Origin of the sequence: Bradyrhizobium oligotrophicum, assembly GCF_051168495.1 — a bacterium.
Taxonomy (GTDB): Bacteria; Pseudomonadota; Alphaproteobacteria; order Rhizobiales; family Xanthobacteraceae; genus Bradyrhizobium; species Bradyrhizobium oligotrophicum_A.
Genome location: NZ_JBNPVB010000012.1, coordinates 166,933 through 253,001, shown reverse-complemented (window position 1 = coordinate 253,001; position 86,069 = coordinate 166,933). Strand labels below are relative to the sequence as shown.

At 66.5% G+C, this 86,069-nt stretch carries 74 protein-coding genes (1 of these 74 running past the window's edge); 39 read left to right on the top strand and 35 right to left on the bottom strand.

Translation table 11 applies throughout. The features are described from left to right. From ACQR1B_RS22990 to ACQR1B_RS22980, 3 genes are all read right to left on the bottom strand, one after another. Window positions 1-2,759, bottom strand: a 2,759-nt coding sequence (locus ACQR1B_RS22990; protein ID WP_434875135.1) for an efflux RND transporter permease subunit, incomplete at its 3' end; no start/stop codon positions are given. Next, window positions 2,756-3,757, bottom strand: a complete 1,002-nt coding sequence (locus ACQR1B_RS22985) for an efflux RND transporter periplasmic adaptor subunit (RefSeq protein ID WP_434874944.1) — start codon at window positions 3,755-3,757, stop codon at window positions 2,756-2,758. The genes ACQR1B_RS22990 and ACQR1B_RS22985, both read right to left, overlap by 4 nt. A gap of 4 nt (window positions 3,758-3,761) precedes the next feature. Beyond that, window positions 3,762-4,073 carry an ArsR/SmtB family transcription factor gene (locus tag ACQR1B_RS22980; RefSeq protein ID WP_434833833.1) on the bottom strand — a complete coding sequence of 104 codons (312 nt, stop codon included), beginning with the start codon at window positions 4,071-4,073 and terminating at the stop codon, window positions 3,762-3,764. 187 nt (window positions 4,074-4,260) lie between these two features. Here ACQR1B_RS22980 and ACQR1B_RS22975 point away from each other — a divergent pair, with 187 nt between their 5' ends. Further along, window positions 4,261-4,464 (top strand): YgaP family membrane protein, encoded by a 204-nt coding sequence (locus ACQR1B_RS22975; RefSeq protein ID WP_434833621.1) that lies wholly within the window; start codon window positions 4,261-4,263, stop codon window positions 4,462-4,464. Between the two features lie 44 nt (window positions 4,465-4,508). Further along, window positions 4,509-5,954, top strand: a complete 1,446-nt coding sequence (gene ccoG, locus ACQR1B_RS22970) for a cytochrome c oxidase accessory protein CcoG (protein WP_434833622.1) — start codon at window positions 4,509-4,511, stop codon at window positions 5,952-5,954. Window positions 5,955-6,788: 834 nt separating this feature from the next. Here the strand turns inward: ccoG and ACQR1B_RS22965 are convergent. The 22 genes from ACQR1B_RS22965 to ACQR1B_RS22860 form a co-directional block, all read right to left on the bottom strand. Continuing rightward, complete coding sequence (locus ACQR1B_RS22965; RefSeq protein ID WP_434833623.1) at window positions 6,789-8,498, bottom strand: hypothetical protein; 1,710 nt, start codon at window positions 8,496-8,498, stop codon at window positions 6,789-6,791. 70 nt (window positions 8,499-8,568) lie between these two features. Beyond that, window positions 8,569-11,298, bottom strand: coding sequence for an eCIS core domain-containing protein (locus ACQR1B_RS22960; protein WP_434833624.1), 2,730 nt, complete (start codon window positions 11,296-11,298; stop codon window positions 8,569-8,571). A gap of 8 nt (window positions 11,299-11,306) precedes the next feature. After that, window positions 11,307-14,324, bottom strand: coding sequence for an eCIS core domain-containing protein (locus ACQR1B_RS22955; RefSeq protein ID WP_434833625.1), 3,018 nt, complete (start codon window positions 14,322-14,324; stop codon window positions 11,307-11,309). After that, window positions 14,321-15,709, bottom strand: a complete 1,389-nt coding sequence (locus ACQR1B_RS22950) for an ATP-binding protein (RefSeq protein WP_434833626.1) — start codon at window positions 15,707-15,709, stop codon at window positions 14,321-14,323. Before ACQR1B_RS22950 ends, ACQR1B_RS22955 begins: the two co-directional genes overlap by 4 nt. Beyond that, complete coding sequence (locus ACQR1B_RS22945) at window positions 15,661-17,337, bottom strand: contractile injection system tape measure protein (RefSeq protein WP_434833627.1); 1,677 nt, start codon at window positions 17,335-17,337, stop codon at window positions 15,661-15,663. The genes ACQR1B_RS22950 and ACQR1B_RS22945 overlap by 49 nt, the downstream gene beginning before the upstream one ends. A gap of 19 nt (window positions 17,338-17,356) precedes the next feature. Further along, complete coding sequence (locus ACQR1B_RS22940) at window positions 17,357-19,423, bottom strand: hypothetical protein (RefSeq protein ID WP_434833628.1); 2,067 nt, start codon at window positions 19,421-19,423, stop codon at window positions 17,357-17,359. Beyond that, window positions 19,420-21,489 carry a hypothetical protein gene (locus ACQR1B_RS22935; protein ID WP_434833629.1) on the bottom strand — a complete coding sequence of 690 codons (2,070 nt, stop codon included), beginning with the start codon at window positions 21,487-21,489 and terminating at the stop codon, window positions 19,420-19,422. The genes ACQR1B_RS22940 and ACQR1B_RS22935 overlap by 4 nt, the downstream gene beginning before the upstream one ends. A 5-nt stretch (window positions 21,490-21,494) precedes the next feature. Beyond that, window positions 21,495-21,668 carry a hypothetical protein gene (locus ACQR1B_RS22930; RefSeq protein WP_434833630.1) on the bottom strand — a complete coding sequence of 58 codons (174 nt, stop codon included), beginning with the start codon at window positions 21,666-21,668 and terminating at the stop codon, window positions 21,495-21,497. 43 nt (window positions 21,669-21,711) lie between these two features. Continuing rightward, complete coding sequence (locus ACQR1B_RS22925; RefSeq protein ID WP_434833631.1) at window positions 21,712-23,364, bottom strand: hypothetical protein; 1,653 nt, start codon at window positions 23,362-23,364, stop codon at window positions 21,712-21,714. A 27-nt stretch (window positions 23,365-23,391) separates the two neighbouring features. Next, window positions 23,392-27,765: a hypothetical protein gene (locus tag ACQR1B_RS22920; protein WP_434833632.1), complete on the bottom strand. Its 4,374-nt coding sequence runs from the start codon at window positions 27,763-27,765 to the stop codon at window positions 23,392-23,394. Window positions 27,766-27,768: 3 nt separating this feature from the next. Further along, window positions 27,769-28,203 (bottom strand): hypothetical protein, encoded by a 435-nt coding sequence (locus tag ACQR1B_RS22915; protein ID WP_434833633.1) that lies wholly within the window; start codon window positions 28,201-28,203, stop codon window positions 27,769-27,771. Further along, entirely contained in the window at window positions 28,200-28,616 is a 417-nt protein-coding gene (locus ACQR1B_RS22910) for a GPW/gp25 family protein (protein WP_434833634.1), read from the bottom strand. The genes ACQR1B_RS22915 and ACQR1B_RS22910 overlap by 4 nt, the downstream gene beginning before the upstream one ends. A 71-nt stretch (window positions 28,617-28,687) precedes the next feature. Continuing rightward, the gene (vgrG, locus tag ACQR1B_RS22905) at window positions 28,688-30,325 is read right to left on the bottom strand and encodes a type VI secretion system tip protein VgrG (RefSeq protein ID WP_434833635.1); all 1,638 of its coding nucleotides are present in this window, start codon (window positions 30,323-30,325) and stop codon (window positions 28,688-28,690) included. Window positions 30,326-30,334: 9 nt separating this feature from the next. Then, entirely contained in the window at window positions 30,335-31,042 is a 708-nt protein-coding gene (locus ACQR1B_RS22900) for a hypothetical protein (protein ID WP_434833636.1), read from the bottom strand. A gap of 2 nt (window positions 31,043-31,044) precedes the next feature. Next, window positions 31,045-31,209, bottom strand: coding sequence for a DUF5908 family protein (locus ACQR1B_RS22895; protein ID WP_434833637.1), 165 nt, complete (start codon window positions 31,207-31,209; stop codon window positions 31,045-31,047). 3 nt (window positions 31,210-31,212) lie between these two features. Further along, window positions 31,213-31,665, bottom strand: coding sequence for a phage tail protein (locus ACQR1B_RS22890; RefSeq protein WP_434833638.1), 453 nt, complete (start codon window positions 31,663-31,665; stop codon window positions 31,213-31,215). Between the two features lies 1 nt (window position 31,666). Continuing rightward, the gene (locus ACQR1B_RS22885; protein ID WP_434833639.1) at window positions 31,667-32,116 is read right to left on the bottom strand and encodes a phage tail protein; all 450 of its coding nucleotides are present in this window, start codon (window positions 32,114-32,116) and stop codon (window positions 31,667-31,669) included. Between the two features lie 8 nt (window positions 32,117-32,124). Continuing rightward, on the bottom strand, window positions 32,125-32,598 hold the full coding sequence (locus ACQR1B_RS22880; protein ID WP_434833640.1) for a phage tail protein: 474 nt from the start codon (window positions 32,596-32,598) through the stop codon (window positions 32,125-32,127). Between the two features lie 30 nt (window positions 32,599-32,628). After that, complete coding sequence (locus ACQR1B_RS22875; RefSeq protein ID WP_434833641.1) at window positions 32,629-34,317, bottom strand: phage tail sheath family protein; 1,689 nt, start codon at window positions 34,315-34,317, stop codon at window positions 32,629-32,631. A 42-nt stretch (window positions 34,318-34,359) separates the two neighbouring features. Beyond that, a complete protein-coding gene (locus ACQR1B_RS22870; protein WP_434833642.1) occupies window positions 34,360-35,430 on the bottom strand; it encodes a hypothetical protein in 1,071 nt (356 codons plus the stop codon). Then, window positions 35,408-36,007 carry a DUF4255 domain-containing protein gene (locus ACQR1B_RS22865; protein WP_434833643.1) on the bottom strand — a complete coding sequence of 200 codons (600 nt, stop codon included), beginning with the start codon at window positions 36,005-36,007 and terminating at the stop codon, window positions 35,408-35,410. The genes ACQR1B_RS22870 and ACQR1B_RS22865 overlap by 23 nt, the downstream gene beginning before the upstream one ends. 525 nt (window positions 36,008-36,532) lie before the next feature. Beyond that, the gene (locus tag ACQR1B_RS22860; RefSeq protein ID WP_434833644.1) at window positions 36,533-37,171 is read right to left on the bottom strand and encodes a TetR/AcrR family transcriptional regulator; all 639 of its coding nucleotides are present in this window, start codon (window positions 37,169-37,171) and stop codon (window positions 36,533-36,535) included. A 272-nt stretch (window positions 37,172-37,443) separates the two neighbouring features. On the opposite strand from ACQR1B_RS22860, the gene ACQR1B_RS22855 reads away from it, so the two are divergent. The 8 genes from ACQR1B_RS22855 to ACQR1B_RS22820 are packed head-to-tail and all read left to right on the top strand — an operon-like array spanning window position 37,444 to window position 45,819. Further along, window positions 37,444-38,304: an FAD binding domain-containing protein gene (locus ACQR1B_RS22855; protein ID WP_434833645.1), complete on the top strand. Its 861-nt coding sequence runs from the start codon at window positions 37,444-37,446 to the stop codon at window positions 38,302-38,304. After that, window positions 38,301-38,825 (top strand): (2Fe-2S)-binding protein, encoded by a 525-nt coding sequence (locus ACQR1B_RS22850; RefSeq protein ID WP_434833646.1) that lies wholly within the window; start codon window positions 38,301-38,303, stop codon window positions 38,823-38,825. The genes ACQR1B_RS22855 and ACQR1B_RS22850 overlap by 4 nt, the downstream gene beginning before the upstream one ends. Next, a complete protein-coding gene (locus ACQR1B_RS22845; RefSeq protein ID WP_434833647.1) occupies window positions 38,822-41,194 on the top strand; it encodes a xanthine dehydrogenase family protein molybdopterin-binding subunit in 2,373 nt (790 codons plus the stop codon). Before ACQR1B_RS22850 ends, ACQR1B_RS22845 begins: the two co-directional genes overlap by 4 nt. Window positions 41,195-41,217: 23 nt before the next feature. Continuing rightward, entirely contained in the window at window positions 41,218-42,468 is a 1,251-nt protein-coding gene (locus ACQR1B_RS22840; RefSeq protein ID WP_434833648.1) for an ABC transporter substrate-binding protein, read from the top strand. Between the two features lie 13 nt (window positions 42,469-42,481). Further along, window positions 42,482-43,354 (top strand): branched-chain amino acid ABC transporter permease, encoded by an 873-nt coding sequence (locus ACQR1B_RS22835; RefSeq protein ID WP_434833649.1) that lies wholly within the window; start codon window positions 42,482-42,484, stop codon window positions 43,352-43,354. After that, window positions 43,354-44,355, top strand: a complete 1,002-nt coding sequence (locus ACQR1B_RS22830) for a branched-chain amino acid ABC transporter permease (protein ID WP_434833650.1) — start codon at window positions 43,354-43,356, stop codon at window positions 44,353-44,355. Before ACQR1B_RS22835 ends, ACQR1B_RS22830 begins: the two co-directional genes overlap by 1 nt. Further along, window positions 44,352-45,107 carry an ABC transporter ATP-binding protein gene (locus tag ACQR1B_RS22825; protein ID WP_434833651.1) on the top strand — a complete coding sequence of 252 codons (756 nt, stop codon included), beginning with the start codon at window positions 44,352-44,354 and terminating at the stop codon, window positions 45,105-45,107. The genes ACQR1B_RS22830 and ACQR1B_RS22825 overlap by 4 nt, the downstream gene beginning before the upstream one ends. Next, entirely contained in the window at window positions 45,100-45,819 is a 720-nt protein-coding gene (locus tag ACQR1B_RS22820) for an ABC transporter ATP-binding protein (RefSeq protein ID WP_434833652.1), read from the top strand. The genes ACQR1B_RS22825 and ACQR1B_RS22820 overlap by 8 nt, the downstream gene beginning before the upstream one ends. A gap of 20 nt (window positions 45,820-45,839) precedes the next feature. On the opposite strand, the gene eutC is transcribed toward ACQR1B_RS22820, so the two are convergent. From eutC to ACQR1B_RS22805, 3 genes are read right to left on the bottom strand one after another with little or no spacing between them, the layout of a single operon-like run. Beyond that, entirely contained in the window at window positions 45,840-46,625 is a 786-nt protein-coding gene (gene eutC, locus ACQR1B_RS22815) for an ethanolamine ammonia-lyase subunit EutC (protein WP_434833653.1), read from the bottom strand. Continuing rightward, window positions 46,625-48,010, bottom strand: a complete 1,386-nt coding sequence (locus tag ACQR1B_RS22810) for an ethanolamine ammonia-lyase subunit EutB (RefSeq protein WP_434833654.1) — start codon at window positions 48,008-48,010, stop codon at window positions 46,625-46,627. The genes eutC and ACQR1B_RS22810 overlap by 1 nt, the downstream gene beginning before the upstream one ends. Before the next feature lie 17 nt (window positions 48,011-48,027). Beyond that, window positions 48,028-48,222, bottom strand: coding sequence for a hypothetical protein (locus tag ACQR1B_RS22805; RefSeq protein ID WP_434833655.1), 195 nt, complete (start codon window positions 48,220-48,222; stop codon window positions 48,028-48,030). A gap of 96 nt (window positions 48,223-48,318) precedes the next feature. On the opposite strand from ACQR1B_RS22805, the gene ACQR1B_RS22800 reads away from it, so the two are divergent. The 6 genes from ACQR1B_RS22800 (at window position 48,319) to ACQR1B_RS22775 (ending at window position 53,982) form a co-directional block, all read left to right on the top strand. Next, window positions 48,319-49,326 carry an ABC transporter substrate-binding protein gene (locus ACQR1B_RS22800; protein WP_434833656.1) on the top strand — a complete coding sequence of 336 codons (1,008 nt, stop codon included), beginning with the start codon at window positions 48,319-48,321 and terminating at the stop codon, window positions 49,324-49,326. Window positions 49,327-49,338: 12 nt separating this feature from the next. Beyond that, a complete protein-coding gene (locus tag ACQR1B_RS22795; RefSeq protein WP_434833657.1) occupies window positions 49,339-50,346 on the top strand; it encodes an ABC transporter ATP-binding protein in 1,008 nt (335 codons plus the stop codon). After that, window positions 50,343-52,031 carry an ABC transporter permease subunit gene (locus tag ACQR1B_RS22790; RefSeq protein ID WP_434833658.1) on the top strand — a complete coding sequence of 563 codons (1,689 nt, stop codon included), beginning with the start codon at window positions 50,343-50,345 and terminating at the stop codon, window positions 52,029-52,031. The genes ACQR1B_RS22795 and ACQR1B_RS22790 overlap by 4 nt, the downstream gene beginning before the upstream one ends. Next, window positions 52,031-52,801, top strand: a complete 771-nt coding sequence (locus ACQR1B_RS22785; protein WP_434875134.1) for a DeoR/GlpR family DNA-binding transcription regulator — start codon at window positions 52,031-52,033, stop codon at window positions 52,799-52,801. The genes ACQR1B_RS22790 and ACQR1B_RS22785 overlap by 1 nt, the downstream gene beginning before the upstream one ends. Window positions 52,802-52,881: 80 nt before the next feature. Beyond that, window positions 52,882-53,226, top strand: a complete 345-nt coding sequence (locus tag ACQR1B_RS22780) for a Lin0512 family protein (protein WP_434833660.1) — start codon at window positions 52,882-52,884, stop codon at window positions 53,224-53,226. A 162-nt stretch (window positions 53,227-53,388) separates the two neighbouring features. After that, complete coding sequence (locus ACQR1B_RS22775; RefSeq protein ID WP_434833661.1) at window positions 53,389-53,982, top strand: hypothetical protein; 594 nt, start codon at window positions 53,389-53,391, stop codon at window positions 53,980-53,982. Window positions 53,983-54,014: 32 nt separating this feature from the next. On the opposite strand, the gene ACQR1B_RS22770 is transcribed toward ACQR1B_RS22775, so the two are convergent. After that, window positions 54,015-54,920 carry a LysR family transcriptional regulator gene (locus tag ACQR1B_RS22770; protein WP_434833834.1) on the bottom strand — a complete coding sequence of 302 codons (906 nt, stop codon included), beginning with the start codon at window positions 54,918-54,920 and terminating at the stop codon, window positions 54,015-54,017. A gap of 89 nt (window positions 54,921-55,009) precedes the next feature. On the opposite strand from ACQR1B_RS22770, the gene ACQR1B_RS22765 reads away from it, so the two are divergent. The 4 genes from ACQR1B_RS22765 (at window position 55,010) to ACQR1B_RS22750 (ending at window position 59,434) form a co-directional block, all read left to right on the top strand. Further along, window positions 55,010-55,972 carry an NAD-dependent epimerase/dehydratase family protein gene (locus ACQR1B_RS22765; RefSeq protein WP_434833662.1) on the top strand — a complete coding sequence of 321 codons (963 nt, stop codon included), beginning with the start codon at window positions 55,010-55,012 and terminating at the stop codon, window positions 55,970-55,972. A 138-nt stretch (window positions 55,973-56,110) separates the two neighbouring features. Then, window positions 56,111-57,463, top strand: coding sequence for an alpha-amylase family glycosyl hydrolase (locus ACQR1B_RS22760; RefSeq protein WP_434833663.1), 1,353 nt, complete (start codon window positions 56,111-56,113; stop codon window positions 57,461-57,463). A 796-nt stretch (window positions 57,464-58,259) separates the two neighbouring features. After that, window positions 58,260-58,469: a hypothetical protein gene (locus ACQR1B_RS22755; RefSeq protein WP_434833664.1), complete on the top strand. Its 210-nt coding sequence runs from the start codon at window positions 58,260-58,262 to the stop codon at window positions 58,467-58,469. Window positions 58,470-58,483: 14 nt separating this feature from the next. Beyond that, a complete protein-coding gene (locus ACQR1B_RS22750) occupies window positions 58,484-59,434 on the top strand; it encodes an HNH endonuclease (protein WP_434833665.1) in 951 nt (316 codons plus the stop codon). A gap of 422 nt (window positions 59,435-59,856) precedes the next feature. Here the strand turns inward: ACQR1B_RS22750 and ACQR1B_RS22745 are convergent, their stop codons facing one another. Then, window positions 59,857-60,522 (bottom strand): helix-turn-helix domain-containing protein, encoded by a 666-nt coding sequence (locus tag ACQR1B_RS22745; protein WP_434833666.1) that lies wholly within the window; start codon window positions 60,520-60,522, stop codon window positions 59,857-59,859. Window positions 60,523-60,729: 207 nt separating this feature from the next. Here ACQR1B_RS22745 and ACQR1B_RS22740 point away from each other — a divergent pair, with 207 nt between their 5' ends. The 4 genes from ACQR1B_RS22740 (at window position 60,730) to ACQR1B_RS22725 (ending at window position 64,467) form a co-directional block, all read left to right on the top strand. Next, window positions 60,730-62,226, top strand: a complete 1,497-nt coding sequence (locus tag ACQR1B_RS22740) for an amidase (protein WP_434833667.1) — start codon at window positions 60,730-60,732, stop codon at window positions 62,224-62,226. A 37-nt stretch (window positions 62,227-62,263) separates the two neighbouring features. Continuing rightward, window positions 62,264-62,614 (top strand): RidA family protein, encoded by a 351-nt coding sequence (locus ACQR1B_RS22735; protein ID WP_434833668.1) that lies wholly within the window; start codon window positions 62,264-62,266, stop codon window positions 62,612-62,614. Window positions 62,615-62,628: 14 nt separating this feature from the next. After that, on the top strand, window positions 62,629-63,867 hold the full coding sequence (locus ACQR1B_RS22730; RefSeq protein ID WP_434833669.1) for an NAD(P)/FAD-dependent oxidoreductase: 1,239 nt from the start codon (window positions 62,629-62,631) through the stop codon (window positions 63,865-63,867). A 225-nt stretch (window positions 63,868-64,092) separates the two neighbouring features. Continuing rightward, a complete protein-coding gene (locus ACQR1B_RS22725; RefSeq protein ID WP_434833670.1) occupies window positions 64,093-64,467 on the top strand; it encodes a hypothetical protein in 375 nt (124 codons plus the stop codon). 83 nt (window positions 64,468-64,550) lie between these two features. On the opposite strand, the gene ACQR1B_RS22720 is transcribed toward ACQR1B_RS22725, so the two are convergent. Then, window positions 64,551-65,756: a polysaccharide deacetylase family protein gene (locus ACQR1B_RS22720; protein ID WP_434833671.1), complete on the bottom strand. Its 1,206-nt coding sequence runs from the start codon at window positions 65,754-65,756 to the stop codon at window positions 64,551-64,553. 238 nt (window positions 65,757-65,994) lie between these two features. Beyond that, window positions 65,995-66,846, bottom strand: a complete 852-nt coding sequence (locus ACQR1B_RS22715) for a polysaccharide deacetylase family protein (protein ID WP_434833672.1) — start codon at window positions 66,844-66,846, stop codon at window positions 65,995-65,997. Window positions 66,847-66,934: 88 nt separating this feature from the next. On the opposite strand from ACQR1B_RS22715, the gene mgtE reads away from it, so the two are divergent. The 8 genes from mgtE (at window position 66,935) to ACQR1B_RS22675 (ending at window position 73,709) form a co-directional block, all read left to right on the top strand. Beyond that, complete coding sequence (gene mgtE / locus ACQR1B_RS22710; protein WP_434833673.1) at window positions 66,935-68,353, top strand: magnesium transporter; 1,419 nt, start codon at window positions 66,935-66,937, stop codon at window positions 68,351-68,353. Between the two features lie 82 nt (window positions 68,354-68,435). After that, complete coding sequence (locus ACQR1B_RS22705) at window positions 68,436-68,726, top strand: helix-turn-helix domain-containing protein (protein WP_434833674.1); 291 nt, start codon at window positions 68,436-68,438, stop codon at window positions 68,724-68,726. Window positions 68,727-68,803: 77 nt separating this feature from the next. After that, a complete protein-coding gene (locus ACQR1B_RS22700) occupies window positions 68,804-69,622 on the top strand; it encodes an aldo/keto reductase (RefSeq protein ID WP_434833675.1) in 819 nt (272 codons plus the stop codon). A 124-nt stretch (window positions 69,623-69,746) separates the two neighbouring features. Then, the gene (locus ACQR1B_RS22695) at window positions 69,747-70,640 is read left to right on the top strand and encodes a hypothetical protein (RefSeq protein WP_434833676.1); all 894 of its coding nucleotides are present in this window, start codon (window positions 69,747-69,749) and stop codon (window positions 70,638-70,640) included. 162 nt (window positions 70,641-70,802) lie between these two features. Continuing rightward, the gene (locus tag ACQR1B_RS22690) at window positions 70,803-71,462 is read left to right on the top strand and encodes a glutathione S-transferase family protein (protein ID WP_434833677.1); all 660 of its coding nucleotides are present in this window, start codon (window positions 70,803-70,805) and stop codon (window positions 71,460-71,462) included. 225 nt (window positions 71,463-71,687) lie between these two features. Continuing rightward, on the top strand, window positions 71,688-71,879 hold the full coding sequence (locus ACQR1B_RS22685) for a hypothetical protein (RefSeq protein ID WP_434833678.1): 192 nt from the start codon (window positions 71,688-71,690) through the stop codon (window positions 71,877-71,879). 433 nt (window positions 71,880-72,312) lie between these two features. Beyond that, entirely contained in the window at window positions 72,313-73,248 is a 936-nt protein-coding gene (locus tag ACQR1B_RS22680) for a hypothetical protein (protein WP_434833835.1), read from the top strand. A gap of 20 nt (window positions 73,249-73,268) precedes the next feature. Beyond that, on the top strand, window positions 73,269-73,709 hold the full coding sequence (locus tag ACQR1B_RS22675; RefSeq protein ID WP_434833679.1) for a DUF1489 family protein: 441 nt from the start codon (window positions 73,269-73,271) through the stop codon (window positions 73,707-73,709). Between the two features lie 111 nt (window positions 73,710-73,820). Here the strand turns inward: ACQR1B_RS22675 and panC are convergent, their stop codons facing one another. Continuing rightward, window positions 73,821-74,672 carry a pantoate--beta-alanine ligase gene (panC, locus tag ACQR1B_RS22670; protein WP_434833680.1) on the bottom strand — a complete coding sequence of 284 codons (852 nt, stop codon included), beginning with the start codon at window positions 74,670-74,672 and terminating at the stop codon, window positions 73,821-73,823. Window positions 74,673-74,937: 265 nt separating this feature from the next. Here panC and ACQR1B_RS22665 point away from each other — a divergent pair, with 265 nt between their 5' ends. The 4 genes from ACQR1B_RS22665 to ACQR1B_RS22650 all read left to right on the top strand — a co-directional run bounded on the left by ACQR1B_RS22665 (window position 74,938) and on the right by ACQR1B_RS22650 (window position 78,943). After that, the gene (locus tag ACQR1B_RS22665; protein ID WP_434833681.1) at window positions 74,938-75,861 is read left to right on the top strand and encodes a division plane positioning ATPase MipZ; all 924 of its coding nucleotides are present in this window, start codon (window positions 74,938-74,940) and stop codon (window positions 75,859-75,861) included. A 480-nt stretch (window positions 75,862-76,341) separates the two neighbouring features. Then, window positions 76,342-77,229, top strand: coding sequence for an alpha/beta fold hydrolase (locus tag ACQR1B_RS22660; protein ID WP_434833682.1), 888 nt, complete (start codon window positions 76,342-76,344; stop codon window positions 77,227-77,229). Window positions 77,230-77,358: 129 nt separating this feature from the next. Next, window positions 77,359-78,111, top strand: a complete 753-nt coding sequence (locus ACQR1B_RS22655) for a VWA domain-containing protein (protein ID WP_434833683.1) — start codon at window positions 77,359-77,361, stop codon at window positions 78,109-78,111. Between the two features lie 115 nt (window positions 78,112-78,226). Further along, the gene (locus ACQR1B_RS22650; RefSeq protein WP_434833684.1) at window positions 78,227-78,943 is read left to right on the top strand and encodes a DnaJ domain-containing protein; all 717 of its coding nucleotides are present in this window, start codon (window positions 78,227-78,229) and stop codon (window positions 78,941-78,943) included. A 240-nt stretch (window positions 78,944-79,183) separates the two neighbouring features. Here ACQR1B_RS22650 and ACQR1B_RS22645 read toward each other — a convergent pair whose 3' ends face one another. Beyond that, complete coding sequence (locus ACQR1B_RS22645; protein ID WP_434833685.1) at window positions 79,184-80,938, bottom strand: serine hydrolase; 1,755 nt, start codon at window positions 80,936-80,938, stop codon at window positions 79,184-79,186. Between the two features lie 429 nt (window positions 80,939-81,367). Here ACQR1B_RS22645 and ACQR1B_RS22640 point away from each other — a divergent pair, with 429 nt between their 5' ends. Further along, complete coding sequence (locus ACQR1B_RS22640; protein WP_434833686.1) at window positions 81,368-81,709, top strand: phasin family protein; 342 nt, start codon at window positions 81,368-81,370, stop codon at window positions 81,707-81,709. Window positions 81,710-81,801: 92 nt separating this feature from the next. Here the strand turns inward: ACQR1B_RS22640 and ACQR1B_RS22635 are convergent, their stop codons facing one another. After that, window positions 81,802-83,577 (bottom strand): pilus assembly protein TadG-related protein, encoded by a 1,776-nt coding sequence (locus ACQR1B_RS22635; RefSeq protein WP_434833687.1) that lies wholly within the window; start codon window positions 83,575-83,577, stop codon window positions 81,802-81,804. 453 nt (window positions 83,578-84,030) lie between these two features. Between ACQR1B_RS22635 and clpS the strand changes: the two genes are divergently transcribed. Together clpS and clpA are read left to right on the top strand one after the other, a co-directional pair. Further along, the gene (gene clpS / locus ACQR1B_RS22630; RefSeq protein WP_434833688.1) at window positions 84,031-84,366 is read left to right on the top strand and encodes an ATP-dependent Clp protease adapter ClpS; all 336 of its coding nucleotides are present in this window, start codon (window positions 84,031-84,033) and stop codon (window positions 84,364-84,366) included. Between the two features lie 370 nt (window positions 84,367-84,736). Then, a protein-coding gene (gene clpA, locus ACQR1B_RS22625; protein ID WP_434833689.1) for an ATP-dependent Clp protease ATP-binding subunit ClpA crosses the window boundary here: on the top strand, window positions 84,737-86,069 show its 5' portion. The gene runs 1,055 nt beyond the window's last position; only the first 1,333 of its 2,388 coding nucleotides appear in the window; the start codon lies at window positions 84,737-84,739; its stop codon lies off the right edge, out of view.

Below are 86,069 nucleotides of genomic sequence, written 5' to 3'. Positions count from 1 at the left end.
GCTGCGCCGAACGCCGCGCCCATGTCGCGGAACGTCACATAGGTGATCTCCCATTCGCCGTCCCACAGCAGGGTCGGATGCTGCTCGTCCTTGGGCTGGCCATGGAAGCCGATCGAAGGCTTCGGCAGCTTGCCCCAGTCATGCGCATCGATGCGGTCGGCGACCGCGAGCATGCCGTAGAGCGGGGCCTCGAAGCGGCCGGCGAGCTCGGCCATCACCATATCGGCGAAGCGGCCGTCGCGGCGGAAGATCATCGGCGAGCCGTCTTCCATCGTCGCCTTCACGACCTGGCCGAGCTCGACCACGGTCTTGCTACCGGGCACCGTGTTGGCCGGCACCGGCGTCGAGGCCAGAGCCTGACTCCAGCTCTTGTCCTGCTTCGGCAGCTTCACCGCGATCTCGATCGGGTTACGCTCCTCACCGCGATGCGAGTAGCCGACGGAGACGCCGCCGAACAAGGTCTGAATGGTGTCATAGACGTCGCGCTGCTCGACCCCGAAATATTCGAGACTGTCCTGGTCGATCGACAGCCGCAGCCGCGGCCGCGGCTTACCGATCGAGTCGTCGATGTCGACGATGAAGGGCACGTCGGCGAACACCTTTTTCAGCTCGGTGGTGACCGCGCGCCGGGTCGCGGCATCCGGGCCGTAAATCTCGGCGAGCAAGGTCGCCAGCACCGGCGGCCCGGGCGGCACTTCGACCACCTTGATGCTGGTGCCCGGGGGCACGGCGACCGTCTTGAGCCGCTGCCGCAGATCGAGCGCGATGTCGTGGCTCGAGCGCTTGCGGTCGCCGCGCGCCGCGAGATTGACCTGGAGCTCGCCGAGCTCCGGGCGCTCGCGCAGATAATAGTGCCGGACGAGGCCGTTGAAGTTGAAAGGGGCGGCCGTACCGGCATAGCTCTGCAGATTGGCGATCTCCGGCAGTTGATGCGCGATGTCGGCGGCGGCGAACAGCGTCCGCTCGGTATCCTCCAGGCTCGCGCCTTCCGGCAGATCGACCATCACGGCGATCTCCGACTTGTTGTCGAACGGCAGCAGCTTGACGGTCACGGACTTGGTCGCGAACAGCGTCATCGACAGCAGCGTGGCGATGCCGACGCCCAGCAGGAAGATCCACGCGGAGCGCTTGCTGGCGATGACCGGACGCGCGACGCGGCGATAGATCCGGCCGAGCCGGCCCTCGCGATGCGCGTCGTGATGCGCGCCGGCCGCGTCGCCGGTCTGCTTCGGCGCCAGCCGCAGCATCAACCACGGCGCCACGACCATGGCGACGACAAACGAAAACAGCATCGCGGCCGAGGCGTTGGCCGGGATCGGCGCCATGTACGGGCCCATCAGGCCCGAGACGAACAGCATCGGGAGCAGGGCTGCAACCACGGTCAGGGTGGCTACGATCGTGGGATTGCCGACCTCCGCCACCGCTTCGATCGTCGCCTGCAATCGCGGACGGCCGTCGCGCATGCCCCAATGGCGGGCGATATTCTCGACCACGACGATGGCGTCGTCGACCAAAATGCCGATCGAGAAGATCAGCGCGAACAGGCTGACGCGATTGATGGTGTAGCCCATCAGATTGGCGGCGAACATCGTCAGCAGGATCGTGGTCGGGATGACGACGAAGGTCACGAGCGCCTCGCGCCAACCGATCGCGATCGCAATCAGAACGACGATCGAGATCGTCGCGAGGCCGAGATGGAACAGGAGTTCGTTGGCCTTTTCATTGGCGGTCTCGCCATAGTCGCGGGTCACCGTGACCGCCACGTCGTTGGGAATGAGTGTGGTCTTCAGTCCTTCGAGCCGTTGCGCGATATCGTGCGACACCACCACCGCATTGGCGCCGGCGCGCTTGGCGAGCGCCAGGCTCACCGCAGGCACGCGGTGCCAGTCTCCCTTGTCGTTGCGTGCGTCGTCCCAGACGCGGTGCTCGGCGAGATTGGGGCCGATGACCACGGTCGCGACATCGCGCACATAGACGGGGCGGCCGTCGCGGGTCGAGATCAGCAGCAGGCCGATGTCGGGAATGCCAGTCAGGGTCTGGCCGGCGGTAACGTTGCGGACGATACCGCCGTCGCGGACGTCGCCAGCGAGGAAGGAGCGGTTGGCATCCTTAACCTTGGCGACGAGCTGCTGCAAGGTGACGCCGAACAGCGACAGCTTTTCGGGATCAGGCTCGACGCGGATCTGCTGGGCGCCGCCGCCGGAGATGTAGGTCAGGCCGATATTGTCGACCTTGGTCAGCTCGGCACGCAGCTTGTCGGCGAGCTCATACAGATCTTTGTCAGTCCAGCGCTCGGCGGCCTCCGGCTTGGGCGATAGGGTGAGCACGGTGACAGCGACATCGTTGATGCCGCGTCCGACGATCAGCGGCTCGGGGATGCCCACGGGGATGCGGTCGAGGTTGGCGCGGATCTTCTCGTGGACGCGCAGGATCGCATCCTCGAACTTGGTGCCCACCAGGAACCGCGCGGTGACCATGACGCGGTCATCCTCGGTCTGGCTGTAGACGTGCTCGACGCCGTCGATCGCCTTGACGATCGTCTCCAGCGGCTTGGTGACCAGCTCCACGCCGTCGGGCGCGCGCAGGCCGTCGGCGTTGACGCGGATGTCGACCATGGGCACGCTGATCTGCGGCTCCTCCTCGCGCGGGATCATCACGACGGCGATGAGGCCGACCACGAGCGAGGCGAGCAGGAACAGCGGCGTCAACGGCGAGGCGATGGTCGCCTGGGTCAGCTTGCCTGAGAGTCCGAGTTTCACGGCTGCACCAACTGGTCGCCGGCGCGCAGGCCGGACAGGATTTCAAGTCCGTCGGGAAGATCGGCGCTCGGCAGCGCGCGGCCGCGCTGCACAGGAACGCTCACCTGTTGCGAGCCCTGCTGCAGCTGGACGTAGTCGATGCCGAAGCGGGTGGTGACGTAGCTGATGGGGACGACATAGGCGTCGCGCTGGCCGCCGGAGATCCACACCCGCAGCCGGTCGCCGACGAAATACTGGCCGAGGCCCGGGACGATCGCGTCGGCGACGACGCGGCCTTCCTCGATCTGCGGATAGACGAGGTCGATCACGCCCCATTTGTCGCCGCTCTCGCCGAACTCGGCGCCATCGATGCGGATCTTGTCGCCCGCCTTCAGGAACAGCGCACGGCGCTCGGGCACGCGCAGCCGCAGCTTGAAGTTCTGCTGCGCTACGGTCACCACGGGATCGCCGGGCAGGACCACCGAGCCGACCGTCACCAGCTTCTTCAGCACGCGCCCGTCATCGGGCGCCAGCACCTGGCCTTCGCTCATTTGCTGGTTGACCACGGCCCGCTCGGCGGTCTTGGCCCGCAGCCCGTTCTCGGCGACGTTCAGCGCAGTGCGAGTCTCGTCGAGCTTGACGCGGGGCAGGGTGCCGCGCTCGACGAGACCCTCGGTGCGGGTGAAGTCGATCTGTGCCTGGTTGGCCTGCGCCTGCAGCGCCTCGATCTGCGCGTCGAGAGATTTCAGTTGCAGCGCCAGTTTCTCGTCGCCGATCAGGGCGATCGGCTGGCCGCGCTTGACCGGATCGCCTTCGCGCACCGACAGCTGCGCGATGGTGCCGCCGATGCGACCGCGCGCCGGGACGACGCTGACGCTTTCCACGGTCGCGAACACAGCCTTCTCGTCGGCGACCTGACGCGGGGTCACCGTCAGCGTTTCCGCGTGGGCCGTCGCCGCCGGCCAGGCGATCTGCGAAGCCATCGCAGCGATCAAGCTCAGGAGCGGTATTCTGCGCATCGGCCTAGTCCTGTCTGTTTCGATTCAAATCGGGCGGAGCTGCGCAATAGACCTGATAGAGCGTCTTCAGAACTTCGCGCGCAGGCTCGCTGGCGATCGAATAATGGATCGTCTGCCCGTCTCGCCGGGCGGTCACCAAGCCGTCCTTGCGTAGCAGGGCGAGGTGTTGCGAGACGGTCGAGTCGCGCAGCCCCAGAAACGCAGCAAGTTCGCCGACTGACCGTTCGTCGTCGACCAGCTGGCAGATGATCAGAAGACGGTGCCGGTTCGACAGCGCCTTCAACAGGTCACTGGCCTGGTCGGCTGCCACTTCCATGATGTCAGCATCAAATTTCATATTTGCGTAAATACGCATATACGAATATATAGTCAAGACCGGTGCCGCGCGGATCTCGGGTGCGATGGACTCGCAACGAATCGTCGCCTGGACGCTGTCCGGCCTGCGGCAGTGATGCCGCGGCCCGGCTTGATCACGCTCAAATGCAACCATGAGGGAAAGTGCCATGAACGTCGACAAAGCTGTTCTCGCCTTCGCAGGGGCCGTCGTCCTGCTCGGCGTCGCGCTCGGCTGGTATGTCAGTCCGTATTGGTTCCTGCTGACGGCCTTCGCGGGCCTCAACATGATCCAGGCCTCGTTCACCGGATTCTGCCCGGCGGCGATCGTGTTCAAGAAGCTGGGCTTGAGAAGCGGCAACGCGTTCTCCTGAACCGGCGGGAAGGTGGGGTGAGATGAAGATGAAGCGAGGGCATCATGGCTGACCAGGACGAAACCTACATCGTCGGTCCGCTCTACAAGGCGCGCGACAAGGTCTATCCGGCAGCCGTGCACGGCCGCTTCCGGCGTATCAAGTGGACGATCCTGTGCATCACGCTCGGCATCTACTATCTGTTGCCGTTCGTGCGCTGGGATCGCGGCCCCGGGATGCCGAACCAGGCGGTCCTGGTCGACTTTCCGCACCGCCGGTTCTACTTCTTCTTCATCGAGCTGTGGCCGCAGGAGGTCTATTACTTCACCGGCCTGCTGATCCTCGCCGCCGTGACCCTGTTCCTGATGAATGCGGTCGCGGGCCGGCTGTGGTGCGGCTATCTCTGCCCGCAGACGGTGTGGACCGACCTGTTCTACGCGGTCGAGCGCTGGGTCGAGGGTGACCGCCGCGAGCGCATGCTGAGCGACAAGCGCGGCTGGACCTTCACCCACATCCGCCAGGTTGCGCTCAAGCACTTTCTCTGGATCATGATCGGCTGGTGGACCGGCGGCGCGTGGGTGCTCTATTTCGACGACGCCCCCACGCTGGTGAAGGAACTCGCCACCTTCCAGGCGCCGTTCGCCGCCTATCTGTGGATCGGCATTCTCACGGCCACGACCTATGTGTTCGCCGGCCATGCCCGCGAGCAGGTCTGCATCTACATGTGTCCCTGGCCGCGCATCCAGGCGGCGCTGACCGACGAATGGGCGCTCAACGTCACCTACAAGGGGGACCGCGGCGAGCCGCGCATGTCGGTCAAGAAGGCCGAGGCGGCGCGGCTGCAGGGCGCGCCGGCCGGCGACTGCGTCGACTGCCATCAATGCGTCAACGTCTGCCCGACAGGCGTCGACATCCGCCACGGCATCCAGCTCGGCTGCATCCAGTGCAGCCTGTGCATCGACGCCTGCGATTCCGTGATGACGCAGATCGGCCGCCCCACCGGCCTGATCGGCTACGACACGGATATCAATGTCCAGCGCCGCAAGGAGGGCAAGCCGGAGATCTACCGCATCGTCCGGCCGCGGACCGTCATCTATGCGAGCTTCATCGCCATCGTCGGCGGTGTCATGCTGTACACGCTGGCGACGCGCGGCACGATGGGCATCAACGTGCTGCACGAGCGCAATCCGCTGCTCGTCCAGTTGTCGGATGGCGGCGTGCGCAACGACTATACGGTGCGCCTGCTCAACAAGCGCGGTGCGCGCGATTTCGTGCTCGACGTCGTCGGCCTGCCGAATGCCAAGCTCACGGTGGCCGGGGAGACGCGCGAGGCCGATGGCCGCATGGTGATCGACGTCGGCCAGGACCAGACCCGCGAGATCCGCATGTCGATCGAGGCCAAGGGGGCCGACCTTCCGTCGGCGCCGGTCGACATCGAAATCAGGATCACCGATCCCGCGACCGGGACGTCGGTGAGCAAGCACGATCATTTCGTGCCGTCGACACGGTAGGACAGCCGTGGCTGGATCGACGGCTGAGGCGGCCGCAGCAATCGGCGCGAGCCGATGATGGAAAGAGGGGGGTACACCTGCTCCTCTCTCTCCAACCGCAGAGGCCAGCCGCGTGACAGGCGCGCGTGCGTTCGGAGATGTTCACGGGATCAAACAGCGCATTGAACGAACGGGCAGGAGCCGGACGTAGCAAACCGTTCTCGCGGCGCGGATGCGCCCGAGCTGTTCCATTTCGTTTCGCCCTGTCGAAGACGAGGGCGCAGGGAATGCCGGGAGCTGGCCGCCCCCATGGCCCGCCTGCAGAAAGAAAGCAGGCGGCAGTCACCACAGGTTCAGCCGAGACATCCCGGCATTCCCCGCGCGATGGTTTTCACGCTTATGTCGCGCTCTCCCCGGTGTCCGGCTTGATAGCCACCGTTGCCCTCGGGATCATCATCACCTGAGGACTTAGCGCCAGCGTCGGGGCGCCAGGACCACGCGTCTTCACGTCCGCAACCAGCCGTTCGTCCGCACGCCGTCAGAGCGCGCTGCGGCATGACCGCGGCCACCGCATCCCACCTCGCGTGCCGTGACGATCGCGATACGCCCCTCGTGACGAGGCAGGATGGCGGTACTCAATCATGAATTCTGTAAAAGCGAAACAAGAATATTTTCGGCGGAGCGACTGGACAGGGGTGATCTCGTTGAGTCCGCACGCAAACCGGCGCTTTTCGCGCAAAGGCCGTGGCGGCGGAGGCGCGTGGCGGACAGCTCCCGGACAGTCGTCTTGCCAACGACCGCCGACGCCCGATTTGCCCGTCGGGTCGACGCGAACCGTTCTGCGATGAGCCAGCCTCAGCCTTCGCGTTTGGCCGGCACCATCTTGTCGTAGACCTTGCTGCCGAGCAGGGCGGCGTGGCTGACGAACAGCAGCGACGTGAACGTGCCGTCGATCTGCGGCATCGAGGTCAGCACCGAGGCATTCTGGACGGCGGCGAAGACGATGCGCACCGCATCGATGTTCGAGACCACGTCGAACAGCACCAGCAGATAGCTGATGGCGAGGATGCCGGTGATGGCGACATGCTGGACCCGGTTGATGTCGACCATGTCGCTGCGTCCTTTCACCTCCTGCAGCACCATGTCGGACAGTGCGGCCTTCTCGGGGCCGGCCTTGTCGGCCAGATATTTCGGCGCCTGCGTCGGCGCGGCCGTATCGGGCGCGGTCTGGTCCTGCGTGCCGACGAGGGTCGAGTTCGAGATCAGGCGCGACAGGAACGGCGTCGCAACTGCAAAACCGCCGACGAGACCGAGATAGAACGGGATGCTCGGGAACAGATTGTAGGCGTCGAGCGCGATCTTGGCGTGGTTGGGCGTTTCCTTGGCGGCCGTCGCGGCCGCGGCCTGCTGCTGCAGCTCGGTGATCAGGAGTCCGCCGAAGCCGTAGTTGAAGAGGCCGCAGACCAGCAGTCCCGACAGCAGGATGATCGACCAGATCGCGAGCTGAGCCAAAGTGAGGCTCATTCGGTTGCGTTCGTCGATGATCGGCCCCAGCGCGCGCCCGGTGATGCCGAAGCCGCAGGCGATGAAAAGCAGCGAGAGAGATGCGAGCGCAAGCCAGAACGGGACCACCAGCGACATCGTGCCGTTGATCACGCTCGACCACTCCAGCGCCTGGCTCGCAAACCATTCCGGCCAGGTGGTCTTGCGGACGGCGTGGGTGCCGGGCTTGGCCTCGGGGTCGGGATATTGCGCCGACGCGACGATGGACTGCGCCGCGGTGAACTGCGTGCGGCAATCGCTGGCCTTGTCGACATTGGGCCGCCATTTGACACTGTCGAGCACGCTGGGCTTTTCGGTTGTGGCCACGGTGCAATCCAACCCGCCGCCGGTGCTGCCGGTCGCGATGCGCGCGCTCTGCACGAACTGGCCGAGCGACAGCCGCGCGCCGACGCCGATGCCGTAGGAGCCGAGTGCCGAGAGCACGAACAGCCCGAGCGCGACCACGAACAGGAGCACGCCGGTCTTCGGCATCGCCTTCGACGTCGCGCGCGGCTCGGCCATCGGCGCGCCGCCGCCGGGCACGCCGGTGCCGGTCGTGGCGTTGACGATGATGGCCGTGCTTCCGGAGCCTCCATCGGTCGCCGCATCGCGCGTAAAGACGTCGACGGTCTGGCCGTTGGCGAGGCGCTGATGCAGCTGATGCGTGATGTTGTCGGGTGCAAGACCGGCCCATGGCGCGGGCGGCGGCGGGGTCGTCGCCGTGTTGAGCCGCAGCGTGTCGCCATCAGCCTCCCAGATGATGATGCGGCTCTGCGGCGCGGTCGCGCCGCGCGCATCCTCGGCAATCGACAGGATCGCGCGCACGGTGTCGCCGAGCTTGCGGTCCTGCACCGATGGCAACTGATCGCGCCGCTGGAAACCGGCGCCATCGACGGATGCCGCAAGCTGCGCAATGAGTCGCCTGACGCCGTTGACGCTGCCGCTGCCGTCGGCGGGCGCGGTGCCGAGCGCCTTGGTCTCCGCCCAGACGATCTGGGCCAGTTCCCCTGATGAGAGCGTCATGATGTCCTCCCGGGCAATATTGATCGGTCGTTCTCCGACCGTCGTGTTGCCGATCGGTCGATCGGCCGTACTACTTTGACAGCCAATCCTGCAGGAATTTGCGGGTGGCTTCGTCGTTCTTCGGGTCCTTGCCGAAACCGAAATCCTTCCACATCTCCTGGCCGCGGTTCGGCGCATGACAGTTCGGGCACACCGTGCCGAGCTGCTCCTGGACCGTCGGGAATGCATTGCGGTTGGGATCGGGCGGCTTGTAGCCGGGCGGGCTGGGATGGGCGTTCGGATCGCGGGGCTGCACCGGCTGAGGCTTGGCCGGGGCCGGCAGGTTCCGTGGCCGCTGCGGCAGGTTCTTGACCGCGGACCGCAACGCCGCAAGCGCCTGTCCGGTGACGCTCGAGCAGGTCGGAATGCGGTTGAGGGCTTCGACCTCGGCCGGCGTCATTTTCGGTCCGGGCAGGTCCTTCGGCAGCCGCCCGTGACAGGAGGGGCAGACGTCGTCCCTGCCTGCGTACGACGTCGGCGCCGGCAGGCGTGCCACGGGCGGGACACCCTGAATCGATGCGTCGGCAAGCTGCGCCGCGATCAGCACCGTCTCGGCGTCCGTGACATCTTCGGGGAAGGCGCGCATGAATTCGGTCACGAACGCCGCGTCGACGCAGCCATCCGACCCCATCCTACCGATCAGGATGTTGTAGATGCCGATCTCGTTCGGCCGCTTGCCTCCGAGCTGCTTGTAGGCGCGGTCGAGCTCGGTCTCGGTGGCGGCGTCGTAGGCAGCCTCGCTCCCCTTGCTACTCAGATATCCGGTGCCGCCGCCGACGATGAGGCCGCAGATCAGGAGGCCCCATCCCGCCGTCTCGATGTCGAGCAGGAGATTGCAGACGACGTAGCTTCCGAGCGCTCCGCCGGCGAGCCCGCCGGCCGCGCCAGCGAGCACGCGCGGGCGCTGTTTCGGCGTCGCCGTATAGAGCTGATAGCCGGTGATGATGGTGAAGGCGGCGATGCCCCCGATCTTGAGGCCCTTGAACAGCAGCGCCATCCGGCGCGCGCTGTTGGCGGCGGCTGCCGCCCCCTCCGCGGCGCCTTCCAGGGCGCCTGCTTCGCCGCTTGCGCCCGCGAGTGTCTTTTGCGCCAGCGCCTCCACCAGCGCCTGCGGCTCGCCCGACAAGGACTCCACGGCGGCGATGCTGCCGTCGGCGTTCTGCGTGATCCTGATCGTGATCTCCGCGGGCACCTTGGCGCCGGCCGGCGCCGACGTGTTGACCTGCTCGAGGTTCTTGCCGAAGCTGTACCTGACCTCCGACACCGTCGTGCCGTTGGCGTTGCGGACCGAGTTGACGACCTCGACCTTGGTCTCGACCTGCACCGACGTGGCCTGGTTGCCCGACGGCGCACCGGATACGGCCTGTGCGCCTTCCGCCGCGGCGACGGCGGTCTCTGAGCCTTTCAGGACGGTCAGGCTGCTGCTCTGCAGGTTCTTGATCTCGAAGGTGAGCTCCGGATATTTCAGGCTGAGCTTCTTGAGGACACCGGCGGCGGTTTCGGCGTTGGTCGCGCCCTGGCCGCAGGTCGCGCACACCTCCTGTTCGATCAGCATCCAGACGCGGCGGCCCTTGAGCTGGTCGCGCGGGATCTTGGCGAGCGCCTCCTCGAGCTGATCGGCGATGTGCTGCTCGGCATGACCATGCGTGTGCGGCAGCGTCTCGGGATTGGTGTGGGGCGGGAAGTTGGATTGAGCATTGTAACCCGGGCCGCCCGCCAGCTTCGACTGGCCGACGAAGCTGCGGTTTTCCAGGCCGGGAATGTCGGTGCGGGCCGCGCCGACGGTGCCGCCCTGGACCTCGATGTCCGGCGCGACGGCATGGGGTTCGACACGGGTGATGCCGCTGGCGGAGCGATTGGCCCTGATATCCTTGGTCAGCACGTCCTGCATGCCGTTCTGCGAGAAGCGGCCTTGTCCGGCGGCGTCGGTCGGCTTGATCACGCGGCGGGCGTATTCGTGCGCGGCCAGCTCATCGGTGCCCTTGGCATATTGGGCGAGCTGGCCGTCGCTCATCGCCGCGTAGCGGTTCTGCAGTGCTTCCACCGCTGCCTTGTCGCCGCTGCTGACCAGCTTGCGCAACTGGTCGATGGACATCTTGTCGTAGTCGGGCGCGCGCCGAAGCACGGTGCGCTCGCCGCGCTGCTGCACCACGTGGGCGAGCTCATGGGCCAGCAGGCGCTGGCCCGCGCTGGAGGCGGGCGAATAGTGTCCCGCGCCGAACACGACGTTGTGCCCGACCGTGTAGGCCCGGGCGCCGACCGCGCGCGCCGACGCCGCTGCACGGGCATCGGTGTGAATGCGCACGCCTGCGAAACTTTGGCCGAAGCGGCTTTCCATCGTGCTGCGTGCCGCGCGTTCGAGCGGCTGGCCTGGCGCGCGCAGCACCTCGTGCACGATCGGCGGCGCGATGCCGGCCGGCGTGCTGACATCGCCGCCTTGCGTCGCCTCGCGCCGCAGCTTCTCGTCCCGGCACGAGGCGCAGGTGCCGCCGCATTCGCATTGGCGCTGCAGCGCCGGAGCGCGCCGCGCCGCGGCGGCGCCGGCCGTGCCGACACGCGCCGCCGCCGCCGGCCCGTCGGCGACGGCATGCGCCACCGCCTCGGCCTCGCGCTCGGCGGGATCGTCGACCGCGCCGATCTCGAGCCGCGGCTGCAACGGCTGCAGAAGCGGTGAGGGCGGCTGCAGTGCGACGCCCATGCCCGGCCGCTGCGCGGATGCGGTCGATTGGGGCGTGGCGGCTTTCGTAGCGGCGGCTTTCATTGCTGGTCTCAGTTCGTGAAGATGCGGTAGGTGGCAGCGCGGCCGGGGTTGATCAGGAACGGCTGCTGTCCGTCCGGCGCGATGTTGATGAGCTCGGCATTGGTCGTCTTCAAAGCAAACCGCAGCAGCGTCTTGCCCTTGTATTTCGCATCGGTCTCGGTCGTCGGCGCGCCTGCCACCTGGTAGGTCAGCTGATGGTAGTAGTTCTTGCCGTCGTCGCCGATCCAGGTCAGCGTCATCAGCACACGGTCGCCGTCCTTGGTCGCGGTCGTGATCGGCGCATTGGTGACGAAGCTGTAGTCGCGCTCGCTCGTCTTGCTGCGATCACCGGTGAAGCTGCGGGCCAGCGTGTAGCCGCCGGATTTGCCGAATGACGGCTCGGTCTGCTTGCCCTTGGGGGCGGGAGGCGTCTTCTCGCCCGTTCCCTTGTCGCCCTTGCCACCCGTGCCGCCCGTACCTGCCGTCCCCGACTTGCCGTCGTCCTTCGGGGCTGCATTGGGCTGCGCAGCGGCGTCCTTCGCGCCGCCCGAGCCTTGGTGACGCTTCTTCAGCGCCTCGACGATCTGCTTGCGCAATTCGTCCGGGGGCAGGTGACCGGGCTTCCAGTCGAGCGTCTTGAGCAGAGCGAGATCGTCCGGCGTGATGTCGGCGGTGATCTGCATCATCGTCTCGACCCATTGCGCCGTCGGCACGCGGAACTGCTTGTCGGAGGAGGAGTCGATCAAATGCTGCATCAGCGCGATCTGGCCGGGCGAGGCTTTGCTCAGCATCAGCGCCACCTTGGCGGCCTCGGCCTGGGCCATGCGCTGCTCCGCCTCGGTCGCGTTCGGCGACGTCAGCGGAATGACCATGCCGCCTGGTATCGGCGTTGCGCCGGTCGTCGCATTGCCCGGCGTCGCCGTCGCCGACGTGCCGGGCACGGTGCCGGCGGTGCCCTTGCCGGCGTCACCGGCGGTCTGCTGCTTGCCGCCGGGTGTTGCGCCTGGTGCTGGCACGCCGGTGCCTTGACCCGTCGGAGCCTCGCCGGTCTTGGCATTGCCGGTCTTGGTGCCGCCGGTCTGGGCGGTCGAGCCGCCGGACCCCGTGCCCGGACTCTTGCCGCTGCCGCTTCCGGTCGTGCCGGGCTTGTCGGCGTTGCCCGTGCCGGTGCCTTTGCCTTGCGCGGCGGCCTGTCCTTGCGGAGCGCCGGCCGTCGTCTGGCCCTGCGTGCCCTGCGTGGCTGCACCCGGCGTCGGCGTGCCGGTCGGCGCCTGTCCTTGCGGCGAACCGGGCACCGGCGCGGCCGGTGCGCCCTTGGGCGGCGAGCCGACGCCGGCGCCGACGACGTTCTCGGCCTTGCCCGAACCTGCGCTCTTGGCGACTGCGACGACATTGTCCTTCGCTTCGCCCTTGGCGGCCGTCGCTGCCGATGCCGAGAGATTGCCTTCGCTCTTGCCGGCGCCGGCAGTGGCCGCGCCGACGCTGGTGTTGTCGGAGGACTTGCCGGCACCCGCGGTCGCGACGGAAGCGCCGAGCGAATCCGAACTCTTGCCGGCGCTTGCCGACAACGCCGTCGCGCCGGTGTCGTTGGTGGAGATGCCTGCGCCAGCTGCGCCAGCCGCAGCGCTATCGGAGAACCAGCTGACCCCGGCGCCAGCGGTGCCGACTGCGGCGCTGTTGGAGCCGACGGAGACGCCGACGCCGGCATTGCCGCCGCCGACATTCGAGCCGAATAGCGAGATGCCGAAGCCGACATTCGCCGCACCGGCCTTCTTGCCCGCTTTCTCCTTCTCCTTCTCTTTCTCCTTCTCCTTCTCCTCCTTCTCCTTTTTCTTCTTTTCCTGGAATTTCTCGCAGTTGCAGTCCGGCCGCATCTCCTGGAGCGAGGCGCGCGGATCACAATGGTAGAGGTAGAGACCATGCTCCGCGGGCCTGACAAAGAGTTCCTGCTGGCAGGTCAACGGCAGTCCTCGGGTGTACAGCACACCGATCGGTCTGCCGGCCGGATTCCAGTGCTGGGCGGTGAGATGGCGATGGTAGAAGCTTTCGTACCAGCGATCCGTGGCGACGATCATGCGATAGAAAATCTGGTCGCTGCGGCCGACCGATTGTCCGCGCGCGTTGTCGGGCTTGACCTCGGCGGTGTAGATCGTGCGTTCGGGTTCGCTGACGAGCGCGAGGTCGAGGCGACCCCTGCCCATCGGGGCGAAGATCGGCTTTTCTCTTTGGCCCCGGTGGACGTCGTTCACGAACACGGCCCCGATCTCGAGGTGCGCCGCAAGGCCGGCATGCATCGGCTTCTGACACACGCCGCAGCCGCCGGCGGGTTCACCGACGCCACCAGTGCCTCCCGGTCCTCCCGGTCCGCCGGATCCTCCTGATCCTCCCGGCTTGCGCGCGAGCCGCTGCGGCGCGCCGCGGCCCTGCTGCACGACATGGGTCAGCTCATGTGCGAGCAGCCGGCGGCCGGCCGGCGATTGCGGCGCGTAGTGGCCGCTGCCGAACACGACGTTGCGGCCGACGGTATACGCCTGCGCGCCGACCGCGCGCGCCGAGGCCGCGGCTCGTGCATCGGTGTGGACGCGAACCGCCTCGAAGCTCTGGCCGAAGCGCGGCTCCATCTCGGCGCGCGTGGCCGCATCGAGCGGCGTGCCCTGCGATCTCAGCACGTCGTGGACGACGGGCGGCGCGACCGCGGCGCTCAGCGCCGCCGTGCCGCCATGCGCCTCCTTGCGCTGCATCAGATCCTTGCGGCAGTCGGGGCAGGTGCCGCCGCAGGTGCATTGACGCTGCACGCGCGGCGCCGCTGCGGAGATCGCGCCCAGCGAGGCCGGCATTGCGCCGGTCACGGGACCATCGACGACCCGGTGGGCCATCGCGTCGGCCTCGCGCTCCAGGGGATCATCGACCGGGCCGATCTCGAGCCGCGGCTGCAGCATCGCCAGCGAGGGAAAGGCGAGGGGCGGATTCAGAGCGACACCCCGGCTCGGTCGCGCGCTCCGGTTCTGCGCTGAAGGGGTCGCGGCGCGCGTCGTCGTCTGCTTCATGCCGCCCTCCCTTCCTTGATCATCTCGCTCCGGATCGCGGCGACCACATCGTCGCGGCCGATCGGACGGCCATTGTCCTTGAGCGATTGCAGCGAGGCGAGGCGGATCACGTTCATGATCGAGCCGCCCGACAGCGTGTAGTCGCGCGCGATCTTCGACAGATCGAGGTCGCCGGCGAACTGCGCCTTGGCCGAGAAGCCTTGCCGCCACAGCAGCTCGCGCTCCTCGGGGCGCGGCAGCGGGAAGTAGATCACGGATTCGAAGCGGCGCGCGAAGGCGTCGTCGATGTTGTCGCGCAGGTTGGAGGCGAGGATGGCGATGCCGTCGAAGCTTTCGATCCGCTGCAGCAGGAAGGCGATCTCCTGATTGGCGTAGCGGTCATGCGCGTCGCGCGTCTCGCTGCGCTTGCCGAACAGCGCGTCGGCCTCGTCGAACAGCAGGATCCAGTTGCGCCCCTCGGCCTGGTTGAAGACGGCGGCGAGGTTCTTCTCGGTCTCGCCGATGAATTTCGACACCACCATCGAGAGGTCGACGCGGTAGACGTGGCGTGCGGTGGTCTTGCCGAGCAGGCAGGCGGTCATCGTCTTGCCGGTGCCGGGCGGGCCGTAGAACAGGCTGCGATAGCCGGGGCGCAATTTGGCGGCCATGCGCCAGTCGTGCATCAAGGTGTGGCCGTGCGCGATCCAGGATTCGATCTGGCCGAGGCCCTGGCGCGTCGCCGGATGCAGCACGAGGTCGCTCCATTCGAGCCGGGTCTCGATCAGTTGCGCGGGAAAATGCGCGCCGAAACTCGGGCGGCGCTGCTCGCCGCGGGTGAACAGCGACAGCGCGTCCTCCGACAGCGCGAGCCGCGCCTTCATCGCCGGCTCGTCGCTGCCCGACGTTGCCGCGCGCAGGATGCCGCGTCGCGCGAACACATGATCGGGCTCGAACAAGGCCTGCAGCCGGAAGCGCGTGGCGAGATCCGTGCCGCCGAGGAGGAAGGCGAGCGTTTCACCGGTCGGCCAGAAATCGCCGTCGGCCTCCTTGCGCACGCCGCCGAACTCGGTGAAGCGGCGGTCGAAGGTCTGGTTGCGGGTGAAGAACACGTCGAGCAGTTGCGGCCGCAGATGCGGCGCGAGCGCCAGCACCAGCGCGGCCCGCTCGGCGAAGTCGCAATTGGCCTCGCGCAGGAAGGCCGCGTAGGGCGAGGACGAGCGCGACAGGTCGGGCGGCTCCGGGTGCGCGCTCGGCTCGGCGCCGTCCAGGTTGAAATAGAGCTTGAAGCGCGCATCGATCAGCTGCGCGAGCCAGCTCAGCTCGGCGTCCAGATCGACGGCGTTCTGCTCCAGCGTGCTCACCATTCCACCCGCATCGCCGCCTGCATCCATGGCAATCGCAGCCATTGCAGCGTCCAGGGAAGCCGCTCCAGCAGCACGTCCGCGCTGCGCCGTTCGAGCCGCAGCAGCCAGGCGCCGTCGCGCGTGGACAGCAGGCCCGGCCGCATCAGGAAGGTCTCGCGCAAGCCTGCATGCGAGATCGTGCCGAGGCAGTTCGCATGCGCGATCACAGCGTCCAGCACTTGCGCGGCCTCGGCCCGCTCGGTGTCGGTGACCGGCTCGGCGATCTCGCAAGGGTCGAATGGCGGCACGCCGCACAGCACTTTCGGCAGCAGCAACGCAAATTCCGGCGCGTCTTCGTCGCCAGTCGCGAGGTGATGCAGCAGCAGCACGGCGCGCTGCTGCGCGGCCGCGCTCACAAAGCCGGTTTCCTTGGCGTCGAGCAGGCCGCGGCGCGCGAAGAACCGCGCCAGGAATGGCCAGAGCAGGCAGATGCCGGCGGTCATGACCGCCTGAGACTCGTCGGGATCGCTGCGCTGCTGCTGACGCGTGGCAGCGGCCGCGGCACTGCGTGCAAGCCGCGCCTGCAGACGTTCGGCCTCGGCCGCCGTGATCAGGCCGGCCTGCCGGAGGGGCTGAAGCACGGCTGACAGCGCAGCGTCGAAGGACGACCCCGCCGGAGCCTGCGCAAGACGCGCGAACGTCTCCGTCCAGGCCGGCTGATCCTGCGCGGGCAACCGGGCCGCCATTGGCGCGAGCTCCGCATGCAGGGCCGCCATCCTCGGGTCTTGCGACCAGCTCCGTGGCGCGCGCGGCGCAGACGCGACCACGGCATGAAGGCGCTTCAGCGCAGCGATGCGATCTGCGATTCCGGTCGACGGCGGCAGCGTTGCGATGGCAGTCGCACAGGCCTCCAGCAGCGCAGCCAGTGGTATGCCCGCTGCGATGGCGGTTGCCGTCAGCGCGGTCTCGACGAGGTCGGCGCGTGGACCGGCACAGGCCGCCTGCAGCAGGCCGCGCCAGACAGCGATGCGGGTCTGCCGTGGTGCCAGATCTTCGATCGAGACGCTCGCCAGCAGCGTTGCCAGCTCGCGCAGAATCGCGGCGCCGTCGGGCGCGAGTGCAGCGACGATGCGTTCGAGCGTGGCGTCGGAGACGTGCGTGATTAGGCGATTGAGGGCGGTCGGATCGCCAGCAAGGCCGCGCAGGCTGTGGGCGAGGCTGGCGGGAGAGCGCTGCAATGCCGCGCCGGCCGCGCGGTCGAGCAGGTCGCGGCCGCGGCCGTCGCACCACCATGGCAGGGTGCCGGTCGCTGCGAAGTGAGTGATCACGAGCAGCGCCGCCGCGTCGGCGTCGGGCTTCCGTCGCGCGGCCTGCGCCGACGTTTTCGCCGGATCGTCTGGACTGCGGGCGAACGCCGCCGATTGCAGCAGTGCGGCCGGAAGCCGTGCCGCGATCCGGGCCGGCAGCTCCCGCGCCAGCGAGGCCGCATCGAGCCGGCCGAGATCGAGTTCGAGCCGGTCGATGCGGATCACCTCGGCATGCGGCGTCAGTTCGTCGAACATGCGCTCCAGCAGCGGCGTCACCGCATCGCGCATCACCTCGGAGACAGCGGCGCTGATGCGCTCGGCGGCCGACGCGCTGGCGACGGTCACCTCGACGATCTCACGATGAATGGCGTGACGCTGGGACATGGCTGAGCGGTCGACGGTCCTAGTTGGGTTTGAGCGTGACGGCCGCCGTTGCAGCCAGCGTTGCGGTTGCGGCCGGCGGGGTCAGGCGCGTGGCGGTGACGGAGAAAGTGGTGGGGGCGGTGATCGGATCGGTGCTGAAGACGATCGTATCGCCGGTGCCCTGCTGGGCGGCGCCGACCGGAGCGCCGGCAACCGTGAGCTGATAGCTCATCTCGACCTGCGTCTTGTCGACGAGGATCTTGGTGGCGTTGCCGGCGGGGACTGCGGCCTCGCTGGCGCGGACCGGGCATGACGGATCGGGGCGGACCGCGACGGTAAACCGGAGCCGCCGCCGCACCGGAATCGGCGCCTTGCTCGTGACCGCCAGCACCAGCACGGTATCGTTGGCGATGGCCGCGGAGGCAAAATCGAGCGCCTGTCCATTGCCGTCACGCGGCGCACCGATGGCGACATCGTCGGGCGCGGCTTCCTGGAACAGGGCGTAACTGTCGGTTGCCGCGCTGGTCGGCACCACGACATGGGCGACGCTGCCGCGATCGACCAGGCCGGCATTCACCTGCGCGGCAGGGACGGCGGCGATCACGACAGGATTCGGCAGGTCGATGCCGACGCGGCTCTGCGCCATCATCGCGCCGATGGCCAGGGACGTTCCGACGGCGACCGCGGCGGTGTCCACGACCGGCGGCAGCGGCGGCTGGCCGTCGCGCGTCACCGCGAAGTCGACCTCGAGCTCCAGCTGGCCGATGCCCTTGTTGGCGTTGGCATCGTCCGGATTGCGCTGATGCACATAGGCCGGGAGGATGGCGGGACCGGGAGGTGTGGTCCGCGGCGTGTAGTAGACGCCGCGCTGGCCACCGGCGATCGTCATGGCGCCGTCAGTCGTTGCTCCGGTGAGCGTCACGGTGACGTTGAGGCCCGGCTGCGGATTGGGCCGCACCAGCACCGCAAGCATCTGGCGCAGCCAGATCCAGGACGTGAAGGACGCCGGTCCCGTCGCATGAACCTTGCGCGCGGCGATCGCGACGACGCTGTCGGCGGTGGCCTGCGGCAGCGTGAGACGCAGATCGGCGTTGCCGCCAGCCTGCCAATCCGCGCCGATCGTGAAGCCTTGCGGCACGGCGGCCGGATCGGCCGCGGCCAGCGACGGCAGGCGGATCACCACGTTCGGCTGTCCCGGCACCGGCACCGCGAGCAGCCCGGGACCGGGAGCCGCGCCTTGCGCGAACGCCGCGTCGGGGAGACGCAGCACGACCGCGCGATAGTCGACGCCGCTCTGGGCGGCGGCGAGCTTGATCTTCGGTGCCGCCTGGAAGTCGACGATCGCGCCGGGCTCCGGCGTCAGCACGAGATCGGGATTGGCCTTGACGTAGACGCGCAGGCGGATCGCGAGAATGTTGGTCTGCGGCGGACGCGCCAGCGCGGCATCGAACGTCTTGGTGGCGCGGATCCTGATCTCGGTATCGGCCTGCAGCGGCTTGCTCGGCAGCGCGATCGGCCCGCCGGTGCCTCGAACGGTCTGGTTGCCCACCGAGACGATATCGTCCTGTGCCGCCGCCGCGACGTCGTCCGGATGCGCCGGATCGCCATTGGCAAAACGCACGAGGCGGTAGTCGACGCCGTCCTGGCTGGACGGAAGCCGCACCGTCACGGTCGTGTTGTAGTCGAGGATGCGCGGCGATGGGCCGTCTTCGGGCAACAGGATGGCCGCCAGCGACAGGTCGAGGCCGACCTTGACGCCGGCCGTCGTCAGCAGGTCGGCCTCGCGGCCGTTCGGCGCACGTGCATGGATCGTGAAGGTGACGTCGTCGCGGATCGGCGGCGTCGTCAGGGCGATCGTGTCGCCGGTGCCCGTGACGATGGCGCCGACCGCATCGCCGGTCTTGGTGCGCAATCCGTAACCGACGCCCCTTTCGCTGGTCTCGATCTTGATCGTCGCGGTGTCGTTGAAGGCCACCGTCAGCCGCTCGTTCGGCACCACCAGATCGCGCACCGGATAGGTCTCGCCGAGCTGCAGCGCGCCGATCATGCGGTTGCGGGCCTCGCGCAGGCGCAGCACCGTGGTCGTACTGGTGATGGCGGCGCTCACGACGACGGCTCCGCGTTGCCGGCATCGGATTTCAGGCCGAGCCGGTCGGCAAGACAGTGCTGCCGCAGCGCCAGCAGCAGATCGTCGTAGGTCGCGGCAAACGCGGTGAAGGCATCAGTCTCCAGCCACAGCAGATAGGCCGTCAGATGCGCCGGCGTTTCCTCGCGAACGATGCGCTGAATCAGGCTTTCGAGTTTGTCGAAACGCGATGGAAATACGAAGGTGAGCTGGGCGGTCCAGGGGTCCTTGCGCCCGGCCGCGGCGAGCAGCGGCAGCGCGTTGATCTCGTCTTCGGGCAGAGCGCGCAGCAGGATATGCTCGACGAGCAGAAAGCGCGTGTCAGGATCCGCAGGCCAGCCGAGCCTGAGACGGACGCGGTCGACGAGAGCGGGCGATGATCCGGACGCGAGAATGTCGACGCCGGTGCCGCGCGCCGCTCCGAGTTCGGGCACATGCTCGAGGAATTCGCTCTTGGCCAGCAACAGACGCGCCGTCGCGGCATCCGCATCGAGCGGCGTCGACCCTCCCGACAGCTGCGGATCGTCGGTCACGGTCTCGCCGAAACGTCCCAACAGATGGTTCAGAAGCCGGTTGCGCCGCTGCAGCGCCTGCGACGAGTCGTCGGGCTCGATCAGCCTGGCCAGCTCCTGCGAGTCGAAGTCCAGATCGAGGATCGGGTCCTGGTCCGGATCGTCGCCGACGAGCTGTGCGGCATAGGTGCGCGGCGAGTTTCGATCGAGACTCAGCAGCGAAGCGACGTGGCCGAGCTGGGCGAACTCGTTCGCCAGCAACTGATCCACGATCCTCAGATAGCCGCGGAGCTGGTTGGCTTGGGCCTTGCGCGCGTCATCGGCGGAATCGGGCAGGGCGCCCGGACCGACGCCATAGATCCGCGGCAGGTCCGTCTCCAGCGGCAGGTAGTTGGCGACGTCGCGCGGCTGCCCCGGGCGCGGGACCAGATCGCGATCTGTCGTGGCCAGTTCCGGGAACAGGCGGGCGGTGCGCGCGCGCATGTCGTAGGCGTCGATCACGCTCGCGGTGTCGACGATGACGGTCTGCCGGTCCTTGACGAGCTCGATGCTGCTGGCGGTGAGATCGAGGCGCGCGGCGCCGCTCTGGTCGAGCGTCAGCGACCACGGCTCGCCGGACGCGCTTCCGGCGCGAACCAGCAGGATCGAGCGCACCGCGCGGACGCCGGGCACATTCATGATCTCGCGGATCACATCCGACGTATGCAGCGCGACGCGCCGCTCGGCCTGCGGCAGCGTCGCTGGATCGACGAAGCCGCGCAGCAGCGGCGGACCTTCGAAGATCTCGTCGGTGCGCGCGCCGCGCGCCAGCGCCTGGTCGAGCCTCAGGAAGCCGACCGACGGCGAGACCAGCGCGCTGACCCGCTCGAAGATGCCGAGCAGGACGTCGGCACCGTTCTCGGTTTCGCCGATCTCGACGGAGGCGCGCACCGCGACCGGCATCGGATCGAGCATGACGATGTCGTCGAAATCCTCGCACAGCGGCCGGTTGGCGTAGAGGCGCCGTGCGACCGCGAGCCGGACGATCGAGGCGTCGATGTCCTGCAGCTCGGATTTCTCCACCAGCACGCGCCACAGCCCGCCGGGGCTCACCGGCTCGGTGTTCGCAGCCGGGGTCGGATCGCGGTCGATCACGATCGTCTTGGCTGCGGGATCATATCTGAGCGGCGGCGATGTGCCGTCCGCCCTGACGATCCAGGCGTTCTTGACGCCGGGCACGTCGAGCGCGATGCGCCTGAGATCATCCGGGGTGACGGCCCTCGTGGTCAGCGCCTGCGCCGGCGTGAACAGGCAGGTGTCGCCGCCGGCACCGGTCTCCGCGAGCAAATCGGGAATCGGGTGGAAGGTGCGATAGCCGAGATCACTGAGCGCGTAGCACGCGGCTTCGAGCAGCGTGATGCCGGGATCATGCGCGTTGAAGTCGGTCCACTGGTCGCCGGCAAGGCGTTCGAGCTCGGACAGACCCTGCCGCAGCAGGGTCGTGAAGTCGAGCAGCGGATGCTCGGGTGGACCGGTGGAAATCGATATCGCGTCCACGGCCGTCAGTCCTCCTTGGTCTCGCCGAGCTCTTCGGACAGCACCTGGATGGCGCCGCTGATGCGCAGCAGCGTCTCGCGCAGGTCGCGCACCCGCGCCTCGGCCTGGACCAGCTGGGTCTGGCCGCCGGCGAATTCCTCACGTAGTTGAGCCAGCCGTTCCTTGAGGCGATCTTCCATCGTGGCGTTCTCGACCATTGTCATCGTTCTACGATTGCTCCCATCAGTGCAGCATGACGAAGATTTCGATCACGCCTTCGTCGGCCTCATGCGCTCCGAGCGCCTTGCCGATGATCGTTCCGGCGCGATAGATGCCGTCGGTCGTGGCCGGAGCAGCTCGCATGGCGTAGCCGGGGCGCGATGCTGCCGTCAGAAGGTCGCCACGCCGGATCGGCCCGCCTTCGTCGGTGACCTTGCAGGGCACGCAACCGGACAGCGCCACTGGGTAGCCGGTGCTGCCATCGGTCGGAAGGTCCTCGCGGTTCATCAGCGAATTGAGCAGCATCCCTGGTTCGGTCGAGATCACTCCGATCACGCGGCTGCAATTGGATCGCGGCGCGAGCACGATATGTTCGGAGTCGGGGTCGAGGCTGACGACGTCTCCCGGCGCGAGCGCGGCCCGCGCGAAGTAGATCTCCGCAAGGTCGCGCGGTCCGGTCTGGACGGGTCCTCGGGACCAGACCGTCCCCTCGGCCTCCAGATCGAACGTGCGCATGCCGCCGCCCCAGCCCGGCGTGAGCGGATTGGGGCCGCGGTTCATGCTGCCGATGCGCCCCGTCACGAGCAGGTCGCCGTTGACCTCCAGATAGTCCCAGACCTTGACGACGCGCCGCAGCGGCGAGGTGGTGACCGTCCGTCCCAGGATCATCAGGCCGCCATAGTTGGCGCCGTTCTCGATGGCGGCGTTGCCGAGCTTGTTGCCGATGCCCGTATGATTGTGGTCCGTCTTGGTGAAGTAGAGATCCGAGCCGCCGATCGACAGGCTCTTTTTGACGTTGAAGTCGCCGCTTTTTTCGAGCTCCGCGTAGCTGGTGTTGTTGATCCGGAACTGGATCGACTCCGGCGAATTCAGGAACGTCGTGCCAGGATCCCCGCCCGTCGCGCTCTGCAGCAGCGCGTAGTTGCCAGCCTGCGCCTGGTTCAACGCCGTCGTGCCGAAATGGACGTAGTCGTTGTTGGCCGGCCAGGGGCCGATCGACACCGGGCCGAACCTCGCGACGCCTGCGACGTCGAGCGGGGCGGCGGGCGATGTCGTTCCAATGCCGAGATTGCCATTGGCCGCAAAGGTCGCGCGCTGGACATTGTTGACCCGGAACGAGATGTCCTTGCCGTTCAGCGCCGTTCGGCCCAGTTGGGCGCCCGAAATGCCGACGGCCAGCGCGTAGGTCGTGGTGAGGTCGCCGGCCGCGCTGCCGCCGACATAGGAATAGTCGGTGTTGACGTCGGGCGCGCCGATCGTGAGCAGCCCCGTCCTGATGCGCCCGCCGACCTCGAGGCGCTCGTTCGGCGCGACGACGCCGATGCCGACACGGCCCGTCGCAGCATCGACCGCGAGGCGGCTGTTACCGTTCGGATCGTTGATCGACAGGCCCGGCCGCCCGGTCTGCGGGTCGGCCGGATTGGACCGCGGCCGCAACGACAGCGTCCAGGACGGACTGGCGTCGGAAATCTGCATGTAGAAGTTGATGGCCTTCTCGAAGTCGCCGACGGCTTCGATCGAGAGCGGCTCGCCGCTGCCGGGCTTGATGACGCCGTCGTCGCGCTGGTTGAGAAGGCTGTCGATCAGCTGAGAGAACTGCTGCTCGGTCGGAATCGCATTCTTGACGAAATAGGATTTGAGCGTCGCCCGCGATTTCTTGTTGTCGTCGATATTCATCGGAACCTCGCATCCGCCAGAGACAAATTAGCCGACGATGAAGTCGAGCTCGATCTTCATGTAGTTGATCCCCTTGAACTGATCGGCCGGGAAGATCTCGTCGGCGATCAGGTCGATCTCATGCCGTCGCGCGGCCACCAGCACCGCGTCCGGCCGCTCGGAGCCGACGCTGTCGCCGTCCGGCCCGCCCGGCGGCGCCAGCGTGAAGGTCTCGCCGTCCTCGCTGGCGAACAGCTTGATGCCGGCGACGTAGTCGACATAGGGCCGCTGGTCGATGAAGTTGACGATGCTGCTGGCATAGATGCGCCGCCCGATCATGATGTCCGCCCCGTCGTCGAACGCCCATGGCGACAGGAAGCGGTTGAGGTCGTCGTTCAGCCGCTGTTTCCACAGCGCCGGATTGTTCTGATCGTTGAAGCGGACGCCGACGCGGATGCGCACCTGGACGTATCTGGCGTTCTCGACGCTGAGCCGCGCCGATCCGGGCAGCAGCGGCGCCAAATAGTCCGCGATGTCCGACAGCAGCGCCGAGGAGGCCTTGGGCTCGAACGGATCGAACAGGCTCTTGCCGCGGATGTCCGGAATCACGATCAGCCTGACGAGGCCCAGCGCGTCACGCCGGTCCATGGCGGCCTCGTTCGACGTCGCCGGCAGGCACTTCACCTTGTAGACCTCGGGAAAGCGGCGCAGCACCAGCCGCTCATAGTCCCAGGCGGTGACCGCGCGCTGCTTGTGCCGCAGCCGCTCGCTCGACGAGGCCTGGAAGCCTTCGGGCTTTTCCGCCGGCCGTCCGCCGAACGAGGGGTAGGGTTGGCGTACCGCGGCGACGCCGGGCACGGGCGCGAACAGCGACTTGATCGCCTTGGGCGGCAGCGGCGTCAGATCGACGGTCGGGCCGTCCAGTTCACGGCTGGCGAGCGCCGCCTGCGGATGGATCGCGATGGTGTCGCACACCGCGCCGGCGCCGACCGGCACGCTGGCGCGCAGCCAATAGGGACCGGCGGGAAGTCGTGCGTCCGGAGTTGCCTGCGGCAGGGCGAAGGTGATGATGCCGGAATTGATCAGCCCGCGCGTGCCGTCCTGCAGCACCGCCTCGCCAGGCAGTTCGGCCCAGCCGTTGCGATCGAGCACGCTCCAGCGGATCTGCGGATGCTCGACGTCGGCATCGGCGCTGCCTTCGGCCATCTGGAACAGCAGCGACAGCGTTTCCGGCGGGCGCAGGCCGTCAAGGCCGATCAGCAGTTCACCCTCGTTGCCGTAGTCGGCCAGCAGCGGAAAGCCGGCCGCGGCCGCACTCACTTCCGCAATGCCGAACGGGTGCAGATGAAACACCATGTCGGACGACGCGCCTTGCTGATAGGCCTCCATGCGGATCTCGTGCCCCGCGAGGAGATCGAGCGTCAGCGACTTCAGCTTGGGTGTGTAGGGCTGGCCGACGGCGTAGCTCGCCGCGTTTATCGTGCCGCCGTTCTTGGCGAACACGGCCGTATCGACCGCCAGCGCGATCGCCTTGGTGGCGGCAAGCCCGGGATAGTCGCGGTGGCCGAAGCCGACCGACAATTCCAGCCGCAGCGCGTGCGGGAGGTTGCGTGCCGACGCGGACGCGGTGGCGGGCGAGGGGACGGCATAGGCTTGCACGGCATCGGCGAATGCTGCGATCTCGAGCGTCTGCGGTTTGCTGGCGTCCTGCGTCCGCCTCGTCCGGTCGGTGACGAACAGCGCGGCGGCCGCACCTTGCGCCGTGATCATGGGGCCGTCGACCAGGCTCACCTTGGTCGTGAACGGACCGGGGAGCTGATAGGCCGCGTAGATGCCGTTGAGATCGGCCGGACCGCCCATCCAGTCGAGCCGCAGCTTGACGGCGCGCAGCCGCTTGTTCTGCAGATCGGGATGCGCGACCCACAGCGTCGCTCCGGCATCCGGCTGCGGCCCGAACGGCTCGAACGGCCGCTTGCCGTCGAGCGGGCCCAGATCGTTCTCCAGCACCAGCGGTCCGAGCGGCTCGCCGGTCTGTGCCGGCTGAACGTAGGATCCGACGGCGGCGCGCATGTGGATGCGTGCGAGCTTCAGCGAGCGCAGCCGCGCATAGCGGATCACCCAGCGGCCGAGCGTGCCGTCCCAGATCTGGCGCAGCGTCAGCCGCACGGCCGGCCACGGACATGCAGCGGGCGCCTGATCGGGCGGCAGCGGCGCGATTGCCGGCATGGTCGAAGACAGGGTGAGGCGGACGCGCAGGCCGGTCAGGGTGGTCGTGCCGGGGATCGGCGCGATGTCGTCGAGCTTGCTGTAGTCGATGGTGGCATCGCCCGTGATCTCCACCTTGTCGGCGCCGAGCGAGACCCAGCCGTCGGCGGTGCTGACCTGGACCGTGAACGGCTGTTCGGGAGCGGCGACGATCGGACCGCCGCCATCATCGTAGAAGCCGAAGGTGAGGGTGATCTGCCGCGTGCCCGCGCTGAGCGCGAACAGCGGCGAGCCGATCACGAGGCCGATGGTTTCGGGCGGCGGCTGGTCGGCCGACGGCGCAGGCGGTGCCGCGCCAAAGGTCTTCCAGCGCGACTCCAGTTCGGGGCTCGGGTGAACGGCCGGAGCGTCCGCATAGGCATAGAGGTTGAGCCAGTCCTGGCGCTGCGGCTTGGGATCGGGCAGTTGCGTGCGCTTGCGCGAGGCGCGTTCGAGAATGTCGTAGGTCTGCGCCCACTGGTCGGCGCTCGCGGTCTTCGGCGCATCGGCGACGCCCTTGAGGATCTGCATGTCGGTTATGGAAACCCAGTCCTTCAGCTCCTCCAGCAACTGGAGCGTCGTGGTGCTGGCCGATGCGCCGGCGGCATCGGCCAGGATCGACTGAAGCCCGGCGGAGGGATCGGCCGCAGCCTCCCGCATCTTGCGCAGCGTCTCGCGCCGCGCCGCAAACACCTTCGCCCGCAGCGCGTCGCCGAGATTGTCATAGACGAGCTGCCAGCTGTGTTCGGACACGTTGGCTTCGGGCTGCTCGGCGGTCGCCATCATGGCACCGAACGCTTCGGCCGGCATGAAGACATAGGCTTCGAGGCTGCGCACCGCGGCCGCATAGGTGTCGATCGAGGTCGTGCCGGTCGGGGCGTAGTCGATGGCCCCGATCGCCTCCTTCATGTTGGCCGCGAAGTCGGCGGGATCGGTCACCTTCAGCCGGTAGCTCGGGTCCTTGCGCTTGTCCTGGCCGGCGTGTTCGAGCAGCCCGTTGATGACGCGCCAATCGGCATCGGAGGCGCGCTTGAGGTCCATCATCGTCACGAAGGTCGCGACGCTCATGTGCAGCTTCTGCAGAATCGCATCCTGCACGTCCTGGCGATAGCGCTGGACGTAGAGGTCGTCGACGGTCGTGATCTCCGGCAGGCCCGCGAGATTTGGCGCCCCATTCAGCGCGGTCACGAGATTGGCATTGAAGTCGCGCGGATTGGCCGGATTGAGGACGAAGTTCGGATCGTGGCGCGCGTCGCGGCCGGCCGCCTGCAGGATCGCATTGATCTTGACCCAATCGCCGCCGGCATTGTCGCGCGTGCGCTTGCGTTCGATCAGCTCGCGCAGCTCGTAGTGCTGCAGATGCAGCGTCGCAGTCGCGAACGCGACCAGCGCGGCGAGCGATTGCAGCAGCGGATAGGTGACCGGCTTGCCGCCATAGGGCGGCAGCGGACCGCCCGGGGCCGGCTCGCCGAGCGCGAGCCGGAGCATCGCGATGAAGCGATCCTCCTTGGTGCCGAGTGCGCCTTTCCGGGGATCGCGCGCCTGCGCCAGCCCGATCAGGAGCTTGTCGGTGAAGACGGACGCGAGGCGGCTGATCGTGGCGCGGTTGACGACGACGTCGCCGTCGGTGCGGAAGAAACGCTCGCGCTTGGCGGCGTCGCGCCCCGCCGGCAGCCGCATGCCCGCGGGAATCTGGACCGCCTGCGCGCCATTGGCGAGGTCGAACAGCACGAAGACGCGATCCGGCACCGGCGGCTTGGGCGCAAGGCGCAGCACGTCGCGATAGTAGTAGTCGAGATGCCGCGGCACGAGACCGTTCAAGCCGTCCCGTGCAGTGCCGAGCAGCTTGAACAAGGCGAACAGCAGCACGAGATGCGGCCGCCGCAGCCTGTCGTCCGCCGCCGCCGACGGAGTGTCGATGAAGGCCAGGATCTGATCGTCGGTGAGGTCGCCGAGCAGGCCCGACCAGTCGCCGGCCGGCTCGTTGTCGGCGTCGTAATAGGTCAGCTTCTCGACGTAGCTGCGCAGGAAAGTCAGGAGGTCGCGCGTCGTCCGCTCGTCGATGCCGACGCCGTCGGGATAGCGGCCGGAGATGATCCGGGTCGCCTGCAGGCGCGCGAACTGGCTGGTGCCGTCACGGCGCGGGATGGGGATTTCGCTGGGAGGCTGCGCCGCCATCGTTCATCCCGCCTTCACGGTGGTGTCGGTGGCGACGAAGCTGCCCTTGCCGCTGTAGGACGGTGTTGGATCGGGGATCGGCGATCCCGGGCCGGGCGGCGGCTGCATCGCAGGCACCGAGACGGTGAAACGCGCGGTGAAGTTGCTTCCCTTGAGCAGCAGCTTCTTGCCGCCGGTCTGGCTCGTCCCGGCCTGCTGGTCGCCTGCGAGCGCGGCGATCGTCAGCGTTCCCGTGCCTGGGATCGAATAGGGGCCGGCGGTGTACATGCAGCCCGCGACCGAGACGCTGGTCTCGTCGCCGGCGACGCAGGCCAGCTTGCCGGTGACCTTTGCCTTGCCGCTCGCCGTGATCGGACCGGGGCGCACGACCACCGTCGCCGCGCCGAAGCTCGGCTGGAAGGTGGCCATGTTGCCGTCGATCACGATCACATCGCTCATGGTGTCGCTCTCGCCGCCTCGTTGAGGTAGTAGGGATAGACCATGTTGAAGCGGGAATTGTTGGCGCGAACCGTGTAGCGGACGCCGATCAGCACGAGGCCCGGGGTCTGCCCGTCGGTCGTGACGTCGACACCGTCGAGGCGAATCCGAGTCTCGTGGTAGAGGATCGCGTCCGACACCGCCTCGCGGATCGAGGTCAGCAAGGTCTGGTCGATCTCCTCGAACATGTAGCGCGAGACGTCGCAGCCGAAATCCTGCCGCATCACGCGCTCGCCGAGCGCCGTGCCGAACAGGATGGTCAGGCTCTGGACGATGTCGTCCTCGCCAGCGACCATGGCGACGTCGGCGCCGTTGGGGCCGAACTGCGGCGGAAATGCCCAGCCGCGTCCGAGATAGCCGGCCGATGCCGTCATGTCCGATCCTCGGGGTGTGAAGTGAAGCTCCGCATGTTGCCTATCCCGTACGCCACTTGAAGCGGTTCAAATCAGTTCAGGTCGATCGTGCTGCCCTTGATCGTGATCGCGCCTTTGGCCTGGATGACGAGGTCCTGGCTCGAGTCGATGGTGATGCCCTTCGCATTCAGGATGAGCTTGTTGTCGTTCTTGTCCGACAGCGTGATGCTCTCGCCCTTGTCGTCCAGGATGACGGTCCGGCCGCCCGGCGTGCTGATCGTGATCGCCGGCTTGTCGGCTTCCGACAGCACGATTCGCGTGTCCTTCCTGCCGACGAGGCCCTTCTGCTTGGCATCGGTGAATCCGTCGGGCAGCTTGTTCTTGCTGCCCCACAGCCGCCCGAGCACGATCGGGTGGCGCGGATCGCCGCCGAGGAAACCGACCAGGACCTCGTCGCCGGGCTCCGGCCGGACGCAGAAGCCGCGCTTGTCGCCGGCATCGGGACTGGCGATGCGGGCCCAGAGCGGCTTCGGCGGATCGGTGAAAACCGAGGAGACGTTGACCTGGATCCGGCTCTCACCCTCCGGATCGTCCTCCGCGGAGTCGGCAATCGTGCCGAGGTGAAGCCCCGAGATCGGCGGCAGCAGCCCGCCGGCGTCCATGTTGGCGAGTTCCGGCAGGCGCCCGGCGGGATCGGGCGACAGGCCGAATTGCAGGTCGGTCGAGAAGCCGTGCGAGTCCAGCCGGTGACGCACGCCGGTGACGAGCACCTTGCCGTTGAGCAGATCGCCGAGGCCATCCAGCTTGGCGATATCCATCGGTTTGGCGTTGGGGAGGCCCGCCACCGACATGCGGCCGCGGATCAGCGCCAGACGGGCGCGGGCTGCGCGCGCATTCGTCCAGGCCTTCACTTCGTCGGGCTGCAGCGGGACCATATGGCTGAGACGAACCGGCCCCATGCCGAGTTCATCGCCGACCGAGGCGGTCCCGATCTCACCTTGCGGCAGGTTCAGCGTTTCGGCCGTGGCAGGATCTGCCGGCGCGAGCTGCTTCGGATCCCACGCCACGCCATTGACGCTGGAGGCCTGGCTCGCTGCGTCCAATTCGAAATGCAGATCGGTGATCGGATCGAGCCCGAGCGCGAAGCTGTGCGCCGCCTCGCCATCGACCGCGAGTTGCTTGAGCGACACCGCGCCGTCGAAGGCGACGACAGCGAGCCCCTGCGCATCGGCGCGGGTCAGGATGAAGTCCCAATCGGTGCAGTCGTGCTGTACCAGCGTCGTGTGCGCCGGCGTCGTGTCGGGCGCGTCATCCACCGTGAGCTCGGCGTCGGTCATGATCGAGCGGATCGCGTCGCTGTCCGTGGTGTCGGTCCAGATCCGGCTGTGGCGCGCGCCGGTCAGCTTCATGGTCTTGTCCTTGACCACGACATCCAGCGTCGGCAGGCCCGCGCGGGTGTGGACGAAGAACGCGGTGACCAGACCCTTGAACACGCTGACATCGTCCTCGCCGGCGCGGCGCAGCTTGATCTCGACCTCGGCCGCAGGCTTGAACGGGCCGCCGGCCATCAGCGGCGTCTCGTCGGCCACCGCGCCCTTGGCATGGATCGAAATCGTCGCCGTCGGAATCCGGTTCACCGCCCGTGTCACGTCGATCGACAGCGGCGCGAAACTCGGCGGCAGTGCGCTGCCGGCGACCAGGATCGTGGGAATGGTGAAGCCGTCCGGCACATCCGGCTCCTAGCGCGACAGCGGCGGAAAGATCAGCGTCCGGCCGGGTTCGAGGCCGCGCAGATGGTCGAGCCCGTTGGCGCGCGCGACGCGCGGCGTGTGCACCGTGCTGCCATAGACGGCATGGACCATCAGCGGCAGCGTGTCGCCGCCGCGCACCAGCCGCGCATGCGACACGTCGGGCGAGGTGAAGGCGAGCTTGGACTGCTGCTTGGCGACATCGTCGTCGGCGGTCAGCGACAGCACGAGCTCGGCGCGCAGCGGCGAGCCGTCGCGCTCGAAGCTGGTGTAGTTGATGGTCACGGCGGTGAGCCGGCAGTTGAAGCTGAACTTGCCCCATTTCAGGTTCAGATAGCTCGGCTCGTGGGTCTTGCTCTGCGGCTGGTAGGCGATGGCGAGGAAGCCGTCGATGCGACTCTTCACCGTCTCGATGCCCGCGAACAGATTGACGAGCCCCATCTCCTCGACACCGGTGCCGTCGAGCAGCAAGGTGAGTTCGATCGAACTCGGCTCGGTCCGGATGAAGGTCGCGACCTGCTCGGCGCCGCCTGCAGCCTTGCCCGGTTCGAACAAATTGCTGTTGGTCTGGCTCAGGGTCTGCGGATTGAACATCGCCACGAAGGGCGAGCCTTCGATCTCGTTGCTCTTCTGCCGCTTGGTGTCGGTGAAGGCGGAGATCTGCAGCTTCTCCAGCTTGAACAGGTCGGGAAAGCCCATCGTCAGCGCTCCTTCTCGCGGCGCAGGATGCGCAGGGTCTCGTCGACGCAGGCCTGGACCAGCGCGTCGCGGTCGAATGCCGGCGCATTCGCCGCAGGGCCGCGCTCGCCCGCCTTGTGCGGATCGACCACGGCGCGGATGATCAGCTCGCGAATCTCGACGGGCATCGGTCAGAGCCTCATGATCTGCATGCGGGTATAGGCCAGCTCCATCGTGTCGATCACGACGCCGTTCTGTCCGGCATCGAGATCCGACGTCGCCCAGCGCACCGGATAGGTGTTGAGGAACATCCAGCCCGCCGTCGGCGCGCCGCCATCGTCGAACAGCGTCACCAGCACGTTGGAGGCGGAGAACTTGAACAGCGACAGCGAGATGTTGAACTCGATGTCGAGCGGCGAGATCAGCGGCGCACTGCGTTCCAGCACCAGGTTCTGATAGCCGATGGTCTCGGGAAAACGATGCGTGTAGAGGTTCTGCCCGCCTTCGGCATGCGTCTTCAGCGCGACGGTGGCCCCCAGGCCCGACACCTTCTGGAAACGGATGTCGATCGGGTTCGGCACGAGGCCGCCGACGAAGAAGAACACGCCGAAGCGGAAGCTTAAGGGGAGGTCCTTGACCGGCATGTCACAGATACTCGACGGAGATTCCGCTTGCGAGCAGGTCGACCGTCTCGACGGCGACCTGGGTGCTGTTGACGTCGAAGCTGGGCGCAGAGAGCTTGACCGGGATCGCCTCCTTGACGTGCCAGACCACGACCGGCGCACCCGCCTCGTCGCACAGGCTGATCGCGAGCGCGCGCGCCGACGGCGGATCCGCCGTCAGCCATTGCGACAGGAACTTGCCGCCCGCCATCACGCCCTTCTTCAAGGTCACGGTGCTGTGGCTGCGCTTGGGAAAGCGCGTCACGTCCTCGCCTTCCCAGCGGCTGAAGCCGTGCCGATAGCTCACCGTCTCGTATTCGGCGGCCAAGCCCGACACTTCGGTGAAGCTCGCCGAGTCGGAATCCACCGCGACCTGGAAATTGTAGCCGGGCAGCGGATAGAGCAGCTTCTGCGTCGCCTTGTCGTCGGGCATTGCCGGCCTCAGCCTTCGGTCATGGTGATGGCATCGGCCCGCAGCTCCAGCGATTCCACCGCGATCTCGTTCGACTTGGCGTCGAAGGCGGGGCCGTCGAGCTTGGTCGGGAAGGCGTTGATGACGGTCCAGCTGATGACCGGCTTGCCCTGTTCGTCGCACAGCCTGATGACGACGTCCTTTTTCTCGACCTGGTTGAGCGAGACGGTCTTGATCCAGCTGTAGAGCGCGGAGACGCTGGCGCTGCGCGCCACGCCCTTCTTGAGGGTCACGTTCACCGGCTGTGGCTGCGACGGCATGTGGACCACCCGCGGACCGGCGCTGCCGCCGCCGGTCGGGCTTTCCTTGAAGGTCGTGACCTCGTAGTGGATCGACAGTCCCGACACTTCCGAGAAGGCCACGGCATTGGGGCCGATCTCGACCCGGAAGTTGTAGACCGGCAATGGATAGGTGGCCTTGATTTCACTGGCGCTGACAGCCATCGGTGCGCTCCCTCAATCTATCGATTTCGATCAGGCTTGTTGCAGCTTGTGCATGAAGCGCAGCACGATGAATTCGGCCGGCCTGACGGCCGCGATGCCGATCTCGACGATCAGCCGGCCTTCGAGCACGTCCTGCGGCGTCATGGTCTTGCCGAGGCCGACATTGACGTAGTAGGCCGCCTCCGGTGTCGAGCCGGCGAGCGCGCCGCGTTCCCACAGCGAATACAGATAGCTCTCGATCATGCCTCGAACCTTCAGCCAGGTCGTGGCATCGTTCGGCTCGAACACGGCAAAGCCCGAGGCCTTGCGGGTGTTCTCCTCGATGGTGATGAACAGGCGCCGCACCGGCACGTAGCGCCATTCGTTGTCGTTGCCGGCGAGCGTCCGGGCGCCCCAGACGACGGTGCCCTTGCCGGTGAAGTCGCGGATCGCATTGATCGACTTGCCGGCGGTCGGGTCGACGTTGAGCAGCTCCTGGTCGGCATCCGTCATCTTCTTGTCGACGCTGACCATGGCCATCACGCCGACATTGGCGGGCGCCTTCCAGACGCCGCGGTCGCGATCGACGCGGGCATAGATGCCGGCGATGGCTGCGCTCGGCGGCAAGGTCACGCGCTGGCGGCTGAGCGCGTCCTTGATCTGATTGTAGCGCGCGGTGTCGCTGAGCTTGATGTCGACGAGGGCGGGCGCGGGCGGCGCGCCGCCGCCGACCTTGACGAGATCGGCGCCGTCGCCGGCCGGCGTCGGCTGCAAGGCGGCCGAGCCGTTGCCCTGCTGGCGGATGTCGAAGCCGGCTGTCGCCAGCCCGGCCTTGACCGCCGTCCAGCGATCGACCACCTGCTTGGCGGTCTTGCCGCCGGCGACGTTGCTGATCACAAGCGTGGGCTTGCCGTTGACGACGGTGATGTCGATCGCCTGCGCGTTGTCGCCGCCGACGAGCTGAACCTTCGGCGTGGTGGTCGGGTCGCTGCTCTGGAACGAGACGACCATGCCGTTGGCATCGTTGGCGGGAAACTGGACCTCCTTGATCGTCGGCGGCACCTGCGCGTCGGTGATCTTGACCTGAATCTTGCTTTCGTCGATCGCGAAGTTCAGCGATGTCCGCAGGTAGGGGTGATAGGCGGCGGCATAGGACAAATAGTCGGTCCCGATCTGGTTGCGGAACGCCGTGACGTCGCCTTTGGGCACGTCGAGGATAGTGAAGCGATCCTTCAGCCGGGCGCATTGGCTGAGCGCGGCCTGGGCGATCTCGAAATAGTCGCTCGCAGCCAGCAGCACCGCGTCGGTGAGCACGATCAGGGTCGGTTCATCCTCCAGAGCGAGAAGGCCGAGCGCCTTGCTGAAATCGGCCTTGGCGAGCGGGGCGGAATAGTCACCGAGCGAGAAGATGTAGCAGGGGCCGCCGCCATTGGCGAAGTAGTGACTGACGGCGTAATAGAGCAGCCGGTCGGGGCTGGGTCCGTTCGCGGCGGCGGGATCCACCAGATCGATCGTCGGCAGGCCGGTGGCCGGATCGGTCTTGGTCGAGGCGACGAAGGCGGTCGGCTTGGCGCCGCCGAACGTCGCCATGTATTCCAGCAGCGAGCTGATCCGCGCCATCGCCGGACCCTTCTCGGTGTATCCCAGGAAGGCGGGGATCGCGGTCGATACCTCGGCCACGGATGGCGGCAATCGGGAGATCTCTTCGACGTAGACGCCCGGAGTCTTGTAGATCGGCATGACAATGCACCTTCGGAACGTGGTGAGGAGAGGTGGAAGCAGTCAGTTCGTCAGCAGCGATAAGACCTGGTAGCGGACCGTCTGGCGCGGCGCAGCCGCATCGGTTTGCAGCAGCACGAGGCGATCGAGCGGAGGATTGGGCAGGCGCGTCAATAGCGCGGCGTTGTTGAGTCGCAGCTCGAGCGCGCCGAGCGGCGCGTCGCGCGTGGGGATGGTGGCGTCCGATATCAGGCGCACGACGCGCTGGCCCGGATAGCGTCTGAGCAGATCCGCGCCGACCGGATCGAGGCCGACCGTCGCCGCAGTCAATTCGATCCGGCCGGCACCGGACACGCTTATCGCACGCGGGCCGTTGCCGGGGGTGGCATCGACGATGCCGAGCGTCGAGAGGTCGCCGGAAAAATCCGTCACGACATAATAGGCCCAGCGCGCGTCGGCGGAATTCAGCGGGATGACGAACGCCCGCGGCGCGGGCATCGGCGTCAGCAACTGCGCGTTCAGCGTCAGGGCGATCTCCACAAGTGCGCCCCGCGACATCGCCGCGCGCACCGGGTAGGAGATCTGGAATGCGGTGCCGGCCGGCACGGCGGACGTATCGATCGTGACGCGCTTGGAAGCGGGAATCACGCTCTTGACCGCGCCGGCGCCGACCACCGTGACGTCGGCCGGCTTCGTGCCGTCGAGTGGCGTACCGGCGAGCACAAATGGCTCCGCGCCGCCCGGAGTCGAGACGACCAGATTCTCGCGCGCCGTGGCGCGGCGCGTCGTCAGGCGAAGCAGCGAGGAATCGGCCGGCGCCACCCCGTCATTGGTGAACAGAGGCGCGGGCTGCTGTGCCAGCTCGCTGAGCCTGGTGATGGCGGCATAGCCGGATCCGCGTGGTTGAAGGGCAAACGCCAGCGACAGCGGCGCGGCTGCCGCGGCGATGACGTCGCCCTTGGCGTCGAGCTCGGCGAAGACGCGGATGCGGTCGGCGTAGCTCTTGTGGGTGAGCCGCAGCCGCGCCATGGCGGACTCCGTCACCGCGTCCGGAACGATCGCAAAATCGCCGCAGCGCAGGTCGGCGTAGTAGTCGTGCGTCACGCGCAGGTCAAACAGAGGGGCTGATGGCATGTTCCAGCCTCCGTTCGGGCGGGCCGGAGACCGGCCGCGTCATCTCTTCCTGACGATCCTCGAACACCAGCATGCGCACGCGATAGAGCAGCGAAGGTTGGAAGGCGGCGCGCAACGCGTTCCAGAGATCGTTCTGCTCGTTGAGCGGAAGTGTCACGAGTTCGAGGGCCAGCTGCGGGATCCCAGCCGGCATGGTTGGCATGGTCTGGCGGTCGAGCACCGGATGTGACTGGAAGAAGGCAATGATCTGCGACAGCCGCGACAGCGCCTGCTCATATTGCTTGAAGCGCGCCACGAACAGGACGCGCATGTTCAGGCGGACGTCCGGCTGGACGCGATAGGCCGTGCCGTCGGAGCCCAGCCGTTGATAGGGATTGGCTGCGCGCAGGATCGGTTCCTGCTCGACATTGATGAGCATGGTGGTGACGGCGCCCATCCGGAACGAGATCGGGTCGGTCTTGTCGCCGTCGAGGAACATGACGGCGTCCTCGGCAGGCACGGCATGCCCCGGAACAGCGGGCCCGATCAAATGCGCATTGAGCAGATCGCGGAGGAAAATCATCGCTTGATCAATCACGTCTCGCTCCGCAACTCACAGGCCGGCAACGACGTAGCGAAGGGTGTCGCGACCTGGCGGTCGCGACATGATGCTCATAGCCGCACTCTCGTCGGCTCGATCAGGTCAGGTGTCGCGCACAGCGTGGTCATCAAGTGTGTGTGCGGACCGCTCGATATGGTTCAGGTCGTCGGTGAGAATTGCGTCAAAAACAAAAATAGAAAGTATTGCAATGTTCAACCAGGATAACTTCTAGCGTAAAGCGCGTCAAGCTGATGAGATGCCACCTGAGGATGATCAGCTCGAATCGTTGTCGAGCTCGCTGCAACGGGGATCGCCCGTCACAGACTGTGTGCGCGATGGACGATCGTGCGCGCCGGTGTCATGCAACCTGCACGGAAGGGGGCGTAGCGCATTGTTGTGATGCGCGATGAGGCGGTCACCTGACGCTCGTTGCCGAGAGCGCTCACGACGTAAGGATTTCACGAGATGTCACGCTCGGGAGCCGAAGCGTCTGCGACAATTGTGCTGTCGCATCTGCCGCGTTCAAAGTGCGCCGCGGGGATCCCGCTCCTGCAGAAGCCTCGGCAGCGCCAATCGTGCGCCGTCCATGAACAGCAGGATCGCGTCGCGCACGGTCTGTTCGAGATCGGCCGGAACCGGCGTCTCGTAGATGAACTTCCGGATGGCGAGATAGAAGATGCGGCCATGCAGGCCCCAGAACATTTCCGCCTCCCGGCTTCCGAGCGGCTGCGCCTGCGTGTCCGGCAGTTGCAGTTCGTGACGCAATTCGATCGCCGCAGGCTCGATGATCTCGCGGCGGACGAGGTCGAGGTAGCGCCCGGTGATGCCGAACGACTTCATTCCGGAGAAGATGAAGATCCGGACCCAATTGTATTCGAACACGCGCGCGACGTAGTCGAGATAGAAGCTCGTGAGCCGCGCCTGCAGCGGCTGGCTGCGATCCCGGATCAGGGGCGCCCAGTCCTGCGACCAGCGGCTCAGATAGACCTCCTGATAGACGCGCTCGATGAGCGCCTCCTTGCTGGGGAAGTGCCGGTAGATCACCGAATGCGCGACGCCCACGCGCTTGGCCAATTCTCTCGTCTGCCCCTCGAAGCCGCGCTCGGCGAAGAAGCGGATCGCTTCATCCACGATCAGGCGTTCGCGGTCCGCCGCGCGCATGTTGCGGCGGCGCGTCGGCGGGGGACTTTCGGGTTGGCGTGCGTGTCCGGCACGGCCGCGGCCGGCTGCCTTGCTTGCGCTCGTTGTCGTCTGAGTCCTGGCCATGTCCTGAAATCGATTGTCGAAGGGAGGTGTGTGATAGCCGAAAGCAGATTTGTGACCAATCGTTCGTTTCTAGTTGACCGCGGAGGTATGGTTGTGCAACTGTTTTGAGACCAGATGGTCACAAATCTGGAACTTCGGGCTGGTGAGCCCTGGCAGCGGGGAAATGGATGAAAGCGAGGGCTTTCAGCTATTGTCGTGCACGGACGATCGACGAGGCGCTCGACGCTCACGCGCTGAGCGGCGAAGACGCGCGCTATATCGCCGGGGGGCAGAGCCTTGTCCCCGCGTTGGCGTTGCGTCTTCAGGCGCCGCGCGTTCTGATCGACATCAACCACATCGCCGAGCTGCGCGGTGTGAGATGCGAAGGCGAATGGCTGCGCATCGGCGCGCTGACGCGCCATTGCGAGATGCTGACCGAGCCCCTCATTGCCGAATTTGCGCCGCTGCTGCGTGCAGCGGCTCCGTTCGTCGCCCATCCCGCCATTCGCAATCGCGGCACGCTGGGCGGCAGCGTCGCGCTGGCCGACCCGGCGTCCGAGTTTCCTGCCATGATGCTGGCGCTCGGTGCCGAGATCGAAATTGCGGGCGCATCCGGCCGGCGCCGTGTCGCGGCCGACGACTTCTTCGTCGATCTGTTCGAAACGGCGGTGGGGCCCGGCGAACTCGTGACGGCGATTTTCGTGCCGTTGTTCCGCTCTAACCAGCGCATCTGCTTCGATGAACTGGCCCGCCGTCGTGGCGACTACGCGCTGGTCGGCTGCGGTATGCTGGCGACCTGCAAGGATGGTGTGATCGAGGCCATCCGCATTGCGTTCTTTTCGGTCGGGAACGTGCCGACCCGGGCCAAGTCGACCGAGTCCGTCCTGAGCGGTGGCCGTATCGATGCCGAGCGGATCGCGGCGGCGCAGGCCGCACTCGATCGCGATCTCGCGCCGCCGGAGAGCGACGAGGTGCCGCCGGCCATGCGCCTGCATCTGGCGCGCGTGCTGCTCGGCCGGATGCTGGGACAGATGGGCGAGAAGGCATGAGCAGCGACATCGACGAGGCCGAGGACATCGTGCCGGTCCGCTTCGTGGTCAACGGCCGCAAGGTCACGTGCGCGGTCGCGCCGCGGGAGACGCTGGTCGATTGCCTGCGCAACTCCCTCGAACTGACGGGGACTCATGCCGGCTGCGAAATGGGGGCGTGCGGCGCCTGCCTGGTGCAGCTCGATGGTCGCGCCGTTCATGCCTGCCTGATGTTCGCCGTGCAGGCCGACGGCGCGCGCATCGACACCATCGAGGGGCTGTCCGAAACTGGCGTGATCGCCGATCTGCAGGCCGAATTTCATCGGCGCAATGCGCTGCAGTGCGGGTTCTGTACGCCCGGCATGCTGATCAATGCCCAGGAGCTGCTGTCCCGCCTGACCGAGCCGAGCCGCGCGGCCATCCGCGATGCGCTCTCCGGGAATTTCTGCCGCTGCACCGGGTATGAGGCGATCGTCGATGCGATCGCCGCGGTGGCCGACGCCCGCGCCGCAAAGGCGGCGCAGGAAGGCTCGCCGCAATGAATCCTCTCACCTCGCTCGACCGTCCGAACTCCTATATCGGCCGCTCCGTGCCGCGTCCGAATGCCAAACGCCTGCTGGCCGGGCGCGGCCGCTATGTCACCGACATTCGCCTGCCGCGCATGCTGCATGCGGCGTTCCTGCGCAGCCCCTATGCGCATGCACGGATCGTTGCCATCGACACCGAACAGGCCCGTGCGCTCGCAGGCGTCCACCTCGTGGCCACCGGCGCCGATATCGCGACGATCTGCACGCCCTGGACCGGCACGCTCGATCATTTCAAGGGCATGACGTCCGAGCCGCAGCTGCCGCTGCCGCTCGACCGGGTGGTCTGGGCCGGGCAGGCGGTCGTCGCCGTCGTTGCGGAGAGCCGGGCGCTCGCCGAGGATGCGCTGGAGCTGATCGCGGTCGACTATGAAGAGTTGCCTGCGGTGGTCGATCTCGATGCGGCGCGCGAGCCCGGTACGCCGCGGGTCAATCCGGCCGGACAGTCCAACGTCTGCTTCCGTGCTCAGCTCGACAGCGGTGGCGTCGACGAGGCCTTCGCGGCTGCCGCGCACGTGATCGAGCAGGAGTTCAGCTTCGGCCGTCACACGCCTGTCACGCTCGAGCCGCGGGCGATCGTCGCGGACTACGATCCAGAAGCCGGCACGCTGACGGTGCATCATGCCACGCAGACGCCGTACCAGTTCCAGGATCTCTACGCCCGGCACTATGGCATCCCGGAAGCGCGCGTGCGCGTGATCGCGCCCGACATCGGCGGCTCGTTCGGGCTGAAGCTCCACGTCTATCACGAGGATATGGCCGTCGTCGGGCTCTCGATGCTGCTCGGACGTCCGGTGAAGTTCGTCGCCGACCGCATCGAGGCGTTCGTGTCGGATATCCACGCGCGCGATCACAAGGTGCGGGCGCGCATGGCCGTCGATGCCGAGGGCAAGATCCTCGCGATGGACGTGCACGATGCCACCGCCATCGGCGCGTTCTCGACCTATCCGCGCACCAGCGTGGTCGAGGGCAACCAGGTGATCCGCCTGATCGGCGCGCCCTACGATTTCAAATCCTATCGCGCGGCGCTGGAGGTCGTGTTCCAGAACAAGGTGCAGACCAGCCAGTATCGCGCGGTCGGCCACCCGATCGCCTGCGCGGTGACCGAGCGGATGGTCGATCTCGCCGCCATCCGCATCGGCCTCGATCCGTTCGCGATCAGGGCGAGGAACGTCATTCCTGATGACGCCTATCCGACGGCGTCGCCGACCGGCTACAAGTTCGAGGCGCTATCGCACCAGGTCTGCCTGAAGCGGTTGCAGGAGATCATGAACTACCACGCGCTGCGTGCCGAGCAATCGGTGCTGCGCCAGCGCGGCATCCATCGCGGCATCGGCATTGCCACCTTCGTCGAGATCACCAATCCGAGCCCGGCCTTCTATGGCGTCGGCGGCGCCCGCATTTCCTCGCAGGATGGTGCGACCATCAGTCTCACGCCGTCCGGAGAGGTGCGTTGCGCGATCTCGGTCACCGAACAGGGGCAGGGCACCGAGGCGATCATCGGCCAGATCGTCGCCGACCAGCTCGGCCTCGCCCAGGAGCACGTCAAGATCATCACCGGCGACACCGAGGTAACGCCGCATGGCGGCGCGACCTGGGCCTGCCGCGGCGCCGGCATCGGCGGCGAGACTGCGCTGCAGGCGGCGCGCAAGCTCAAGGCCAACATCCTGGAGATCGCGGCGCTGGTGCTGCAGGAGCAGCCGGCGGCGCTCGACATCGTCGACGGCGAGGTCGTCAACGCCGCGACGCGACAGCCGCGACTGCCGATCGCCGAGATTGCGCGCATCGTCTATTTCCGCTCCGATACCCTGCCGCCCGGCACGCAGGCGCAACTGACGGTGAGCCATCATTTCGCGCCGCAAGGCTATCCTTTCGCCTTTACCAATGGCATCCAGGGTTGCTACGTCGAGGTCGACGTCGACACGGGGTTCGTCAAGTTGCTGAAGCATTTCGTCGTCGAGGATTGCGGCCGCATCATCAATCCGATGCTCGTTGACGAGCAGGTGCGCGGCGGCGTCGTGCAGGGACTGGGCGCCGCGCTGTTCGAGGAATGCCGCTACGGCGAGACCGGGCAGCTGCTCAACGGATCGCTCGCCGACTATCTCGTGCCGATGGCGATGGAGATGCCCGATATCGTGATCTCGCATGTAGAGACGCCGACGGCAGACACGGCGCTCGGCGCCAAGGGCTGCGGCGAAGCCGGCACCGCCGCGGCATCGGCCTGCGTGCTCAATGCGGTCAATGATGCACTCGCGCCATTTTGTGCCCCCATCAATGCCGTGCCGATCACGCCCGCGCGGGTGCTCGAGGCGCTCGGGCGATTTTGACAAACAACATCAGGGAGAACATCATGCCAACGCGCGACACGAAGCTGCGACGAACGGGAGTGTCCCGCCGAACGGCGCTCATGGGAATGTCGGCAGGGCTCGCCAGCCTCGCGATGCCGCGCCTGGGGCGCGCCGCCGACGACACCATCCGCATCGGCTTTCCGACGCCGCTGACCGGCCCGTTCGCGGCCGAGGCGCGCGACCAGGTCAAATGCGCCGAGCTGGCCGTCAAGCTGGTCAATGACAAGGGCGGCATCGCCGGCCGCAAGGTCGAGCTGCTGGTGCGCGACGACAAGCTCAATGCCGGCGAGGCGGCGACGCGGACACTGGAGCTGATCGAGAAGGACAAGGTCCACGCCGTCGTCGGCGCGCTCTCCAGTGCGGTGCAGCTCGCCGTCAACGAGGTGACGCGGGCGCGCGGCGTGATCTACGTGTCGATCAGCCAGTCCGACACCATCAACGAGGTCAAGGATTTCAGCAAATACACCTTCCATGAGGCGCTGAATCCGCACATGACGACGGCCGTTGTGTCGCGCCAGACCATCAAGAAGGGCATGAAGGTCGCGCATCTCGCCGCCGACTATGCCTATGGCCACGAGATGCTGCGCGGCTTCAAGCGCGCCCAGGCCGCGATCGGCGCCGACAGCGTCGGCGAGATCCTGCATCCGTTCGGCGCGGCAGACTATTCCACCTTCATGCCGCGCCTGATGTCGATGCGCCCCGACGTGCTATGCATCAGCAATTTCGGCCGCGACCAGGCCAACGCGATCAAGCAGGCGGTGGATTTCGGCATCAAGCAGCAGATGAAGATCGTGGTGCCGGTGATCCTGCACAACCAGCGCCTTGCGGTCGGTCCCGACGTGTTCGAGGGGGTCGTCGGCGGCGCCAACTATTACTGGGGGCTCGAAGCACAGAACAAGACGGCGGCCGAGTTCAACAAGGCGTTCCGGGCCGCCAATGGCGGCGCGATCCCGACCGACTACGGCGCCTATGGCTATTCCGGCGTCGGCTCGCTGCTGCAGGCCATGCAGGCCGCCGGCGGCACCGAGACGGACAAGGTCGTCACAGCGCTGGAAGGCCTGCAATACGACATCACCAAGGGCCCGCAGCACTACCGCAAATGCGATCACCAGTCGGTGCAGTCGGTGCTGGTCCTGGAATCCAAGAAGAAGTCGGCGATGGCGAACGAGAACGACCTGTTCGCGATCCTGGCCAGCGACCCCGGTGCGGACGAGATGCTGCGGAGCTGCAGCGAACTCGGCCACGCGACCTGATCCACGCCGTCGCATGGACCTCTCGCTGATCATCATGCAGCTGTTTTCCGGCATCGCCCTCGGGGCGGTGCTGGTGATTACGGCGCTCGGCCTCACCATCGTGTTCGGCATGCTGGGCGTGGTCAATTTCGCTCATGGCGCGCTGTTCATGATCGGCGCCTATGCCGGGCTGTATCTGGCGTCGCTGACCGGCAGCTTCTGGTGGGGGCTGCTGCTTGCGCCGCTGCTGGTCGGTGCCTTCGGTATGCTGATCGAATTCGTCCTGGTCCGGCGTCTGTACGGGCGGTCGATCGATGATCCGCTGCTGCTCACCTTCGGCCTCAGCTACATCCTGGTCGAAGGCGTGCGCATCGTGTTCGGCAGCGACGGCATTCCGTTTCCGACACCGTCGCAGCTGATCGGCGTGGTCGATCTCGGCGTCGGCTTCTTTCCCAAATATCGCCTGTTCGTGATCGCGCTGGTCGCCCTCGTGCTGCTGGCGCTGTGGCTGACCCTGGAGAAGACCCGGGTCGGCCTCATCGTCCGCGCCGGCGCGCGCGATCCGCAGATCATGCGCGTGCTCGGCGTCGACATCGGCAAGGTGTGGCTGGCGATCTTCGGCCTCGGCGTCGGCCTTGCCGCGCTCGGCGGCGTGCTGGCGGGGCCGATGCGCAGCGTCAACCCGGAGATGGGCACGCTGGTGCTCGCGGAGGCCTTCGTCGTCACCGTGATCGGCGGTCTCGGCTCGATCGTCGGCGCCGTCGTCGCCGGACTGATGGTCGGCATCTGCATCAGCATGGTGGCGCTGTTCGCGCCGGAGATGGCGACCATCGTGATGTTCGCGCTGATGGCCGCCGTGCTGTTGGTCCGGCCGCAGGGCCTGTTCGGGCTGAAGGGGAGAGCATGATGACGGTGCAGTCGACCGACGAAGCACCGCCGCTTCATCAGGCGCAGCGCCTCTTCGCGGTGCTGGCCGATCACCGCGTGCTGGTCTCGCTCGTCGCCCTGGCGCTGCTGCCATGGCTGCTGCCGTCGAAGGCGCTCGCGGTCAACGTCCTGATCTACGGCGTCGTGGTGATGGGCTACAATCTGTTGTTCGGCTACACCGGGCTGCTGTCGTTCGGCCATGCCGCGTTCTTCGGCACCGGCGCGTATCTGACCGGCATCGCCATCGGCCGCTGGGGACTGCCGTGGTTCGCCGCGGTGCCGCTGGCGATCGCCGCCAGCACTCTCCTCGGGGCTGCGATCGGCACGATCTCGACGCGTACCCGCGGCATCTACTTCTCGATGGTGACGCTCGCGCTGGCGCAACTGGTCTATTACGTCGCACTGCAGGCGTCGTCCTTCACCGGCGGCGAGAACGGCCTGCGCGGCTTCACGGTCGATCACATCAACCTGCTCGGCGTGCACGTCAACTTTCTCGATCCCATCAATAAATACTACGTCCTGATGGCCTTCGCGGCGGTCGCGATCTGGGTGCAATCGCGCATCCTCAACTCGCCGTTCGGCGCCGTCATCGAGGCGATCCGCGAGAATGAGCAGCGGGCGCGAGCCTGCGGCTACGACGTCGAGCGCTGCAAGCTGATCGTGTTCATGCTGTCGGGCGCGATCTCGGCGGTGGGCGGCTGCATGTCGGCGCTGCATCTGTCGATCGTCCCGCTCGACATCCTGCATTACCAGACCTCCGGCATGATCGTGATGATGGTGCTGCTGGGCGGCGCCCGCAGCTTCTTCGGGCCGTTCATCGGCGCCGCCAGCTTCCTGATCCTGGAGGACGTCGTCTCGCTGTGGACGCCGCATTGGCAGATCGTCGTCGGCGCGATCTTCGTCGTGTTCGTGCTGTTCCTGCCCAAGGGCATCTGGGGCACGCTGCTGGACATGCTCCCGGTCGCAAAGGAGCGGCGATGAGCACCGAATTGTTGCAGGCCGAGGGCATCGGCCGCCGCTTCGGCGGCTTCGTCGCGCTTGAAGGCATTTCGGTGTCGTTCGCCGCGGGCGAGCTGACCTCGATCATCGGCCCGAACGGCGCCGGCAAGAGCACGTTCTTCAACATCCTCTCCGGCACCTTGCCGCCGAGCAGCGGCACCTTGCGATTCAAGGGCCGCGCGTTGAACGGGCTGCCGCAACACCGCTTCGTGCATCAGGGGATCTCGCGGTCGTACCAGATCACCAACATCTTTCCCGACCTGTCGGTGCACGAGAACGTCCGGGTCGCAGCGCAGGCGATGCACGTGGCTTACGACATCTGGCGCAAGCGCGCGGATCTCGTCGAGCTGAGCGAGCAAGCCGATGCGGCGCTCGCGTCCGTGGGCCTGATCGGCAAGCGCAGCGAGCTGGCCAAATTCCTCGCTCATGGCCAGCAGCGCGCGCTGGAGATCGCGATTGCGCTGGTGTCCGAGCCGGAACTGCTGTTGCTCGACGAGCCGACCGCGGGCATGGGGCCCGAGGAGACCAAGGAAATGGTCGCACTGCTGGAGCGGCTGGCCGAGCGCCGTACGGTGCTGCTGGTCGAGCACAAGATGAAGATGGTGCTCGGCCTGAGCAAGCGGGTGCTGGTGCTGCATCATGGCCGGCTGCTCGCCGACGGCAAGCCTGAGGACATCCGCAGCAATCCCGACGTGCGCCGGGTCTATCTGGGACAGAGTGAAGGCTATGGCTGAGACCGCGTTGCTCGAACTCGACGGCGTCCAGGCCTGGTACGGCGCCAGCCATGTCCTGCACGGCATTTCCCTGCGCGTGAACGAGGGCGAGGTGGTCGCGCTGGTCGGCCGCAACGGCGCCGGCAAGACCACGACGCTCCGCACCGTCATGGGGCTGATGCCGAGGGCTGCAGGCCGCGTCCGGTTCGCCGGGCAGGATCTGCTGCCGCTCGCCGCGCATCGCCGCTTCCACCTCGGCCTCGCCTATGTGCCGGAGGAACGCCGCATCGTGCCGGGACTTTCGGTGCGCGAGAATCTGCGGCTCGGGCTGGTCGCGGCCAAGGCCGAGATCGAGGAACGCGCGGCGTTCGCCGAGATCGCCGAGACCTTTCCGCGCCTGCGGGAGCGGCTGGATCAGGAAGGCGTCACGTTGTCGGGCGGCGAGCAGCAGATGCTGGCGATCGCCCGCGCGTTGATCGCGAAGCCCAAAATGGTCCTGCTCGACGAGCCCTCGGAAGGCATCATGCCGGTGCTGGTCGAGGAGATGGGCGTGCTGTTTCGCCGGCTGCGCGACCAGGGCAAGACCTTGCTGCTGGTCGAGCAGAACGTCGAATGGGCGCTGCGGCTCGCCGATCGCGCCGTCATCATCGACCAAGGTGAGGTGGTGCATGAAAGCAGCGCCGCCGCGTTGCTTGCCGACAAGGACATTCAGGATCGCTACTGCGCCGTGTAATGGTCTTGCCTTTGTCGGCATCATGACTGGCCATCGTTCTCCAGTGCCGGCGGTTGCGGCAGACGCGCAAGGCTGACGCCTGCGGCCTGATGGCGGAACATGCGGTCGATCAGTTCGGCGGCCTGCGCCGCGGCATCTGCGGGCGCCAGTCCGCCCTGGCGGACATTGGAGATGCAGTTGCGCTCGGAATCGACGCGGCCGCGGCGCGGCATCCAGGTGAGATAGAGGCCAAGTGAATCCGCCGCGCTCAATCCCGGCCGCTCGCCGATCAGCATGATCGAGGCGGACGCGCCGAACAGTTCGCCGACATGGTCGGCGAGGGCGACGCGGCCTTGCGAGGCGACGATGATCGGCGACAGCCGCCGGCCGGTCGTCGCCAGGCGCGGCATCAGGGCATCGAGCACGGGCAGGGCGTTGACCTGCACCGCGCGGCTGCTTAGGCCATCGGCCACCACCAACACGATGTCGACCGGCGCCCGCGGCTCGGACAGCAGCGCTTCTGATTCAGGAGATAGCAGGCGACCTTCGTCCGGCCGCTGCAGATAGGTCGCGCGATCGGTGGCACGGCTGTGGACGGCGAGCGTGGGCCAGCCGCGCGCGGTCACGTCAGCCGCAAAGTGCTCGGCATCGAACGGCTTCCGCACGGCATCGCGCGCCTCGGCATGCGCGGCCTGGAAGCCAAGATGCGCCGATGTCGGCAGGCCCGGGCCGCACCGTCCCAACGCGATGCGCGCCTCGGTGAAGCGCGACAGCCAGATCCAATCGTCGGATGACGTGGTGGGGGCCTTGTCGTCCGGGCCGCTCATCACTCGGCCTCCAGCAGCGGCAGCGAAGGCATCAGTCGCGCCGGTTCGAAGCGCAACTCACCTTTGATGTCGCTGATCCCGGTCGCCGCCAGCCACGCTTCGAATTCCGGCGCCGCGCGCTTGCCCAGCACCTTCCGCACATAGAGCGCGTCATGGAACGAGGTGCTCTGATAGTTCAGCATGATGTCGTCGGCGCCGGGCACGCCCATGATGTAGGTGCAGCCGGCGACGCCGAGCAGCGTGAGCAGCGCGTCCATGTCGTCCTGGTCGGCCTCGGCATGGTTGGTGTAGCAGACGTCGCAACCCATCGGCAGGCCGAGCAGCTTGCCGCAGAAATGATCCTCCAGCCCCGCGCGCATGATCTGCTTGCCGTCGTAGAGATATTCCGGGCCGATGAAGCCGACCACGGTGTTGACCAGCAGCGGCCGGTAGCGCCGCGCCACCGCATAGCAGCGTGCCTCCAAGGTCTGCTGATCGACGCCGCAATGACCGTCGGAGGAGAGTTCGCTGCCCTGGCCGGTCTCGAAATACATCACGTTGCCGCCGGCCGGACAGCGCCCAAGACTTTCGGCCGCTGCGAGTGCCTCGTCGAGCAGCGACAGCGTGATGCCAAAACCGCGGTTCGCCTCCTCGGTGCCGGCGAGCGACTGGAACACGAGATCGACCGGCGCGCGGCGCTCGATCGCCTTCAGCGCGGTCGTGACATGGGCGAGCACGCAGGACTGGATCGGTGCATTGGAGGCGAGCCGCAAGGTCTCGATCATGTCGAGCAAATGCATCATGGTATCGACGTCGTCGCTCGCCGGATTGATGCCGATGGTGGCATCGCCCACGCCATACATCAGTCCGTCGAGGATCGAAGCGGCCACGCCCTTGGGATCATCCAGCGGATGATTGGGCTGCAGCCGCGTCGACATCCGCCCCGGCAGGCCGATGGTGCAGCGGAAGCGGGTGATCACCTCGCATTTGGCGGCGACCGTCACGAGATCCTGCAGCCGCATGATCTTGCTGACGGCCGCGACCATCTCCGGCGTGAGGCCCGGCGACACAGCGGCGAGCATCGTCGCGTCGGTCGTATCCGACAGCAGCCATTCGCGGAACGCCCCGACCGTCAGGCTCGCCACGGCTGCGAACGCGCGGCCGTCGTGCTGGTCGACGATCAGGCGTGTGACCTCGTCGCTCTCATAGGGAATGACGGCCTCGTTGAGAAAATGCCGCAGCGGCAGGTCGGCGAGCGCCATGCGCGCGGCGACGCGCTCGGCCGCATCCTGTGCCGCGAGCCCGGCGAGCACGTCGCCCGAGCGCAGCGGCGTCGCCTTCGCCAGCAGGGTCCGGAGATCGTCGAAGCGATGGGTCGTGCCGCCCAGCGTGTGTGAAAAACCCATTGGCGTCTCTCTGCCTCTCAACTGCCGGCGACCGGAATCGCATCCGCACCGATATCAGCGGCTGATGTCATCATGGCAACCTCGCCGCCCGTGTGCGCGGTCAGTGCCTGCAAACCACGTGCGAGCGCGGCGACAGTTGCGACGAGCGCTGCGCTGCGATCGATGCCTTCGATATAGGCAATTGCTGATTTGCACGACATATGCGCAATCATCGTAGACGCGCTTCCACAAATTTGCAAATAATCACTCAAATCCACATTCGATCGGACGGGATCGGGCCCGCGCCGCAGCTCACGAAGGACATGACGATGTTGCAGCTGTTGAAGGGTCTCTCGGCAAGTCTGGCGCTGGTCATGCTCGGCGCCGTCGCACAGGCGGGCACGGTGACGGTGTACACCGCGCTGGAAGAGGACGAGATCGCCGACTACGTGAAGGCGGCCAAGACCGCGCTGCCCGACGTCGATCTCAAGGTGCTCAGGCTGTCGACCGGCGATCTCGGCGCCCGCATCATCGCCGAATCCGGCAATCCGCAACACGATGTGATCTGGGGCTGGGCCGTCACCAACATGCTCGATCCGCGTATCACCGCGTTGCTCGAACCCTATGAGGTGAAAGGCGCCGACAAGCTGCCGGCCTCCGCCAAGGGCGCCGACGCCAGCTGGTTCGCCGCCACCGGCTACGTCACCGCGTTCTGCGTCAACACCGAGGTGTTGAAGGCGAAGAATCTGCCGATGCCGACCTCGTGGAAGGATCTCACCAACCCCGTCTACAAGGGCGAGGTGGTGCTGCCGAACCCGGTCTCCTCCGGCACCGGCTACATGCAGATCGCCGGCATCCTGCAGTCGCAGGGCGAGGAGAAGGGCTGGCAGTTCCTCAAAGCGCTCGACGGCAATGTCGCGCAATACATCAAGTCCGGCTCGCGGCCCTGCAAGGCGGCACGCGGCGGTGAGTTCGCGATCGGCGGCTCGCTCGCCTTCGCCGCGATCAAGTCGATCGAGGAGGGCTTTCCGATCAAGATGGTGATCCCGACCGACGGCGCGGGCTATGAGCTCGAGGCGTCCGGGCTGATGAAGGCGGCCAAGAACAAGGCCGATGCCAAGCGCTTCCTCGACTGGACCTTGTCGTCCGAGGCGGCTGCGCTCTACACCAGCTACAAGGAGCTCGTGACCATCTCGGGCACGCCGCCGTCGAAGGCCGCGCAGACCGCGGGCTTCCCGGCCGACGCATCCAAGGCCGTCTATCCGATCGACTTCGCCCGCTCGGCGAGGGAGCGCGACGGCATTCTCAAAACCTGGCAGACCAGCATCGGCCGCTGAGCGGGTGTCGTCATGACGCTGGAGCTTGACCGGCTGCACAAGACGTTCGACGACTTCGTCGCGCTCGACCACATCTCCTTGAAGGTCGAGGGCAGCGAGTTCGTCTGCCTGCTCGGGCCGAGCGGCTGCGGCAAGACCACCTTGCTGCGGATCATCGCGGGCCTGCTGACGCAGGACTTTGGCCGGCTGCTGCTCGACGGAAAGGATCTCAGCGCGGTGCCGGCGCGCGAGCGCGGCTTCGGCATCGTGTTCCAGTCCTACTCGCTGTTCCCCAACATGACGGTGGCCGAGAACATCGGCTACGGCATGCGCATCCGCAAGATCGGGCGTAGCAAAATTGCCGCGCGCGTCGCCGAGCTGTTGGAGCTGATCAAGCTGCCGCATCTGGCCGACCGGCTGCCGTACCAGTTGTCCGGCGGCCAGCAGCAGCGCGTCGCGCTGGCGCGCGCCGTCGCCGTCGATCCGCGGCTGATCCTGCTCGACGAGCCGTTGTCGGCACTCGATGCCAAGGTGCGTGCCGATCTCCGCGTCGAGATCCGCGAGCTGCAACGCCGGCTCGGCATCCCCACCATCATGGTCACACACGATCAGGAGGAGGCGATGATGCTGTCTGACCGGATCGTCTGCATGAATGCAGGCCGCATCGAGCAGGTCGGCGCGCCCCAGGATCTCTATCTCAGGCCGGCGACCAAGTTCGTCGCCGACTTCATGGGCAGCAGCAATCTGCTGCCGACCGACTGGGTGCGCGACGCCATGCCGGCGCTGATGACTTCGCGTCCCCAGGGCGCCGATGCGGATTATCTCGCCTGCCTGCGTCCCGAGCATGTGCGGCTTCAACCTCTCGACGCTGGCGAGGCGAGGGTGGTCGACGTCACCTTCCTCGGCAACATCAGCCGCACCCGCGTCGCCTGGAAGGGCCGCGAGCTGTTGGTGCAAACCGGCCATGTCGACGGTGTCGCGCCGGGCGCTGCCGTAGCGGTGTCGGTCGACGCCGCAGGCTGCGGCTGGGTGCGCGCGTGATCATCGCCGCCGTCGAGGTCGCGGAACGCAGCGGCTTCCGGCTGCGGCGGGCCGGCAATGACCGGCTGCTGATCGCTTCGGCGATCGCGCTGCCATGCCTCGCGCTGCTCATCTTCTTCGTGTTCCCTCTCGCGATGATGCTGTGGCGCAGCCTGGTCGCCGATGACGGCGGAATCGGCTTTGCCAACTACGTTGCGTTGGCGCGCACCCCCGGCATCCTCAAGGCGACGCTCAACAGCCTGACGCTCGGGCTCGCCACGACCGTCTTCTGCCTGATCCTCGGCTTCGTGCTGGCCTATACGATGACCCGGACCCGCGTGCCCGGATCGCGCGTCATCTCCGCGGTGCTGGCGTTGCCGATGCTGGCGCCGTCGCTGGTGCTCGGCCTCGGCCTGATCTTCCTGCTCGGCCGCAACGGCCTGATCAGCGGCATGCTCGGCAAGCGCATCGACATCTACGGCCTGCCGGGCCTTTTGATCGCCGACGTGCTCTACGCGCTGCCGCAGGCGGTGCTGATCCTCAAAGCCGCGCTCGCCCATGCCGATGCGCGCTATTACGACGCCGCCGAGGTGATGGGCGCCGGGGGCTGGCGGCAGTTCTTCGATATCACCTTGCCGAACGTGAAGTTCGGCCTGCTTAGCGCCGGCTTCGTCGTGTTCACGGTCACCATCACCGATTTCGGCAACGCCGCCGTCATCGGCGGCGACTATGCGGTGCTCGCGACCGAGATCTACAACCAGGTCACCGGGCAGATGAAGTTTGGCATCGGCGCCGTCGTCGGCCTCCTTCTGCTCGCGCCGACGGGGATTGCCGTCTATATCGAGCGGGTCGCCGCGCAGCGCCAGTTCGGCGGCGGCGCCGAGGGGGCCGTGCCGCCGCAGCTCAGCTTCGTCCCGGCGCGCGACGTGCCGCTGTCCATCGTCACGGGTCTGGCGACCCTCTCGGTGCTCGCCGTCATCGGCGTCGTCATCTATGCGAGCTTCATGCGGTTGTGGCCGTACCGGCTGACCTTCACGCTCAAGCACTATGACATCACCCTGAGCGGCGGCTATGCGCCGCTGTGGACATCGCTGCTGGTCTCCGTCGTGGCCGCGAGCCTCGGCACGTTCCTGCTGTTCGCGCTGGTCTATGGCATCCGAAGGCTGCCGTCGTGGCTGGCCAAGATCGTCTATCTCGTCGCGGTGATGCCGGTCGGCGTGCCCGGCCTCGTGCTCGGCCTGTCCTACATCTTCGCCTTCAACATCGCGGGATCGCCGCTGTCGGTGTTGTACGGCTCGGCGCTGCTGCTCGCGCTGTGCAACTTCTATCACTACCACAGCCAGGGCTTCCTCACGATGGTGACCGGCATGCGCGCGGTGCCGCCGGCGCTGGAGGAGGCCGCGACCTGTCTCGGCAGCGGCGCTGGCGAGGTGCTCGCCAATGTCATCATTCCCGTGATGTCGCCCACTCTGGTCTCGGTGTTCTTCTTCCTGTTCATGCGCTCGATGGTGACGTTGTCGGCCGTGATCTTCTTAGTGACGCCGTCGCTCGGCATCGCCGCGGTGTCGGTGATGCGGCTCGACGAGGCCGGCTTCGTGTCGCAGGCCGCGGCGTTCTCGACCTGCATCATGCTGGTGGTCTGCGCCGCGGCACTGGCGATGCAGCTGGCGCTGAAATGGCTCGCCGCGCGCGGCGGACGCCGATGATGCTGCAGGAGGACCGCCACCAGCGCATCCGCGCGCTGCTCGCCACCGTCGGCCGCGCGACCACCGATCGCATCGCCACCGATCTCGGCGTCTCCCGCGAGACCGTGCGCCGCGACGTGCTGGCGCTGGAGGCACGCGGCGAGCTGCGCCGCGTCCATGGCGGCGTCGCCGCGATCGCGCCGGAAGCCGAGCCGCCGATCACGGTGCGCGCTCGGGTGCGCCTTGCCGAGAAGACGCGGATCGCGCAGGCCGCGGCGCGTCTCGTCAGCCCAGGCCAGACGCTGTTTCTCGACGTCGGCTCGACGGTCTCGATCCTCGCCCGCGAGCTGGCGACGCTGTCGGGCCTGACCATCGTCACCAATTCGTTCGAGGTCGCGACCATCATCGGCGGCGCTTCCGGCGAGCGCAGCAATCGCGTCATCGTGCTCGGCGGCGAGCTCGGCAGCACCCTGCCAGCGACGTTCGGCTCGACCACGGTGGCCGAGATCCAGCGCTGGCAGGCCGACGTCGCGCTGCTGTCGCCGGTCGGCATCGATCATCGCTATGGTGCGACCAGCTTCGACATCGAGGAGGCGAACGTCGCCCGCGCGATGGCGGCTGCGGCCAAGCGCGTGCTGATCCTCGCCGACCACAGCAAGATCGGCCAGACCAGCCGCGTCGCCACTTGCGCACCCGACCGCATCGACAGCCTGATCACCGATGCGCGCGCCGCTGACGATGCTGCGCTCGGCGCGCTGCGCGGCGTGGTCGGCGACGTCGTGATCGCCTGAACTCTGCATCGGTTGCGCTCTGCGGCGATGGCGCTAAGGTCGCGCAACAAGTGACCAACACCAGGTGAGGGAATCCCGACATGGCGCGCATCCGCTGTATCACCGAGATGGGCATGGGCGTCGACGTCCACGGCCGCGATGCCACCAAGGCCGCCAAGCGCGCGGTGTCCGATGCGATCCGCCATTCCAGCCTCGGCTTCTTCCGCATGGTCGGCAAGACGCCGCAGGACATGTTCGTCGATGTCACCATCGCGGTGCCGAATCCGGAGGCCGTCGACACCTCCGCGGTGGCCAAGGAACTGCCCTATGGCACGGTGACTGTCACCGCCGTGAAGGGCGGCCTGGAGATTCCCGCCGAGGCCGGCAGCGATGCCATCATCATCGCCAATGCGGCCGTGCTCGTCCATCTCGATGATGGGAACTAGACCCGCGCACATGCATCATGTGCGTGTCGTTCAAACAGCTGTGTGCTATGACACGGCTTCGAAATGCCGCGGCCGCAGCTTATGATGGCGCGCGACGGAGCCCCAGCCATGAACGGCGGAGTGGCCTGAGCGCCAAGGCCGCGCACCACCGACCGGGACGATATGGTATCGCGCACCGAGATCAAACGGCAGAACGACTATCTGTTGCGCCAGCAGCACGACTTCCGCCGCGCCGCTGACATCGTCACCGATGCGCTGGCGGCGTTCGAGGAGATCGAGGCGATCGCGATCATCGGCTCCGTGGCGAAGCCGCTCTGGAAGGAGGTGCCGCGCTTTCGCGATTTTCGCGAGGCCGGCATCGAGGTCTGGCACGAATGCAAGGATCTCGATCTCGCGGTGTGGATCCACTCTCAGCATCGGCTCGGCGACATCCGCCGGGCCCGCGATGGCGCCATGGCCGCGGCCTACCAAGCCGGGACCGGCCCGGGCACGGTCGGCCACCAGGTGGAGATCTTCCTGATCGAGCCGGGGACGGATCGCTATCTCGGCCGGCTCTGCTACTTCAACAGCTGCCCAAAGCACAAGCGGGACTGCGCCACGCCAGGCTGCGGCGCAATCGCGTTCAACAAGGTCGTCGACGGCTTCGTGCCGCACGATGACCTGCTGGCGGCCGCGAGCTATGCGACCCTGTATCGCCGCGGACAGGGACGCCTGCGCTCGGCCCAGGACCTGCCGGGGCCGGTCGATCGCGATTGACGCGCGGGCTCGGCGCTGCCGCGCTTGCGGCCTCACCGCGCGCCCTCACTGACCCAGCGGCTCAGCCCCTCCGCCAGCCCGTCGAACATCGCGCGAATCGGGGCTGAGTCCTTCTGGTCCTCGTGCACGGCGAGCCAGCAGTCGAGTTCGAACGCGACCTGGTCGGCGAGCACCGGCACCAGCGCCGGATTGCGGATCGCCATCGCCTTCTGCATGCCGCCGATGCCGAGGCCGGCTTCGACCGCCATCACCTGGGCGACGTCGGAGTCGGTGCGATAGGAGAAGAGTTCGCGCGAGATCGGCAACTGTGAACTCGCCACCGAGCGCGCGGAATGATCGTCGCGGTCGAAGCCGATGACATGATGCGCCGCCAGCGCCGCAATCGTGTCCGGCAGGCCGAACCGGGCGATGTAGTCGCGGTGCGCGTACAGCCCAAGCGGAATGTGCCCGAGCCGTCGCGCGACGAGGCCGTCCTGCTTCGGCCGGATCATCCGCACCGCGATGTCGGCGTCGCGCCGCAGCAGGTCGTCGGTGCGGTTGTTGAGCACCAGCTCGATCACGATGTCCGGAAACCGGCCGCGGATGCCGGCGAGGATCGGCGGCAGCACGAAGGTGCCGACGATCTCGCTCGCCGAGATCCTGACCACGCCGCGCGGCTGCAGCGGATCGCCGCCGGACTTCGCCGCGCGCACCAGCGCCGCGAACGCCGCCTCCATCGCCTCCGCATGTGGCAGCAGCGCGGTCGCGGCCTCCGTCGGCAGCAGGCCGGCCTGGGAGCGGGTGAACAGGGCGGTGCCGAGGCCGGCCTCCAACTCGTCGATGTGACGGCCGACCGTCGGCTGCGTCAGCCCGGTGGCGCGGGCCGCGGCGGACAGGCTGCCGCGCCTGGAAACGGCGAGGAAGGAGCGCAGCAGGCTCCAATCGGCGAGGTCGTTCATACGAAAACGTATAGCGGATAAAGAATGTTTGGCAATTTTCGTTTTGTGCGGGCCGGTCCAGATTGCTGGAAACAGCAAGGAGATCAGCCATGTCGCGCCCATCAGCCACCCCCACCGCCTTGGTCCTCGGCCTGACCGGGGCCATCGGCGGCGCCATCGCCGCGGCCCTGGCGCGGCGCGGCTTTGCCATCCGCGCGCTGACGCGGCGCCCGGCGGGGTCGCGGCCCGCTCCTGGCTTTGCGGTCGATTGGCGCGATGGCGATGCCCGCGATGCGGCCGCGGTCCGGGCCGCTGCGGAGGGCGTCAGCCTGATCGTTCATGGCGTCAATCCGCCGGGCTATGCGCGCTGGCGCGAGGACGCGCTGCCGATGCTCGCCAACACCATCGCCGCCGCAAAGGCGGCCGGCGCGACGATCCTGTTTCCGGGCAACGTGTACGTCTATTCGTCGGCGTCGCCGGCTCTGGTGAACGAGACCACGCCGCGCCGGCCGACGACGCGCAAGGGCCAGGTGCGGCTCGAGATGGAGGAGATGCTGGAACAGGCCGCGCGCGACGGCGTGCCCGTCATCGCCATCAGGGCCGGCGACTTCTTCGGTCCCGGCGTCGGCAATTCCTGGTTCGCGCAGGCGCTGGCGAAAGGCGGTTTGCGGGCGAAGGCCCTGCAGCGCCTGACGCAGCGCGGCATCGGTCACGCCTGGGCGTTCGTGCCCGATCTCGCCGAGACCTTCGCGCGCCTCGTCGACATCGGCGCCGGTCTGCCCGCCTACACGGTGGTGAATTTCGCCGGCCACTATGATGCGAGCGGGCACGACATGACCGACGCCGTCCGCCGCGTCACCGGCCGGCCCGATTTGCCGGTGAAGCCGTTCCCCTGGATCATGCTCTGGCTCGCCGCGCCGTTCGTGCGCTTCATGCGCGAGGCGCTGGAGATGCGGTGGCTGTGGAAGCAGAGTCTCGCGCTCGACAATCGCAAACTCGTCGGCCTGCTCGGCACGGAGCCGCATACGCCGCGCGATGAGGCGGTGCGGGCGGCGCTGGGTGCGGCTGGCTGAACGATGTTTAATCCCGGGCGCGCATCTCCACGGACTATAGTCACGAGAGGGACGATTGCGCAGCCGCGCCGTGATCGCGCGATGCGGCGATCCCCGAACGGCGCAAGTGGAGGGCGGACGTCGGATGAGGCATGGGCGATGACGCGCAGCTGGATCGAACATGCCATCGTCTGGCAGGTCTATCCGCTCGGATTTGTCGGCGCCGAGCGCGAAGCGCAGGCCTGCGATGGCGTCACCCATCGCCTCGGCCATCTCACCTCCTGGCTCGACTATGCCGTCGAGCTCGGCGTGTCTGCGGTCCTGCTCGGACCGATCTTTGCGTCGTCGACGCATGGATATGACACCACCGACCACTTTCGGATCGACCCGCGGCTGGGCGACGAGAACGATTTCGACGCGCTCGTCGCGGCCGCACGGGCGCGCGGCCTGCGCATCATTCTCGACGGCGTCTTCAACCATGTCGGCTGCGCATACCCAGCCTTCCAGCGTGCGCTTGCCGGCGGACCCGGATCGCCGGAGGCGTCCTGGTTCAAATTGAACTGGCCCGCGGGTGGGGGCGACGGACAACCGCCGGACTACGCGACGTTCGAAGGGCATCGTCATCTCCCGGTGTTGAACCATGACGACCCGGCGGTCGCCGATCACGTCGTGGCGGTGATGCGGCATTGGCTCGGCCGCGGCGTTGCCGGCTGGCGGCTCGATGCCGCCTATGCCGTCCCCAGGGCATTCTGGGCCAAGGTCCTGCCGCGCGTTCGCGCCGACTATCCGGACGCCTATGTCTTCGGCGAGGTCATCCATGGCGACTATGCCGGCTTCGTCCGCGAGACGGGCGTCGACGCCGTCACCCAATACGAATTGTGGAAGGCGGTCTGGAGCTCGCTGAACGACGGCAACTTTTTCGAGCTGGCATGGGCCTTGAAGCGTCACGACGCGATGCTGGACACATTCGTTCCGCAGACGTTCATCGGCAATCACGACGTCACCCGCATCGCGAGCCAGCTGCACGACGAGCGTCATCTGGCCCATGCGCTCGTCGTCCTGATGACGACGGCCGGCACGCCCTCGATCTATGCCGGCGACGAGCAGCGTTTCCATGGACTGAAGGAGCATCGCATCGGCGGCGACGATGCCATCAGGCCGTCGTTTCCCGCCAAGGCGTCCGATCTGGCCCCTTACGGCTGGCCGACCTATCGTCTGCATCAGCAGCTCATCGGCCTGCGGCGGAAAAATTCCTGGCTGCATCGCGCCCGCAGCAGGGTCATCGAGATCAGGCGTTCGGACCTCGTGCTCGAGATGTCCGATGACGCAAACCGGCTCTGGGTGGTGCTGAACCTCGCCGATGCGGAGGTCGGACGCGTGATCGAGGCGGCGGCCGATCGGATCGCGGGCGACATCCAAGTGTCTCGCCGCGGCGTCATGACGAACATCGTCATTCCCCCGCACGGCTGGGGCGTTCTCGCCGAGGGCCGCTCCGACGGTCGGGCTGCCTGATGCGCGCTTGCCATGCGGGAAAACGTCAGCTCCCGGATCGGGGTGGTGGCTGAGAGCCGCTGACGCAGGCAGGAGCACGTGTCGCCTCGTTCTCGCGGCGCGCATGGCGTCCGAGCTTTGCCAATCGGGGCGCCCTCGAAAGACGAAGGCGCAGGGAATGCCGGGCGCTGGCCGCACCCATGGCCCGCCAGCTCAAAAAATGCTGGCGGCAGGAACCACAGGTTCAGCCGAGACATCCCGGCATTCCCCGCGCGATGGTTGGGCGGCTTATACGTCCTCTCCCCGGGGACCGGCTGTCTTGCCCCCGTCACGAACGGCTCATCATCACCATCCGCTTGGCCTCAGCACCGGGAGGCCAGGACCCTACGATTTCGCCGGCGCATCGGAAACGTTCGTCCGCATGTCGAGCATGCTGCGCTCCGACGCGCCCACCGCATCCCACCCCGCGTGTCGTGACGATCGCGAAACGCCCCTCGTGCCGAGGCGGGACGAGGGTAGACAACCACGACTTCCGGAAAAAAGAAATAGGAAAATTTTCGCCGAAACGACTGGACAGGGGTGATGTGGTTGAGGCGTCGGATGAAAAAAGCCTCCCGGCGCATCGCGACTTTGCCCGCGGCCGACGAAGGAAACGGCGTGCATCGCAGATCGAGTCGCCCGTCGGGTGAGCGACGCCAGGCTTGGGATAGCCATCCATCTGAGGATTGACGCCGGCGGTAAAAAAACGGAAACACGCATCGGACGCATGGATTAATTTGTTCGCTCGACAAGTGAATTGCAGGGGCGGGGACGGGCATTGACCAGCTTCTACGAGCGGCCGATTCTCAATTCGCCCTATGCGGCGCTGAAATGGCATCATCCGTTTGATGATCGCGGCCAGCCGCTGGACGGTGCGCCGCGGTCGGGGCGGCGGCCGTCCAATCGCTCCGGTGTCCCCAGTAAGGACGAAACATCGGATGGCGCGCCAGACCGAGATCAATCTCGCGACTTGTTGGTCGACGTCTAAATGCAGAGTCTACAATGGCAGAACTCTATTTGGCCAATACAGACAACGCGTGGTTTGATTTTCTCAAGGCGCGCTCTCCGCTCGAAGACGTAAATTTTTGGAAGCCGACTGCTCAGCCCTTTAAGGCCATCGAAGAGGGGCAACTATTCGTATTCCGACTTAAATCTCCTAGGAATAGAATTGGTGGCTATGGAATGCTCGCCAGCAGTATCAACGTTCCAATCCAGTTGGCCTGGGAGTCGCTAGGAGAGCGAAATGGTAGTTCATCAATTGCGCAAATGATTGATACTATCAGTCGGTACCGCAATGGTGAAAGAGTTACGGCGCAAACAGTGATTGGGTGCCGCGTCCTGACCTCGCCGGTATTCTTCGAGCCGCACGAGTGGTTTCCCGTTCCCTCCGACTGGTCGTCAAATATTGTTACGGGGAAAGTCTACAGCACTGAGACAAGCCATGGCGCCAGCCTGTTTGCTGAATTGGAAGCTCGAACGAGGATCCCCGCAGATTTACAAAGTGGCAAGCGCTTGATCGGAGAGGGCGGTTTTTCGTCGACCGAGCAGGCGCGCTATGGTTCGCCGGGCTTGGTTGCGCCTCGTCTCGGACAGGGGGCATTTCGGATAAAAATTGCGCAAGCCTACGATTTTCAATGCGCGTTGTCCGACACAAAAGTTCTCCCAGCACTGGAGGCTGCTCATATACGCCCGTACTCTGATGGTGGGGTTCATACGTTGCCGAACGGAATCTTTCTCAGAAAGGATATTCACAGCGTTTTCGATGCGGGGTTTGCGACCTTAACGGATGATCTGCGTTTTCACGTTAGCAGCAAGATCACGCAGGTATTCAACAACGGTAACGAATACAAGCGCTTGCACGGCCAGCAGATAAAGATGCCAATTCGTGAGCAGGATAAGCCATCGATTGAAAGTGTCCGCTGGCATCAGACGGAGCGATATGTGGGCGATTGAGTGGGCGCGATCCATCGCTTGAGCCAGCTGACGTGAGATCTGCGTCGACTGTGGTCTCAGCCGAGGTCTGACGGTAGCGCTACATGGAACCCGCTTACTTCAGAATCCGAGTTTCAGGTTCGGATCAACGAGGCCACGGGACGCCTTGAAGGTGTCTGCAAACGCACGCGGCTTCGGGCGAACAACCAAAGTGGACCTGATTGGCGCAGCGTCTCCGTCAACCTCTGGCATGCTCGGCGCTGGGCTCTCCGGTTCGGAAGGTTTCCGCTCGGCTAGCTCGTGACTCTCGTCCACTTCGTCTATCGGTCGACTGCCTCGGCTTGCTGTGTTGGTCTTGCTCATTGGATCTCACCGCTGGCCAGCGTTCGTATTCAGGATCATGATGATTTAATGGCTCGCCTTCAAGGCTAGGCCACGCCCCCTCACTCCACCGCATCCTTCTTCGCAATCCGATGCAATTGCTCGAACAGATCGGCCTGTTCGCTCGTGCACAGACACACGCCCTGGGCGGAGTCTGCCTCGCCGGCGTTGAGGTAGGCGTGGCCCATGGTGCTGTCGAGGTAGATGCCGTCCCCTTCGTTGAGGATCTCGGGGGCGTAGAACTCGGTGTGGACGGCGATGGTGCCGCGGGTCACCAGGAAGTATTCCTCGCCGCTGTGGCGGAGCAGGGGGCCGAACTCGTCGAGCGTGCGGGCGCGGACCTCGGTGATCATCGGCACCATGCGTTTGCCGATCAGGTCGGTGCATTGATAGGTGTAGGTGTAGAAGCGGGTCGCGACCACCTGGCCCTGGCCGGCGCGGCTGAGGCTGCGGCGGGCGGTCACCGGCCGGCCCGGTTCGGGCCGCGGCGCGGCCGGGCTGAACAGTTCGGCGATGTCCATCTGCAGGCCGGAGGTGAGCTGCAGCAGCTTGTCGTAGGTCAGCGACATCAGGCCGTTCTCGACCTTGGACAGGGTCGACAGCGCCATCCCGGTCTTCTCCGCCACCTGTTTCAGGGTCAGCCCGCGCGCCTGCCGGGCGGCCTTGAGGCAGTGGCCGAGCTGGGAATGGGGGCCTTCGGCTGAAACGCTGACGGCGGTGTCGGTCACGAGGGTCTCCGGAAAATCCATTAGCGGATCGGGTGGGTCGCGGGCCGTGGCAGGCCCGGCAATCTTGCGCGAAATGGCTGCAGTTACAATCGGCTGTCCGGCCGCCTCACGGTCATGCATGAGGAGCGGTGGAACATTGCATTTTCAAGTCGTGCATCATCTTTCTTATATGCTAAATAGTTTTCTGGAACGGAAAGAGAAGTACCCGTGGATTCGATTTGCGACAAGACGGCCGTCGATCTGGTCAAGCTCCTGAAAACAAAGGCGATCTCGCCGGTGGCGTTGCTCGATTCGTGCCTGTCGCGGATCGCTGCGGTCAATCCGGCCGTGAATGCGGTCGTGACCCTGGACGAGCCGGGCGCCCGCGCCGCGGCCAAGGTGGCCGAGGCCGAGCTGATGGCGGGCGCGGACAAAGGGCCGCTGCACGGCCTGCCGGTGCTGATCAAGGACACCCAGGATACCGCGGGCATGCGCTCGACCTATGGCAGCCCGATCCTGGCCGACAACGTGCCCGTGGCCGACCAGGCCTCGGTGGCGCGGTTGCGCGCGGCCGGCGCGATCATCTTCGGCAAGACCAACACGCCGGAATGGGCGGCGGGCGGCAACACCCGCAATCCGGTGTTCGGCGCCACCGGCAATCCGTTCGATCCGCAGCGCTCGGCGGCCGGCTCTTCCGGCGGCTCGGCGGTGGCGCTGGCCTGCGGCATGGCCCCGCTCGCCTCGGGCTCGGACACCGGCGGCTCCTTGCGCAATCCGGCCGGCTTCTCCGGCATCGTCGGCATGCGGCCGTCCTACGGCCTCGTCGCCAGCGAGAAGCGGGCGCATGGCTGGTCGTGCCTGTCGACCGACGGGCCGATGGCGCGCGATGTCGCCGACACCGCGCTGATGCTGTCGGTGATGGCGAGCGACGATGCGCGCGATCCGCTGGCCTACACGCTGCCGGGCGAGGCGGTGCGCGGTGAATCTTCGCGCTGGGCCACACCGCCTGCGGTTGATCTCGGCAAGCTCAGGCTCGCCTTCACGGAGGACTTTGGTTTCGCGCCGACCGAGCAACTGATCCGCCGCGCCTTCCGCGCCCGCGTCAAGCGCATCGCGCCGCTGTTTGCTGGCAGCGAAGACGCTTCGCCGGATTGCAGCGGCGCCGACGAGACCTTCGCGGTGCTGCGCGCCTCGCTGTTCCTCACCCAGCACGGCAAGAATTATCGCGAGCGCCCCGAGATGATCGGGCCGAACGTGCGCGCCAATGTCGAGGAGGGGCTGTCCTACAGTCTCGAGGATTTTTCGCGCGCCAGCGCCAACCAGACCCGCATCTACCGCGCCTATCAGAGCTTCTTCGCCAAGCACGACGTGCTGATCAGCCCGACCATCACGCTGAGCCCGCGGCCGTGGGCGGAGCTTTATCCGGCCGAGATCGACGGCGTGCCGACCAAGTCCTACTTCCATTGGCTGGCGCTGGCCTATGCGGTGACGCTGGCGGGGCATCCGGCGCTCAGCCTGCCGCTCGGTGTCGACGAGAACGGCCTGCCGTTCGGCTTGCAGATCGTAGGCCCCCGCGGCGGCGATGCGCTGGTGCTCGGCGTGGCCGCGGCGCTGGAACAGGCGTTCGCCAGCGATGCCGAACTGCGCCGTCCGCAGCCCGATCTCGCAAGGCTTTCCGCGCTGCCGCCGCTGGCGCAGACGCCGGGATTCATGGCGTGGGATTGACCCGCGCCGACCTGATCAACATCTTCTGGAGCTATTGATGTCCGACGCATCCTCTTGGCCGTTCTCGCTGGTGCGCCGCGCCGGCGGCCTCGTGTTCCTGTCCGGCGAGGTGCCGGTCGCCGATGACGGCACGATTCCGGAAGGCATCGCGGCGCAGACCGACCTCGTCTTCAAGCACATCTCGGAGACGCTGGCGGGCGAGGGCCTGTCGCTCGACGACGTCGTGTCCTGCATGGTGCATCTCGCCGACAAGGCCGACTTCGCTGAGTACAACACGGCCTATCGCAAGCACTTCAAGGATCCACTGCCGGTGCGCACCACGGTGCAGGCGCAGATGATCGCGGACGTTCGATTAGAGGTCACCGTCGTCGCGGCGGCGCGGACCTGACAGGAGGCATGACGATGCGAAGCGCAATCGTTCTCGGCGGTGGCATGGTCGGCGTCGGCACGGCGCTGCACCTGCAGAGCCGCGGCTGGTCAGTGGCGCTGGTCGATCGCCGCGAGCCGGGACGCGAGACCAGCTACGGCAATGCCGGGATCATCCAGAGCGAGGCCGTCAGGCCCTATGCGATGCCCTACGATCTCGCCGGCGTGCTCGACATTGCGCTCGCGCGCACCAACGACGTGCACTACGGGCTCGCGGCCTTGCCGTATCACATGAAGCCGCTGCTGCGCTATTGGTGGAATTCGTTTCCCGCGCGCCACGAGGTGCTGACGCGCACCTATGCGCAACTGATTGCCCGCGCCGCGCCCGAGCACGAGCCGCTGATCCAGGCTGCCGGCGCCGGCAATCTCGTGCGCCGCGACGGCTTTCGCGTGCTGCACCGGACGCAGGCGCAGTTCGACAAGGAGGCGAGAGAGGCCGAAGCGGTCGGCAAGGCGTTCGGCGTCAAGTTCAAGCTGCTCAGTGCTAGCGAACTGGCGAAGGCCGAGCCGGGCCTGACCGAGAGCGGCATCGGCGGCCTGCATTGGCAGGAGCCGTGGACGGTGTCCGATCCCGGCAGTCTGGTCACGTCCTATGCGGACTTGTTCGTCAAGCGTGGCGGCAAGCTGTTGCGCGGCGATGCGACGACCTTGTCGCCACAGGGCAGCGGCTGGGCCGTAACGACCTCCGAAGGACGCATCGAGGCCGAGGCGGCCGTGGTCGCGCTCGGGCCGTGGTCGCCGGAATTCCTGAAGCGGTTCGGCTACGACATTCCGATGGTGCGCAAGCGCGGCTATCATCGCCACTACAGCGGCGGCGCGCCGCTCGACCTGCCGCTGCGCGACGCCGCGTTCGGCTATCTGATGAACCCGATGGCCAAGGGCGTGCGCATCACGACCGGCGCCGAATTGTCGTCGCCCGACGCGAAGCCGACGCCGGTTCAACTCGGCAAGGCGGAAGCCGCGGCACGCCAGCTGATCGATCTCGGCAAGCCGGTCGAGCCCGAGCCGTGGCTCGGCACGCGGCCCTGCATGCCCGACATGCTGCCTGTCGTCGGTCCGGCGGCGCGGCACAAGGGTCTGTGGCTGCATTTCGGGCACGGCCATCAGGGCTTCACCCTGGGGCCGGCGACGGGCCGCATCCTCGCCGAGCTGATGAGCGGCGAGGCGCCGAGCGTGGACGTCGCGGCCTGCGCGCCGGCGCGGTTCGGCGCCTGATGCGGGAGCTGCTGCAGGCCTGCAATTACAGGCTGTAGCAGCTCGCGCCCCGGTGCAGGCCCTTGTTTACCAAGGCGCCCGTTCCGGCGGTGCAAGATATTCCGCTTCACGAATTCGCAAGCCGGCTCGCCCTACGGTGACGCCGGTTGGACCCGGACGCGGGGGCGAAACGCGTTTCGTGAGTTCTGTGGTCGGCCGGTGATCCGAACTCATGTGGGGGAATAGATGAACTTTGCGGGTCTAGCCTACCGCTTCGTCTCCAACTTCGTATTTCTCGCGGCGGTCTATCTCAGCCTGAACTACATCGAGAACTACCAGAACCGCGCCGTGCTGGCGCTGGTGGTGCTGATCTATGCGGGCATGCGTGCGGTGACGGTGGTGCGCACGTTCCATTTCTTCGGACGGATCGAGAAGATGGAGGCCGACGTCCGCCGGCTGGCCGGCATGCTCGGCGACGGGCCGGTCGGTCAGGTCGTCAGCAAGCAGGTGGTCGCCGATGTCGGCTCGCTGCGCAAGGACGGCGAGAAGACGTCCTATATGGATCTGTTCTTCCTGGCCGCCGCCGTCATCCTCTGCGTCAGCAAGCTCGTCACCAACTGATCGCGCAGGCGATGCGCGCCGCACATCAGGCCGCGCAACGACACGGCCGCCGGTCTCGCATTCGAACGCCGATGTCCTGACGCTCAGCGCTTCCTGAGGCTGGCGAGGCGCAGCGGGCGCTGGGCCGGCTTGGCTGCTGCGGCCTTCGCAGGGGCCTTTGGCGAAGTCGTGGCGCGTACCAGTTGGTGCCGCTGCGATGACAAGGGTGCCGCGGGCGGCCAGGCAAACAGCGATCCGGACGGTGCCGGCAGCGCCGGCGCCGTGGCCATTCGCCGGCCGGGCAGGGGTCGCGGCCAGGCCGGCCGGGGCAGACTGCGGGACGCCGTGGGCGGGACATCGAGAATTCCGAAATCGTCCAGCGTTGCGCGGATGCGCGTGTCGGCGCCGGCCAGATTGGCGGGCGTGATCGCCGGCCAATGCGCGACGGGCGTTTCGTCCGACGGCCGGTGCACGAGCCAATCCTCGGGCTCGGTCGGCGTTGCCGGGCGGTCCGCAGTCGCGGCCACGACGTGCACGATCCGGTAGTTCTTGGCCTTCAGATCGGCGAGGATCTTCGGCAGTGCCGCCACGGTGCGCGCCTGGATGTCGTGCAGCAGCAGGATGCCCTTGCCGCGCGCCTCCAGCCGCTTGATCGCGAGCTCATGGACCTTGGCTGCGGAAATGCTGCGCCAGTCGTCGGCGAGGAAATCGGCGCTCCAGACCTGCAGGCCGAGTGACGCCGCGTAGGTCTCCACGGCATCACCGCGGAGCAGGCCGGGCACGCGGAAGAACGGCGACAGCGCCGACGGATCGGTCAGCGCGGCCGTGGTCCAGGCGATGCCCTGATCGACCTCCGGCTTGACCTGGTCCAGCGTCATCCGGTTGAATCTGAGCGGATGGTTCTGGCTGTGCGTGCCGATGGTGTGGCCGGCGGCCGCGAGCTTGCGCACGCCTTCCGGATCGGCCTTGGCCTGGCGGCCGATCGTGAAGAACGTCGCCTTGACGCATTGGTCGGCGAGGATCTGCAGCACCTGATTGCTGTATTTCGGCAGCGGGCCGTCGTCGAAGGTGATGACCACCTCGTGATCCCGTAGCGGCAGCGTCTCCTTGTACTGCATCGCGCCGAGCCGCGGATGCTCACGCGGGTCGACCACCAGGATGCGCGACGTGCCGAGCGCGTCGGGATGGCCCGGGCAATCGGCAGCCGATGCGCCGGACGATCCGACGCTCGAGGCGACGCAGCCGAGAACTCCCAGCAGAACCGCAAGCCATGATGGCCGTCCGACGCAAGCCCACCCATGATCACGCATCACGCTGCTCACATTCCCTTCAGCCATCACCGCACGCTTTCGGCCAAGCGCTCCGGCTATTCACGATATATCGCGGCCGCACTGCTGCGCCCATGACGGGGAACACATAGCAGGGATGGGCTGGCGCCGCGACATGGCATCGGTTCGGGTTCCGGTTTGCCCACGGCTGTTGCCGGATTGCAAGGGCAGTCATGTGCCGCGGGTCGAGCGAGCGTAGCCGCAGGGCCTGAACGGCGGATTAACCACCTTCGTGGGGTGTCGCGGCCGTTTCTGCCGGGCTTTCGCTGTGATGTTCCGGCTGTCCGCCCCGCGCGGCCGGCACGACATGGACGACGCGGTAGCCATGCTCCTTGAGATAGCGCAGGAAGGCCGGCAGCATCGCGACCGTACGCGGCTGCGGGTCGTGCAGCAGGATGATTCCCTTGCGCGCCTGGTTGAGGCGGCTGGTCAGCAGCTTCAGCTCCTGCTGCGGCGCCATCGGGTTCCAGTCGCTCGCCCAGAGGTCGGCGCCGAACACGGCGATGCCGCGCGACTGCAACAGGTCGAGCGCCGCCGGCGTCGATTCGAAATAGGGGAAACGGAAGAAGGGCGTCGACGGCGTGGTCGTCTCGACGCCGTTGAGCGCTTTCTCGTCGGCCGCAATGCCGCGATCGATCTCCTCCACGGCAGCTTCCGGCGAGATCTGCCCGAGATGTGCATGGGTGAAGCTGTGATGGCCGACCGTGTGGCCCTCGGCGGCGATCCGCTGCACCAGGGCCGCGCGGCCCGAGGCCGGCTTGCCGACCAGGAAAAACGTCGCGCGCACACATTCGCTGGCGAGCGCGGCGAGCACCTTGTTGGTCATTGGCGGCGAGGGGCCGTCATCGAACGTCAGGATCACCTCGCCGTCATGCAGCGGCAGCGTATCGGGGAAGCTCTTCAGGCCGACGCGCGGGTACTGCTTCGGGTCCACGCTCAGGACGCGCGACGTGCCGAGCGTGCCCTCGCGCGGACAGCCGGCCGGTGCGGCGGAAGCGCCGTGCGCCACGAGCAGCGCAGCCGCTGCGCAGGCCGCGTTTACCCATCCTGTCGTCCGCCGCGGCTGAGGCATCTTTTCCCGTTGCGCTCGCTGTGACCGATTATGTAATGCGTCAAAACACAAATCAGACCAGTCGTCTGAAGAGCTCGTGAGGCACGTCATGAACGAGACGTTGGACGTTGCCCCCGTCGACGCTACTCTAGCTGATCGCGCGGTGATGCGCACCGACTCCGGCGCACTTCACCCTGATTTCATTGCCGCGATTACCGCCGCCATCGCCGCCGAGGACGAAGCGTTCCTGCGCGCCCAGATCGCGGAACTGCACGAGGCGGATCTCGGTGACCTGATCGCGGCGCTGACGCCGGAGCGTCGCGTCCGCCTGGTCGAGCTCACCGGCACCGATTTCGACTTCTCGGCCCTGAACGAGGTCGATGACGCGGTCCGCGAGGAGATTCTCGAAGAGCTGGAGCCGGCCACGGTCGCCGAAGGCGTTCGCGAGCTCGAATCCGACGACGCCGTCGAGCTGCTGGAGAGCCTCGACGAAGAGGACAAGGAGGAGATCCTCGAGCGGCTGCCGCCGTCGGAGCGCGACGTGCTCGCGCGCAGCCTCGACTATCCCGAGGGCTCGGCCGGCCGGCGCATGCAGAGCGAGTTCATCGCGGTCCCGCTGGCCTGGACGGTCGGCGAGGCGATCGACTACATGCGCGAGACGCCCGACCTTCCCGAGCGCTTCTACGAGATCTATGCGGTCGACGATTTGAGGCATTGGCAGGGCGCGGTCGCGCTCGATGCGCTGCTGCGCGCCCGCCGTCCGGTGCCGCTGGCCGAGCTGATCGACGAAGATCGCCGCCGCGTCAGGGTCACCGACGATCTCGCCGAAGTGGCGCGGCTGTTCGGCAAGTACAATCTGGTGGCGGCGCCGGTCGTCGATGCCGAGAACCGGCTGGCCGGCGTCATCACCATCGACGACGTCGTCGACGTCATCGAGGAGGAGGCGGACGAGGATCTCAAGGCGCTCGGCGGCGTCTCGGGCGACGAGGAGCTGTCCGACCGGGTCTGGACCATTGCCAAGAGCCGCTTCAACTGGCTGCTGATCAATCTCGCCACGGCGTTCCTGGCGTCCTCGGTGCTCGGCCTGTTCGAAGACCAGCTCCAGCAGATGGTCGCGCTCGCGGTGCTCGCGCCGATCGTGGCCAGCCAGGGCGGCAATGCCGCGACCCAGACCATGACGGTCGCCGTGCGCGCGCTGGCGACGCGCGAACTCGGGCCGAACAATGCGATGCGCGTCGTCATGCGCGAGGCGCTGGTGGGCCTCGTCAACGGGCTGGCGTTCGCGCTGATCACCGGCATCGCCGCGGTCGCCTGGTTCAAGACCCCAGGCCTCGGCATCGTGATCGGGCTGGCGATGATCTCGAACCTCGTGGCCGGCGCGCTCGGCGGCATCCTGATCCCGATGGTGCTGGAGCGCGTCCGGGCCGACCCGGCGGTCGCCTCGGGCACCTTCGTCACCACGGTGACCGACGTGGTCGGCTTCTTCTCCTTCCTGGGCATCGCGACGCTGTGGTTCGGCCTGAAATAACTTCAGGCTCACAACGACTTATATCGTTAATCCGGCCTTAACGCGGCTCGGCGACACTGTTGCACCGAGACGGAGTCGGACCATGCAACGCTTGCGGCTGAAGGCAGACGGACGAATCGTGGAATTGCGCGATGGCGGCGAATTTCCGCTGGCGCCGTCGGCCGCTGCGCCGGTCGCTCCGCTCGAGGTCCGCGACCTCAGGCGGCGGGTGCAACTGACGCAGCAGGAGTTCGCCGCCAAGCTCGGCGTGCCGGTCGAGACCATTCGCAACTGGGAGCAGGGCAAACGCATGCCGCGCGGCCCGGCGCGCGCGCTGCTGACCGTGATCGCGCACGCGCCCGATACGGTATTTGCCGCCTTAGCTAAGACTTAAGCTAAAAAACCGGCCGTGCGTTGGCAACGGCCTGCGTGTGGCTACATAATGTTGCACGCGGACTGGAGTGCACGGCCATGCTGATGATCGAGGCCAACGGTGCCAGGATTCCCGCCCTGGGTCTCGGTACCTGGGAATTGCGCGGACGCACCTGCGCGCGGATCGTCGAACAGGCGCTCACGCTCGGCTACCGGCATATCGACACCGCCCAGGTCTATGAGAACGAGCAGGAGGTCGGCGAGGGCCTGCGCGCCTCGCGCGTCAGGCGCAACGAGGTGTTCCTGACCACCAAGGTGTGGACGACGCATTTTGCACCCCATGATCTCGAACGCTCGGTCAAGGACAGCCTGGTTCGCCTGCGCGTCTCCGAGGTCGATCTGCTGCTGCTGCACTGGCCGAATTCGCATGTGCCGCTGGTCGAGACGCTCGGCGCCCTGGCGCATGTCAAGACGCTGGGAATGGCGCGCCACATCGGCGTGTCCAATTTCACGGTCGCCCTGCTCGACGAGGCGGTGGCCCTCTCGCCGGAACCGCTGGTGTGCGACCAGGTCGAGTATCATCCTTATCTCGACCAGACCAAGGTCCGCGAGGCCTGTACGCGCCACGGCATCGCAATGGTGGCCTACAGCCCGATCGCCAAGGGCAAGATCAAGAACGATCCGACCTTGACGCGGATCGGCCGTGCCCACGGCAGGAGCCCGGCGCAGATCTGCCTGCGCTGGCTGGTGCAGCAGAACTCGGTGGCGATCCCGCGGACCTCGAAGATCGAACGGCTGTCCGAAAATCTGGACATCTTCGATTTCGAGCTGTCTGAGCAGGACATGGCCGACATCTTCGCCATGGGCAGCCCCGAAGGGCGGATGACCAACTTCGCCTTCGCGCCGAAATGGGATTGAGAGCGGCGCCCGCGCCGTTATGCTAGGGGTGTGAGCGGGCAGGTGACCCGCATTCGACCCCGGCGATGATCGCCGCGATGGCGCGTTCCCTGCGTCAGGTCGCAAGCGGCGCAAACGAAGCAGCATGGAACGTTGGCAGTTCATAGGTTGGGGCGTCGCCGCATCCGTGCTCGCGCATTTCTTGATCGTGGGCAGCGTCGTGGTCTCGACCTCGGTGCGTCCCTACGAGATTGCAAGGACGGACGAAATGGCGGTCGACATCGTCGACGCTGACGAGCCAAAGAAAGCGCCCGAGCCCGTCGTGACCCCTTCGCCGTCCCCGACGCCCGAACTGACGTTGCCGCAGCCGGCCCCGAGCGCCACGGCGGCGGCCGCCGCGCCGCCCGTCCCGGAGCCATCGCAGCCGCCGGTCCCCGAAGCCAAGCAGCCTCCGACGCCTCCGCCAGCTTCACCGTCTCCATTGCCATCGGCGAAATCCGCAGCGAAATCGGCGACCAAGTCGGAGTCCAAGGCAGAGGCCAAGGCAGAGACGAAGTCGGCTGCCAGGCCGGTGACACCGCCCGTGCCGGTACCTACGCCGAGCTATGTGCAGCCCGAGCCGGACATTACTGTCAAATACGGCGTCATGCTTGGTCTGCCCGCGCCGCTGTCGCCCTTGCCGCCGGCAAACGGCCCGGAGGACGGCCAGGACACCGGAGCCATGGCGACGACGAATCTCGCCGCCAATCTGGAGGCGGCGCTCCGTCAGCGGGTCCGAAGCTGCGCGCGTCTGTCGACATCGTTGTCGCCCGCCGATCGCGTCCTGGTCAGGTTGCGCTTTGCGATGACGCCAGACGGCAGGCTGGCATCGGAGCCGGAAGTGAGAGAGGTGATCGCACCGCTGAAGGCGGCGCAGCTGAAGGAGGGCGCGGTCGAAGCGCTGAACGCCTGTCAGCCCTATACGATGCTGCCGCCCGATCGATACGATGAGTGGAAGGTGATCGAGATGTCGTTCACGCCGCAGGATTTCAGCCGCTGATTGCGCTCGCCTTCAGCGCCGGCACGGCGGTGGCAGCATCGCAAGGTCGAGGACATCCCTGTCGACGCTGCCGCCGGTCATCCTGTATGCGTTGCCGGCAGCAAGGCTGCTCCAGGCCGACGGCACGCGGGCGGGGCGGCACGAACACGGAGATACGGCCACATGACCCTGAAGCTGGTGATCGGCAACAAGAACTATTCCTCCTGGTCGATGCGGCCGTGGCTCGCGCTACGCGGCTGCGACATCGCCTTCGAGGAGATCGTGATCCCGCTCTACACCGATGATCCCGCCGACAAGGCGCGCATCCTCAGCCATTCTCCCGCCGGCAAGGTGCCGATCCTGATCGATGGCGCCGTGACGGTGTGGGATTCGCTGGCGATCATCGAGTATCTCGCCGAGCGCTTTCCGGAAGCCGGTCTGTGGCCGAGCGATCCGGCGGCACGGGCCCAGGCGCGATCCGTCTCCGCCGAGATGCATTCCGGCTTCCAGGCGCTGCGCAACGAGTGCCCGATGAACCTGCATCGCGAGATCAGGCCGGTGGAGCTGTCCGCCGACGCCAAGGCCAACGTCGCCCGGATCGAGGACATCTGGCGCGATTGCCGGGCGCGCTACGGCGCCGGCGGTCCGTTCCTGTTCGGGCGCTTCAGCGGCGCGGACGCGATGTTCGCGCCCGTGGTCACGCGGTTCCACAGCTTCGCGGTTCCCGTTACGGCCGAGACCAAGGCCTACATGGAGGCGGTGATGGCGATGCCGGCGTTCGCCGCCTGGGTGAAGGAGGGGCTTGCGGAACGCTGGATCATCGACCGGGTCGAGAAGGTCTGAGTGGTCGGGCCCGGCCGCGATGTCGCGGCTGGCGTGGCCTGTTAGTCCAGGAGTACCGGTCGCGGCTCCATCCCGTTGAAGAATCTCGCAATCTCGCGTTTGGGAGGGCATGAGTCCGCTGGTCAGAACAGCCGGCGGCGTGCTATAGGCGTGTTATTTATAAAGACACGCCGGCCCGAGCAGCGGGACCAGGGGCTCTTGCCGGCATGCGAGCAGGAGAGGGCGTTGAAACACAAGTTTCCCATTGGGACGACGGTCTATTTCACCGCGAGCAACGTCTCGCGTCCGGCGGCCACCGGCACTTATGAGATCATCCGCCAGCTTCCGACGGAGGGGGACGACTGCCAGTACCGGATCAAAAGCTCGACGGAAGCCTTTGAGCGGGTTGCAAGAGAGAGCCAATTGGCCTTGTCTTAGGATGTCGGCGGCGCGGGCGGCGGGGACATCCGGTCTTCGGGAGGCTTGCAGCGTCGGCGGACGCCGCCGGTCGAATGAGAAGGGATTGACCGGAGGAGAATTGGCGGCGGTCGTCGCGGGGCAGAGAGCGGTTGCCCGACCGGGGTACGAATGCTTGCGCGATCCCTCTGGGGATAGCGGGTCGTTCCACGCCATCCTGTGCCCGCAGGGCGCATGGAATCGTCGTATTGTCATGGGGTGGGGCCGTTGCGGATTTGGGTGATCGTTTGAATTTGATGATCGTTTCACGGGCGTCTTATGTCGGGACGCCATCGGGGCCGTTTGCGTTGGCCCGCGTCAGGAATCAGCGCGCATGAATTCGACCTTGAGTTCGACTCTGAATTCGACCTGGCCCGCGTCGCTCGACCAGCTCTTGAACTCACCGGCGTTCCCGATGTGGCTCACCGTCGCGGCGGCGGGTTTCTTTGCGCTGATCGTCCTGATCACCCTCCTCAGGGCGGAGAAGTCTGTCGCCAATGGTGCCCTCACGGTGATCACCTTACTCGCCGTCGGGATCGCGGTCGCCTCCATGATGCGCAGCCAGGATCCCTCGCAGCGGGCCGCAGGCGGTGATCCCGCTGTGACCGCGTCGATCGGCTCGTCGCCACCCGCTCTGGCCTGCGTCGATGATCTGGCCGGCGATCTCGTGCTCTCGAATTGCGAAAAAGGCCTGTTCGGATCGCCGGAGATGACCGCGGCGGCGGTGAGCTATGCTGCAACGATGCTGAGCCGGTTGTCGCAAGTGGGCGACGTTGCCAGCGCCAACAAGGTGATGACGGCCGAATTGCTGGCGCTGCGCCGTGCCGTGGAGCGCGATCGTTACGGATTGATGGCCTATGTGCTGCTGACCCGCGACCGCTGCACGCCGACCGATTGCGTGATGTTCCGCGCCGTGGGCGATCGCCAGCAGCTCGTCAACAACATGGAAGGGCGCACCTATGAGGGGCTGGTGACGCGCTATGCCTCGCAATGGAACGCGCCGCCAGCTCAGCCGGGACAGCCCGTGGTCGGAACGTTTGCGGGCCTCACGCCGTCGGCGCCGACCGGCAAGCCGACCACTGCGGAATTCCCCAGTTCGGCCAACACCCCGCCGGTCAGCATCATGAACCCCGAGCCGACGGCCTCGACGCGCTCTGTGGCCCCCGGGGCGGCGGCTCCGAAGCCGCCGACCCAGCTCGCGCCGGCCGCGCCGCCGACCGTTGCTGCCAGCCATGCGCAGGCGCCGCCGGCGGCCAAGAAGGCCGCCGCGCCGAAGCCGAAGCCACCGGCTGCCGCGCCGCCGGCGCCGCAAGCGGCGCCCGAGGCGGCAGAGCCCGCCGGCAACGAGTAGGTCGCGGTCGAAACGCCATCATGCCTCTGCATCTGATCAAGCTGGCCGTGGGCTGCGAGTCGGTCAAAGAGCTCAAGGACTGGATCGGCGAGCGGATGCTCGCGGCCAAAAAGAAGGGCCTGCCGCAGCAGCACGTCCACGTCACGCGGATGATGCCGAAGCGGGTCGAGGACATCCTCGCCGGCGGTTCGCTGTACTGGGTGATTCGCGGCGAGATCGCCGCGCGCGAGAAGATCGTCGGGCTCGAGCCGTTCCGTGACGGCGAAGGCATCGGACGGTGCCGCATCATCATGCAGCCGAAGGTGATCGCCGTGTTGCCGCGGCCGATGCGCCCGTTCCAGGGCTGGCGCTATCTGACCGCCGAGGACGCCCCGGCCGATTTCGGCAAGGGCACCGCCGCGGGCGTCGAAGCGATGCCCGAGCCGCTGCGCCGCGAACTGCGCGATCTCGGGCTGCTGTAGTTCGGCGTCATCGACGTCTGCCGGCTCGCGGGAGCCGATCCGTCGGGGCGGTGGCCTCGTGTTTCGCAAGCGAGCAGCGGCTGAACGGTTCCGTCGAGCTTGTCGCAGCGCTTACCCCGCGACATTGTCGATCAGGCGCGTGGTTCCGAGCTTGGCGGCGACCAGGATGCGCTTCGGTCCGGGCTCGTCCGGGGCGAGGGGCGCCAGCGTTTCGGCGTGGCGCACTTCGAGATAATCCAGCGCGAAGCCGGCATCGGTGATCTCGGCGGCGCCGTCACCGATCGCGGCCTGCATGTCGTCGCCGGCCCGCAGGCGTCTTGCGAGTTCCTTCAGGACACGCTGGAGAGTCGGCGCGACGCGCCGCTCGTCCGCACTGAGATAGACATTGCGCGAGGACATCGCGAGCCCGTCGCGTTCGCGCACCGTACGGGATCCGACGATGCGGACGCCGAGATCGAGGTCGCGCGCCATCTGTGCCACCACACGGAGCTGCTGATAGTCCTTCTCGCCGAAGATCGCGACGTCGGGCCGGCATTGCGTGAACAGCTTGGCGACCACGGTCGCCACGCCGCCGAAGAAGTGGGGGCGGAAGCGATCCTCGAGTCCCGCCAACGCGGCGCCTGCGGGAACGATCCGCGTCGCGAAGCCGTCCGGATACATCGCCTTCGCATCGGGATGCCAGATCAGATCGACGCGCTCGGCCGCGAGCTTCGCAACATCCTCCTTCCAGGTACGCGGGTAAGAGCCGAAATCTTCCGTCGGCGCGAACTGAGTCGGGTTGACGAAGATCGAGACGACAACCTTGTCGGCGCGGCGCTTCGCCAGCCGGACGAGCGAGATGTGGCCTTCGTGCAGCGCGCCCATGGTCGGCACGAGCGCGACGCTGGCTTTTCTCGCGCGCAAGGCATCGAGCTCGCGGCGGAGGACGGAAACGGTACGAGCGATACGCAGGCTTCGTGACATTTTTGCTCGGTCTCACGGCGAAAAATCGCGGTTTCTCTGTTCGGCCTTGACGCTCGGGCGACCACCTTTAACAAGGACGCGACGAGCCGCTCGGCCTACTCGAATACGTCTGTTAGCACGTCTTCGGATCGACTGCAGAGTTGGTAAACGTGCGCGCGCATCAAGTAGTAGCGGAGGATGCATCCCCCGTGGATTCACGATGATGATGCATTTCACTTGACCGCGGACGACCGTGACTCGAAGATGATCGTAAGGGGTCGAAAACATGCTGGTGCAGACTAGCCAAGGACAATCGGGCTCGGCCCACGTGGTTGTGCTTGGAAACGAGAAGGGCGGGTCGGGCAAGTCGACCACCGCCCTGCACGTCGCCGTTGCTCTACTGAAGGCGGGCCAGCGCGTCGCCACCATCGATCTCGACTGCCGCCAGCAGAGCTTCACCCACTACATCAGCAACCGCAGCGCCTGGGCGCGCCGCACCGGCCTGCGCCTCGAGCTGCCGACCCACTACTGCATCAAGCTCGGCCAGACGCTGCAGATCGACGAGAACGAGAACGCCGAGTTCCAGCAGTTCATGGAGGCGGTGAGCGCAGTGGAGCGGTCGTTCGATTTCATCGTCATCGATACGCCCGGCAACGACAGCTATTTGATGCGTCTGGCGCACTCGATGGCAGATACGCTGGTGACCCCGATCAACGACAGCTTCCTGGACTTCGACGTGCTGGGCACGGTCGATCCGGCGACCTACGCGGTGACCGGCGAAAGCCATTACGCCGAGATGGTGCGCGACGTCAGGCGCAAGCGCCGCCAGGTGGACGGCGCCATGACTGACTGGATCGTAGTCCGCAATCGTTTGTCCATGCTCGGCTCGCGCAACAAGCAGTTGGTGGCCGACGGTCTGAAGGACCTCTCGTTGCGGCTCGGCTTCCGCGCCGTCGACGGCTTTGCCGAGCGCGTCGTCTATCGCGAATTCTTCCCGCGCGGACTGACCGCGCTCGACGACATCGACGAGGCGACCCTGGGCACCCGGCCCAATCTCGGCCATGTTACGGCCCGGGAGGAGGTCACGAGCCTGCTGCGCCAACTCAAGCTGCCGCTGGACGAGCGCGGTCGCCGCCGCGCCGCCAACCGTGCGGAATGGTTCGCCCAGGTCGACAAGCCGCTCGACCTGCACGACATCATCAGCGCCTGAGCAATCACCAACCGGTTCGGACGGCCTGCTTCGACGCCTTGTCGACCCGGCCGGATGACGCCCGTCCTGGCAGGCGAGGTGGCCCGAGCGAAGCGTCACTGAGACATTGTGCGCCTTGAATACGTTCCGGCGCCTTCGCTAACAAATTGGCCGACGGCGCCTTGTGATGTGCCCGGCCGTTGTCCGGCCGCGTTTTTGCCTGGACTTGTTCCAGGTCAAGGCCGGAGTCACAGTTTTCGCTAGATTGCCGTCAAATTCGCGACTGATTTGAACCGGACGTTCAGGGTTCAGCTCTCATGGAGTGGGGGTGAATCCGAGTCCATGTTGCACAGCAACTAGGTGCGCCGCACAACGAACGGGCGCTGGATACACAACATTTAGCCTTCCAGTCACACCGCCGTTACATATATTAAACACAACAGGTCACGAGAGTCTTACAGGTTTCCAACTACCGGCGATTGTAGCCCTCGAGGGACGAACATGAAGCGTGGAATAACCGTACTTGTGTCTGTCAGCGTTCTGGCGGCCGTCGGCTACTTCACTGCGAGCAAGTGGGCGATCCGCCACGAGACCGTCAGGTTCTATGATGCGTCCCGCGACAACCGTCTCGTGGAGGTCGCCGTGGCCGTTCGCCGCGACAAGGAAATGCAGGCCGAAGCCGGCATGATCAAGCTTCCGGTCGCGATCCTCAATCACGGCAACACCGTCAAGTTCACCGAGTACTCGTTCGTCGCCAACGTGTTTGCTGCGCGCGGCTACCTGGCGGTCAGCATCCAGCACGACCTTCCGACCGACGCGCCGATGGTGACCAAGGTCGGCGAGCCCTATGTCGGCCGCCTGCCGCAGATCCAGCGCGGTGTCGCCAACATCAGGTTCGCCGTCGAGCAGATGCGCCAAGTGCAGCCGAATGCGGACTACGACCATCTGACGATGGTCGGCCATTCGATGGGCGGTGACATCTCGATGTATTTCGCCAAGCAGTATCCCGACGACGTCAGGAAGGTCGTCACGCTGGACAATCTGCGCGTCCCGTTCGTGACCGACGGCAAGTTCAAGATCCTGTCGTTCCGCTCCAAGGATCCGCAGTTCAAGACCGATCCGGGCGTCATCCCGGATGACGAGATCTGCGAGAAGACCGGCATCACCGTGGTCAACACCGACTTCCAGCACAACGACATGCGCGATACCGGACCGGATGACGCCAAATCGTCGATCCAGGCCATGCTCGACAAGTTCCTCGCCGACAGCGACACCACCAGCGACATCGGGCCGGTCAAGACCAAGGCGCCGCTGCTCGATCCGGGTCCGGTCGCGCCCTACGCGCCGGTCGGCAAGACCACGGCGTCTGGCAAGGCGCTGACGCACTAGGTCTGCAGAGCAAGAACGCCTGATCGTTGGCTGCGGCGGAATTGCGAGGCGGATCCACCGGCGGCGCGCAAGTCATTGAAGCTCGTGTCGGGCCTGCCCACATGACGCTCATCCGAACAGGTGTGCGTTATGGTCGATGGTCCTTCCAAGCTCCGTTCTGGTGCAATCACTGACGATGGCGCGCGCGATCCGCGGCCGCTGGCCCCGGAAAGGTCCACGGCCGACGCGATCGCCGCCTTCGTCGCGCATGCCAAGGCCACGGCCCCGGCGGCGCAGGGCACCAGAGGTCGTCTCGTCTTTGCCCTCGATGCGACCTTGAGCCGGCAGCCGACCTGGGACATGGCCTGCGCCCTGCAGGCCGACATGTTCCGCGAGGCCGCAGCCCTCGGCAGTCTCGACATCCGGCTGGTCTACTATCGCGGATTCGACGAGTGCCGCGCCACGGGCTGGATCTCCGACAGCGCGGAGCTCGCACGGCTGATGGGCAAGATCGATTGCCGCGGCGGCAAGACCCAGATCAGCAAGGTGCTTGCCGAGGCCCGCCGCCACGCGACATCGGCGCACATTCGCGCCGTCGTGTTCGTGGGTGACGCGATGGAGGAGAATGTCGACGAGCTCTGCGCCAAGGCCGGTGAGCTCGGGCTGTTGAAAGTGCCATTGTTCCTGTTCCAGGAGGGCAACGAGCCGGGCGCCGAGCAGGCATTTCGCGAGATGGCCCGGCTGTCCGGAGGCGCCTGGTGCCGCTTCGATCCAGGCGCAGCCACGCAGCTTCGCGCGCTCTTGCGGGCGGCCGCGGCCTATGCTGCGGGCGGGCGCGCCGCGCTGCTCCGGCTTGCGGGCTCCGAGGCCGGTGCCGCACGGCTGATCGGGCAGATGGGGTGAGCAGCCGCGTCATCGATCGTCGGGCGCGCACAGGCCGACGCGCCGGCTGTTGACGCCACCCGTTGCACGTGCCGCCGATCATGCTTTTTGATCCGGCCCGCCCTATATTGGGCGCATGACCCTGATCGCTGGCGCCGTTGCCGTCATCACCCTCTATCTGCTGCTGCAGATGTTCCGCAACGCGAACCCGGCGGCGCTCGCGCGCGCGATCAAGTTTGCCGGCGGCATCGGCTGCCTTGCCGTTGCAGCGTTCACGGGCCTTCGCGGCGAGCTGGTGGTGGCGATCCCGATCGGCCTGTTCGGGGCGGGGCTGCTCGGCTGGTCGCCGGGTGGGCTCGGCTCGTTCGGCACCATGTTCGGGCTCGGCGGGCAGCGCACGTCGGGGCAGACCTCGCAGGTGCGCTCGCCGGTCATCGAGATGAGGCTCGACCACGACAGCGGTCAGCTCCAGGGCCGCTTCGTGGCGGGGGTCCATGCCGGCCGGTCGCTGGACGAATTCGACCTGCCGCAACTCGTGGCGATGGCGCCGAGCCTCGACGTCGACAGCCTGTCGCTACTTGAAACGTATCTGGACCGCCGGTTTCCCGCTTGGCGTCAGCACGCGGAGCGCGATGCGGCAGGGGGGCAGCGCCGCGCGGCGTCGAGCACCAAAATGACGCAGGAGGAGGCCTATCAGATCCTTGGCCTGCAGCCGGGCGCGGGGCGAGACGAGATCGGCCGTGCCCACCGTGCGCTCATGAAGAAACTGCATCCCGACCAAGGGGGGTCGACGTATCTCGCCGCCCGGGTGAACGAGGCCAAGGATACTCTGCTTCGTACGCATCACGGCTAACTCCGGCAACGCCACCAACGCCACACGACCGAACCTGCTTTCGACGGCAGCTTCATCAATGCCTGCGGCACTCGCCTTGGTCAGGCACGATCGTTCGTCATGGTGAAAGAGTTCTAGCGGCAAATCCTTGACGAGTGGTTTGCACCCGCGCGCGCCGCAATTGATCGCGTGAACCAAAAACGAAAAGGCCCGCGCTGTGTCGCGCGGGCCGCATCGGACGAGGATCGTTGCCGGAGTTGGTTAGTTGCGCACGGTCATGCAGGAGATGTCGGCGCGCTTCAGCTTCTTGCAGACTGCCTCGGCCTGATCACGATCGAGGCCGGCGAAGCGGGCGCGGATCAGAGTCTTGTCGCCCTTCGAGACGGTCTCGGTGAAGGGATCGGCCTTGCTCAGGAGTCCCTGCGCCGAACTGCGCGCCGCCTCGATGCGCTTCTGCGCCTCGGTCTCGCTGTCCAGCGCGCCGACCTGGATGATCCAGCCGCTGTGCGTCACGGCCGGGCGGGCCGATGCTTCCGGAGCGGGGCTCGCCGAAGCCAGCTGGGTCGCCGGCGGCGACGGTTGCGCGGCGTAGGCCATCGCCTGCGACGACGCGGGCGGCAGGCTGGAGGCCGGCAGCACGCCGAGAATGCCGTTGCCGGTGCCGTGGCCCGGCGGCTGCGGCGGCATGTCGGGCCGAGCGGCCTCGGCGCGGGCGATCGGCGGCGCCGGCTCGATCGCCTCGACGCGCTGCGCGAACGGGGCGGGAGCCGGGGCCACTGGCTGCGGTGCGGCGGTGGCGAGCTTGACGGCGCCGGCCTTGACCTGGACCGTCCTGACCTTGACCGGCTTCATCGGCTCGGTCGAGCCGGGAACGAGGGCCATCGGCGGGCTCTGAATCACGCCGGAGGTCATCGGCGCGGGCTGCTCGATCTTGGTCTCCTTCGGCGCCGCCGGCGGCAGCGCCGCGGTCGCTTCCGAGAGGGTCGACATGATCTTGGCGGCGCGGCTGGGCGCCGGGACCTGCTCGGGCGCGGCCGAGGCGAGCTGGACCGGGCTCTGGTCGGCACCGTCGCCGCCGTCGGATCCGCCGCGCTCGCCGATCGCCGCCACGGTGCGTCGGGTGGCACCCTTGTCGAGATTCTCAGCCAGGAGGTTGCGCATGATCGCGTCGCGCGAGCCGCCGCTGCGACCGCCGAGGACGACGCCGACCAGATGGCGGTTGCCGCGGCGGAGCGAGGTCACGATGTTGAAGCCGGAGGCGCGGGTGTAGCCGGTCTTGATGCCGTCGATGCCCTCGACATTGCCCAGCAGGTGATTGTGGTTTCGGATCGACTGGCCGCGGTAATTGAAGACCACGGTCGAGAAGTAGCGATAGTAACGCGGGAAGCGGTCCTGGATCGCGCGGCCCAGAATCGACTGGTCGCGCGCCGTGGTGATCTGCGCGTCGGCCGGAAGTCCGGAGGCGTTCACATAGGTGGTGCGGCTCATGCCGAGCGAACGCGCCTTGCGCGTCATCATCTTGGCGAACTCGTCCTCGTCGCCGCCGATCGCCTCTGCAATCACCACCGCGGCGTCGTTGGCCGATCGCGTGACGAGGCCCTTGATCGCATCCTCGACGCGGATGCTCTGACCGGGACGCAGGCCGAGCTTGGTCGGCGACTGCTCGGAGGCGTGCTCGGACACCGGCATCTCGGTGTCGAGCTTCATCTTGCCGGAGTCCAGGCGCTCGAACAGCAGATACAGCGTCATGATCTTGGTGAGCGAGGCGGGGTGTCGCAAAGCGTCCGGGTTGGTCGCGGTCAGGGTCGCGCCCGAATTGCCGTCGACGACGATCGAGGCGAATGCCGGGCTGTAGCTGCCCTCGTCATTGTGGGGGGAGTGACGCGCGTGATGCTGTCGATGACGCCGGCGCGCTTCTGCGCTGTCGACCGTGACCACTGCCGCCACCGTGAGGGTGAGCAGACCGTATACGCCAACCCGCAGCAGGCGCGAGGAAGCCAGGTTTTTGCGAAGCATGAAATCCCCGTCCAATTTCTGACGTGATCACCGGCCGGTAAGGCGAAATTGTGCCAAAACGTCCCCTGATCTTGCCTGTCGGACCTCCCGATCGCGCCTTGACGCGATCCCGCATCGAAGGCCTCGAACTGAGGTTTTGTTAAGACGCTGTTTTAGAACAGCTTTACGGTTCGGCCGACGCTGGCCGGGACCACAGGGGAGGTTAGGACGGTCGAGTTGCCAAAAGATTAAAGAAACCTTGCGCCGAGGGTGTGGATTTCCGTCATTGTGGTCCGACTTGAGGCGTTCTGGACCGAATCCAGCGCCAATGCCCGCGATGGTGCATTGCACAAGATTCTTGATTTTTTTGTGCGTTGCACTATGTTAGTGAGGCGTCAGGGAGCCGGGGGCCTCCCTGAGGGCGCTCAAAATCAGGGAAAGGAATGCCACGTGTTTAAGGTTGAAGACTTTCAGAACTACGGCAAAGAGCAGTTCGAGACCGTCGTGAACTCCGCGACCACGGTTCAGCACGGCCTCCAGGCGATCGCCACCGCCTATGGCGACTACACCAAGAAGTCGTTCGAGGACACCAAGTCGTTCGTCGAGAAGCTGCAGGGTGTGAAGTCGCTCGACAAGGCGCTCGAAGTTCAGACCGAATACGCCAAGTCGGCCTACGAGACGTTCGTCGCCGATTCGCAGAAGATTGCGGGCCTGTATTCGGACCTCGCCAAGCAGGCATTCAAGCCGCTCGAAGGTTTCGCTGCCAAGTTCACCCCGCCGGCCGCGCATTGATCGCTGCCATCGTGCGATAAAAGCAGAAGCCCGGCTTGCGCCGGGCTTTTTTGGTTGGTTGAACGCCGCAGGCGGCCGCGGCCTCGTCGCTGCTATTTCGCCACACGCAGCTTGGACAGCGCGGTGCCGATCGAGTTGAAGGTGGTCACGATCTGGCTCGAGCTCGTCAGCATGTAGAACTTGTCGGGACTGCTGGCGCAGTTCTTCAGCACGGTCGACGTTGCATCGGCAGGCGTGCTGGTGTTCACCTGGATCGTGTAGATCGTATACATCGAGTTGCCCTTCGAATCCTTGGTGTTCTTCAGGGTCGAGCAGAGCAGGGCCTGGCGCGCATCGATCGGATTGCCCGAGGCCTGTGACGAGCCGTTGCCATATTCCGGCCAGCGGTCCTCGGTGTTGAGGCCGTCCGACAGCAGGATGATGACGCGGTTGTAGGTGGTGCTGGCATCCTCGACCGGCGCGCCCAGTACGCCGTTCGGGATCAGTGACTGCACCGCCCAGGCGAGGCCGATCGCCTGGTTGGTGCCGCCGGTCGGCTGCATGGCGTTGACGGCCGTCTTCAGCGAACTCCAATTGTAGCTGAGCGGTACGATCTGCGCGAGCTTGGTCGAGGCACTGCTGCTGCAGTACTGGACGTTGTTCTCCATGTGCTGGTTGGCCGGGAACAGCGTCGTCACGTCGGAGGTCGCGGGGGAGACGCCGTTGGCGTCATTGGGCTGGGTACGGTCCACGACGCAGCCGGTCCACGTGCTCTTGGTGTTGGCGATCCAGGTATGCGTGAAGGTATTGACCTTGCAGACGGTGCTGGAGCCGGATCCCGTGCAGCTGCACGTGCTGTTCGGAATATTGCTGCCGCTGGTCGGGCAACTGCAGGAGCTGCCGGTGCACCAGTTCACCCGCGTGCTGGTCTGCACGCTGTTCCAGCAGCCATTGTAGTAGCTGTGCGACGCGGAATCGTAGCCCGGGCAGATGTATCCATTGTAGCTCCCGCTCGATGGAATCCTCGTCGCGCTCGCGCTTGCCGTCGTCGGGCCGCTGGTGCAGGAGAAGTAGGGGAAGCCGTTGCCGGACTTGAATGGGCAGGTGGATCCCGGTCCCACCATGTCCCATTGTGCCTGGGTGAAGCTGCCGTTCGGGATTGCGGCCTGATAGGAGCCGTTGTTGGGCTGGATCGTGGGCGGGTTCTGCCAGTCGGTCCAGTCGAGCCAGTCCTGGGCGTAGTTGCTGGCGCCGACATTGACGACCTTGGCGAAGGGAACCACGGAGATGTAGACGTCGCCGGGGGTCTTGGCGAGGGCGCTGAGCTGGTCGATCAGCCCGCCGCTGCCGGCCACGGCATTCTGCAGCGCGGTCATCTTGCCGCTGGAGGACATCGAGCCGGTGTTGTCGAGCGCCAGCGCGACGCGCATCTTGACGTCACCCCAGGTCGTCGTCGCCTTGGCGTTGAAGTCCATCGTCGGGAAACCGGCGAGCTTCATGAATTGCGTGACGATCTGCCCGGTGGCGGTGAGCTGGATGTTGGAGGCCGAGGAGGTCGTCGATGCGGTATAGTTCGCGGTCACCGCGACGCTGCTCGTATCCGTGCTGGTGTAGAGCGCCTTGAAATAGTTGGATGCCTTCGTTCCGATGTCCGCTGCGGTGATCGTTCCCTGGGCGAGATCGCGCGACAGCATCAGCGCGGTCGAGTCCAGGGCGGCCTGCATCGACGATCTCGCCGCGTTGGCCCGGCTATAGTCGATGCCGGCCCCGACGAAGGCCAGAATCGGCAGGAGCGCGATGGCAAAGGTCACGGCAATGTTGCCCCGGCGGTCGCGGGCGAAGCGTCGCACGGTCCGGCGGCAGAAGCGGGCGAAGGTCTCGGCGGTCATGTCGCTCACCAATGATGATTGCTGCGGCCATCTCGGGCCGAGTTCGTCAAGGGCAGGTGAATCGAAACCTCAAAAAACACAGCAAATACCGCAGCATGGCACCGCATTCGCAACAGCGCGTGTTTCCCGTTAATGCGCTGCGAATGGGCTTTGTAAAATGCGGCTGGTTTGATTAACCTCCTGCTTCATCGCCGGGGCAGGGAATCGGTCCTGCCGGAGCGTCGGACCCCGGTCGGGGACGTGCTTGCGGCAAACCGGCCGCCGACCCATATTCGTGGGGTCGGTCCGACCGGACCGGTCGGCTGGGACAGGCGATCTGGAACGCAGGACCGGGTGGCGGAAGCGGCCCGGTGGGGACAGTGCGGGAAACCCTTTATTGGGAGCCTCGCCGCAATATCTAACGCGTGCAAGATGTCGCAACCAACTTCCAGATTGAACCGATCCGCGCCTAGGATGAGCAATAGCAACGACAACAAGTCCGGTGGCACCGGCGGTCCGGTCACGTCCGTGATCACCAAGGTCAAGCCGAAGACCAAGCGTCCCAACCTCTATCGGGTCCTGATCCTGAACGACGATTACACGCCGATGGAGTTCGTCGTTCACGTCCTGGAAAAGTTCTTCAACAAGGACGTCGAGGCCGCGACCAAGATCATGCTCCACGTGCACCATCACGGCATCGGGGAGTGCGGGGTTTTCACCTATGAGATTGCCGAGACCAAGGTGACGCAGGTGATGGATTTCGCCCGCAAGCACCAGCACCCGCTGCAGTGTGTGATGGAGAAGAAATAGCGCCGTTGCCGCGCGGCTGGATCCGGCAGGGCACAGGCTCGCCGCAGTCCCGTCGCAGATCATCATGCGCGGAAATTACGGGCGGAAATCGCGGCGGATTGCCGGCCGGCAATAATGGCGGGCCGTCGCCCGGAGAAATACGGCCGAGGCGCCTGAATGTCCTGCGGTCGGGGCGTTCCGTGACGTTCGGCTGTCGCAGGCGGGTTTGCCGTGATCGGAACGGGTCTTGCATTGACGATCCGGTGAACCGCGTAATCGAGGCACTCGGCCGGTCTTTTGTCGCACTCGGTTATAACTATATTTAACGAAGGTTGTTGTTGCCTGACCGGGCGGCGGCGATCATGATGGCAGGGGGCCACAGAGGACGCGCATGCCGACTTTTTCTCAAAGCCTTGAACAATCCCTGCATCGTGCGCTGGCGATTGCCAACGAGCGTCATCATCAATACGCGACACTGGAACATCTCCTGCTGTCCTTGATCGATGACTCCGATGCAGCAGCCGTGATGCGCGCATGCAGCGTCGATCTCGACAAGCTGCGCGGCAGTCTTGTGAATTATCTCGAGACCGAATTCGAAAATCTGGTCACGGACGGCAGCGACGACGCCAAGCCGACCGCCGGCTTCCAGCGGGTGATCCAGCGCGCCGTCATCCACGTTCAGTCATCGGGCCGTGAAGAGGTGACCGGCGCCAACGTGCTGATCGCGATCTTCGCCGAGCGCGAGAGCCACGCTGCGTATTTCCTGCAGGAGCAGGACATGACGCGCTACGACGCCGTCAACTACATCAGCCACGGCATTGCCAAGCGGCCCGGCGTGTCCGAAGCGCGGCCGGTGCGTGGCGTCGATGAAGAGACCGAGACCAAGGGCAGTGAGGACTCCAAGAAAAAGGGCGAGGCACTGGAAACCTATTGCGTCAATCTCAACAAGAAAGCGCGGGACGGCAAGATCGATCCGGTGATCGGCCGTAACTCCGAGATCAACCGCGCCATCCAGGTGTTGTGCCGCCGCCAGAAGAACAACCCGCTGTTCGTCGGCGAGGCTGGCGTCGGCAAGACCGCGATCGCGGAGGGCCTCGCCAAGCGCATCGTCGACAGCGAGGTTCCCGAGGTGCTGTCGGCTGCGACCGTGTTCTCGCTCGACATGGGCACCTTGCTCGCGGGCACGCGCTATCGCGGCGACTTCGAGGAGCGGCTGAAGCAGGTCCTCAAGGAGCTCGAAGCGCATCCAAACGCGATCCTGTTCATCGACGAGATCCACACCGTGATCGGTGCCGGGGCGACGTCGGGCGGGGCGATGGATGCGTCCAACCTGCTCAAGCCGGCGCTGGCATCCGGTTCCATCCGCTGCATGGGCTCGACGACCTACAAGGAATATCGTCAGCATTTCGAGAAGGACCGCGCTTTGGTGCGCCGGTTCCAGAAGATCGACGTCAACGAGCCGTCGGTCGAGGATGCGATCGCGATCCTGAAGGGCCTCAAGCCGTATTTCGAGGATTATCACCGCCTGAAATATACCAACGAGGCCATCGAGGCCGCGGTTCAGTTGTCGTCGCGCTACATTCACGACCGTAAGCTTCCCGACAAGGCGATCGACGTGATCGACGAATCCGGCGCGGCGCAGATGCTGCTGGCCGAGAACAAGCGCAAGAAGACGATCGGCATCAAGGAGATCGAGACCACGATCGCCACGATGGCGCGGATTC

What these genes read in the sequence shown, in the direction of transcription:
- ACQR1B_RS22985 (WP_434874944.1), bottom strand. Translation starts at nt 3,757, where the DNA reads ATGCGCAGAATACCGCTCCTGAGCTTGATCGCTGCGATGGCTTCGCAG.
- ACQR1B_RS22980 (WP_434833833.1), bottom strand. Translation starts at nt 4,073, where the DNA reads ATGGAAGTGGCAGCCGACCAGGCCAGTGACCTGTTGAAGGCGCTGTCG.
- ACQR1B_RS22975 (WP_434833621.1), top strand. Translation starts at nt 4,261, where the DNA reads ATGAACGTCGACAAAGCTGTTCTCGCCTTCGCAGGGGCCGTCGTCCTG.
- ccoG (WP_434833622.1), top strand. Translation starts at nt 4,509, where the DNA reads ATGGCTGACCAGGACGAAACCTACATCGTCGGTCCGCTCTACAAGGCG.
- ACQR1B_RS22965 (WP_434833623.1), bottom strand. Translation starts at nt 8,498, where the DNA reads ATGACGCTCTCATCAGGGGAACTGGCCCAGATCGTCTGGGCGGAGACC.
- ACQR1B_RS22960 (WP_434833624.1), bottom strand. Translation starts at nt 11,298, where the DNA reads ATGAAAGCCGCCGCTACGAAAGCCGCCACGCCCCAATCGACCGCATCC.
- ACQR1B_RS22955 (WP_434833625.1), bottom strand. Translation starts at nt 14,324, where the DNA reads ATGAAGCAGACGACGACGCGCGCCGCGACCCCTTCAGCGCAGAACCGG.
- ACQR1B_RS22950 (WP_434833626.1), bottom strand. Translation starts at nt 15,709, where the DNA reads ATGGCTGCGATTGCCATGGATGCAGGCGGCGATGCGGGTGGAATGGTG.
- ACQR1B_RS22945 (WP_434833627.1), bottom strand. Translation starts at nt 17,337, where the DNA reads ATGTCCCAGCGTCACGCCATTCATCGTGAGATCGTCGAGGTGACCGTC.
- ACQR1B_RS22930 (WP_434833630.1), bottom strand. Translation starts at nt 21,668, where the DNA reads ATGGAAGATCGCCTCAAGGAACGGCTGGCTCAACTACGTGAGGAATTC.
- ACQR1B_RS22925 (WP_434833631.1), bottom strand. Translation starts at nt 23,364, where the DNA reads ATGAATATCGACGACAACAAGAAATCGCGGGCGACGCTCAAATCCTAT.
- ACQR1B_RS22920 (WP_434833632.1), bottom strand. Translation starts at nt 27,765, where the DNA reads ATGGCGGCGCAGCCTCCCAGCGAAATCCCCATCCCGCGCCGTGACGGC.
- ACQR1B_RS22915 (WP_434833633.1), bottom strand. Translation starts at nt 28,203, where the DNA reads ATGAGCGATGTGATCGTGATCGACGGCAACATGGCCACCTTCCAGCCG.
- ACQR1B_RS22910 (WP_434833634.1), bottom strand. Translation starts at nt 28,616, where the DNA reads ATGACGGCATCGGCCGGCTATCTCGGACGCGGCTGGGCATTTCCGCCG.
- ACQR1B_RS22900 (WP_434833636.1), bottom strand. Translation starts at nt 31,042, where the DNA reads ATGGGCTTTCCCGACCTGTTCAAGCTGGAGAAGCTGCAGATCTCCGCC.
- ACQR1B_RS22895 (WP_434833637.1), bottom strand. Translation starts at nt 31,209, where the DNA reads ATGCCCGTCGAGATTCGCGAGCTGATCATCCGCGCCGTGGTCGATCCG.
- ACQR1B_RS22890 (WP_434833638.1), bottom strand. Translation starts at nt 31,665, where the DNA reads ATGCCGGTCAAGGACCTCCCCTTAAGCTTCCGCTTCGGCGTGTTCTTC.
- ACQR1B_RS22885 (WP_434833639.1), bottom strand. Translation starts at nt 32,116, where the DNA reads ATGCCCGACGACAAGGCGACGCAGAAGCTGCTCTATCCGCTGCCCGGC.
- ACQR1B_RS22880 (WP_434833640.1), bottom strand. Translation starts at nt 32,598, where the DNA reads ATGGCTGTCAGCGCCAGTGAAATCAAGGCCACCTATCCATTGCCGGTC.
- ACQR1B_RS22875 (WP_434833641.1), bottom strand. Translation starts at nt 34,317, where the DNA reads ATGCCGATCTACAAGACTCCGGGCGTCTACGTCGAAGAGATCTCCCGA.
- ACQR1B_RS22870 (WP_434833642.1), bottom strand. Translation starts at nt 35,430, where the DNA reads ATGCCATCAGCCCCTCTGTTTGACCTGCGCGTGACGCACGACTACTAC.
- ACQR1B_RS22860 (WP_434833644.1), bottom strand. Translation starts at nt 37,171, where the DNA reads ATGCGCGCGGCGGACCGCGAACGCCTGATCGTGGATGAAGCGATCCGC.
- ACQR1B_RS22855 (WP_434833645.1), top strand. Translation starts at nt 37,444, where the DNA reads ATGAAAGCGAGGGCTTTCAGCTATTGTCGTGCACGGACGATCGACGAG.
- ACQR1B_RS22850 (WP_434833646.1), top strand. Translation starts at nt 38,301, where the DNA reads ATGAGCAGCGACATCGACGAGGCCGAGGACATCGTGCCGGTCCGCTTC.
- ACQR1B_RS22845 (WP_434833647.1), top strand. Translation starts at nt 38,822, where the DNA reads ATGAATCCTCTCACCTCGCTCGACCGTCCGAACTCCTATATCGGCCGC.
- ACQR1B_RS22840 (WP_434833648.1), top strand. Translation starts at nt 41,218, where the DNA reads ATGCCAACGCGCGACACGAAGCTGCGACGAACGGGAGTGTCCCGCCGA.
- ACQR1B_RS22835 (WP_434833649.1), top strand. Translation starts at nt 42,482, where the DNA reads ATGGACCTCTCGCTGATCATCATGCAGCTGTTTTCCGGCATCGCCCTC.
- ACQR1B_RS22830 (WP_434833650.1), top strand. Translation starts at nt 43,354, where the DNA reads ATGACGGTGCAGTCGACCGACGAAGCACCGCCGCTTCATCAGGCGCAG.
- ACQR1B_RS22825 (WP_434833651.1), top strand. Translation starts at nt 44,352, where the DNA reads ATGAGCACCGAATTGTTGCAGGCCGAGGGCATCGGCCGCCGCTTCGGC.
- ACQR1B_RS22820 (WP_434833652.1), top strand. Translation starts at nt 45,100, where the DNA reads ATGGCTGAGACCGCGTTGCTCGAACTCGACGGCGTCCAGGCCTGGTAC.
- eutC (WP_434833653.1), bottom strand. Translation starts at nt 46,625, where the DNA reads ATGAGCGGCCCGGACGACAAGGCCCCCACCACGTCATCCGACGATTGG.
- ACQR1B_RS22810 (WP_434833654.1), bottom strand. Translation starts at nt 48,010, where the DNA reads ATGGGTTTTTCACACACGCTGGGCGGCACGACCCATCGCTTCGACGAT.
- ACQR1B_RS22805 (WP_434833655.1), bottom strand. Translation starts at nt 48,222, where the DNA reads ATGATTGCGCATATGTCGTGCAAATCAGCAATTGCCTATATCGAAGGC.
- ACQR1B_RS22800 (WP_434833656.1), top strand. Translation starts at nt 48,319, where the DNA reads ATGTTGCAGCTGTTGAAGGGTCTCTCGGCAAGTCTGGCGCTGGTCATG.
- ACQR1B_RS22795 (WP_434833657.1), top strand. Translation starts at nt 49,339, where the DNA reads ATGACGCTGGAGCTTGACCGGCTGCACAAGACGTTCGACGACTTCGTC.
- ACQR1B_RS22785 (WP_434875134.1), top strand. Translation starts at nt 52,031, where the DNA reads ATGCTGCAGGAGGACCGCCACCAGCGCATCCGCGCGCTGCTCGCCACC.
- ACQR1B_RS22780 (WP_434833660.1), top strand. Translation starts at nt 52,882, where the DNA reads ATGGCGCGCATCCGCTGTATCACCGAGATGGGCATGGGCGTCGACGTC.
- ACQR1B_RS22775 (WP_434833661.1), top strand. Translation starts at nt 53,389, where the DNA reads ATGGTATCGCGCACCGAGATCAAACGGCAGAACGACTATCTGTTGCGC.
- ACQR1B_RS22770 (WP_434833834.1), bottom strand. Translation starts at nt 54,920, where the DNA reads ATGAACGACCTCGCCGATTGGAGCCTGCTGCGCTCCTTCCTCGCCGTT.
- ACQR1B_RS22765 (WP_434833662.1), top strand. Translation starts at nt 55,010, where the DNA reads ATGTCGCGCCCATCAGCCACCCCCACCGCCTTGGTCCTCGGCCTGACC.
- ACQR1B_RS22760 (WP_434833663.1), top strand. Translation starts at nt 56,111, where the DNA reads ATGACGCGCAGCTGGATCGAACATGCCATCGTCTGGCAGGTCTATCCG.
- ACQR1B_RS22750 (WP_434833665.1), top strand. Translation starts at nt 58,484, where the DNA reads ATGGCAGAACTCTATTTGGCCAATACAGACAACGCGTGGTTTGATTTT.
- ACQR1B_RS22735 (WP_434833668.1), top strand. Translation starts at nt 62,264, where the DNA reads ATGTCCGACGCATCCTCTTGGCCGTTCTCGCTGGTGCGCCGCGCCGGC.
- ACQR1B_RS22730 (WP_434833669.1), top strand. Translation starts at nt 62,629, where the DNA reads ATGCGAAGCGCAATCGTTCTCGGCGGTGGCATGGTCGGCGTCGGCACG.
- ACQR1B_RS22725 (WP_434833670.1), top strand. Translation starts at nt 64,093, where the DNA reads ATGAACTTTGCGGGTCTAGCCTACCGCTTCGTCTCCAACTTCGTATTT.
- ACQR1B_RS22720 (WP_434833671.1), bottom strand. Translation starts at nt 65,756, where the DNA reads ATGCGTGATCATGGGTGGGCTTGCGTCGGACGGCCATCATGGCTTGCG.
- ACQR1B_RS22715 (WP_434833672.1), bottom strand. Translation starts at nt 66,846, where the DNA reads ATGCCTCAGCCGCGGCGGACGACAGGATGGGTAAACGCGGCCTGCGCA.
- mgtE (WP_434833673.1), top strand. Translation starts at nt 66,935, where the DNA reads ATGAACGAGACGTTGGACGTTGCCCCCGTCGACGCTACTCTAGCTGAT.
- ACQR1B_RS22705 (WP_434833674.1), top strand. Translation starts at nt 68,436, where the DNA reads ATGCAACGCTTGCGGCTGAAGGCAGACGGACGAATCGTGGAATTGCGC.
- ACQR1B_RS22700 (WP_434833675.1), top strand. Translation starts at nt 68,804, where the DNA reads ATGCTGATGATCGAGGCCAACGGTGCCAGGATTCCCGCCCTGGGTCTC.
- ACQR1B_RS22695 (WP_434833676.1), top strand. Translation starts at nt 69,747, where the DNA reads ATGGAACGTTGGCAGTTCATAGGTTGGGGCGTCGCCGCATCCGTGCTC.
- ACQR1B_RS22690 (WP_434833677.1), top strand. Translation starts at nt 70,803, where the DNA reads ATGACCCTGAAGCTGGTGATCGGCAACAAGAACTATTCCTCCTGGTCG.
- ACQR1B_RS22680 (WP_434833835.1), top strand. Translation starts at nt 72,313, where the DNA reads ATGTGGCTCACCGTCGCGGCGGCGGGTTTCTTTGCGCTGATCGTCCTG.
- ACQR1B_RS22675 (WP_434833679.1), top strand. Translation starts at nt 73,269, where the DNA reads ATGCCTCTGCATCTGATCAAGCTGGCCGTGGGCTGCGAGTCGGTCAAA.
- panC (WP_434833680.1), bottom strand. Translation starts at nt 74,672, where the DNA reads ATGTCACGAAGCCTGCGTATCGCTCGTACCGTTTCCGTCCTCCGCCGC.
- ACQR1B_RS22665 (WP_434833681.1), top strand. Translation starts at nt 74,938, where the DNA reads ATGCTGGTGCAGACTAGCCAAGGACAATCGGGCTCGGCCCACGTGGTT.
- ACQR1B_RS22660 (WP_434833682.1), top strand. Translation starts at nt 76,342, where the DNA reads ATGAAGCGTGGAATAACCGTACTTGTGTCTGTCAGCGTTCTGGCGGCC.
- ACQR1B_RS22655 (WP_434833683.1), top strand. Translation starts at nt 77,359, where the DNA reads ATGGTCGATGGTCCTTCCAAGCTCCGTTCTGGTGCAATCACTGACGAT.
- ACQR1B_RS22650 (WP_434833684.1), top strand. Translation starts at nt 78,227, where the DNA reads ATGACCCTGATCGCTGGCGCCGTTGCCGTCATCACCCTCTATCTGCTG.
- ACQR1B_RS22645 (WP_434833685.1), bottom strand. Translation starts at nt 80,938, where the DNA reads ATGCTTCGCAAAAACCTGGCTTCCTCGCGCCTGCTGCGGGTTGGCGTA.
- ACQR1B_RS22635 (WP_434833687.1), bottom strand. Translation starts at nt 83,577, where the DNA reads ATGACCGCCGAGACCTTCGCCCGCTTCTGCCGCCGGACCGTGCGACGC.
- clpS (WP_434833688.1), top strand. Translation starts at nt 84,031, where the DNA reads ATGAGCAATAGCAACGACAACAAGTCCGGTGGCACCGGCGGTCCGGTC.